This is a genomic window from Halomonas campaniensis, assembly GCF_014193375.1.
In the GTDB taxonomy this organism is placed as follows: Bacteria; Pseudomonadota; Gammaproteobacteria; order Pseudomonadales; family Halomonadaceae; genus Halomonas; species Halomonas campaniensis.
In genome coordinates this window covers 54488-159611 of sequence record NZ_JACHZF010000010.1, presented here as the reverse complement: position 1 = coordinate 159611, position 105124 = coordinate 54488, and the positions used below count along the sequence as shown (strand labels likewise).

The 105124-nt window shown below is 69.3% G+C and carries 101 protein-coding genes, 2 tRNA genes, 1 other RNA gene and 1 pseudogene (1 of these 105 only partly in view); 49 read left to right on the top strand and 56 right to left on the bottom strand.

The features are described from left to right. Positions 1–774 precede the first annotated feature (774 nt). Positions 775–1974: a tyrosine--tRNA ligase gene (gene tyrS / locus BDK63_RS08735; RefSeq protein ID WP_183330983.1), complete on the bottom strand. Its 1200-nt coding sequence runs from the start codon at positions 1972–1974 to the stop codon at positions 775–777. A gap of 116 nt (positions 1975–2090) precedes the next feature. Here tyrS and BDK63_RS08730 point away from each other — a divergent pair, with 116 nt between their 5' ends. After that, positions 2091–3230, top strand: a complete 1140-nt coding sequence (locus tag BDK63_RS08730) for an anhydro-N-acetylmuramic acid kinase (RefSeq protein ID WP_183330982.1) — start codon at positions 2091–2093, stop codon at positions 3228–3230. Between the two features lie 7 nt (positions 3231–3237). Here the strand turns inward: BDK63_RS08730 and BDK63_RS08725 are convergent, their stop codons facing one another. Both BDK63_RS08725 and BDK63_RS08720 read right to left on the bottom strand, forming a co-directional pair. Next, on the bottom strand, positions 3238–4380 hold the full coding sequence (locus BDK63_RS08725) for a PilT/PilU family type 4a pilus ATPase (protein ID WP_183330981.1): 1143 nt from the start codon (positions 4378–4380) through the stop codon (positions 3238–3240). 44 nt (positions 4381–4424) lie between these two features. Then, positions 4425–5459, bottom strand: a complete 1035-nt coding sequence (locus tag BDK63_RS08720) for a type IV pilus twitching motility protein PilT (RefSeq protein WP_183330980.1) — start codon at positions 5457–5459, stop codon at positions 4425–4427. Between the two features lie 62 nt (positions 5460–5521). On the opposite strand from BDK63_RS08720, the gene BDK63_RS08715 reads away from it, so the two are divergent. The 6 genes from BDK63_RS08715 (at position 5522) to BDK63_RS08690 (ending at position 10046) form a co-directional block, all read left to right on the top strand. Then, the gene (locus tag BDK63_RS08715; protein ID WP_183330979.1) at positions 5522–6229 is read left to right on the top strand and encodes a YggS family pyridoxal phosphate-dependent enzyme; all 708 of its coding nucleotides are present in this window, start codon (positions 5522–5524) and stop codon (positions 6227–6229) included. A 62-nt stretch (positions 6230–6291) separates the two neighbouring features. Further along, positions 6292–7113 carry a pyrroline-5-carboxylate reductase gene (proC, locus tag BDK63_RS08710; protein ID WP_183330978.1) on the top strand — a complete coding sequence of 274 codons (822 nt, stop codon included), beginning with the start codon at positions 6292–6294 and terminating at the stop codon, positions 7111–7113. A 60-nt stretch (positions 7114–7173) separates the two neighbouring features. Next, entirely contained in the window at positions 7174–7767 is a 594-nt protein-coding gene (locus BDK63_RS08705) for a YggT family protein (RefSeq protein ID WP_183330977.1), read from the top strand. A 43-nt stretch (positions 7768–7810) separates the two neighbouring features. Next, complete coding sequence (gene metX / locus BDK63_RS08700) at positions 7811–8968, top strand: homoserine O-succinyltransferase MetX (RefSeq protein ID WP_183330976.1); 1158 nt, start codon at positions 7811–7813, stop codon at positions 8966–8968. Then, on the top strand, positions 8965–9561 hold the full coding sequence (gene metW / locus BDK63_RS08695; RefSeq protein WP_183330975.1) for a methionine biosynthesis protein MetW: 597 nt from the start codon (positions 8965–8967) through the stop codon (positions 9559–9561). The genes metX and metW overlap by 4 nt, the downstream gene beginning before the upstream one ends. Before the next feature lie 29 nt (positions 9562–9590). Beyond that, positions 9591–10046, top strand: coding sequence for a DUF4426 domain-containing protein (locus BDK63_RS08690; RefSeq protein WP_183330974.1), 456 nt, complete (start codon positions 9591–9593; stop codon positions 10044–10046). Positions 10047–10066: 20 nt separating this feature from the next. On the opposite strand, the gene sfsA is transcribed toward BDK63_RS08690, so the two are convergent. Together sfsA and BDK63_RS08680 are read right to left on the bottom strand one after the other, a co-directional pair. Then, entirely contained in the window at positions 10067–10840 is a 774-nt protein-coding gene (sfsA, locus tag BDK63_RS08685; RefSeq protein WP_183330973.1) for a DNA/RNA nuclease SfsA, read from the bottom strand. An 8-nt stretch (positions 10841–10848) separates the two neighbouring features. Next, on the bottom strand, positions 10849–12009 hold the full coding sequence (locus BDK63_RS08680; protein WP_183330972.1) for a pyridoxal phosphate-dependent aminotransferase: 1161 nt from the start codon (positions 12007–12009) through the stop codon (positions 10849–10851). A 227-nt stretch (positions 12010–12236) separates the two neighbouring features. Here BDK63_RS08680 and dksA point away from each other — a divergent pair, with 227 nt between their 5' ends. The 11 genes from dksA (at position 12237) to BDK63_RS08625 (ending at position 24488) form a co-directional block, all read left to right on the top strand. After that, positions 12237–12674 carry an RNA polymerase-binding protein DksA gene (dksA, locus tag BDK63_RS08675; protein ID WP_183330971.1) on the top strand — a complete coding sequence of 146 codons (438 nt, stop codon included), beginning with the start codon at positions 12237–12239 and terminating at the stop codon, positions 12672–12674. Positions 12675–12764: 90 nt separating this feature from the next. Further along, positions 12765–13667, top strand: a complete 903-nt coding sequence (gene gluQRS / locus BDK63_RS08670; RefSeq protein WP_183330970.1) for a tRNA glutamyl-Q(34) synthetase GluQRS — start codon at positions 12765–12767, stop codon at positions 13665–13667. Positions 13668–13675: 8 nt separating this feature from the next. Beyond that, positions 13676–13852 carry a hypothetical protein gene (locus BDK63_RS08665; protein ID WP_183330969.1) on the top strand — a complete coding sequence of 59 codons (177 nt, stop codon included), beginning with the start codon at positions 13676–13678 and terminating at the stop codon, positions 13850–13852. Continuing rightward, a complete protein-coding gene (locus tag BDK63_RS08660) occupies positions 13842–16781 on the top strand; it encodes an ATP-binding protein (protein WP_183330968.1) in 2940 nt (979 codons plus the stop codon). Before BDK63_RS08665 ends, BDK63_RS08660 begins: the two co-directional genes overlap by 11 nt. Further along, the gene (locus BDK63_RS08655; RefSeq protein WP_183330967.1) at positions 16778–18175 is read left to right on the top strand and encodes a sigma-54-dependent transcriptional regulator; all 1398 of its coding nucleotides are present in this window, start codon (positions 16778–16780) and stop codon (positions 18173–18175) included. The genes BDK63_RS08660 and BDK63_RS08655 overlap by 4 nt, the downstream gene beginning before the upstream one ends. Before the next feature lie 836 nt (positions 18176–19011). Then, positions 19012–20409, top strand: coding sequence for a polynucleotide adenylyltransferase PcnB (gene pcnB, locus BDK63_RS08650; protein ID WP_183330966.1), 1398 nt, complete (start codon positions 19012–19014; stop codon positions 20407–20409). Then, the gene (folK, locus tag BDK63_RS08645; RefSeq protein WP_183330965.1) at positions 20406–20900 is read left to right on the top strand and encodes a 2-amino-4-hydroxy-6-hydroxymethyldihydropteridine diphosphokinase; all 495 of its coding nucleotides are present in this window, start codon (positions 20406–20408) and stop codon (positions 20898–20900) included. The genes pcnB and folK overlap by 4 nt, the downstream gene beginning before the upstream one ends. Positions 20901–21018: 118 nt before the next feature. Further along, positions 21019–21810 carry a 3-methyl-2-oxobutanoate hydroxymethyltransferase gene (panB, locus tag BDK63_RS08640; RefSeq protein ID WP_183330964.1) on the top strand — a complete coding sequence of 264 codons (792 nt, stop codon included), beginning with the start codon at positions 21019–21021 and terminating at the stop codon, positions 21808–21810. 15 nt (positions 21811–21825) lie between these two features. Continuing rightward, positions 21826–22674 (top strand): pantoate--beta-alanine ligase, encoded by an 849-nt coding sequence (gene panC / locus BDK63_RS08635; RefSeq protein WP_183330963.1) that lies wholly within the window; start codon positions 21826–21828, stop codon positions 22672–22674. Between the two features lie 36 nt (positions 22675–22710). Continuing rightward, positions 22711–23091, top strand: a complete 381-nt coding sequence (gene panD / locus BDK63_RS08630; protein WP_183330962.1) for an aspartate 1-decarboxylase — start codon at positions 22711–22713, stop codon at positions 23089–23091. Between the two features lie 221 nt (positions 23092–23312). Next, on the top strand, positions 23313–24488 hold the full coding sequence (locus BDK63_RS08625; RefSeq protein WP_183330961.1) for an acetyl-CoA C-acetyltransferase: 1176 nt from the start codon (positions 23313–23315) through the stop codon (positions 24486–24488). Between the two features lie 219 nt (positions 24489–24707). Here the strand turns inward: BDK63_RS08625 and pnp are convergent, their stop codons facing one another. The 15 genes from pnp to rlmE all read right to left on the bottom strand — a co-directional run bounded on the left by pnp (position 24708) and on the right by rlmE (position 40342). After that, the gene (pnp, locus tag BDK63_RS08620; protein ID WP_183330960.1) at positions 24708–26843 is read right to left on the bottom strand and encodes a polyribonucleotide nucleotidyltransferase; all 2136 of its coding nucleotides are present in this window, start codon (positions 26841–26843) and stop codon (positions 24708–24710) included. A 345-nt stretch (positions 26844–27188) separates the two neighbouring features. Further along, positions 27189–27458 (bottom strand): 30S ribosomal protein S15, encoded by a 270-nt coding sequence (rpsO, locus tag BDK63_RS08615; RefSeq protein ID WP_108446032.1) that lies wholly within the window; start codon positions 27456–27458, stop codon positions 27189–27191. A 79-nt stretch (positions 27459–27537) separates the two neighbouring features. Then, positions 27538–28455: a tRNA pseudouridine(55) synthase TruB gene (gene truB / locus BDK63_RS08610; protein ID WP_183330959.1), complete on the bottom strand. Its 918-nt coding sequence runs from the start codon at positions 28453–28455 to the stop codon at positions 27538–27540. Continuing rightward, entirely contained in the window at positions 28455–28880 is a 426-nt protein-coding gene (gene rbfA, locus BDK63_RS08605; protein ID WP_183330958.1) for a 30S ribosome-binding factor RbfA, read from the bottom strand. Before rbfA ends, truB begins: the two co-directional genes overlap by 1 nt. An 18-nt stretch (positions 28881–28898) precedes the next feature. Next, complete coding sequence (infB, locus tag BDK63_RS08600) at positions 28899–31406, bottom strand: translation initiation factor IF-2 (RefSeq protein WP_183330957.1); 2508 nt, start codon at positions 31404–31406, stop codon at positions 28899–28901. Positions 31407–31528: 122 nt separating this feature from the next. Further along, positions 31529–33019, bottom strand: coding sequence for a transcription termination factor NusA (nusA, locus tag BDK63_RS08595; RefSeq protein WP_183330956.1), 1491 nt, complete (start codon positions 33017–33019; stop codon positions 31529–31531). Positions 33020–33084: 65 nt separating this feature from the next. After that, positions 33085–33546, bottom strand: a complete 462-nt coding sequence (gene rimP, locus BDK63_RS08590) for a ribosome maturation factor RimP (RefSeq protein WP_183330955.1) — start codon at positions 33544–33546, stop codon at positions 33085–33087. A gap of 230 nt (positions 33547–33776) precedes the next feature. Further along, positions 33777–33853: transfer RNA gene (locus BDK63_RS08585), tRNA-Met, on the bottom strand. A gap of 119 nt (positions 33854–33972) precedes the next feature. After that, positions 33973–34059, bottom strand: a tRNA-Leu gene (locus BDK63_RS08580). Positions 34060–34090: 31 nt separating this feature from the next. After that, positions 34091–34450: a preprotein translocase subunit SecG gene (gene secG / locus BDK63_RS08575; RefSeq protein WP_183330954.1), complete on the bottom strand. Its 360-nt coding sequence runs from the start codon at positions 34448–34450 to the stop codon at positions 34091–34093. 4 nt (positions 34451–34454) lie between these two features. After that, on the bottom strand, positions 34455–35204 hold the full coding sequence (tpiA, locus tag BDK63_RS08570) for a triose-phosphate isomerase (protein WP_183330953.1): 750 nt from the start codon (positions 35202–35204) through the stop codon (positions 34455–34457). 66 nt (positions 35205–35270) lie between these two features. Next, complete coding sequence (gene glmM / locus BDK63_RS08565; protein ID WP_183330952.1) at positions 35271–36626, bottom strand: phosphoglucosamine mutase; 1356 nt, start codon at positions 36624–36626, stop codon at positions 35271–35273. Further along, positions 36626–37477, bottom strand: a complete 852-nt coding sequence (gene folP, locus BDK63_RS08560; RefSeq protein WP_246385955.1) for a dihydropteroate synthase — start codon at positions 37475–37477, stop codon at positions 36626–36628. Before folP ends, glmM begins: the two co-directional genes overlap by 1 nt. An 87-nt stretch (positions 37478–37564) precedes the next feature. After that, on the bottom strand, positions 37565–39553 hold the full coding sequence (gene ftsH / locus BDK63_RS08555) for an ATP-dependent zinc metalloprotease FtsH (protein WP_183330951.1): 1989 nt from the start codon (positions 39551–39553) through the stop codon (positions 37565–37567). 198 nt (positions 39554–39751) lie between these two features. Next, positions 39752–40342, bottom strand: coding sequence for a 23S rRNA (uridine(2552)-2'-O)-methyltransferase RlmE (rlmE, locus tag BDK63_RS08550; RefSeq protein WP_246385972.1), 591 nt, complete (start codon positions 40340–40342; stop codon positions 39752–39754). 277 nt (positions 40343–40619) lie between these two features. Between rlmE and yhbY the strand changes: the two genes are divergently transcribed. Beyond that, positions 40620–40946 (top strand): ribosome assembly RNA-binding protein YhbY, encoded by a 327-nt coding sequence (gene yhbY / locus BDK63_RS08545; RefSeq protein ID WP_183330949.1) that lies wholly within the window; start codon positions 40620–40622, stop codon positions 40944–40946. Between the two features lie 206 nt (positions 40947–41152). On the opposite strand, the gene greA is transcribed toward yhbY, so the two are convergent. From greA to BDK63_RS08515, 6 genes are all read right to left on the bottom strand, one after another. Then, on the bottom strand, positions 41153–41629 hold the full coding sequence (gene greA / locus BDK63_RS08540) for a transcription elongation factor GreA (RefSeq protein WP_183330948.1): 477 nt from the start codon (positions 41627–41629) through the stop codon (positions 41153–41155). Next, positions 41626–44871 (bottom strand): carbamoyl-phosphate synthase large subunit, encoded by a 3246-nt coding sequence (carB, locus tag BDK63_RS08535; protein WP_183330947.1) that lies wholly within the window; start codon positions 44869–44871, stop codon positions 41626–41628. Before carB ends, greA begins: the two co-directional genes overlap by 4 nt. 52 nt (positions 44872–44923) lie before the next feature. Next, positions 44924–46069 carry a glutamine-hydrolyzing carbamoyl-phosphate synthase small subunit gene (gene carA, locus BDK63_RS08530; protein WP_183330946.1) on the bottom strand — a complete coding sequence of 382 codons (1146 nt, stop codon included), beginning with the start codon at positions 46067–46069 and terminating at the stop codon, positions 44924–44926. 436 nt (positions 46070–46505) lie between these two features. Then, on the bottom strand, positions 46506–47309 hold the full coding sequence (gene dapB / locus BDK63_RS08525) for a 4-hydroxy-tetrahydrodipicolinate reductase (protein ID WP_183330945.1): 804 nt from the start codon (positions 47307–47309) through the stop codon (positions 46506–46508). 60 nt (positions 47310–47369) lie between these two features. Next, positions 47370–48284: a DMT family transporter gene (locus BDK63_RS08520; RefSeq protein ID WP_343065297.1), complete on the bottom strand. Its 915-nt coding sequence runs from the start codon at positions 48282–48284 to the stop codon at positions 47370–47372. Further along, complete coding sequence (locus BDK63_RS08515; protein ID WP_183330944.1) at positions 48281–48559, bottom strand: DUF2218 domain-containing protein; 279 nt, start codon at positions 48557–48559, stop codon at positions 48281–48283. Before BDK63_RS08515 ends, BDK63_RS08520 begins: the two co-directional genes overlap by 4 nt. Positions 48560–48703: 144 nt before the next feature. Here BDK63_RS08515 and BDK63_RS08510 point away from each other — a divergent pair, with 144 nt between their 5' ends. Continuing rightward, positions 48704–49660, top strand: a complete 957-nt coding sequence (locus tag BDK63_RS08510) for an HNH endonuclease (protein ID WP_183330943.1) — start codon at positions 48704–48706, stop codon at positions 49658–49660. An 87-nt stretch (positions 49661–49747) separates the two neighbouring features. Here the strand turns inward: BDK63_RS08510 and dnaJ are convergent, their stop codons facing one another. From dnaJ to grpE, 3 genes are all read right to left on the bottom strand, one after another. Beyond that, positions 49748–50899 (bottom strand): molecular chaperone DnaJ, encoded by a 1152-nt coding sequence (dnaJ, locus tag BDK63_RS08505; protein WP_183330942.1) that lies wholly within the window; start codon positions 50897–50899, stop codon positions 49748–49750. Positions 50900–50990: 91 nt separating this feature from the next. After that, positions 50991–52922 carry a molecular chaperone DnaK gene (gene dnaK / locus BDK63_RS08500; protein ID WP_183330941.1) on the bottom strand — a complete coding sequence of 644 codons (1932 nt, stop codon included), beginning with the start codon at positions 52920–52922 and terminating at the stop codon, positions 50991–50993. Between the two features lie 129 nt (positions 52923–53051). Beyond that, a complete protein-coding gene (gene grpE / locus BDK63_RS08495) occupies positions 53052–53669 on the bottom strand; it encodes a nucleotide exchange factor GrpE (protein ID WP_183330940.1) in 618 nt (205 codons plus the stop codon). A 261-nt stretch (positions 53670–53930) separates the two neighbouring features. Here grpE and recN point away from each other — a divergent pair, with 261 nt between their 5' ends. Further along, entirely contained in the window at positions 53931–55604 is a 1674-nt protein-coding gene (recN, locus tag BDK63_RS08490; protein ID WP_183330939.1) for a DNA repair protein RecN, read from the top strand. A 103-nt stretch (positions 55605–55707) separates the two neighbouring features. Here recN and fur read toward each other — a convergent pair whose 3' ends face one another. Next, positions 55708–56154, bottom strand: a complete 447-nt coding sequence (gene fur, locus BDK63_RS08485) for a ferric iron uptake transcriptional regulator (protein ID WP_183330938.1) — start codon at positions 56152–56154, stop codon at positions 55708–55710. Positions 56155–56226: 72 nt separating this feature from the next. Between fur and BDK63_RS08480 the strand changes: the two genes are divergently transcribed. After that, on the top strand, positions 56227–56691 hold the full coding sequence (locus tag BDK63_RS08480) for an outer membrane protein assembly factor BamE (protein ID WP_183330937.1): 465 nt from the start codon (positions 56227–56229) through the stop codon (positions 56689–56691). A gap of 49 nt (positions 56692–56740) precedes the next feature. Here BDK63_RS08480 and BDK63_RS08475 read toward each other — a convergent pair whose 3' ends face one another. Together BDK63_RS08475 and BDK63_RS08470 are read right to left on the bottom strand one after the other, a co-directional pair. After that, complete coding sequence (locus BDK63_RS08475) at positions 56741–57040, bottom strand: RnfH family protein (RefSeq protein WP_246385952.1); 300 nt, start codon at positions 57038–57040, stop codon at positions 56741–56743. 4 nt (positions 57041–57044) lie between these two features. Continuing rightward, a complete protein-coding gene (locus BDK63_RS08470; protein WP_183330935.1) occupies positions 57045–57479 on the bottom strand; it encodes a type II toxin-antitoxin system RatA family toxin in 435 nt (144 codons plus the stop codon). Positions 57480–57608: 129 nt separating this feature from the next. Between BDK63_RS08470 and smpB the strand changes: the two genes are divergently transcribed. The 4 genes from smpB (at position 57609) to nspC (ending at position 61213) form a co-directional block, all read left to right on the top strand. Then, entirely contained in the window at positions 57609–58100 is a 492-nt protein-coding gene (gene smpB / locus BDK63_RS08465; RefSeq protein WP_183330934.1) for an SsrA-binding protein SmpB, read from the top strand. Between the two features lie 40 nt (positions 58101–58140). Continuing rightward, positions 58141–58521, top strand: a transfer-messenger RNA (tmRNA) gene (gene ssrA / locus BDK63_RS08460). A 322-nt stretch (positions 58522–58843) separates the two neighbouring features. Continuing rightward, positions 58844–60043 carry a saccharopine dehydrogenase family protein gene (locus BDK63_RS08455; protein WP_183330933.1) on the top strand — a complete coding sequence of 400 codons (1200 nt, stop codon included), beginning with the start codon at positions 58844–58846 and terminating at the stop codon, positions 60041–60043. A 3-nt stretch (positions 60044–60046) separates the two neighbouring features. After that, the gene (gene nspC, locus BDK63_RS08450; RefSeq protein WP_183330932.1) at positions 60047–61213 is read left to right on the top strand and encodes a carboxynorspermidine decarboxylase; all 1167 of its coding nucleotides are present in this window, start codon (positions 60047–60049) and stop codon (positions 61211–61213) included. A gap of 64 nt (positions 61214–61277) precedes the next feature. On the opposite strand, the gene BDK63_RS08445 is transcribed toward nspC, so the two are convergent. The 14 genes from BDK63_RS08445 to phnF form a co-directional block, all read right to left on the bottom strand. Continuing rightward, complete coding sequence (locus BDK63_RS08445) at positions 61278–62126, bottom strand: EamA family transporter (protein WP_183330931.1); 849 nt, start codon at positions 62124–62126, stop codon at positions 61278–61280. Then, positions 62123–62890 (bottom strand): phosphonate metabolism protein PhnP, encoded by a 768-nt coding sequence (gene phnP / locus BDK63_RS08440; protein WP_183330930.1) that lies wholly within the window; start codon positions 62888–62890, stop codon positions 62123–62125. The genes BDK63_RS08445 and phnP overlap by 4 nt, the downstream gene beginning before the upstream one ends. Further along, positions 62881–63468, bottom strand: a complete 588-nt coding sequence (gene phnN, locus BDK63_RS08435) for a phosphonate metabolism protein/1,5-bisphosphokinase (PRPP-forming) PhnN (RefSeq protein WP_183330929.1) — start codon at positions 63466–63468, stop codon at positions 62881–62883. Before phnN ends, phnP begins: the two co-directional genes overlap by 10 nt. Positions 63469–63479: 11 nt before the next feature. Beyond that, on the bottom strand, positions 63480–64634 hold the full coding sequence (locus BDK63_RS08430) for an alpha-D-ribose 1-methylphosphonate 5-triphosphate diphosphatase (RefSeq protein ID WP_183330928.1): 1155 nt from the start codon (positions 64632–64634) through the stop codon (positions 63480–63482). Further along, positions 64631–65356 (bottom strand): phosphonate C-P lyase system protein PhnL, encoded by a 726-nt coding sequence (phnL, locus tag BDK63_RS08425; protein ID WP_183330927.1) that lies wholly within the window; start codon positions 65354–65356, stop codon positions 64631–64633. The genes BDK63_RS08430 and phnL overlap by 4 nt, the downstream gene beginning before the upstream one ends. 10 nt (positions 65357–65366) lie before the next feature. Continuing rightward, positions 65367–66197: an ATP-binding cassette domain-containing protein gene (locus tag BDK63_RS08420; RefSeq protein WP_183330926.1), complete on the bottom strand. Its 831-nt coding sequence runs from the start codon at positions 66195–66197 to the stop codon at positions 65367–65369. Next, positions 66194–67099 carry an alpha-D-ribose 1-methylphosphonate 5-phosphate C-P-lyase PhnJ gene (locus BDK63_RS08415; protein ID WP_183330925.1) on the bottom strand — a complete coding sequence of 302 codons (906 nt, stop codon included), beginning with the start codon at positions 67097–67099 and terminating at the stop codon, positions 66194–66196. The genes BDK63_RS08420 and BDK63_RS08415 overlap by 4 nt, the downstream gene beginning before the upstream one ends. Then, positions 67096–68217 (bottom strand): carbon-phosphorus lyase complex subunit, encoded by a 1122-nt coding sequence (locus BDK63_RS08410; RefSeq protein ID WP_183330924.1) that lies wholly within the window; start codon positions 68215–68217, stop codon positions 67096–67098. Before BDK63_RS08410 ends, BDK63_RS08415 begins: the two co-directional genes overlap by 4 nt. Further along, complete coding sequence (gene phnH / locus BDK63_RS08405) at positions 68217–68801, bottom strand: phosphonate C-P lyase system protein PhnH (protein WP_183330923.1); 585 nt, start codon at positions 68799–68801, stop codon at positions 68217–68219. The genes BDK63_RS08410 and phnH overlap by 1 nt, the downstream gene beginning before the upstream one ends. Further along, on the bottom strand, positions 68794–69270 hold the full coding sequence (locus BDK63_RS08400; protein WP_183330922.1) for a phosphonate C-P lyase system protein PhnG: 477 nt from the start codon (positions 69268–69270) through the stop codon (positions 68794–68796). The genes phnH and BDK63_RS08400 overlap by 8 nt, the downstream gene beginning before the upstream one ends. A 27-nt stretch (positions 69271–69297) precedes the next feature. Next, positions 69298–70323, bottom strand: coding sequence for a phosphonate ABC transporter, permease protein PhnE (gene phnE / locus BDK63_RS08395; protein WP_183330921.1), 1026 nt, complete (start codon positions 70321–70323; stop codon positions 69298–69300). 10 nt (positions 70324–70333) lie between these two features. Then, positions 70334–71140, bottom strand: coding sequence for a phosphonate ABC transporter ATP-binding protein (gene phnC / locus BDK63_RS08390; RefSeq protein ID WP_183330920.1), 807 nt, complete (start codon positions 71138–71140; stop codon positions 70334–70336). Between the two features lie 84 nt (positions 71141–71224). Beyond that, positions 71225–72166 carry a phosphate/phosphite/phosphonate ABC transporter substrate-binding protein gene (locus BDK63_RS08385; RefSeq protein ID WP_183330919.1) on the bottom strand — a complete coding sequence of 314 codons (942 nt, stop codon included), beginning with the start codon at positions 72164–72166 and terminating at the stop codon, positions 71225–71227. 50 nt (positions 72167–72216) lie between these two features. Beyond that, positions 72217–72945, bottom strand: coding sequence for a phosphonate metabolism transcriptional regulator PhnF (gene phnF / locus BDK63_RS08380; protein ID WP_183330918.1), 729 nt, complete (start codon positions 72943–72945; stop codon positions 72217–72219). A 166-nt stretch (positions 72946–73111) separates the two neighbouring features. Here phnF and BDK63_RS08375 point away from each other — a divergent pair, with 166 nt between their 5' ends. Both BDK63_RS08375 and BDK63_RS08370 read left to right on the top strand, forming a co-directional pair. After that, entirely contained in the window at positions 73112–74404 is a 1293-nt protein-coding gene (locus BDK63_RS08375; protein WP_183330917.1) for an aspartate kinase, read from the top strand. Between the two features lie 94 nt (positions 74405–74498). Beyond that, the gene (locus tag BDK63_RS08370; protein ID WP_183330916.1) at positions 74499–75431 is read left to right on the top strand and encodes an alpha/beta hydrolase family protein; all 933 of its coding nucleotides are present in this window, start codon (positions 74499–74501) and stop codon (positions 75429–75431) included. Between the two features lie 104 nt (positions 75432–75535). Here BDK63_RS08370 and gap read toward each other — a convergent pair whose 3' ends face one another. Further along, positions 75536–76558, bottom strand: a complete 1023-nt coding sequence (gene gap, locus BDK63_RS08365; protein WP_183330915.1) for a type I glyceraldehyde-3-phosphate dehydrogenase — start codon at positions 76556–76558, stop codon at positions 75536–75538. A gap of 350 nt (positions 76559–76908) precedes the next feature. On the opposite strand from gap, the gene pyk reads away from it, so the two are divergent. Both pyk and BDK63_RS08355 read left to right on the top strand, forming a co-directional pair. Continuing rightward, positions 76909–78366 carry a pyruvate kinase gene (gene pyk / locus BDK63_RS08360; RefSeq protein ID WP_183330914.1) on the top strand — a complete coding sequence of 486 codons (1458 nt, stop codon included), beginning with the start codon at positions 76909–76911 and terminating at the stop codon, positions 78364–78366. Between the two features lie 3 nt (positions 78367–78369). Then, the gene (locus BDK63_RS08355) at positions 78370–78849 is read left to right on the top strand and encodes a methylglyoxal synthase (protein WP_183330913.1); all 480 of its coding nucleotides are present in this window, start codon (positions 78370–78372) and stop codon (positions 78847–78849) included. 9 nt (positions 78850–78858) lie between these two features. Here BDK63_RS08355 and BDK63_RS08350 read toward each other — a convergent pair whose 3' ends face one another. Together BDK63_RS08350 and crcB are read right to left on the bottom strand one after the other, a co-directional pair. Then, positions 78859–79257, bottom strand: coding sequence for a fluoride efflux transporter FluC (locus BDK63_RS08350; RefSeq protein WP_183330912.1), 399 nt, complete (start codon positions 79255–79257; stop codon positions 78859–78861). Beyond that, positions 79254–79643: a fluoride efflux transporter CrcB gene (gene crcB, locus BDK63_RS08345; protein WP_183330911.1), complete on the bottom strand. Its 390-nt coding sequence runs from the start codon at positions 79641–79643 to the stop codon at positions 79254–79256. Before crcB ends, BDK63_RS08350 begins: the two co-directional genes overlap by 4 nt. 336 nt (positions 79644–79979) lie before the next feature. On the opposite strand from crcB, the gene ybiO reads away from it, so the two are divergent. Next, a complete protein-coding gene (ybiO, locus tag BDK63_RS08340) occupies positions 79980–82241 on the top strand; it encodes a mechanosensitive channel protein (protein WP_183330987.1) in 2262 nt (753 codons plus the stop codon). Positions 82242–82540: 299 nt separating this feature from the next. Here ybiO and BDK63_RS08335 read toward each other — a convergent pair whose 3' ends face one another. From BDK63_RS08335 to hemC, 4 genes are read right to left on the bottom strand one after another with little or no spacing between them, the layout of a single operon-like run. After that, positions 82541–83830 carry a heme biosynthesis HemY N-terminal domain-containing protein gene (locus BDK63_RS08335; protein WP_183330910.1) on the bottom strand — a complete coding sequence of 430 codons (1290 nt, stop codon included), beginning with the start codon at positions 83828–83830 and terminating at the stop codon, positions 82541–82543. Further along, on the bottom strand, positions 83827–85380 hold the full coding sequence (locus BDK63_RS08330) for a uroporphyrinogen-III C-methyltransferase (protein ID WP_183330909.1): 1554 nt from the start codon (positions 85378–85380) through the stop codon (positions 83827–83829). Before BDK63_RS08330 ends, BDK63_RS08335 begins: the two co-directional genes overlap by 4 nt. 6 nt (positions 85381–85386) lie before the next feature. Then, positions 85387–86184 (bottom strand): uroporphyrinogen-III synthase, encoded by a 798-nt coding sequence (locus BDK63_RS08325; RefSeq protein WP_183330908.1) that lies wholly within the window; start codon positions 86182–86184, stop codon positions 85387–85389. After that, positions 86184–87125 carry a hydroxymethylbilane synthase gene (hemC, locus tag BDK63_RS08320; RefSeq protein WP_183330907.1) on the bottom strand — a complete coding sequence of 314 codons (942 nt, stop codon included), beginning with the start codon at positions 87123–87125 and terminating at the stop codon, positions 86184–86186. Before hemC ends, BDK63_RS08325 begins: the two co-directional genes overlap by 1 nt. Before the next feature lie 287 nt (positions 87126–87412). On the opposite strand from hemC, the gene argH reads away from it, so the two are divergent. The 7 genes and pseudogenes from argH (at position 87413) to BDK63_RS08285 (ending at position 93587) form a co-directional block, all read left to right on the top strand. Next, on the top strand, positions 87413–88831 hold the full coding sequence (gene argH / locus BDK63_RS08315) for an argininosuccinate lyase (RefSeq protein ID WP_183330906.1): 1419 nt from the start codon (positions 87413–87415) through the stop codon (positions 88829–88831). Next, a pseudogene (lptM, locus tag BDK63_RS18780) lies at positions 88831–88941 on the top strand (LPS translocon maturation chaperone LptM); the annotation flags it as partial. The gene argH and the pseudogene lptM, both read left to right, overlap by 1 nt. A 77-nt stretch (positions 88942–89018) precedes the next feature. Further along, positions 89019–90290 carry a diaminopimelate decarboxylase gene (lysA, locus tag BDK63_RS08305; protein WP_183330904.1) on the top strand — a complete coding sequence of 424 codons (1272 nt, stop codon included), beginning with the start codon at positions 89019–89021 and terminating at the stop codon, positions 90288–90290. After that, on the top strand, positions 90290–91123 hold the full coding sequence (dapF, locus tag BDK63_RS08300) for a diaminopimelate epimerase (RefSeq protein ID WP_183330903.1): 834 nt from the start codon (positions 90290–90292) through the stop codon (positions 91121–91123). Before lysA ends, dapF begins: the two co-directional genes overlap by 1 nt. A gap of 49 nt (positions 91124–91172) precedes the next feature. After that, the gene (locus BDK63_RS08295; protein WP_183330902.1) at positions 91173–91892 is read left to right on the top strand and encodes a DUF484 family protein; all 720 of its coding nucleotides are present in this window, start codon (positions 91173–91175) and stop codon (positions 91890–91892) included. Further along, positions 91885–92823: a tyrosine recombinase XerC gene (locus BDK63_RS08290; RefSeq protein WP_183330901.1), complete on the top strand. Its 939-nt coding sequence runs from the start codon at positions 91885–91887 to the stop codon at positions 92821–92823. The genes BDK63_RS08295 and BDK63_RS08290 overlap by 8 nt, the downstream gene beginning before the upstream one ends. Further along, positions 92820–93587, top strand: a complete 768-nt coding sequence (locus BDK63_RS08285; RefSeq protein WP_343065293.1) for an HAD family hydrolase — start codon at positions 92820–92822, stop codon at positions 93585–93587. Before BDK63_RS08290 ends, BDK63_RS08285 begins: the two co-directional genes overlap by 4 nt. 153 nt (positions 93588–93740) lie before the next feature. On the opposite strand, the gene yihA is transcribed toward BDK63_RS08285, so the two are convergent. Then, positions 93741–94346 carry a ribosome biogenesis GTP-binding protein YihA/YsxC gene (gene yihA, locus BDK63_RS08280; RefSeq protein ID WP_183330900.1) on the bottom strand — a complete coding sequence of 202 codons (606 nt, stop codon included), beginning with the start codon at positions 94344–94346 and terminating at the stop codon, positions 93741–93743. 249 nt (positions 94347–94595) lie between these two features. On the opposite strand from yihA, the gene BDK63_RS08275 reads away from it, so the two are divergent. The 5 genes from BDK63_RS08275 (at position 94596) to BDK63_RS08255 (ending at position 98894) form a co-directional block, all read left to right on the top strand. Beyond that, positions 94596–95216, top strand: a complete 621-nt coding sequence (locus BDK63_RS08275) for a c-type cytochrome (RefSeq protein WP_183330899.1) — start codon at positions 94596–94598, stop codon at positions 95214–95216. Positions 95217–95379: 163 nt separating this feature from the next. Then, a complete protein-coding gene (locus BDK63_RS08270) occupies positions 95380–96012 on the top strand; it encodes a thiol:disulfide interchange protein DsbA/DsbL (protein ID WP_183330898.1) in 633 nt (210 codons plus the stop codon). Between the two features lie 2 nt (positions 96013–96014). Further along, entirely contained in the window at positions 96015–96839 is an 825-nt protein-coding gene (locus BDK63_RS08265) for an endonuclease/exonuclease/phosphatase family protein (protein WP_183330897.1), read from the top strand. Positions 96840–96930: 91 nt separating this feature from the next. Further along, the gene (locus tag BDK63_RS08260; RefSeq protein WP_183330896.1) at positions 96931–97479 is read left to right on the top strand and encodes a TRAP transporter small permease subunit; all 549 of its coding nucleotides are present in this window, start codon (positions 96931–96933) and stop codon (positions 97477–97479) included. Continuing rightward, positions 97479–98894: a TRAP transporter large permease gene (locus BDK63_RS08255; protein ID WP_183330895.1), complete on the top strand. Its 1416-nt coding sequence runs from the start codon at positions 97479–97481 to the stop codon at positions 98892–98894. The genes BDK63_RS08260 and BDK63_RS08255 overlap by 1 nt, the downstream gene beginning before the upstream one ends. Positions 98895–98898: 4 nt before the next feature. Here the strand turns inward: BDK63_RS08255 and BDK63_RS08250 are convergent, their stop codons facing one another. After that, a complete protein-coding gene (locus BDK63_RS08250; protein WP_183330894.1) occupies positions 98899–99330 on the bottom strand; it encodes a YqaA family protein in 432 nt (143 codons plus the stop codon). Positions 99331–99375: 45 nt separating this feature from the next. Here BDK63_RS08250 and thiD point away from each other — a divergent pair, with 45 nt between their 5' ends. From thiD to dtd, 4 genes are all read left to right on the top strand, one after another. Continuing rightward, a complete protein-coding gene (thiD, locus tag BDK63_RS08245; RefSeq protein ID WP_183330893.1) occupies positions 99376–100188 on the top strand; it encodes a bifunctional hydroxymethylpyrimidine kinase/phosphomethylpyrimidine kinase in 813 nt (270 codons plus the stop codon). A gap of 106 nt (positions 100189–100294) precedes the next feature. Beyond that, positions 100295–101140: a universal stress protein gene (locus BDK63_RS08240; protein ID WP_183330892.1), complete on the top strand. Its 846-nt coding sequence runs from the start codon at positions 100295–100297 to the stop codon at positions 101138–101140. 73 nt (positions 101141–101213) lie between these two features. Continuing rightward, positions 101214–101816 carry a chalcone isomerase family protein gene (locus tag BDK63_RS08235; protein ID WP_183330891.1) on the top strand — a complete coding sequence of 201 codons (603 nt, stop codon included), beginning with the start codon at positions 101214–101216 and terminating at the stop codon, positions 101814–101816. Positions 101817–101884: 68 nt separating this feature from the next. After that, entirely contained in the window at positions 101885–102322 is a 438-nt protein-coding gene (gene dtd, locus BDK63_RS08230) for a D-aminoacyl-tRNA deacylase (protein ID WP_183330890.1), read from the top strand. On the opposite strand, the gene BDK63_RS08225 is transcribed toward dtd, so the two are convergent. Further along, positions 102319–104274, bottom strand: a complete 1956-nt coding sequence (locus tag BDK63_RS08225) for an ATP-binding cassette domain-containing protein (RefSeq protein ID WP_183330889.1) — start codon at positions 104272–104274, stop codon at positions 102319–102321. The two genes, dtd and BDK63_RS08225, sit on opposite strands and share 4 nt — an antisense overlap. A 53-nt stretch (positions 104275–104327) precedes the next feature. On the opposite strand from BDK63_RS08225, the gene BDK63_RS08220 reads away from it, so the two are divergent. Together BDK63_RS08220 and BDK63_RS08215 are read left to right on the top strand one after the other, a co-directional pair. Then, positions 104328–104864, top strand: a complete 537-nt coding sequence (locus BDK63_RS08220; RefSeq protein ID WP_183330888.1) for a TIGR02444 family protein — start codon at positions 104328–104330, stop codon at positions 104862–104864. Positions 104865–104954: 90 nt separating this feature from the next. After that, a protein-coding gene (locus BDK63_RS08215; protein WP_183330887.1) for a TRAP transporter substrate-binding protein crosses the window boundary here: on the top strand, positions 104955–105124 show its 5' portion. The gene runs 847 nt beyond the window's last position; only the first 170 of its 1017 coding nucleotides appear in the window; its start codon is at positions 104955–104957; the stop codon falls past the right edge of the window.

The window sequence follows — 105124 nt, the reverse complement described above, 5'->3', positions numbered from 1 at the left end:
TGATCAAACTCTTCAGTTTAAGATCATATAGTCCTTACCCTTCAATGAAGGAAGCGGACCAAACTTGGCTCAAGGTTCAAACGTTCTCAAAAAGACCCGAAGGCCTTTGACGAGTCGCTTGCCTTGATGTTTCAGTGACTGGTCACCGACACATCGACAAGCGCCCACATGAATTACCTGATCGATTGTTAAAGAGCGGCTCCGGGCTCGATGAAAGGAGCGGAGCGTCTCGCTTGCTGTCGTGGCCGCGGATCCATGATCCGGCGGGCCTCGCCAGCGCCCTGCGAGGAAGGCGTATTCTACCGATTCGCTTCAGCGTGTCAAGCAGGGGCTGGCGAAGCGAACTTGCCGTGGCTGCCGACCGCCCCACCCCGTCGAGGTGGCTGCGATTCGTGTGGGACGCATTCTACCGAATCCGTGGTGACTGTCAAGCGAGGCGTTTTCGAAAACCCCAAGCAGAACAACCACTTCTCCCACCTTTTACCGCCTGCAACGTTGCCCGTCGCCGGCAGCGGATGCGTACTTTACGGACTTCCCCGGGACCCCGCAAGCCCTTCCGGTAAAAAAACTTCAGGACGGTGGCAGAACGGGGAAACCGTTGCGCCAGCGTGCCGCCCCGGGCTATCCACAGCGCCTGGCGCCCGGGGGCTGTGGATAAACAGATGGGTGGGTGAGAGTCGCCTTCGGAGAGGGCGAGTGGAGTCCCGACACGACTGCGCCCGCACTTGGGCGGGCGCAGCATCCACTGGCCAGGGCCAGCCGGGTCATCTCCGACTACTTGAGCGTCACCCGGGCATAGCGCTTCTTGCCCGCCTGGATGACGTAGCTATTGCCGGTGGCGAGCAGGTGGTCGCGCTCGACCACCTCGCCGTCCACCTTGACCCGGCCGTTGCCGAGCATGTCCTTGGCCTGGGCGCTGTTGCTGGTCAGCCCCGAGCGGTTGAGCACCGCCGCGATGGGTGCCTGGTCGCTGCCCTCGAAGTCCACCTCCACCTCGGGCAGGTCCTCGGGCAGCTCGCCCTCGGCCAGCTGGTTGCCGGCAGAGCGATGGGCGTTGGCGGCCGCCTCTTCCCCGTGGTAACGGGCGATCAGCTCGCGGGCCAGCTCCATCTTGGTATCGCGGGGGTTGGCACCCGCCTCGACATCGCGCTTGAGCGCCTCGATCTCCTCGTTGGGCTTGAGGGAGAGCAGCTCGAAGTAGCGCCACATCAGGCTGTCGGGCATCGACACCAGCTTGTTGAACATGGCGCCCGGCGCCTCATCGACACCCACGTAATTGCCCAGCGACTTGGACATCTTCTGCACGCCGTCGAGGCCTTCCAGCAGCGGCATGGTGATCACCACCTGGGGTTCCATGCGGAAGTGCTTCTGGATCTCGCGCCCCATCAGCAGGTTGAACTTCTGGTCGGTGCCGCCCAGCTCGACGTCGGCCTCGAGCGCCACGGAGTCGTAGCCCTGCACCAGCGGATAGAGGAACTCGTGGAGGGAGATGGGCTGACCCGACCGGTAGCGCTTGTCGAAGTCGTCGCGCTCGAGCATGCGGGCCACGGTGCTCTGGCCGGCCAGCTCGATCATGTCGGCGGCGCTCATCGCGGAGAACCACTCGGCATTGAAGCGCACCTCGGTCTTCTCGGGGTCGAGGATCTTGAAGACCTGCTCCTTGTATGTCTGGGCGTTGGCGCGGACCTCCTCCTCGGTGAGCGGCTTGCGAGTGACGTTCTTGCCGGTGGGATCACCGATGCGGCCGGTGAAGTCCCCGATCAGGAAGATCACCTCGTGGCCGAGGTCCTGAAACTGGCGCATCTTGGTCAGCAGCACACTGTGACCCAGGTGGAGGTCCGGCGCCGTGGGGTCGAAGCCCGCCTTGATCCGCAGCTTGCGCCCGGACTCGAGCTTCTTCACCAGCTCCTCCTCAAGCAGGATCTCCTGGGTGCCTCGCTTCAGCAGCGCCAGCGCGCTCGCCACATCGCTCATCGTCTCCTACTCCACAGAATTAGGGTGGGCGGGACCCGTGATGGGCCCAACGAATGGGGCAGGATGGTAGCATGACTCGACGGCGCGCGGTGACGCCGCATCACCCGGGAGGACCCATGCCCCTGTTCATCGGCCTGATGTCCGGCACCAGCCTGGACGGCATCGACGCGGCCCTGGTGGAAATCGCCAGCCCCCCTGGCGCGGCCCCGCCCCGGCTCCTGGCCACCCAGGCGGCGCCGATGCCCGAGGGACTGCGCCAACGGCTATGGGCACTCTGCCATGCCGAGCGCGCCAGCTTTGCCGAGCTGGCCGCTGCCGAGGAGGCCTTCTGCCGCCTGCAGGCCGAGGCCGTGGCGGCCCTGCTCGCGGCCAGCGACACGCCGCGGGAGGCGATCTCCGCCATCGGCAGCCACGGCCAGACCATCGAGCATGCCCCCGGTGGCCACCAGGGCGGCCCGGCCTACACCCTGCAGCTGGACAACCCCAGCCGGCTGGCCGAGCTGACCGGCTGCCGTGTCGTGGCCGACTTCCGTCGCCGGGACCTGGCCGCCGGCGGCCAGGCCGCGCCCCTGGCGCCCGCCTTCCACGAGGCGCTGTTCCGAGCCGCCGGCGAGTGGCGCCTGGTGCTCAACCTGGGGGGCTTCGCCAACCTGACCCTGCTGCCTCCGGCGGAGGACCCGCGCGCGCCCCTGGGCTTCGACTCCGGGCCGGCCAACGCCCTGCTGGACGCCTGGCACGCCCGCCACCGCGGCGGCCGCTTCGATACCGACGGCGCCTGGGCGGCCTCGGGGCGGGTCGACGCGGCGCTGCTGCAGCAGCTTCTCGCCGAGCCCTTCTTCCACCTGCCACCGCCGCGCAGTACCGGGCGAGAGCTCTTCCACATGGCGTGGCTGGAGGCGCGGCTGACGGGCGAGGAGGCCCCCGAGGACGTGCAGGCCACCCTGGCCGAGCTGACGGCGACCAGCGTGATGCTGGCAGTGGAGATGGCGAGGGAGCGGCTCGATGCACCGCCGGTCGCGGCGCTGATTCCCTGCGGGGGCGGGGCCCACAACGCCGACCTGCTGCGCCGGCTGGCCGCGCGCCTGCCGGAGGCGCGCCTGGCGGAGAGCGACGCGTGGGGCTGGCCCGCCGACTGGCTGGAGGCAGGCGCCTTCGCCTGGCTGGCCTGGCGACGGCTGGCCGGACTGCCCGGCAACCTGCCGTCGGTGACCGGCGCCGCCGGGCCCCGCGTGCTGGGGGGCGTCTACGCCCCCTGAGGGAGCCCTAGAAGTCGTCGTCGCGGCGCAGCGAGAGGTGGCTGGCCGCCTCGCGGGCCTGGGTCAGCCCCTCGCTGCCCTCGTCGCCGTACTTGATCATCATGCGCAGGTCATTGGCCGAGTCAGCATGCACCAGCGCCACCTCCTCGGTGATCTTGCCCGCCCTGAAGAGGTCGTACAGCGCCTGGTCGAAGGTCTGCATGCCCAGGTCCCGGGATCGGGACATCACGTTCTTGATCTCGTTGACCTCGCCCTTGCGCACCAGGTCGCCGATCAGCGGCGACTTGAGCATGATCTCGATGGCCGGGCAGCGCCCGCCGTCCACGGTGGGCAGCAGCTGCTGGGCGACGATCGCCCGGAGGTTGAGCGACAGGTCGAGCCAGATCTGCTCGTGCCGCTCGTGGGGGAAGAAGTGGATGATGCGGTCCAGTGCCTGGTTGGCATTGTTGGCGTGCAGGGTGGCCAGGCAGAGGTGGCCGGTCTCGGCGAAGGTCAGCGCATGCTCCATGGTCTCCCGGGTCCGGATCTCGCCGATCAGGATCACGTCCGGGGCCTGGCGCAGGGTGTTCTTCAGTGCCACCTCGAAGGAGTCGGTGTCGATCCCCACCTCGCGCTGGTTGATGATCGCCTTCTTGTGCGGGTGCACGTACTCGATGGGGTCCTCGACGCTGATGATATGTCCGCCCAGGGTCTCGTTGCGCTGCTGGATCATCGACGCCAGGGTGGTCGACTTGCCGGTGCCGGTACCGCCCACCACGAACACCAGGCCGCGCTTGTTGTTGGCCAGCTCGCCCAGCACGGAGGGCAGCGACAGCTCCTCCAGATGGGGGATCTCGAAGGCGATGCGACGAATCACCATCGCCTTCTGGTTGCGCTGCTGGAAGGCGCTCACACGAAAGCGCCCCTTGTCCTTCAGGCTCAGCGCGAAGTTGGCCTCGCGCTCGACCTGGAAGCGCTCCATCACCACGTCCGGGATCGACGCGCTGACCAGCTCGTCGACCTGGGCCACGGAGAGCCCCTGGTCGCCCAGCGGGGTGAGCTTGCCGGCCATCTTCAAGGTCGGCGGCGCCCCCACCGAGATCAGCAGATCCGAGGCCTCCTTCTGCACCATGATGTCCAGCAGCTGGTAGAGCCACTCTTTCGCCGTCATGTCCCTGCTCCTCTTGCCGGTTGTTCCCTGTCACGCAGGCGAGCTCAGCTCGCCAGCACGCCCTTGGCCTTGGCCTGCGCCTCGTCACGCGCCACCACGTTGTCGGCCACCAGCTTGGCCAGGGAGGCATCCAGGGTCTGCATGCCCAGGTTGCCGCCGGTCTGGATGGCGGAGTAGATCTGCGCGACCTTGTCCTCGCGGATCAGGTTGCGCACCGCCGCGGTGGCGATGAGGATCTCGTGGGCGGCCACGCGCCCGCCGCCCATGCGCTTGAGCAGCGTCTGGGAAATCACCGCCTGCAGCGACTCCGAAAGCATCGAGCGCACCATGGACTTTTCCTCGCCGGGGAAGACGTCGATGATCCGGTCGATGGTCTTGGCGGCGGAGGTGGTGTGCAGGGTGCCGAACACCAGGTGGCCGGTCTCGGCCGCGGTCAGCGCCAGCCGGATGGTCTCCAGGTCGCGCAGTTCGCCGACCAGGATCACGTCCGGGTCCTCGCGCAGGGCACTGCGCAGCGCCGGGGCGAAGCCGTGGGTATCGCGATGCACCTCGCGCTGGTTGATCAGGCAGCGCTTGCTGCGGTGGACGAATTCCACCGGATCCTCGATGGTCAGGATGTGCTCGTAGCGGTTGTCGTTGATGTAGTCGATCATCGCCGCCAGCGTGGTGCTCTTGCCCGAGCCGGTAGGGCCGGTGACCAGCACCAGCCCCCGCGGCAGCATCGAGAGCTGGCGGAAGACGGTGCCGAGGCCCAGGTCCTCCAGGGTCAGCACCTCGGAGGGAATGGTACGGAACACCGCCCCGGCACCGCGCGCCTGGTTGAACACGTTGACACGGAAGCGCGACACCCCGGGCACCTCGAAGGAGAAGTCGGTCTCGAAGAACTCCTCGTAGTCGCGGCGCTGTCGATCGGCCATGATGTCGTAGATCAGCTTGCGAACCTCGCGGTCCTCCATGGCCGGCACGTTGAGCCGGCGGATATCGCCGTCCACGCGAATCATCGGCGGCAGGCCCGCCGAGAGATGGAGGTCGGAGGCGTTCTGCTTTGCCGAGAACGCCAGCAGTTCGGTAATATCCATGCGTTTTCCCTGCTCCCGAATTGGTGCCCTTCTGTGATGATTAGTATGACAGACCTTGCGACATGAAGGCCCTGATACTTTCCGAGTCCCTCGCCGCGGCTCGCGCCCGCCTGGCCGCGGCCCTGGCCGATGCCGGGCGACCCGCCTCGGCGGCCCGGCTGCTGGCCGTCAGCAAGACCAAGCCGGCGGCGATGATCCGCGAGGTCTGGCACCTCGGCCAGCGTGACTTCGGCGAGAACTACGTCCAGGAGGCCCTGGACAAGCAGGCCGAGCTGGCCGACCTCGACGGGGTCGTCTGGCATTTCATCGGCCCGCTGCAGTCGAACAAGACCCGCGACGTGGCCGAACACTTCGCCTGGGTACATAGCGTAGACCGCGAGAAGATCGCCCGGCGTCTGAACGATCAACGCCCCGAAGGACTGCCGCCGCTGGAGGTCTGCCTGCAGGTCAACATCAGCGATGAGGCCTCCAAGTCGGGCGTGAGCCTGGCGGAGCTGCCGGCGCTGGCGGAGGCCGTGCTGGCGATGCCGCATCTCCGCCTGCGCGGGCTGATGGCGATCCCCGCGCCGGCCGAGGGGCGGGACGCCCAGCGCGAGCCCTTCGCCCGCCTTCGCGAGGCCCTCGAGGCGCTCCGGGAGCGGTTCCCCGAGGCGCCGCTCGACACCCTCTCGATGGGCATGACCGCGGACCTGGAGGCCGCCGTGCTCGAGGGCGCCACCCTGGTGCGCCTGGGCACCGCGATCTTCGGCGAGCGCACCGCACCAGCGTGACCACCACCGAAAGCCGGTGAACCCCGCCGGCCTCATTCGTCGACCGACACAGGACAGATTCCATGGCCACCAGAGTCACCTTCATCGGCGCGGGCAACATGGCCGGCGCCATCATCGGGGGCATGATCGACAACGGCTTCTCTCCCTCCGCCATCACCGCCACCTCGCCCAGCGACGCCTTCCTGGCGCCGATCCACGAGCGCTATGGCATCCACACCAACACCGACAACGCCGCGGCGGTCAGTCAGGCCGATGTGGTGGTACTGGCGGTGAAGCCTCAGGTGATGCGCGAGGTGTGCGAGGGGATGGCCAGCGTGATCCAGCGACGCCGGCCGCTGATCATCTCGGTGGCCGCCGGCCTGCCGGCGGAGACGCTGGCCCGCTGGCTGGGCGGCGACCTGCCGGTGGTGCGCTGCATGCCCAACACCCCCTCGCTGGTGGGCGCCGGCGCCTCCGGGCTCTTCGCCAATGCCCAGGTCAGCGACGAGCAGCGCCGGCTCGCCACCGAGCTGATGGAGGCCGTGGGCCTGGTCGAATGGGTCGACGACGAGGCCCTGCTGGAGGCGGTGACCGCGGTCTCCGGCAGCGCCCCGGCCTACTTCTTCCTGATGTTCGAGGCCATGGAGGAGGCCGGCGTGAAGCTGGGCCTGCCCGCCGAGACCGCCCGCCGGCTGGCCATGCAGACCGCCTTCGGGGCCGCCAAGATGGCCATGGCCAGCGACAAGCCCCCCGCCGAGCTCAAGCGCAACGTGATGTCGCCCGGCGGTACCACCGAGCGGGCCATCGAGCATCTGGAGGAGGCGGGCCTGCGTCGCACCATGGCCGAGGCCATGGACGCCTGCGCCGCCCGTGCCCGCGAGATGGCCGACGAGCTCGGCAAGTGATGGCACCGCCGATGGACGCGGCATGAAGACTCTCTCTATCCAGCCCTGAGGAGGAGCCCTATGGGCAGCCAACTGGGAAGTGCCGGCCTGCTGCTGGTCAACACCCTGATCAATATCTACCTGTTCCTGCTGATGCTGCGCTTCCTGCTGCAGGCATCCCGGGCGGACTACTACAACCCGATCAGCCAGTCGGTGGTGAAGATCACCCAGCCGGTCGTGCGCCCCTTCCAGGGCTTCCTGGGCCCGGTGATGGGCCGCTTCGACCTGGCCACCCTGGCCGCCGGCTTCGTGATCAAGGCGGTCAGCATCGTGGTGATCCTGCAGATCGCCGGCTTCGGCATGGCCCCCATCGCCGGCGTGGCCATCGGCGCGGTGGCGGCACTGGCCAACGCCATCCTCAAGATCTACTTCTTCGCCCTGATCGCGATGATCATCCTCAGCTGGGTCGCCCCCAACGCCAGCCATCCGGGCGCACTGCTGGTGATGCAGCTGGTGGAGCCGATCATGGCGCCGCTGCGCAAGGTGATCCCGCCGCTGGGCATGATCGACCTGTCGCCCATCGTGGCGTTCATCGCCATCAGCCTCATCGATGGTATCGTGGTGGGCTCGCTGACTCGCGCCGCCGGCATCGCCGGTGCCCTGGTCGGCCTGTGACCCGAACACGATCCTCACGCAACGACTGGACACGGAACGACCGATGCCCGAGCTCCCGCGCGACTCGGTCGGCGTGGTGACGCCCCAGACGGCGCACTTCGACGACCCCCTGGACCTGGCCTGCGGCAGGACGCTGCAGGCCTACGACCTCGTCTACGAGACCTACGGCACGCTCAATGCCGAGCGCTCCAACGCGGTGCTGATCTGTCACGCCCTGTCCGGGCACCACCACGCCGCCGGCTACCACGATGCCGACGAGCGCAAGCCGGGGTGGTGGGATGCCCACATCGGTCCCGGCAAGTCCATCGACACCGACCGCTTCTTCGTGGTCTCGCTGAACAACCTGGGCGGTTGCCACGGCAGCACCGGGCCGATCAGCCGCAACCCGGAGAGCGGCCGCCAGTGGGGGCCGGACTTCCCCATGATGACGGTGGGCGACTGGGTGCACAGCCAGGCCCGCCTGGCCGACCGGCTGGGGATCGAGCGCTTCGCCGCGGTGATCGGCGGCAGCCTGGGGGGCATGCAGGTGCTGCAGTGGGCGCTGGCCTATCCCGAGCGCATCGCCAACGCCGGAGTGATCGCGGCCACGCCCAAGCTGTCGGCCCAGAACATCGCCTTCAACGAGGTGGCGCGCCAGGCGATCCGCTCCGACCCCGACTTCCATGACGGCTGGTACGCCGAGCACGGCAAGGTGCCGCGCCGCGGCCTCAAGCTGGCGCGCATGGTGGGGCACATCACCTACCTCTCCGAAGACGCCATGGGCCACAAGTTCGGCCGCGACCTGCGCAGCGACGACTTCAACTTCGGCTACGACGTGGAGTTCCAGGTGGAGTCCTACCTGCGCTACCAGGGCGACACCTTCTCCAACTCCTTCGATGCCAACACCTACCTGCTGATGACCAAGGCGCTGGACTACTTCGACCCCGCCGCGGTCCACGGCGGCGACCTGGCCCGCGCCCTGGCCCCGGCCGAGTGCCCCTTCCTGGTGGTCAGCTTCACCACCGACTGGCGCTTCCCGCCGTCGCGCTCCCGGGAGCTGGTGGATGCCCTGATGCGGGCCGGCAAGGCGGTCAGCTACGCCAACATCGACTCGACCCACGGCCACGACGCCTTCCTGATGCCCGAGCCCCGCTACCAGGCGGTGTTCGCCGCCTTCATGTCCCGCATCGCCCGGGACCTCGGCCTGGAGGACCGCCCATGAAGCGCGCCGACCTCACGCTGATCCACGACTGGATTCCCGAGGGGGCCCATATCCTCGACCTGGCCTGCGGCGACGGCACCCTGCTGGCCGCCCTGGCCCGGGACAAGAACGTCAGCGGCTACGGCCTGGAGATCGACCCGGACGGCATCACCGCCTGCATCGCCCGCGGCGTCAACGTTATCGAGCAGAACCTCGACGAGGGGCTGGCCAACTTCGACGACGATGCCTGCGACCTGGTGGTGATGACCCAGGCCCTGCAGGCGCTGCGCCGCCCCGACCGCATGCTCGACGAGATGCTGCGTGTCGCCGGCGAGGCGATCATCACCTTCCCCAACTTCGCCTACTGGCGCCACCGGGTCCACCTGGGCATCCGCGGCTACATGCCGGTCTCCAAGTCGCTGCCCCACGCCTGGTACGACACCCCCAACATCCACCTGTCGACCTTCAACGACTTTGAACAACTCTGCCGCGACAAGGGTCTGATCATCGTCGACCGGGAGGTGGGCATCGGCGACCACGAGGGACACTGGACCTCGCGGCTGTGGCCCAACCTGTTCGGCGAGATCGCCATCTTCCGGGTCAGCCGCGGCTGACCCGGCATCCCGCAGCGAGAGGGTTCACGATGACTCGACGACTCCTGTACGGCCTGTTCCTGGGCGGGCTGGCGCTGCTGGCCGGCCCCCTGGCCGCCCAGCAGTTCGAACGCCACGACGGCTACCAGATCCACTACAGCGCGGTGAACACCAGCTTCCTTCCCGAGGCGGTGGCCCGCGAGCACGGCATCCAGCGCAGCCAGGTGATGGCACTGCTCAACGTCAGCGTGCTCGAGGAACTCGAGGACGGCACCACCCGGGCGGTGCCGGCCACCGTCAACGGCAGCGTCGGTGGGCTTTCCAGCACCAGCGAGAGCGTGCCGCTCAGCTTCCGTACCCTGCGCAGCGGCGATACCCCCTCCCAGGTGGCGGTCTTCCGCATCCACGAGGACGAGCCGATGCGCTTCGACCTGGAGGTGCGCCACGACCGCAACGCGGCGCCGGCCCAGGTCAGCTTCATCCAGCGCTTCTACATCGACAGATAGGAGCTGAAAGGCAGGGGCGCTCAGGCCGACACGCCGCCCGCGCCGAGGCACCCCTCGAGCGCCACCGGCAGCGCCTTGCCCAGGCGGATCGCCACCGGCCGGCCGGCGCGCCGCACGATCTCGCAGCGGTGCGCCAGCAGCTCCACGCCCGCCGCGGCCGCCTCGCGCAGGGTCGCCGCATAGGCCGGGTCCAGGTGGGCCGCCGGGGCCACGTCCGGTATCCCCTCGTGGGCCACGCAGAACAGCAGCACCGCCCGCCGCCCGCTGGCCACCAGCTCGGCCAGCGCCTCCAGGTGCTTCCTGCCCCGCTCGCTCACCGCATCGGGGAAGTAGCCGTGCCCGTCGGCCTCCCTGAGCGTGACCTGCTTCACCTCGACGAAGGCCGTGGCGCGCCCGGGCGCCTCGAGGCGGAAATCCAGCCGCGACGCCTTTCCCGTTCCCGACGTCACCTTCGCCTCGCGCCTGAGGGTCGCGTAGCCGGCCAGGGTCGCCACCCGCTGCTCGCGCAGCGCCTCCTCGACGATGCGATTGGCTCGCCCGGTATGCACCGAGGCGGTCGCCAGGACACCGCCGGGCTGGGGCAGCTCGATCAGCTCCCAGGTCCAGGCCAGCTTGCGCGCCGGGTTGTCGCCGGGCGCGAGCCATACCCGGCAACCGGGCACGTTCACCGCCCGCATCGAGCCGGTGTTGGGGCAGTGGGCGACCACCTCGCGGCCGTCGTCGAGCCGCACGTCGGCGAGGAAGCGCTTGTAGCGCCGCAGCAGGGTGCCCGGCACCAGTTCGGGGTAGTCCATCCCGCCCCCTACTGCCGGGCCAGGAAGCGCTCGAGGCGGCTCACCGCCTCCTCGAGCCGGGCGATGCCGGTGGTGAAGGCGATCCGCACGTGGTGCTCGCCGCCCTGCAGGGCGAAGTCGATCCCCGGGGTGATCGCCACGTTCTCCTCCTCGAGCAGGCGCCGGCAGAAGGCCTGGCTGTCGTCGCTGTAGCGAGAGATGTCGAGCCACAGGTAGAAGGCGCCCTGGGGCGGCAGCGAGGGCGCCAGCCCCAGCCGTGCCAGTCCCGCCAGCAGGGCGTCACGGCGCCGGCCGAGCTCGACGCGCCGGGCCTCCAGGAGCTCCCGACACTCGGGCGTGAAGGCCGCCAGCGCCGCATGCTGGGCCGGGGTGGAGGCGGCCAGGAAGACGTTCTGGGCCAGGCGGGTCAGCGGCTCCACCGCCGCCTCCGGCGCCAGCAGCCAGCCCAGGCGCCAGCCGGTCATGCCGAAGTACTTGGAGAAGCTGTTGACCACGAAGGCGTCCGGGGTGATCGCCGCCACCGAGAGCGGCGCGAGGTCATAGCAGAGCCCCTGGTAGATCTCGTCCACCAGCAGGTGGCCGCCCCTGGCCTTCACCGTCTCGGCCACGGCCGCGAGCTGACCCGCATCGAGCATATGGCCGGTGGGGTTCGAGGGGGTGGCCAGCATGGCCAGGCGGGTGGCCTCCTGCCAGTTCGCCGCGACCAGCGCGGCATCCAGCTGCCAGCCGCTCGCCGGCCCCACGGGAACGGCGTCCACCTCGGCGCCGGCCAGGGCCATGAAGTGGCGATTGCAGGGGTAGTTGGGGTCGGCCATCAGCACCCGGTCGCCGGGGCCGGCCAGCAGCTGGCTGGCCAGCAGCAGGGCGCCGGAGGCCCCGGGGGTGACCAGGATGCGCCGCGGGTCGACCGCGGCGCCGAAGTGCGTCGCGTAGTGGCCGGCGATCGCCTCGCGCAGGGCCGGCAGCCCCGCCGCCGGCGTGTAGCGGGTGTGGCCCGCGGCCAGTGCCTCCCGGCCGGCGGCCACCACCGGCTCGGGTGTGGGGAAGTCGGGCTCGCCAACCTCCAGGTGGATGACGTCATGGCCGGCCGCCTCGCGGGCCTGGGCGGTTTCCAGCAGGCTCATCACCCGGAAGGGGGCGATGCGATCGATGCGCGAACTCCACGGCATGCACGGGCTCCTGTCGGCAATCAGGGTTGACGCGACGGGAGACTCTCCGTCGTCGCGCGGTCATAGGGGGAGACATTGTAGCGACTTTGGTGGTGATGACGCAGGGAGTCGGGCACGCAGAGTTGCAACGCGAGGCTTTTTCCGCTAAACAAGCATCCCTTTGGCGTGAGATACCTTGCACCGCGGCGGGTATTGATCAGCAGTCACTAAAGTAACGAGGCAGTCCCATGCCAGTAGCCGACAAGAAAGTGGAAGCGCCCAAGAAATTCACCCCCTACGAGCCGGCGGCGGGTGAAGAGTACATGAACGAGCAGCAGCTGGAGCACTTCCGACAGATCCTGCTGGGCTGGAAGCAGGAGCTCATGGAGGAGGTGGACCGCACCGTTCGTCACCTGCAGGAGGAAGCGAACAACTACGCCGACCCGGCCGACCGCGCCACCCAGGAGGAGGGCTTCAGCCTGGAGCTGCGCACCCGTGATCGCGAGCGCAAGCTGCTCAAGAAGATCAACGAGACCCTCGAGAAGATCGACGAGGATGACTACGGCTTCTGCGAGGCCTGCGGCGTCGAGATCGGGATCCGCCGCCTGGAGGCGCGACCCACCGCCACGCTGTGCGTCGACTGCAAGACGCTGGCCGAGCTCAAGGAAAAGCAGCTGGGCGGCTGAGTCGGCCATGCCGATGAGGCCGACAGCCATCCGCGACGGGCACCCCTGGGTGCCCGTTTGCGTGTCTGACGCCCGGCACAGGAGTCGCCCATGAGTGGCTACCGCGGCCGCTTCGCCCCCACCCCCTCGGGCCCGCTGCACGTCGGCTCCCTGGTGGCGGCGCTGGCCAGCTTCCTCGACGCTCGCCAGGCGGGCGGCGAGTGGCGGCTGCGCATCGAGGACATCGACCCGCCACGCTGCCCGGCCGGGGCCGCCGACGAGATCCAGCGCCAGCTCGAGGCCTTCGGCCTGCACTGGGACGGCCCGGTGCTCTGGCAGCACGACCGCGACGACGCCTATGCGGCTGCCCTGGCGCGGCTGGTCGAGCAGGGACTGGCCTACCCCTGCAGCTGCTCGCGCAGGCAGTGGCGCGACTACGCCGTCTACCCCGGCTGGTGCCGCGACGGAGTCCGCGAGCCCGGCAAGCCGGTGGCCTGGCGGCTGCGCAGCGACCTGGGCCTGCGCCCGGTGGTGTGGCAGGATCGGCTGTTCGGCGAGCAGCGCTTCGACCCGGCCGAGCTCGGTGACGTGGTGCTCCGCCGCAAGGATGGCCTGTGGGCCTACCAGCTCGCCGTGGTGGTGGACGACGCCGACCAGGGCATCACCGATGTGGTGCGCGGCTTCGACCTGCTCGACAACACCCCCTGGCAGCGGCAGCTGCAGCACGCCCTGGGGTTCCCGGCGCCGCGCTACCTGCACCTGCCGCTGATCATCGGCGAGGGCGGGCAGAAGCTCTCCAAGCAGAACCTGGCCCCGCCGCTGCCGCTGGAGGATGCCCGGGTGCGACCGCTGCTCCACCAGGCGCTGGCGTCCCTCGACCAGGCCCCGCCCCGGGAGCTGGCCACGGCGCCGGTGGCCGAGCAGCTGGCATGGGCCGTCGCCGCCTGGCGCCCGGAGCGCATCCGTCCCGATCCGCACCGTCCGGCCGAGCCGGACGACCTCCCGACCCGCTGAGAGGCCCCATGTACGTCTACCGCATCATGCTCTTCCTGGTGCTCGGGGGTTACCTGCTCTCGCCGCTGATGATGAGCGGCTGGGCCAGCCCCGGCGTGGCCTGGTACCGGCCCTTCGTGCTGTGGGGCGTGCTGATCGCCCTGACCCTGTGGCTGGAGCAAAAGAGGAAGCTCGATGAACGCTAGCCTGGCCGCCGTGTTCGCCCTGGGCACCGGCTTCCTGCTGGTGCTCTTCCTCTGCGCCCTGGCGGTGGAGCGCGGCTGGATTCCCACGCGCATCACCCGCCACCCGCTGGTCTACACCCTGGCGCTGGGGGTCTACGCCAGCGCCTGGGCGATCTACGGCAGCCTGGAGCTCGCCTCCACCTCGGGCTACGGCTACCTGGCCTACTACCTGGGGGTGGCCGGCGCCTTCCTGCTCGCCCCGGTGCTGCTGGTGCCCATCCAGCGCATGACCCGCACCTACCAGCTGGCCTCGCTCTCCGACCTGTTCGCCTTCCGCTTCCGCTCGCGCTGGGTCGGCACCCTGATCACCCTGATCAGCCTGCTGGCGGTGCTGCCGCTGCTGGCCCTGCAGGTGCAGACCCTGGGCAACGCCATCTTCCTGATGACCGGTGCCGCCTCCCCGGCGCTGCTGGCGCTGGCCTTCTGCGCCATGATCGCGCTGTTCGCGATGCTCTTCGGTGCCCGCCAGGGGCGGCGGAACGACCGCCACGACAGCCTGCTGGCGGTGATCGCCCTCTCCTCGCTGGTCAAGCTGGTGGCGATGCTGGGGCTGGGCGCCATCGCACTATTCGGCATCTTCGACGGCCCCATGGCCCTCCAGGCCTGGCTGGACGGCCCCGGCCAGGTCCACCAGGCCAGTGTCATCCAGACGGACCCGGCCCACTGGCGCACCCTGCTGCTGCTGTTCTTCGCCGCCGCCCTGCTGATGCCGCACATCTTCCATATCACCTTCGCCGAGACCCTCTCCCGCCACACCCTGCTGCAGGCCAGCTGGTCGCTGCCGCTGTTCCTGCTGCTGATGGCGATCCCGGTGCCGCTGATCCTGTGGGCCGGCCAGCACCTCGGCGCCCAGGAGGCGATGGGCACGGCCTACCTGGCCTACGGCCTGTCCGACGCCCTCTGGGTCCAGGCGCTGGCCTTCATCGCCGGCCTCGCCGCCGCCAGCGCCACCATGGTGCTGATCGCCCTGGCCCTGTCGGGGATGATCCTCAACCATGTGCTGCTGGTCGCCCACCCGCCCGAGGCCCAGCCCGACCTCTACCGCTGGCTGCTGTGGCTGCGGCGCATGCTGATCGCCGCGGTGATCCTCGGCGGCTGGCTTTTCTACCGCATCGTCGGCGTCCACCACGACCTCACCACCCTGGGGCTGGCGGCCTTCGTCGGCATGTCCCAGTGCCTGCCGGGGCTGCTGGCGCTGCTCTACTGGCCGGGGGCCAACCGCAAGGGCATGGTCGCGGGGCTGGCCGTGGGCCTGCTGGTCTGGCTGCTGGGCCTGTGGGGGCCGCTGCTCACCGAGCTGCCTCCGCTGGTGATCATCCCGCCGGGGCTCGAGGGCCTCGCCGGCGAGCCCGACTGGTACGTGGTGACCCTGGTCTCGCTGGCCGCCAACGTGCTGGTCCTCATCCTGGTGTCGCTGGCCACCCGCACCTCCGAGGGCGAGCGCGCCGCGGCCGAGGCCTGCTCGGTGGACGCGGTGATCCGCCCCAAGCGCCTGCCCCTCGAGGCGGCCACCGGCGAGGACTTCAAGCGGCACCTGGCGCGGGCGCTCGGCGAGGAGGTCGCCATCCGCGAGGTCGACCGAGCCCTGGATGACCTGGGGCTCTCGCCGCTGGACGGCCGCCCCTATGCGCTGCGCCGGCTGCGCGACCGGCTCCAGGCCAACCTGTCCGGCCTGATGGGGCCCTCGGTGGCCCGGGACATCGTCGACCGCTACCTGCCCTACCGCCAGGGCGGGCCCGAGGCCACCGAGGACATCCACTTCGTGGAGAGCCGCCTGGAGGCCTATCGTTCGCGGCTCACCGGCCTGGCCCGGGAGCTCGACGGCCTGCGCCGCTACCACCGCCGCACCCTGACCCGCCTGCCGGTGGGCCTGTGCGCCTTCGGCGACGATGGCGAGCTGCTGATGTGGAACGACGCCCTGGCCGCGCTCACCGGCATCGACGGCGAGAGCGTGATCGGCGCCCGTCGCGACAGCCTGCCGGCCCCCTGGGGGGAGCTGCTCGGCCAGATCCTCGCCGAGCCCCGGGACCACCTCTACAAGCAGCCGGTGACCCTGGAGGGGGGGCTGCGCTACCTCAGCCTGCACAAGGCCGAGCTGGAGGGAGGCGACGACGAGCTGGGCGGCAAGGTGATCCTGATCGAGGACCACAGCGAGATGAAGTGGCTGGAGGATGAGCTGGTGCATGCCGCGCGGCTCGCCTCCATCGGCCAGTTGGCCGCCGGGGTGGCCCACGAGATCGGCAACCCCATCACCGGCATCTCCTCGCTGGCCCAGAACCTGCGCTACGACACCGAGGACCCCGAGGTGCTGGAGACCGCCGCGCAGATCCAGCAGCTGACCGACCGGGTCTCGCGGATCGTCGCCTCGCTGGTCGGCTTCGCCCACGGCGGACGACACGTCACCGGCCAGGCCTTCGGCCCGGTCTCCATGGCGGCCGTGACCGACGAGGCCCTTCACTTGATCCACCTCGCCCGCTCGGGAGAGGATGTGGCCTTCCTCAACCGCTGTCCCGACGAACCCCGCGTCGAGGGCGACGCCCAGCGGCTGCTACAGGTGATGGTCAACCTGCTCGGCAACGCCCGGGACGCCAGCGAGCCGGGAGGGCGCGTGGTGATCGCGGGCGAGCCCCGGGACGGCGGGCTGCGGGTCACCGTCACCGACGAGGGGCACGGCATCGACCCGCGGGTGCGCGACCACCTCTTCGAGCCCTTCACCACCACCAAGCCGCCCGGCGAGGGAACAGGGCTGGGGCTGCCGCTGGTCTACAGCATCGTGGCCGAGCACCACGGCCAGATCGAGATCGACTCGCCGCCGCCCGGCCAGGCCCGCGGCACCCGCATCAGCCTCTGGCTGCCGCTGAACCCACAGGAGGGTGAGACACCCCGATGAGCAGGATCCTGATCGTTGAAGACGAAGCCATCATTCGCAGCGCCCTGCGCCGCCTGCTGGAGCGCCACGACCACCGGGTCAGCGAGGCCGGCTCGGTGGCCGAGGCAATGGAGCTGGACCCGCAGCGCTTCGACCTGGTGATCAGCGACCTGCGCCTGCCCGGCGAGCCGGGCACCGAACTGATCCCCCGCGCCGCCCCGGTCCCGGTGCTGATCATGACCAGCTACGCCAGCATGCGCTCGGCGGTGGACGCCCTGAAGCAGGGCGCGGTGGACTACGTGGCCAAGCCCTTCGACCACGACGAGCTGCTCGAGACCGTGGCCCGGGTACTGCACCTGCAGGCCTCGCGCCAGGCCGAACCGCCAGACATCACCGAACCGAGCGGCCAGGCCCAGCAGATGATCGGCAGCTGCCCGGCCATGCAGCTGGTCTATACGCGCATCCGCAAGACGGCACCGGCCGACGTCACCGTGCTCATCCAGGGCGAGTCGGGCACCGGCAAGGAGCTGGTGGCCCGCGCCATCCACCAGCAGAGCAAGCGCTCGCGCGCACCGCTGATCTGCGTGAACTGCGCGGCGATCCCCGAGACGCTGATCGAGTCCGAGCTGTTCGGCCACGAGAAGGGCGCCTTCACCGGCGCCAGCGCGGCCCGTACCGGCCTGGTCGAGGCCGCCGACGGCGGCACGCTGTTCCTCGACGAGATCGGCGAGCTGCCGCTGGACGCCCAGGCCCGGCTGCTGCGCGTGCTGCAGGAGGGCGAGATCCGCAAGATCGGCTCGGTGGAGACCCGCCACGTCGACGTGCGCCTGATCGCCGCCACCCACCGCGACCTGCGCGCCCTGTCGAAGACCGGCGAGTTCCGCCTCGACCTCTACTACCGCCTCAACGTGATGCAGATCGACCTGCCGCCGCTGCGCGACCGGGACGAGGACGTGCTGACCATCGCCGATGTCCTGCTGGAGAAGGCCTGCCGGCGCCACGACCGCGAGGGGCTGCGGCTGTCGCGCGCGGCGCGGCGCGAGATCCGCGACTACCCCTGGCCGGGCAACGTTCGCGAGCTGGAGAACGCCCTGGAGCGCGGCGTGATCCTGGCCGAGGGCCACCTGATCCACCCGGACGACCTGGGGCTCTCCCCCGCCCCCCGCCCGGCGCCCGCCGCCCCGGGCTCGCCGCGCCCGTCGGCCGGCAGCGCGGCCGGCAGCGCGGCCGACGACGGCGCCGAGGAGGACCTCTCCCTGGAGGACTACTTCCAGCATTTCGTGCTGGAGCACCAGGACCAGATGAGCGAGACCGAGCTCGCCCAGAAGCTCGGTATCAGCCGCAAGTCCCTGTGGGAGCGTCGCCAGCGCCTCGGCATCCCGCGCAAGAAGAGCCCCCGCCGCCGGCCGGAGTGACCGCCCTCGCCGGGTCCATGCGACCATGGTGCAAGTCCCCCGCAACCGGGTCCGGCGCGCCCCGGCGCCGTCCCCCGCCCCCTTTCTGCACCATTTGTTACCGTCCCACACAGCCATCGCCCCACAACCGCGCCCGGACGGTAACACTCGACCCCCTCACCGCTGGGCGCCCCGGACAGCGACTCCACAAGCCACTGAAAATAAATGCGAAAAAACGACATGGCATGGCCAGTGCAATAGTATTGGGCAAGAAAAACAAATTCCGGCGTCACCCGCTGCCAACAACAACAACAACAGGCAGCCAGGCGTGACGGGGCCCGCCAAGCCGACAACAACAACACTCGCGGGCCGGCCACCGAGACACGACGACCGAACAACAACAATCCCGGACGCGTGTCACCCTCTCGAGCCAACAACAACAATCGCTCGAGGCACCGGAAGACCAGGACGCGACGCACCCGTCACGGCTGCCAACAAGAACAAGGGCCGACGAGGTGCACCCCCGGCAACAACACCAACAAGCCGGGGGGAGGCAATCCACTTGCCGTCGTGGTTGGATTATTGTTTTGAATACGAGGCGGTCACCTTCGGGAGCGCCAACAAGGACAACAACACTGCTTGCCTGAATCCTCCTTGGTGACTGTGGTGCGTATTCAAGGCGATGTGCCATCACGAAGAAGAACCAGCAGCACGGATGCTGCAAGACTCCTTGAGGGGGAGGCCGAGAGGCCTCCCCCTTCTACTGTGTGGCCCCGCCGGCCGGCACGCACCTATGCAAGGTGCCGGGGGTCGGCTACACTCAAGCCTTTTCGCACCCCGCGAGTCGATATCGCCGCATGTTCAAAGGATTTACCCGCTTTCTGCAGAGTCCGGGCGAACGCCTGAAATCCCTGTTCGGCCCCGAGACCTCCTCCGGTGGCGGCCCCGAGCTGCGCATCATCCCCCGCCAGGAGCATCCGGTGTCGCGCCAGCACTTCAGCGACGCCGCCCTCAAGGTCCTCTATCGGCTGCACAACGCCGGCTACGAGGCCTACCTGGTGGGCGGCTGCATCCGCGACTCGCTGCTCGGGCGCATGCCCAAGGACTTCGACGTGGCCACCGATGCCACGCCGGAGCAGGTCAAGGAGCTGTTCCGCAACTCGAGGATCATCGGCCGGCGCTTCCGCATCGTCCACGTGCGCTTCGGACGCGAGGTGATCGAGGTCACCACCTTCCGCGGCAAGCCGAGCGATGACCACGGCGACCATATCGCCCAGCAGTCCGACGAGGGGCTGCTGCTGCGCGACAACGTCTGGGGCGACATCCAGGAGGATGCGCTGCGCCGCGACTTCACCATCAACGCCCTCTACTACAGCATCGCCGACTTCTCCATCCACGACTTCGCCGACGGCGTGCGTGACATCGAGGCGCGTACCCTGCGCCTGATCGGCGACCCGGCGACCCGCTACCGCGAGGACCCGGTGCGCATGCTGCGTGCGGTGCGCTTCGCCGCCAAGCTCGACTTCCACCTGGACCCGGCCACCGAGGCCCCGATTCACGAGCTCGCCCCGCTGCTGCTGCAGATCCCGCCGGCGCGCCTGTTCGACGAGATCCTCAAGCTGTTCATGGGCGGCCACGGGCTGGAGACCTTCCACCTGCTGCGCCACTACGGCCTCTTCGCCATGCTGTTCCCCGAGGCCGATGAGGCCATGGCCGAGCTGCCCTGGGCCGAGCGCCTGGTCGAGCTGGCCCTGGAGAGCACCGACCGGCGCATCGCCGAGGAGCGCCCGGTCACCCCGGCGTTCCTGTTCGCCGCCCTGCTGTGGGGCCCCGTGCAGCTGCGCCAGGTCGCCCACGAGCGCGACGGCATGCCGCCGATCCCCGCCCTGCAGGCCGCCTCCCAGCAGGTGGTCTCGCGCCAGCTCCAGCACATCTCCATCCCCAAGCGCTTCAGCCTGCCGATGCGCGACATCTGGGACCTCCAGCAGCGCTTGCCGATGCGCCGCGGTCGCCGGGTCTACCAGACCCGTGAGCACCCCCGCTTCCGCGCCGCCTACGACCTGCTGCTGCTGCGCGAGGGAGCCGGCGAGCTCGCGCCAGGCCTCGGCGACTGGTGGACGGCGTTCCAGCAGGCCGACGAGCACGAGCAGCGCCGCCTGCTCGACAAGGCCGGCGCCAACCCGGCCGGCAGCGGCGCGCCGCGCAAGCGCAAGCGTCGCCGCCGCAAGCCACGGGGCCCGTCGAGCGATTCATGAGCCTGCACCACGCCTGGATCGGCCTGGGCAGCAACCTCGAGGGGCCGCGCCGCCAGGTCGAACGGGCCCTCGAGGCCCTGGATCGCCTGCCCCTGACCCGCCTCGCGGCGGCGTCACGCCTCTACGCCAGTCGACCCGTGGGCCCCCAGGACCAGCCCGACTTCATCAACGCCGTGGCGCGGCTCGAGACACGCCTCTCGCCGCTGGCACTGCTGGACCAGCTCCAGGCGCTGGAGCAGCGTCACCGTCGCGTGCGCCGCCGGCACTGGGGGCCCCGCACCCTGGATCTGGATCTGCTACTTTTCGATGACCGCTGCCTGACGCTGCCGCGCCTGACGGTGCCGCATCCCGAGATGACCCGACGCGCCTTCGTGCTGGTCCCCCTGGCGGAGCTGGCGCCGACGCTCGCACTGCCGGACGGCCGGCGCGTCGCCGAGCTGGCCGCTCGCCTGGACGGGAGCCAGCGGGAACTGGTGTTACCCGACGCCTGAAACACTCGCAGAAGTGTTACTGGTCGACACGCCGAGGCGGTTCGGGTAACAATCGCAGGTTACACACGAGGGGGCGCGACGCCCGCCCGTCTCGACGACACGACGACGAGAGCACGCCATGAAAACCGTCACCCTGAGCACGCTGCAGGCCTTCAAGCGCAACGGCGAGCCCTTCAGCTGCCTGACCGCCTATGATGCCTCCTTCGCCCGGGCCGCCGGCGACGCCGGCATCGAGGTGCTGCTGGTGGGCGACTCCCTGGGCATGGTCCTGCAGGGGCATGCCAGCACCCTGCCGGTCACCCTGGACGAGATCTGCTACCACACCCGCTGCGTGGCCCGCGGCAAGGGGGCCAGCCTGCTGATGGTGGACCTGCCCTTCATGAGCAACTCGAGCACCGACCGCCTGCTGCAGGACGCCGGCGAGCTGATGCGCGCCGGGGCCGAGCTGGTCAAGGTCGAGGGCGAGGCCTGGATGGCGGAGGGCATCCGCGAGCTCACCCGCCGCGGCGTGCCGGTCTGTGCGCACCTGGGCCTCACCCCCCAGTCGGTCTACCAGCTGGGCGGCTACAAGGTCCAGGGCCGCGAGGCCGAGCGCGCCACCCAGATCCTCGAGGACGCCCGCACCCTGGTCGAGGCCGGCGCCTCGGTGATCCTTCTGGAGTGCGTGCCGGCCAGCCTCGGCCGCGCCGTCAGCGAGGCCCTGGAGGTGCCGGTGATCGGCATCGGGGCCGGGGCCGACACCGACGGCCAGATCCTGGTGATGCACGACGTGCTCGGCGTGACCCATGGCCGTACGCCCCGTTTCGTAAAGAACTTCATGGCGGAGGCGGACGACATCCAGGGCGCCTTCCGCCGCTACCATGACGAGGTGAAGGCCCGGCGCTTCCCGGCGGCCGAGCACTGCTTCTAGTCCCGGAGACCCGCCATGCGCACCCTGAGAGAGATTCCCGCCCTGCGCGAGGCGCTGGACGACGTCCGGCGTCGTGGCGAGCGCATCGCGCTCGTTCCGACCATGGGCAACCTGCATGCCGGCCACCTGGCCCTGGTGGAGACCGCCCGCCAGCATGCCGAGGTGGTGATCGCCACCATCTTCGTCAATCCGATGCAGTTCGGTGCTGGGGAAGACCTGGATGCCTACCCGCGCACCCTGGCCGAGGATCAGGAGAAGCTCGAGGCCGTCGGCTGCGACCTGCTGTTCGCCCCCGAGACCGCCACCGTCTACCCCCGCGGGCTCGAGGCCCAGACGCGCATCGTGGTGCCCGACGTCACCGAGGGGCTGTGCGACGCCTCCCGCCCCGGCCACTTCGATGGCGTCTCGACGGTGGTCGGCATGCTCTTCAACCTGGTGCAGCCCCATGTAGCCTGCTTCGGCGAGAAGGACTACCAGCAGCTGGCGGTGATCCGCCGCATGGTCGCCGACCTGCACTTCTCCATCGAGATCGTCGGCGTGCCCATCCAGCGGGCCGAGGATGGCCTGGCGCTCTCCTCGCGCAACGGCTACCTGGATGCCGCGCAGCGCGCCACCGCGCCGGCCCTCTACCGGACCCTGTTCGAGCTGCGCGATGCCCTGGAGGCCGGCGAAGCCGCCGGTGCCACCCTGGCCAGCGGCTATGCCCGCCTGCAGGAGGCCGGCTTCTCGCCGGACTACCTGGAGCTGCGAGCGGCCGACCTGGGCCCCGTCACGCAGGCGACCCGCGAGGCCGTGCTGCTGGTCGCCGCCCGCCTGGGCACGACCCGGCTGATCGACAACCTGACCCTGACCCTGCCGCGCTGACGCGCCGCCCATCCGCTACCGGAGGATCACGCTTCCATGTTCACCATCATGCTCAAGGCCAAGCTGCACATGGCCCGCGTCACCCATGCCGTGCTCAACTACGAGGGCTCCTGCGCCATCGACGGCGAGCTGCTCGACATGTCCGGCATCCGTGAGAACGAGCAGATCCAGATCTACAACGTCGAGAACGGCCAGCGCTTCACCACCTACGCCATCCGCGCCGAGGAGGGCTCGAAGGTGATCTCCATCAACGGCGCCGCCGCCCATCTGGCCGGTCCCGGCGACCGGGTGATCATCTGCAGCTATGCCCACTACAGCGACGCCGAGCTGGAGAACCACCAGCCGGCGCTGGTCTACCTCCAGGAAGGCAACGCGGTCAGCCACACCAGCCATGCCATCCCCGTGCAGATGGCCTGACCCCCGGGCCGGCCCCTCGTCGGGCCGGCCATACCCCGCCGGCCCGCCTGAATCGCCCCGTCCTGCCGCTGCCCCGTGCGCTGTCCGGCTACTTTGCCGCCTCTTGACCCATGGAAGCATTGCCGCGGCGCACAAGACTCCCCTATGCTGAAGGTCCCCGGTCATGTCCGGCTGCCGCGACAGGGCCGCAAGCTCGTCATCCGATTCAGGAGAACTCCCCCATGCAAGAAGTGGTGATCGTTGCCGCACGCCGCACCGCCGTCGGTTCCTTCGGCGGCTCCCTGGCCGGTATTCCCGCCAGCGACCTGGGCGCCCTGGTGATCAAGGACATCCTGGCCTCCACCGGCGTGGCCGGCGACCAGGTCGACGAGGTGCTGCTCGGTCAGGTGCTGACCGCCGGCGTCGGCCAGAACCCCGCCCGCCAGGCGGCGATCAAGGCCGGCCTGCCGGATGCCGTGCCCGCCATGACCATCAACAAGGTGTGTGGCTCCGGCCTCAAGGCGTTGCACCTGGCCACCCAGGCGATCCGCTGCGGTGACGCCGAGCTGATCCTGGCCGGCGGCCAGGAGAACATGTCCGCCTCGCCCCACGTGCTGCCCAACTCCCGCAACGGCCAGCGCATGGGCGACTGGAAGGCCGTGGACACCATGGTCCACGACGGCCTGTGGGACGCCTTCAACAACTACCACATGGGCATCACCGCCGAGAACCTGGCAGAGAAGTACGGCATCACCCGCGAGCAGATGGACGAGTTCGCCGCCGGCTCCCAGCAGAAGGCCGCCGCCGCCATCAAGGAGGGCAAGTTCAAGGGCCAGATCGTCCCGGTGGAGATTCCCCAGCGCAAGGGCGATCCGGTGGTCTTCGACACCGACGAGGGCCCGCGTGACGTGACCGCCGAGAAGCTCGCCGGCATGCGCCCGGCCTTCAAGAAGGACGGCACCATCACCGCCGGCAACGCCTCCTCCATCAACGACGGCGCCGCCGTGGTGATGCTCTGCTCCGCCGACAAGGCCAAGGCCCTGGGCCTCGAGCCCCTGGCGCGCATCGCCGCCTACAGCAACGCCGGCGTCGACCCGGCGATCATGGGCATCGGCCCGGCCCCGGCCACCCGCCGCTGCCTGGAGAAGGCCGGCTGGAGCCTGGACGACCTGGACCTGGTCGAGGCCAACGAGGCCTTCGCCGCCCAGGCGCTCTCGGTCAACAAGGAGCTCGGCTGGGATGTCAGCAAGGTCAACGTCAACGGCGGCGCCATCGCCATCGGCCACCCCATCGGCGCCTCCGGCTGCCGCATCCTGGTGACCCTGGTCCACGAGATGATTGCCCGGGATGCCAAGAAGGGCCTGGCCACGCTGTGCATCGGCGGCGGGCAAGGGGTGGCACTCGCCATCGAGCGCTGAGGAAACACTGATTCACTGCTGCGCTCGATATCCTGACCGCCGGCGGTGCTCGGAATCCTCATGTAGCGAGCTACACTCCGGTTCCTGCGCTCCGGCGGCGATCAGCCTCTCATCGCTCGCGACATGAATCAGCGCTTCCTCTAAGCCAGAAATAGAAAACCGCCCCCGCAGCCAGGCTGCGGGGGCGGTTATGCCTTCGGCTTACCGCTTACTTGAAGCTTAGAGCGCGGGCTCGGCGGCCTCTTCGGCCTCGAACGCCGCCTTCTCTTCCGGGGTGATCTCCTTGATGGTGAGCTTCACCCGGTTGCGGTTATCGATGTCGAGCACCTTGACCACGATCTCGTCGCCCTCGTTGAGGAAGTCGCGGACGTCGTTGACCCGCTCCGGAACGATCTGGGAGATGTGCACCAGGCCGTCGGTACCCGGCATGATGTTGACGAAGGCGCCGAAGTCGGCGATGCGCACCACCTTGCCGCGGTAGAGCTTGCCGATCTCCGCCTCGGCGGTGATCGCCAGCACGGTGTCGATGGCCTTCTTGGCCGCCGCCTTGTCCTCGGCGTAGATGCGCACGGTGCCGTCGTCGTCCAGGTCGATGGAGGCGCTGGTATCCTCGCAGATCTTGCGGATGGTGGCGCCGCCCTTGCCGATCACGTCGCGGATCTTGTCCGGATCGATCTTGATGGTGGCCATGGAGGGGGCGTTCTCGGAGACCTCGGCACGGCTCTGGCCGATCACCGCGTTCATCTGCTCGAGGATGTTCAGGCGCGCCTCGAGGGCCTGCTGCAGCGCCTGCTCCATGATCTCCTCGTTGATGCCCTCGATCTTGATGTCCATCTGCAGCGCGGTGACACCCTCGGAGGAACCGGCCACCTTGAAGTCCATGTCGCCGAGGTGGTCCTCGTCACCGAGGATGTCGGTCAGCACGGCAAAGCCGTCCTGGTCCTTGACCAGACCCATGGCGATGCCCGCCACCGGGGCCTTCATCGGCACGCCGGCATCCATCAGCGCCAGCGAGGCGCCGCATACCGAGGCCATCGAGCTGGAGCCGTTGGACTCGGTGATCTCGGAGACCACGCGGATGGTGTAGGGGAACTCCGCCTCGTCCGGCAGCATGGCCTGCACGCCGCGGCGCGCCAGCCGGCCGTGACCGATCTCGCGACGCTTCGGGCCGCCCATGAAGCCGGCCTCGCCCACGCTGTAGGGCGGGAAGTTGTAGTGCAGCAGGAAGCGATCCTTGCGCTCACCCTCCAGCGACTCGATCAGCTGGGCGTCGCGCAGGGTGCCCAGGGTGGCGATGACGATCGCCTGGGTCTCGCCGCGGGTGAAGATCGACGAGCCGTGGGTCTTGGGCAGGCTGCCCACCTCGATGGCCAGCGGACGCACGGTCTTCAGGTCGCGCCCGTCGATGCGCGGCTCGCCCTTGACCACACGATGGCGCACCACGCGCTTCTCGAGGCCCGAGAAGGCACCCTTGACGTCATCGGCGTCGTACTTGCCTTCCTCCTCGCCGGCCAGCTGCTCGACGGCCTCGGCCTTGAGGGCAGAGAGCGCATCCTGGCGGGCCATCTTGTCGGTGATGCGATAGGCCTCGCCGACCCTGGCCTCGAAGGCCTCGGCGACGGCGGACTTGAGCGCGGTGTTCTCCGCCGGGGGCTGCCAGTCCCACTTCGGCTTGCCCGCCTCGGCGGCCAGCTCGTTGATCGCCTTGATGGCGACCTGCATCTCCATGTGGCCGTAGAGCACGGCGCCGAGCATCTCGTCCTCGAGCAGCTCCTTGGCCTCGGACTCCACCATCAGCACCGCCTTCTCGGTGCCGGCCACGACCATGTCCAGCTCGGAGCTGGCCAGGTCTTCGACGGTGGGGTTGAGGAAGTAGCCCTTCTCCTCGGTGAAGCCGACGCGAGCGGCACCGATGGGGCCGTTGAACGGCACGCCGGAGATGGCCAGGGCCGCGGAGGTGCCGAGCAGCGCCGCGATGTCCGGGTCATGGTTGCGGTCGGTGGAGAGCACCGTGCAGACCACCTGGACCTCGTTCATGAAGCCCTTGGGGAAGAGCGGGCGGATCGGACGGTCGATCAGCCGCGAGGTGAGGGTCTCCTTCTCGGTGGGACGCCCCTCGCGCTTGAAGAAGCCGCCGGGGATCTTGCCGACCGCGTAGGTCTTCTCCTGATAGAACACCCCCAGCGGGAAGAAGGGCTGGGCAGGATTGGCCTCTTTCCTTGCCACCACGGTGCACAGCACCACGGTGTCGTCCATGGTGACCATCACGGCACCGGTGGCCTGGCGGGCGATGCGCCCGGTTTCCAGGGTGACGGTGCTGCGACCGTACTGAAATGTCTTCTTGACCGGATTCACGGCGACTTCCTTCAATATCTACTTTTCTGTGTTTGGGTCGTTTTGACTCGGCGACCATTTTAGGGGTTGACGCGCCCCGCGGCCACCGGATAGCGACATTTCCACAGTGGAATCGCCACGCTTCCGGTCTTTCGAGGCTGATCCGGCGCCAAGAAGCAAAACGGGTAGCCCCAGTAGGGGGGGCTACCCGTTTCGAAAAGCTGAAGAAAAGGAGGATTTCGCGTTACGAGCGATGAGAGGCTGGTTGCCGCCGGAGCGCAGGAACCGGAGTGTAGCTCGCTACATGAGGATTCCGAGCACCGCCGGCGACCAGGATATCGAGCGCAGTAGCGAAATACCCTTTTCTTAGCGACGCAGGCCCAGGCGCTGGATCAGCGACTGATAGCGCTCGAAATCCTTGCGCTTCAGGTAGTCCAGCAGCTTGCGGCGCTGGTTGACCATGCGGATCAGGCCACGACGGGAGTGGTGGTCCTGCTTGTTGGTCTTGAAGTGGTCCTGCAGGCCATCGATGTTGGCGCTCAGCAGGGCTACCTGCACTTCGGGGGAACCGGTGTCGTTGTCGCCACGACCGTACTCGCTGACGATTGCGGACTTCTGCTCGGCTGTCAGTGCCATCTGTCTCTCCAGTAAGCAATATGCCTGAATGATGAGTGTGTGAGACCACGCATATTTGCAGTCTCGGGCGTCTCTCCCTTCAATCGGCTGCGCTGCTCAGCAGCCGTTTCGGTGCCACCTCCTGTGGCCCCGCCACCACGCCGAGGCCCAGGAAGGCCCCGTCGCAGTAGAGTCTTGCCGTCTCGCCCCCGGCCAGCTCGCCGGTCTCGACCCGGGCCAACTGGCCATGGGTCAGCCGTCCGGCCGCCGCAGCCTCGACCTCGAGCCGCGGCAGGTGGTCGACCAGCACGTCGACGGGCAGCAGCACCGCCTCACGCTCGGCCTGGCCGGGCAGGGCCTCCAGCGCGTCGAGGGTCAGCATGCCCTCGCTCGTGAAGGGGCCCGTCGCCAGGCGGCGAAGCGCGCTGATGTGCGCTCCGCAGCCCAGCGCCTGGCCGATGTCCTCGGCCAGGGTACGGATATAGGTGCCCTTGCTGCAGCGCACTTCGAGGTCGAAGGCGGTGTCGGCAAGGGCAAGAAGGCGCGCATCATACACCGTCACGCGCCGGGCTGCACGCTCGATCGACTTGCCCTCGCGGGCCAGCTCGTAGAGCTTGCGCCCCTGGTGCTTGAGTGCCGAATACATCGGCGGCACCTGGTCGATCTCGCCGCGGAAGCGCTCCAGCACCCCCTCGACGTCGGCCGCGGTCAGCCTTGGCACCTCGCGGCGCTCGACCACCTCGCCCTCGGCATCACCGGTGTCGGTGATCACCCCGAGCTCGACCCGGGTGCGGTAGACCTTGTCGGCCGCCTGCAGGTGGGCGGAGAACTTGGTCGCCTCGCCGAAGCAGACCGGCAGCAGCCCGGTGGCCATGGGATCGAGGGTCCCGGTATGCCCCGCCTTCTGCGCCTGGAACAGCCGCCGGGCGCGCTGCAGGGCGTGGTTGCTGGAAATGCCCTTCGGCTTGTCCAGCAGCAGCACCCCGTTGACCGGCAGGCCGCGACGCCGACGCGCCATCAGTCGCGCCCGCTGTCGCTGCCGGGGCCGTCGCCGTCCGGCTCGCCACCCTCCTCGGCATGACGGGAACGGTCACTCTGCACCGCCTCGTCGATCAGCGAGGAGAGCCGCTGGCCGCGCACCACGCTCTCGTCGTAGTGGAAGCGCAGCTCCGGCACGTGACGCAGCTTGATCCGCCGGGCGATCTGGCCGCGCAGGAAGCCGGCGGCCTGCTTAAGAACCTTGAGGTTCTCCTTGATCCGCTCCGGCGTGTCTTCGCCCAGCAGGGTCACGTGGACGTCGGCGTAGCCGAGGTCACGACTGACCTCGACGCCGCTCACCGTCACCATGCCCAGGCGCGGGTCCTTGACCTCACGCTGGATGAGCACCGCCAGCTCCTTCTGGAGCTGGTCGGCTACCCGGTCGGTTCGCTTGAACTCGCGCATGAACGACTCCTGGCGCCCTTAGAGGGTCCGCTCGACCTTGACCTGGTCGAAGACCTCGATCTTGTCGCCGACCTGGACATCGTTGTAGTTCTTCACACCGATGCCGCACTCCATGCCGTTGCGCACTTCCTGAACGTCGTCCTTGAAGCGGCGCAGCGACTCGAGCTCGCCCTCGTAGATGACCACGTTGTCGCGAAGCACGCGGATCTTCTTGTTGCGGTGCACGGTACCCTCGACGACCATGCAGCCGGCCACGGCGCCGATCTTCGGCGCGCGGAAGACGTCGCGGACCTCGGCCACACCGACGATCTCCTCCTTCCACTCCGGCGCCAGCATGCCGCTCATCGCCTGCTTGACCTCGTCGATCAGCTGGTAGATGACGCTGTAGTAGCGCAGGTCGAGGCCTTCGCGCTCGATGATCTCGCGGGCGGCGGCGTCGGCACGCACGTTGAAGCCGACCACGATGGCCTCGGAGGCCAGCGCCAGGTTGGCGTCGGTGCCGGTGATACCGCCGACCCCGGAGGAGACCACGGCCACCTGCACCTCGTCGGTGGAGAGCTCCTCCAGCGCGCCCTTGATGGCCTCCAGGGAGCCCTGCACGTCGGCCTTGAGCACGATGTTGACCTTGGCCACCTCGTCCTGGCCCATCTGGCTGAACATGTTCTCCAGCTTGGCCTTCTGCTGGCGGGCCAGGCGCACCTCGCGGTACTTGCCCTGACGGAAGTTGGCGACCTCGCGGGCCTTCTTCTCGTCGGCCACGACCATGAAGTCGTCACCGGCATCCGGGGTGCCGTCGAGGCCCTGGATCTCCACCGGCATGGCCGGCCCGACCTCGTCGACCTGCTTGCCCAGCTCGTTGGTCAGCGCACGCACGCGGCCGTAGTGCAGGCCGGCGAGCACGATGTCGCCCTTCTTCAGGGTGCCGTTCTGGACCAGCACGGTGGCCACCGGGCCGCGGCCCTTGTCCAGGCGCGACTCGACCACCACGCCCTTGCCGGGCGCCTCGGGGACGGCCTTCAGCTCGAGCACCTCGGAGACCAGCAGCACGGCCTCGATCAGGTCGTCGATGCCCTCGCCGGTCTTGGCGGAGACGTTGACGAACTGGGTGTCGCCACCCCAGTCCTCGGAGATGACCCCGTGCTGGGAGAGCTCGTTCCTCACCCGGTCCAGGTCGGCCCCCGGCTTGTCGATCTTGTTGACCGCCACCACCATGGGGACCTCGGCGGCCCGGGAGTGCTCGATCGCCTCGATGGTCTGGGGCATGACGCCGTCATCGGCCGCCACCACCAGGATGACCACGTCGGTGGCCTTGGCACCGCGGGCACGCATGGCGGTAAACGCCGCGTGGCCGGGGGTGTCCAGGAAGGTCACGCCGCCGTGCTCGCCCTCGACGTGGTAGGCGCCGATGTGCTGGGTGATGCCGCCGGCCTCGCCGGTGGCGACCTTGGCCTTGCGGATGTAGTCGAGCAGCGAGGTCTTGCCGTGGTCGACGTGGCCCATCACGGTGACCACCGGCGAGCGGGTGATCTCCTCGCCCTCGTAGGAGATGCCTTCGAGCATCTCGGTCTCGAGGGCGTCATCCTTGATCAGCTTGGGCTTGTGGCCCATCTCCTCGACCACGATGGCCGCGGTGTCCTGATCGATGGTCTGGTTGATGGTCACCGCCGCGCCCATGGTGAACATGGCCTTGATGACCTCGTTCGCCTTGATCGACATCTTGTCGGCCAGGTCGGCGACGCTGATCGACTCGGGGATCGAGACCTCGCGGACGATCGGCTGGGTCGGCTTCTGGAAGCCGTGCTTGCCACCGCCCTGGGAGCCGCCGCGCCGACCGCCACGGCGCTCGGCGCGCTTGACCTTCTTGCCGCCGCGACGGCGCTCCTCGCGATCACCGCGGTCGTCGTCCTCACGCTCCTGGCGCCCCTTCTTGGCGGCGGCCTTCTTGGGCGGTGCGGTACGACGGTCGGAGCGCCCCTCCTTGGGCGGCGCGGGCGGCTCGTCGCCGGCCGGCTGCTCGACCAGTTCCGGCACCGGTATCTGCGGCTCGACGGCGGCCTTCTCGGCCTCGAGCTTGGCCGCGGCCTCGCGGGCGGCCTCCTCGGCGGCGCGCGCCTTGGCTTCCTCGGCATCGCGGGCCTCCTGCTCGGCCCGGGCCTGCTGCGAATCGGCCATGTCGCCGACCAGCTGGCGCGGCCCGGCGTCTTCCACCGGCTCCGGCTTGGCCTCTTCCTCGGAGCGCTTCACGTAGGTGCGCTTCTTGCGCACCTGCACCTCGATGGTCTTGCCACGCTCGCCGGTCTTGATGCGGCTGCGCGTCTTGCGGGTCAGGGTGATGCGATTCTTGGCACCGGCCCCGTCGCCGCCATGGCTCTTGGTGAGATAGTCGAGCAGCTGGCGCTTGTCCTCCTCGGACACCGCATCAGCCTCGGACTTGTGGCCGAGACCGGCCTCTTTCATCTGTTCCAGCAGGCGAGGCACGTCGCGCCCCACCTTCGCTGCGAAATCCTTAACGGTCATTTCTGACATTACGACCCTCCTGAGCCCGTGACCCCAATTCTGTTCGCTACCGAATATTTCACTGACCCGGGACTCCCGGCGTCGAGCGCTTCGCTACGGAACCTGTCTCCTCAGCGCTATTCGCTATCGAGCTATTCGTTATCGAACCAGGGCGCACGAGCAGTCATGATCAGTGCCGCGGCGCGCTCCTCGTCCATCCCTTCGATGTCCATCAGATCATCGACCGACTGCTCGGCGAGATCCTCCATGGTGACGATCCCGCGACTGGCCAGGATGAAGGCCAGGTGGCGCTCCATGCCGTCCATCTCCAGCAGGTCGTCGGCCGGCTGGGCACCGTCGAGCTGCTCCTCGGAGGCGATGGCCAGGTTGAGCAGTTCGTCCTTGGCGCGAGCGCGCAGCTCCTCGATGGTCTCCTCGTCGAACTCCTCGATCTCGAGCATCTCCTCGACCGGGACGTAGGCGATCTCCTCCAGGGAGGTGAAGCCCTCCTCCACCAGCAGCCGGGCGACGTCATCGTCGATGTCCAGGTGCTGGATGAAGTGTTCGACCAGGCTGTCGATCTCCTGGTCGCGCTTGGCCTCGGCCTCGTCCTCGGTCATGACGTTGATCCGCCAGCCGGTGAGCTCGGACGCCAGGCGCACGTTCTGGCCGCTGCGGCCGATGGCCTGGGCCAGGTTGTCCTCGGCGACGGCCACGTCCATGGCGTGGGCGTCCTCGTCGACGAGGATCGAGGCGACATCCGCCGGCGCCATGGCGTTGATCACCAGCTGGGCGGGGTTGTCGTCCCACAGCACGATGTCCACGCGCTCGTTCTGCAGCTCCGAGGAAACCGCCTGGACGCGGGAACCGCGCATGCCGACGCAGGCTCCGACCGGGTCGATGCGCCGGTCATTGGTCTTGACCGCGATCTTGGCCCGCGAGCCCGGGTCGCGGGCCGCGCCCTTGATCTCGATGAGCTGCTCGGCGATCTCCGGCACCTCGATGCTGAACAGCTCGATGATCAGCTCCGGGCAGGTGCGCGACAGGATCAGCTGGGCACCGCGGGCCTCGGCGTCGACCTTGACCAGCAGGGCGCGAACCCGCTCGTTCATGCGGTAGCGCTCGCCGGGGATCATCTCGCTGCGCGGCAGGAACGCCTCGGCATTGTCGCCGAGATCGATGATCAGCCCGTCGCGCGTCGTCTTCTTGACGATACCGGAGACCAGCTCGCCCTCGCGGTCGGCGTAGAGGCGCACCACCTCGGCACGCTCCGCCTCGCGCACCTTCTGCACGATAACCTGCTTGGCGGTCTGGGCGGCGATCCGGCCGAAGTCGGCGTTCTCGATCTTCTCCTCCACCACGTCACCCAGCCCCAGGGGCGGGTCACGGCGCTCGGCGAAGGAGAGCTTGATCTGGGCATCGGGCCCGTCGAAGTCGTCGTCCTCCACGACCTCCCAGCGGCGGAAGGTCTCGTAGTCGCCGGTGGTGCGGTCGATGTGCACCCGCACGCTGGCTTCCTCGTCCTCGAAACGCTTGCGGGACGCGCTGGCCAGGGCCGCTTCGACGGCCTCGAAGATCACCTCGCGGGGGACCCCCTTCTCGTTGGAGATCGCATCGACGACCGTCAGAATCTCTTTACTCATGCCATTGCCTCGCCAGAAAACCTGTCCTCGAGCTTCATGCTCATTCGCCACCCTCGGCCAGCGGCCTAGTCCTCGAACCGCGGCACCACGTGTGCCGAGTCGATGCTGTCGATGGGGAAGCAGTACTCCTCGCCGTCGAGCTGCAGCAGCACCTCGTCGCCCTCGGTGCCGGCCAGCAGCCCCTGGAACTTGCGCCGCCCGTCGAAGGGCGTGCGCAGCCGGATCGCCACCTCGTGGCCCTGATAGCGGGCGAACTGATCGAGGGTGTAGAGCGGCCGGTCCATGCCCGGCGAGGAGACCTCGAGGCGATACTCGCCGCGAATCGGGTCCTCGACGTCGAACACGGCGCTCACCTGGCGGCTGATGTCGGCGCAGTCGTCGACGCTCACGCCGTCCTCGTGATCGATGTAGATCACCAGGCGCGAGTGCTTGCCCTGGGACAGGAAGTCGACGCCCCACAGCTCGAAGCCCATGGCCGTGACCACGGGTTCGATCAGCGCGTGCAGTGCAGCATCCTTGATTGCCACGGAATAAGCTCCTACAGCCGTTGCATCAGGCACCTGGCCGGGAGTGAACTGGGAAGTCAGGTGGCTGATTGGCATTGCCCGGAACAGTGCCCCGGCGCCTGGCGCCCTGGGCAAGCTGCTAACAAAAAGCCCCTTCACAGGAAGGGGCTTTCACAAGAAACCTGGTTACCACTCCGGTCAGTGGCGGCCCCTTCGCTCGAGCCGTGGCTCGAAAGGCGCCTTCCGGAAGATGGTAGCGGGGGCCGGATTTGAACCGACGACCTTCGGGTTATGAGCCCGACGAGCTACCAGACTGCTCCACCCCGCATCAATCTAGGTCGGTGATTCTACGCCTGCGCTGACCGTTCGTCAAGGCGCCGGCGGCACCGTTCTGCCAATCCTGCTTCTGAAGAACCGATGATCCGGGCTTGCGATCATGGTATCAGATGGTGCCGAAGGCGGGACTTGAACCCGCACGACCGTAAGGTCACTACCCCCTCAAGATAGCGTGTCTACCAATTCCACCACTTCGGCATCGGGGAGGCTGGGAAATCCGGGCACGACCTCAGTCGTCGCTGCCCTCCAGCACTGGCGCTGCATTATCCACACCCCCGGCACTGTCGTCAAGGGTCGGAACGCTGCGCTGCTGCTCGATCAGGCGGGAGTCGGGAATCCCGGCCTCCGGCGCCTGGCTCGCCTGGGAGGCATACCAGGCCAGGGTCAGCGAGGTGGCGAAGAAGGCGGCGGCCAGGATCGCGGTGGACTTCGACAGGAAGCCGCCGCTGCCCCGGGAGCCGAACACGGTCTGGGAGGCACCGCCACCGAAGGCGGCGCCGGCTTCGGCGCCCTTGCCCTGCTGCAGCAGGACGAGAACGACCAGGGCGATGGCGATCGCCACATGGATCATGAGAATGGCAACTTGCATGGATTCAACCTGCTGACTGACAAATGGCTAGGAAATCGTCGACCTTGAGCGAGGCACCGCCCACCAGGCCGCCGTCGATATCGGGCTGAGCCAGCAGCTCAACCGCATTGCTCGCGTTCATGCTGCCGCCGTACAGCAGCCGCAGCCCCGCCGCCAGGTCGCGATCATAGCCGGCCTGGTACTCGCGGATGCCGGCCATCACCTCCTGGGCCTGCTCGGGGGTCGCCGTGCGGCCGGTGCCGATCGCCCAGACCGGCTCGTAGGCGATGACCACCCGGGCACGCTGCTCGGGCTCCAGGCGCGCCATGACGAAGCCCACCTGGCGCAGCACCACCTCCATGGTGCGCCCGGCATCGCGCTCCTCGAGGGTCTCGCCCACGCAGAGCACCGGGGTCAGGTCGACGCCGAGCGCGGCCAGCAGGCGGTCATGGACCTCCGCATCGCTCTCGCGATAGAGCTGGCGACGCTCGGAGTGGCCTACCAGGACGTACTGCACGTCGAACTCGCGCAGCATTCGCCCGCTCACCTCGCCGGTGTGGGCCCCGGAGTGCAGGGGATTCAGCGTCTGGGCGCCGAGCCGTACCGGGGTGCCGGCGAAGGCGCTCCGCGCCACATCCAGGTAGGGATAGGGCGGAAAGATCGCCACATCCAGCGGTGCCGGCAGCGTGACATCGGAAAAGGCCTGTCCGAACGCCTCGACCAGCTCGGTGGAGCCGTTCATCTTCCAGTTGCCGGCGATCAGCGGGGTACGCATCGGCGGTCCTCTTTCAAGGTGGTGCGAAATGGTATAGGAGCGGCCTTGTCAAGACAACCGGCCGCCTCAGGCCAGCAGCGCCTCGACCTCGCCGGCCAGGCGTCGCGCCAGGCCATCGACGTCGAGGTGCGCCCGCCCCTCGACCATCACCCGGATCAGCGGCTCGGTGCCGGAGGGGCGGAGCAGCACGCGGCCCTCGTCGCCCAGTTCGGTCTCGACCTCGGCCACCGCGTCCTTCAGGGCGGGCATCTCCATCACCGCCCGGGCATCGCTGCCCGGCGTCAGGCGCACGTTGACCAGCGACTGGGGCGCCTTCTCCATCCCCGCCAGCAGCCGCTGCAGCGGCTTCTCCTCGCGGACCATGATCGCCAGCACCTGCAGCGCCGAGACGATGCCGTCACCGGTGGTCTGCACGTGGCCACAGACGATATGCCCGGAGGATTCGCCGCCCAGCTGCCAGCCGTTGGCGGCCAGCCGCTCCATCACGTAGCGGTCGCCCACCCTGGCGCGCTCGAAGGGCACGCCCATCGCCTCGAAGGCCGCAGCCAGGCCGAAGTTCGACATCAGGGTGCCGACCACGCCCCCGCCCAGCTCCCCGCGGCCATGGCGGTCGCGGGCGATCAGGTAGAGGATGTCGTCGCCGTCGATCTCGCGGCCGTCGGCATCCACCAGCAGCACGCGGTCGCCGTCGCCGTCGAAGGCCACGCCCAGGTCGGCGCCCTGCTGGATCACCGCGGCACGCAGCGCGGCCGGATGGGTGGAGCCGACCTCCTTGTTGATGTTGAGGCCGTCGGGGCTCGCCCCGATCAGGCTGACCTCGGCACCCAGCTCGCGGAACACGCTGGGGGCGATGTGGTAGGTGGCGCCGTGGGCACAGTCCAGCACCACCCTCAGGCCGCGCAGGCTGACCCGGTCGGGGATGGTGGACTTGCAGAACTCGATGTAGCGGCCGGCGGCATCGTCGATGCGCGCCACCTTGCCCAGCCGGTCCGCCGCCACGGTGGTCAGCGGCTCGTCGAGCATCGCCTCGATGCGCGCCTCGACCTCGTCGGCCAGCTTGACCCCCTCGGTGGAGAAGAACTTGATGCCGTTGTCGGCGAAGGGGTTGTGGGAGGCCGAGATGACGATGCCGGCATCCGCCCGGAAGGTGCGGGTCAGGTAGGCGATGCCCGGGGTCGGCATGGGGCCCAGCAGGGCCACGTCCACGCCGGCGGCGGAGAGCCCCGCCTCCAGGGCGGACTCGAACATGTAGCCGGAGATTCGCGTGTCCTTGCCGATCAGCACCCGGTGGCGCCGCTTGCTGTTGGTCTCTGCCAGCACGCGGCCGGTGGCCCAGCCCAGCTTGAGCATGAAGTCGGCGGTGATGGGGGGCTGCCCCACCGTGCCGCGAATCCCGTCGGTGCCGAAGTAGCGTCGTGTCATTAGCAGCCTTCCTTGAGTACGGCCCAGGTCATGTTCACCGCGTCCACGCTGGGGGCCACATCGTGGACACGCAGGATGCGGGCGCCGCGCTCCACCGCCAGGGCCGTCAGCGCCAGGCCGCCGGGCAGGCGCTCCTCCACCGGGCGCGCCAGCACCTTGCCGATCATGCTCTTGCGCGACGTGCCCACCAGCAGCGGCAGCTCCAGGGCCGCCAGGCGGTCCATGCGGTTGAGCAGGCGCAGGTTGTGCTCCACGGTCTTGCCGAAGCCGAAGCCCGGGTCGACCAGCAGGCGCTCGCGGCGCAGGCCGGCCGCCTCGCACGCCTCGACCCGCGCCTCGAGGTAGTCGACGACCGCCTCCTCGATGGGCACATCATAGCGGGGCGCCTGCTGCATGTCGCGGGGCTCGCCCTGGCGATGCATCAGGCAGACCGGCAGCCCCGTGCCGATGGCCGCGGCCAGCGCTCCCTCGCGCTCCAGGGCCCGCACATCGTTGATCATGCCCGCCCCCAGCGCCGCGCTCTCGCGCATCACCTCGGGGCAGCTGGTGTCCACCGAGACCAGGGCGTCCAGCTCGCGGACCAGCGCCTCCACCACCGGCGCCACCCGGTCGAGCTCCTGCTGGGCACTCACCGGGGCGGCGCCGGGGCGGGTGGACTCGCCCCCCACGTCGATCAGCGCCGCCCCCTCGGCCAGCATGCGCTCGGCATGCCGCAAGGCATCCTCCAGGGCCACGTGGCGGCCGCCGTCGGAGAAGGAGTCGGGGGTGACGTTGAGGATCCCCATGACGCGGGGATAGGAGAGGTCGAGCCGGTGGCGACCGCACATGAGGGGGGCGGGTGTCGGGTTCATCATCGCTCGGTCACGTATCGAAAGGGGTGGCCAGAATGGCAAAGGCGCCCCCGCTGGGGGCGCCTGATCGGAGTGGGCGCAGCAGGCTCAGGAGCCGGCAGGCCCCCCCAGCGGATCGGAAGGCCGACGGCGCGGCTCGTCGTCGTCTTCCTCGTCGCCGTCGACCTGCTCCGGCTCGTCCTGCGGGGACTCCGCCGCCTCGGCGCGGGGATCGCCGCCGGTGGGAGCGCCGCCGCTCGGGTCGTCCCAGCCCTCGGGGGGACGCGGGTCACGCCCCTCCATGATGTCCTTGAGCTGGGTGGCGTCGATGGTCTCGTACTTCATCAGCGCCTCGGCCATGGCGTCGAGCTTGTCGCGGTTCTCCTCGAGGATCTGGCGCGCCTGCTCGTAGCAGCCGTCGATGACCTTGCGCACCTCCTTGTCGAGCTTGGAGATGGTCTCGCCGGACTTCAGCTTGCCGCCACCCTGGCCCGGGGCGCCGAGGAACTGGTGGGACTCGTCCTCGTCGTACATGATCGGGCCCATCTCCTCGGAGAGGCCCCACTTGGCGACCATGTTGTGGGCCAGCTCGGTGGCGCGCTTGATGTCGTTGGAGGCGCCGGTGGTGACCCCGTTGGGGCCCAGGGTCATCTCCTCGGCGAGGCGGCCGCCGAACAGCGAGCAGATCTGGCTGATGATCTGCTGGCGCGACAGGCTGTAGCGATCCTGCTCGGGCAGGAACATGGTCACGCCCAGGGCACGGCCGCGGGGGATGATGGTCACCTTGTAGACCGGGTCGTGCTCCGGCATCACCAGGCCGATGATGGCGTGGCCCGACTCGTGGTAGGCGGTGTTGAGCTTCTCCTTCTCGGTCATGACCATGGAGCGGCGCTCGGCGCCCATCATGATCTTGTCCTTGGCCAGCTCCAGCTCATCCATGCCCACCAGCCGCTTGTTGCGGCGGGCGGCGAACAATGCCGCCTCGTTGACCAGGTTGGCCAGGTCGGCGCCGGAGAAGCCAGGGGTGCCGCGGGCGATCAGCGACGGCTTGACGTCGTCGGCCAGCGGCACCTTGCGCAGGTGCACGTTGAGGATGTGCTCGCGGCCGCGGATGTCGGGCAGCGGCACTACCACCTGGCGGTCGAAGCGGCCCGGGCGCAGCAGCGCCGGGTCCAGCACGTCGGGACGGTTGGTGGCGGCGATGACGATGATGCCCTCGTTGGCCTCGAAGCCGTCCATCTCCACCAGCAGCTGGTTGAGGGTCTGCTCGCGCTCGTCGTTGCCGCCGCCCATGCCTACCCCGCGGGAGCGGCCCACGGCGTCGATCTCGTCGATGAAGATGATGCAGGGCGCCTGCTTCTTGGCCTGCTCGAACATGTCACGCACGCGGGAGGCGCCCACGCCGACGAACATCTCGACGAAGTCGGAGCCGGAGATCGAGAAGAACGGCACCTTGGCCTCGCCGGCGATGGACTTGGCGAGCAGCGTCTTGCCGGTGCCGGGCGGGCCCACCATCAGCACGCCGCGGGGGATGGTACCGCCCAGGCGCTGGAACTTGGTGGGGTCGCGAAGGAAGTCGACCAGCTCCTCGACCTCCTCCTTGGCCTCGTCGCAGCCGGCCACATCGGCGAAGGTGGTCTTGATCTGGTCCTGGGAGAGCAGCTTGGCCTTGGACTTGCCGAAGCTCATGGGCCCGCCCTTGCCGGCCCCGCCGCCCTGCATCTGGCGCATGAAGAACATGAAGATCGCCAGGATCAGCAGGATCGGGAAGCTGGCGATCAGCAGCCGCGTCCACAGGCTCTGCTGCTCGGGCTCCTTGCCGACCACGGTGACGTTGTTGGAGAGCAGGTCGTCGATCAGCTTGGGATCCTCGGCCGCCGGCCGGATGGTCTGGAACTGGGAGCCATCCGTACGTTCGCCGGAGATTCGATAGCCGTCGATGGTCACGCTGCGGACCTGCTGGTTCTGCACCTGCTGGACGAACTGGGAGTAGTTCATCGCCTGCGGTGAGCTGTCGACGCTGAAGTTGTTGAACACCGTCAGCAGCACCGCCGCGATGACCAACCACAGGATCAGGTTCTTCGCCATGTCGTTCAAGGGACTACCCTCAATATCAATAAACTGTCGGCCGGATGCACCTGGCACGTTGCTTGGACACTACATCAGCGCGCCGCGTTCGGCCACCGCCGGAACTCATGGCCCGGGCGGACCGCTTCTGGCTCCACTGTGACACAGTCGCGCCGCGCTGTCCGGCAATCAGCCCGGTAGGCCAGGGCTATCGCCGGCCGGGCCGGATCAGCCGCGGAACCCCTCCGCCAGCAGGTAGACCTCCCGGGAGCGCGCCCGCGAGGCACCCGGCTTGCGGGTCACCACCCGCGTGAAGCGCTCGCGCAGGGCCTTCAGGTATTCGTCGAACCCCTCGCCCTGGAAGACCTTGGCCAGGAAGGTGCCGCCGGGGCGCAGGGTCTGGCCGGCCAGGTCCAGCGCCAGCTCCACCAGGTACATCGCCTGGGGCTGGTCGATGGCGGCCATGCCGCTCATGTTGGGGGCCATGTCGGACATCACCAGGTCCACCGGCCTGCTGCCGAGCACGCCGAGGATCTCCTCCAGCACGCTCTCCTCGGTGAAGTCGCCCTGGATGAAGTCGACGCCGGCCAGGGCATCCATCTCGAGGATGTCGGAGGCGATCACCACCCCCTCGGGGCCGGCCTTCTCGGCGGCCACCTGGCTCCAGCCGCCCGGCGCCGCGCCGAGGTCGATCACCGTCATGCCGCGGCGCAGCAGGCGATCCTTCTCGTCGAGCTCCAGCAGCTTGTAGCTGGCCCGGGAACGGTAGCCGTCCTGCCAGGAGCGCTGCACGTACTGGTCGTCGAAGTGCTCCTTCAGCCAGCCCTTGCTGGTCTTGCTGGCGGAGGCCTGGCGCGCCGGCGACTTGCCGGAATCGGGGGATGGAGTGCGGGAACGAGCCACGGCATCACCTGTGTTGAATGGGGACGGACAGGCGGTCGAGCGGGGTGCGGGAGTGTCACGCGAAACGGGTGGATGCTGACCGGCCACTTCGACGCTGGCCGAATGCCCCGTGCCTTCACTGCGCCACGTTTCGCCCATGACAATTTCAGCGTACCATGGGCGGCTGCGCGCAACCGGGAAGACGCAAGATACCATGAGCTTGTCACAGGCACAAAAGAAAGCATTCCGCAGCATTGGCCACCACCTGACCCCGGTGGTCATGGTCTCCGAGAACGGCATCTCCGAGGGAGTGCTGGGGGAACTCGAGCGGGCGCTCTCCGACCACGAGCTGATCAAGGTCAAGCTCGCCCTGCCGGAGCGCGACGACCGCGCCGCCATGCTGGAGGAGCTGGTCAAGGCCAGCGGTGCCGAGCTGGTGCAGACCATCGGCAAGATGGCGCTGCTCTACCGCCGCAACCCCCAGGCCAACCCGAAGCTCTCCAACGTCCAGCGCTACGAGGGCCACCACGGGCGGCACTGACGCCCGACCCAAGCAGGTAGGAGGGAGACTCTGTCTCGCGACAGAGGCCGAAGGCCTCCCGAACAGACCACCCCGAGCCGGCCGACACTGCCGGGCGCCTGCGGCGCCAGTCGCGATGCGAAGCATCCCTCCTACCACGGCTCCATACACCAAAAGCCCCGCAGGCGGATGCCTGCGGGGCTTTCTTGTAGCTTGCAGCTCGGCGCTTACAGGTGCTGGACGCCTCCGATCTCGTACTCGACGTTGCCGCCGGGGGTCTTGACCACCACCACGTCGCCCTCTTCCTTGCCGATCAGCGCACGGGCGATGGGCGAGGTGACCGAGATCCGGCCGGCCTTGATGTCGGCCTCGTCCTCGCCGACGATGCGATAGGTGACCTCCTCGTCGGTATCGAGGTTGATCAGCTCCACGGTGACGCCGAAGATCACCTTGCCGGTCTGGGGCAGCTTGGTGACGTCGATCACCTGGGCGTTGGAGAGCTTGCCCTCGATCTCCTGGATACGCCCCTCGATGAAGCCCTGCTGCTCGCGGGCCGCATGGTACTCGGCGTTCTCCTTGAGATCGCCGTGCTCGCGGGCCTCGGCGATGGCGGCAATCACCTTCGGACGCGCCTCACTCTTGAGCTCCTCGAGCTCCTTGCGCAGGCGTGCCTCACCGGCAACGGTCATCGGGACCTTGTTCATTGTGCAGCTCCTGCATGCAAATCCTGAAGCCGCCGCACCGTGATCGCATTGCCGTACTCCAGCGCCATGCATACGGCACTGGCCCCCGCCAGGGTGGTGGCGTAGGGGACCTTGCGGGCAAGCGCGGTGCGGCGGATCACCGAGGAGTCGCTGATCGCCTGGCGACCCTCGGTGGTATTGACGATATAGGCGATGTCGTCGTTCTTGAGCAGATCGACGATATGCGGGCGACCTTCGAAAACCTTGTTCACGACCTCGACGTCGAGACCGGCCGCCTCGAGGGCAGCGGCGGTCCCGCGGGTCGCGCACAGCGTGAAGCCCAATGTTACCAGAGAACGCGCCACCTCGATAACACCCGCCTTGTCCGGCTCGCGCACCGAGAGGAACGCCTTGCGGTCGCCTTCCAGGGGCGGAATCGCCTCGCCGGCGCCCAGCTGCGCCTTGTAGAAGGCCTCGGCGAAGGTGTCGCCGCTACCCATCACCTCGCCGGTGGATTTCATTTCCGGCGAGAGGATCGGGTCGACGCCCGGGAACTTGTTGAACGGGAAGACCGCCTCCTTGACGCTGAAGAAGTGCGGCACGATCTCGCGGGTAAAGCCCTGCTCGGCCAGGGTGGTACCGGCCATGCAGCGTGCCGCGACCTGGGCCAGTGAGGTGCCGATGCACTTGGAGACGAAGGGCACGGTGCGCGAGGCGCGGGGGTTTACCTCGATGACGTAGATCTCGCCGTCCTGCCAGGCCAGCTGCACGTTCATCAGGCCCTTGACGCCCAGCTCCACGGCCATCTGCCGGACCTGCTCGCGCATCTCGTCCTGCACCTTGGCGGGCAGCGAGTAAGGCGGCAGCGAACAGGCGGAGTCGCCGGAGTGCACGCCGGCCTGCTCGATGTGCTGCATGATGCCGCCGATCACCACCTGCTTGCCGTCGCTGACCGCGTCGATGTCGATCTCGATGGCGGCGTTGAGGAAGTGGTCCAGCAGCACCGGGGAGTCGTTGGAGACCTTGACCGCGTGGGTCATGTAGTTCTCCAGCTCCGAGGCGTCGTAGACGATCTCCATGGCCCGGCCGCCCAGCACGTAGCTGGGACGCACCACCAGCGGGTAGCCGATCGCCTCGGCCTTGGCGAAGGCCTCCTCGAAGCTGCGCGCGGTGGCGTTGGGCGGCTGCTTGAGGCCCAGCTTGTCGATCATCTGCTGGAAGCGCTCGCGATCCTCGGCGCGGTCGATGGCGTCCGGGGTGGTGCCGATGATCGGCACGCCGGCGGCCTCCAGCTCCCGGGCCAGCTTCAGCGGGGTCTGGCCGCCGAACTGCACGATCACGCCGACCGGCTGCTCCTTGTCGGCGATCTCCAGCACGTCCTCCAGGGTCACCGGCTCGAAGTAGAGGCGGTCACTGGTGTCGTAGTCGGTGGAGACGGTCTCCGGGTTGCAGTTGACCATGATGGTCTCGTAGCCGTCGTCACGCATGGCGAAGGCGGCGTGGACGCAGCAGTAGTCGAACTCGATGCCCTGGCCGATGCGGTTGGGGCCGCCACCCAGCACCATGATCTTCTGGCGATCGGAGACCTCCGCCTCGCACTCCTCCTCGTAGGTGGAGTACATGTAGGCGGTATCCGAGGCGAACTCCGCCGCACAGGTGTCGACCCGCTTGTAGACCGGGCGGATGCCGGCCTTCTGGCGGGTCTTGCGGAACTCCTTCTCGGAGACCCCGAGCAGGCGGGCCAGGCGGGCGTCGGAGAAGCCCTTGCGCTTGAGGCGGAACAGCTCCCGGCCATCGAGCTCGGCAAGCGAGCGCCGGGCCACCTCGGCCTCGGTGGCGATCAGGTCCTCGAGCTGGATCAGGAACCAGGGGTCGATCCTGGTCAGCGCGAAGAGCTCGTCGCGGCTCATGCCGGCGCGGATGGCGTCGGCAATAAAGAAGATGCGCTCGGCGCCGGCGGCCTGCAGCTCGCCCTTGATGTGCGCCATGGCCTCGTCGCTGAACTCGCCGGGCTTGAAATCGGGAAATATGGGGTCGAGGCCGTCGTTGCCGGTCTCCATGCCGCGCAGCGCCTTCTGCAGCGACTCCTGGAAGGTGCGCCCGATGGCCATCACCTCGCCCACCGACTTCATCTGGGTGGTTAGGCGGTCGTTGGCCTGGGGGAACTTCTCGAAGGTGAAGCGTGGGATCTTGGTGACCACGTAGTCGATGGAGGGCTCGAACGACGCCGGGGTGCGACCGCCGGTGATGTCGTTCTGCAGCTCGTCCAGGGTGTAGCCCACCGCCAGCTTGGCGGCGATCTTGGCGATCGGGAAGCCGGTAGCCTTGGAGGCCAGCGCCGAGGAGCGCGACACCCGCGGGTTCATCTCGATGACCACCATGCGCCCGGTGTCCGGGTCCACGCCGAACTGCACGTTGGAGCCGCCGGTCTCGACGCCGATCTCGCGCAGCACCGCAAGCGATGCGTCGCGCATGATCTGGTACTCCTTGTCGGTCAGCGTCTGGGCCGGGGCCACGGTGATGGAGTCGCCGGTGTGCACGCCCATGGGGTCGAAGTTCTCGATGGCGCAGACGATGATGCAGTTGTCGTTCCTGTCACGAACGACCTCCATCTCGTACTCCTTCCAGCCCAGCAGCGACTCGTCGATCAGTAGCTCGTGGTTGTTGGAGAGCTCGAAGCCGCGGGTGCAGATCTCCTCGAACTCCTCCTTGTTGTAGGCCACGCCGCCGCCGGAGCCGCCCATGGTGTAGGAGGGACGGATGATCACCGGGAAGCCGAGCGAGGCCTGGATGCGCCACGCCTCCTCCATGCTGTGGGCCACCTCGGCCTTGGGGCACTCCAGGCCGATGCGCTTCATGGCCTGGTCGAAGAGGTCGCGGTCCTCGGCCTTGTTGATGGCGTCGGCGTTGGCGCCGATCATCTCCACGCCGTACCTGGCCAGCACGCCGTGCTTGTCCAGGTCCAGGGCGCAGTTCAGCGCGGTCTGGCCGCCCATGGTGGGCAGGATGGCGTCGGGACGCTCGGCCTCGATGATCTTCTCCACCGCCTGCCAGGTGATCGGCTCGATGTAGGTGGCGTCGGCCATGGCCGGGTCGGTCATGATGGTGGCCGGGTTGGAGTTGACCAGGATGACCCGGTAGCCCTCCTCGCGCAGCGCCTTGCAGGCCTGGGCGCCGGAGTAGTCGAATTCGCACGCCTGGCCGATGACGATGGGGCCGGCGCCAATGATCAGGATGCTCTGGATGTCGGTACGCTTGGGCATGGTGCTTCCCGCTTGAATAAGGGTGACGAAGGGCGACGAATCGAGGGCCCGCCTAGCGGCGAGCCTTCATCATCTCGACGAAGCGGTCGAAGAGCGGCGACACGTCCTTGGGGCCGGGGCTGGCTTCCGGGTGCCCCTGGAAGCTGAAGGCCGGGCGGTCGGTGCGCTCGATGCCCTGCAGGGTGCCGTCGAACAGCGAGCGGTGGGTGGCGCGCAGGTTGGCCGGCAGGGTTGCCTCGTCGGCGGCGAAACCGTGGTTCTGGCTGGTGATCATCACGTGACCGGTGTCGAGGTCCTGCACCGGGTGGTTGGCGCCGTGGTGACCGTGGCCCATCTTCACCGTCTTGGCACCGCTGGCCAGCGCCAGCAGCTGGTGGCCCAGGCAGATGCCGAACACCGGGATCTCGGTCTCGAGGATCTCCCGGATCGCGGTGATGGCGTAGTCGCAGGGCTCGGGGTCACCCGGGCCGTTGGCCAGGAAGATGCCGTCCGGGGCCATGGCCAGCACCTCGGCCGCCGGGGCCTGGGCCGGCACCACGGTGAGCCGGCAGCCCCGCGAGGCGAGCATGCGCAGGATGTTGCGCTTGACGCCGTAGTCGTAGGCGACCACGTGGAAGGGGCGCTCGGCCTTGGCCGCGTCGGCGTAGCCCTGGCCCAGGGCCCACTCGCCCTCGCTCCACTCGTAGGGGGTCTGGCAGGAGACCACCTTGGCCAGGTCCATGCCCTTGAGGCCCGGGAAGGCCTTGGCGGCGGCCAGGGCGCGCTCCACGGCGTCCTCGCCCTCGGCCTCGGCGCCGGCCAGGATGGCGCCGTTCTGGGAGCCCTTGTCGCGCAGGATGCGGGTCAGCCGGCGGGTATCGATGTCGGCGATGCCCAGCACGTTCTGGCTCGTGAGGTAGTCGGAGAGGCTCTGCTCGCAGCGGAAGTTGCTGGCCAGCAGCGGCAGGTCGCGGATCACCAGGCCCGCGGCGGCGATGGCGCCGGACTCCACGTCCTCGGCGTTGACGCCGGTGTTGCCGATATGGGGGTAGGTCAGGGTGACGATCTGGCGGGTATAGGAGGGGTCGGTCAGGATCTCCTGGTAGCCGGTCATGGCCGTATTGAACACCACCTCACCGCTGGTCTGTCCATCGGCGCCGATCGCCGTGCCGTGAAATACGCTTCCGTCTTCCAGGGCCAGTATCGCGGGTCTGTTCAATGCAACGTCCTCCCATATCTGTGTAACGACAGCCATGCAACGACAGCTCGTCAAGGAATGGTGCTACCGGTGGCCAGCCCGCAAAAAAGCGGGACGAAACCCGATGAAGACCGGTTTCATCCCGCTTGTTGTCATTCGCTCGGAATGCTGGGCCGAAGCAACAAGCGCTGTGAAGGGGGCTTTCGCCCATGCGCCCGGCCAAAATTTTGGGGATATTACAGGAAACGCCGCCCGGCGACTACCCCCGAGGAGTTACCCCTCGAAGGCATGTGCCATGACATGCAGCGAGAGGCGCCGGGGACAGGTCGGAGAGGGGGCCGGAGACCAGGGATGGCGGAGGTAGCGTACAGGGAGGCATTCACAGCGCCTCCTCGACGGTCCGGCGCTCCGGGGCCTGTCGCCGGAACAGCCTCGAGCCTTCGCCATGCCCCTATCATTACAGGCCCAATACGTCCTGCATCGCGTAGCGGCCGTTGCCCTGGCCGGCCACCCAGCGCGCCGCGCGCACCGCGCCCTTGGCGAAGGTCATGCGGCTCGACGCCTTGTGGGTGATCTCGATGCGCTCGCCCTCGGTGGCGAACATCACGGTGTGCTCGCCGACGATGTCGCCGGCGCGCACCGTGGCGAAGCCGATCTCCTTGTCGCTGCGCGGCCCGCACTGGCCCACCCGCTCGAACACGCCATGCTCCTTGAGGGTGCGGCCCAGGCTCTCGGCCACCACCTCGCCCATCTTCAGCGCCGTGCCCGAGGGGGCATCCACCTTGTGGCGATGGTGGGCCTCGATCACCTCGATGTCGTAGCCCTCGTCGCCCAGCGCCCTGGCGGCCGTCTCCAGCAGCTTCAGCGTGAGATTGACGCCCACGCTCATGTTCGGCGCGAACACGAAGGGCAGCGCCTCGCGGAAGGCGTCCAGTTCGGCCAGCTCCTCGTCGGAGAGCCCGGTGGTACCGATCACCATGCGCTTGCCGTGGTCCGCACAGAAGGCCAGGTTGGCCAGCGTCACCCGGGGAGCGGTGAAGTCGATCAGCACGTCGAAGTCATCGACGATGGCCTCGAGGGAATCCACCGCGGCCACCCCGAGCTTGCCGACCCCGGCCAGCTCGCCGATGTCGGCGCCGGCCAGCGAGCTGCCCGGCTCGACGATGCCGCCGGCCAGGGTGGCGCCGTCATCCTGCTGCACGGCATTGACCAGGGTGCGGCCCATGCGGCCGGCGACACCGACGATGGCGATACGGGTCATGTGGACTCCTGTAGAAGCGGTAGCGGTTCGGGAATGGGCGGCAGTATACCAGAGCGGCCGCTATCCGGCCGGCGCCTCGGGCCGCTCGCGCCGCATCAGCAGCCCCATGGCCACCAGCACCGTAAGGCTGCCGGGCAGCCAGGCCCAGCCGATGCGGGCCGGCGACTGCACGAACAGCAGCAGCATGGAGACGAAGGGCACCAGGTAGCCGTAGGCGGTGACCACCCCCGGCGTCAGCGCCGCGGTGGCCCGCTGCATCAGCCAGAAGGTCAGGGCGCTGGAGAAGAGCCCCAGGTAGACGAGCAGCGCCAGGTCCCGGGCGCTCATGGTGGCCAGCACGCCCAGCGGCTCGACCGCGAGCCCGACCAGGCCGATCAGCACGCCGCCCGCTCCCAGGCTCCAGAAGGTGCGCACCGCCGCCGAGGCCGGCAAGCGCCCCGTGGCCAGCCCCCACTTGCTGAGCACCGGGTAGAGCGCCGTGGAGACACAGCCCAGGAAGAACACCGCCTCGCCGACCCCGAAGCGCAGGCGACCGCCCTGCTGCCACGCCTCGGCGACGGCCAGCCCCAGGGCGCCGAGGGCCCCCAGCGCGAGGACCGCCGGCAGCCGCCAGCCCGGGCGCTCCACCCGCAGGCCCAGCCCCAGCAGGAAGGCCAGCAGCGGCACGGTGACGTAGAGGGTCGCCATGGAGAGGGCCGTGGCGTGGTGGGCCGCCCAGAACATGGCGCCGAAGAAGCCGGCCAGGCAGAGGCCCATGAGGGCGTAGAGCGGCAGCAGCCGCCAGGACGGCAGGAACCCCGGCGAGCGGCGCGCCAGCCACCACAGCGCACCGCAGGCGATGGCGAAACGCAGGGCGGTGAGCGACAGCGGTGGCAGCTCGCTCATCAGCCCCACGGCGGGAAACGACAGGCCCACCAGCACCGCCCAGAGCAGCATGCCCAGGTGGGCGGCCGCCGGGGTGACCGCGACGCTCACGCCTCCCAGACGATGTCCAGCGAGACGCCCTTGAGGGCCTCCAGGGCGGCGTCGACCTCGCCTTCCAGCTGGTCATGGGTCTCGTCATCGACCGCCTCGACCACCACCAGCAGCTTGTCCGGCTGCGCCTGGAGGTAGCAGCTGCCGTTGGCGAAGTCGATGCGGACCGGGTCGCTGGTCCGGTCGACCGCCTCGGCATCGGCCCAGCGCTCGCAGAGCTGGTCGATCAGCGACGCCGCGTCCTCCGCGGGCAGCTCGGCTCGTGAAATCGGCATGGCACACCTCCTGGCAGGTTCATCGAGTCCCCAGACTATGCCGCCCCACCGCTGAAGCCAAGCACGCGCTTTCACGCGGCGCCCCCGTGCGACGGGTCACGTGATACCGTGGCGCCATGCCTGACGGAACACGGGGAGATCGCCATGGAGGAGACACTTGGCTGCCTGACACGGCTGAGGGTCGGGCACAGCAAGGGAAAGCCGGCCCCCAACAAGCCCTGCCTGCTGTTGGCCATCATCTGCGAGATCCAGGCGGGGCATATCGTCTCGCCCCGGGTCGCCATCGACGATCGGCTGCTTGCCCGCTATCACGACCTGTACGAGCTTGCCGCCGGCAAACGGGAGCATGCACGCCCCTGGCTGCCTCTCTGGTTCCTCACCAGCGACAAGGGCCCCGGTGATGAAGGTGGGACCCTCTGGCAGCCCGTGCTCTCGGAGGCACTGAACGCGGTCATCGACCAGTTGGGAGCGCCCAAGTCTCTCGATCAGTTGCTCAAGCGCTTTACCACCGCCCGGCTTCACCCGGCGCTCTATGACTTGCTGGAACAGGAGACCTCAGCCCGAGAAGCCGCCGCACTGATCATCGCCCGCCATTTCACGTCCAGCGCCGACCTGCAGGCACGACTGCATGACTACCTGGAAGAGGCCTTTGCCAGTGGCGCCTACGAGAAGGCACCAGAGCAGCTCAAGGGCTCAAGACCCGGCTCACCCCAGCAGGAAAAGGCCCGCTCCGCCGCCTTTCGCTCGCTGGTACTGGACGCCTACGACTACCGCTGCGCGGCGAGCCGGCTGCGCTATATCACCCCCGACTACCGCTACCTGGTGGAGGCCGCCCACCTGGTGCCCTTCGCCGAGAGCCAGGACGACCGCCCGATGAATGGCATCGCGCTGACACCCAACCTGCACTGGGCCATGGACAGCCAGCTGATCGCCCCTGGCCCTGACCACCGCTGGCACGTCAGCCCGGCGGTGGACGCCCTGGTGCCCGACAACCTCTGGCTTTGCGAGCTGGACGGCCAGCCGCTGGTGCTGCCTCAGGATCCGCGCTGGCAACCGGATCGCGACGCCCTGGCCTGGCGCCTGGACCACCTCCAGCGCTGAGCGCGCCTCACCCGGCCCTGAACGCGACCGGGCCCCGGCATCTCACGATGCCGGGGCCCGGTCTGTCTCCACGAGGCACGATGCCACTTACGGCTTCATGTCCTCGAAGAACTTCTTCACGCCGTCGAAGAAGCCGCTCTTCCTGGGCGAGTGGTGGGCGCTGTTGGTGCCGCCGAGGCTGTCCTGGAACTGGCGCAGCAGCTCCTTCTGATCCTCGTTGAGCTTCACCGGGGTCTCCACCACCACCTTGCAGAGCAGATCGCCGGCGGGGCCGCCGCGCACCGGCTTGACGCCCTTGCCGCGCAGGCGGAAGAGCTTGCCGGTCTGGGTCTCCGGCGGGATCTTCAGCTTGACCCGGCCGTCCAGGGTCGGCACCTCCAGCTCGCCACCCAGGGCGGCATCGACGAAGTTGATCGGCACCTCGCACTGCAGGTGGCGGCCGTCGCGCTGGAAGATGTGGTGCGGCTTGATCGCCACCTGGACATAGAGGTCCCCGGGCGGCCCGCCGTTGAGGCCGGCCTCGCCCTCGCCATTGAGGCGGATGCGGTCGCCGGTATCCACCCCGGCCGGGATCTTCACCGACAGGGTGCGGGTCTCGCGCACGCGGCCCTCGCCGTTGCACTTGTGGCAGGGCACCTTGATGTGCTGCCCGGAGCCGTGGCAGGTCGGGCAGGTCTGCTGCACGGCGAAGAAGCCCTGCTGCATGCGCACCTGGCCATGGCCGGCACAGGTCGGGCAGGTCTCCTTGCTGGAGCCCGGCTCGGCACCGCCGCCGTCGCAGCGTTCGCACTCCACGTGGCGCGGCACGCGGATATCCACGGTGGTGCCGGCCACGGCGCTCTCGAGGTCGAGCTCGAGGTTGTAGCGCAGGTCGCTGCCGCGGGCCGGGGCGTTGGGATTGCGGCGCCCGCCACCCCCGCCGAAGATGTCGCCGAAGACATCGCCGAAGATGTCGCTGAAGCCCCCGGGACCGGCGCCACCGAAGCCGCCGCCGCCGAAGCCGCCGGCCTGGCCGTCCACGCCGGCGTGGCCGAACTGGTCATAGGCGGCGCGCTTCTCGCCGTCGCTGAGCACCTCGTAGGCCTCGGAGACCTCGCGGAACTTCTCCGCCGAGGTCTCGTCGTCGGGGTTGCGGTCGGGGTGGTACTTCTGGGCCAGGCGTCGGTAGGCCTTCTTGATCTCTTTCTGATCGGCCCCGCGCTCTACGCCCAGCACCTCGTAATAATCACGTTTGGACATGGATCGGTCCGCCTCCGTCGCGGTACCGCGGAAACACCAACGCGGGAGTCTGGCCCCCGCGCTGGCGTCATCCGTGGTTCAGATGCGTGGTTTACTGCTTTTTCTGGTCGTCGTTGACTTCTTCGTACTCGGCGTCGACCACGTCATCTTCCTGCTTGGCGCCGGCGTCGCCGGCCTCGCCACCGCCCTGCTGGGCCGCCTCGGCCTGCTCGGCGTACATCTTCTGGGCCAGGTTGCCGGAGGCCTCGGTCAGCTTGTCCAGCTTGGCCTGGATGTCGTCCTTGTCGTCGCCCTTGATGGCCTCCTCGAGCTCCTTGGCGGCGCTCTCGATGGCCTGCTTCTCCTCGTCGCTGGCCTTGTCGCCGGCCTCCTCGACGGTCTTGCGGGCGGCGTGGATCATGCCGTCGGCCTGGTTGCGCAGCTGCACCAGCTCCTCGAACTTCTTGTCCTCGTCGGCATGGGCCTCGGCATCGCGGACCATCTGCTCGATCTCGTCGTCGGACAGGCCGCTGGAGGCCTTGATGACGATGGACTGCTCCTTGCCGGTGGCCTTGTCCTTGGCGGACACGTTGAGGATGCCGTTGGCGTCCAGGTCGAAGGCGACCTCGATCTGCGGCACGCCGCGCGGCGCCGGCGGGATGTCGGCCAGGTCGAAGCGGCCCAGCGACTTGTTGCCGCCCGCCTGCTTGCGCTCGCCCTGCAGCACGTGGATGGTCACGGCGGTCTGGTTGTCATCCGCGGTCGAGAAGGTCTGGGTCTTCTTGGTCGGGATGGTGGTGTTCTTCTCGATCAGCGGGGTCATCACGCCGCCCAGGGTCTCGATGCCCAGGGTCAGCGGGGTGACGTCGAGCAGCAGCACGTCCTTGACGTCGCCGCCCAGCACGCCGCCCTGGATGGCGGCACCCACGGCCACGGCCTCGTCCGGGTTGACGTCCTTGCGCGCCTCCTTGCCGAAGAAGTCGGCCACGCTCTTCTGCACCATCGGCATGCGGGTCTGGCCGCCGACCAGGATCACGTCGTCGATCTCGGAGGCGGAGAGGCCGGCATCCTTCAGGGCGATCTTGCACGGATCGAGGGAGCGCTTGACCAGGTCCTCCACCAGCGACTCCAGCTTGGCCCGGGTCACCTTGACGTTGAGGTGCTTGGGACCGGTGTTGTCCGCCGTGATGTAGGGCAGGTTGACGTCGGTCTGCTGGGCGCTGGAGAGCTCGATCTTGGCCTTCTCGGCGGCTTCCTTGAGGCGCTGCATGGCCAGGTTGTCGCCGGAGAGATCGATGCCGCTGTCCGACTTGAACTGATCGACCAGGTAGTTGATCAGGTGCATGTCGAAGTCTTCACCACCCAGGAAGGTGTCGCCGTTGGTGGCCAGCACCTCGAACTGGGTCTCGCCGTCGACGTCCGCCACCTCGATGATGGAGATGTCGAAGGTGCCGCCGCCCAGGTCGTAGACCGCGATGGTCTTGTCGCCGCGGGACTTGTCCATGCCGTAGGCCAGGGCCGCCGCGGTCGGCTCGTTGATGATGCGCTTGACCTCGAGGCCGGCGATGCGGCCGGCATCCTTGGTGGCCTGGCGCTGGCTGTCGTTGAAGTAGGCCGGCACGGTGATGACCGCCTCGGTGACCTCTTCACCCAGGTAGTCTTCCGCGGTCTTCTTCATCTTCTTCAGCACTTCGGCGCTGACCTGCGGCGGTGCCAGCTTCTTGCCCTTCACTTCCACCCAGGCGTCGCCGTTGTCGGCCTCGGTGATGGTGTAGGGCACCATCTTGATGTCCTTCTGGACGACGTCGTCCTTGAAGCGACGGCCGATCAGGCGCTTGATGGCGTAGAGGGTGTTCTGCGGGTTGGTGACCGCCTGGCGCTTGGCCGCCTGACCCACCAGGGTCTCGCCATCATCGGTGTAGGCGATGATGGACGGCGTGGTGCGTGCGCCCTCGGCGTTCTCGATCACCTTGGCGCTGTCGCCGTCGAGCACGGCAACACAGGAGTTGGTGGTCCCCAGGTCAATACCGATGATGCGTCCCATAGGAAATCCTCGAAAGTCGTTGCAATGAATCTGAGAGTCGTGTTCTGCGGCGTGCGCCGCGGAGTTGTCGTCTATCTGGGGGCCGCATGACGCTTTTCAAGCCCCGCGGCACGGATTTGTTGACCCGCGTCAGCCGGCGGCCTGGCTGACCACCACCATGGCCGGGCGGACCAGACGGCCGTTGAGCAGGTAGCCCTTCTGCATCACTTCCATGACGGTGTTGGGCTCCATCTCCGGGTTGGGCACCATGGCCATGGCCTCGTGGAACTGCGGGTCGAAGGGCTCGCCGGCGGGCTCCACCACCTCGACGCCGAACTTGGCCAGCACGTCCTGCTGCATCTTCAGGGTCATGGAGACGCCCTCACGATGGGCCTCGGTGGCCTCGTCGGCCATGGCCTCCAGCGCCTTCTCCAGGCTGTCGACCACCGGCAGCAGCTCCTTGACGAACTTCTCCAGGGCGAACTTGCGGGCCTTCTCGGCTTCCTGCTCGGCGCGGCGGCGCACGTTCTGCGCCTCGGCGGCGGCACGCAGCGCCTGGTCCTTGGCCTCGGCCACGCTCTGCTCGAGCTCCTCGACGCGGGCCGCCAGCACCTCGGCCTCCGGGTTGTCGACGCCGTCGCTGACGGCCTCGGCCTGCTCGGCCGCCTCGACGGCTTCCTCCAGCTCGCCCTCGGCCGGCTGCGGGTCGGCGTCCTGCTCCTGGCGGGCGAGTTCCTCGTCCAGCGGGGTCTGGGGGTCTTTGGCCATGGGTCTCTCCTGAAGCGGTTTGCTGAATAACGGGTGCGGCGGCCCCTGGCCACCGGCAGACAAGACGGTCGGGTTGACTCGGTGCTGCGGGGTATATGGGGCTGGCTGTGGCGAACTCAAGGCGGGAAGCGAGCGGCAGGCGACGAACCGTGCATTGTTGGCCATCCTCGACTACTGTATAAACGAACACATAATGGATGAATGACCAGTAGTCTGCCGGCCGCCGCGGGGCGTTGGCCGGCACAGCCCCCGGGAGGCGTCATGCTGACTGAACTCGCCATTCGTGACTTCGCCATCGTCGACCACCTCGAGCTGGAGCTCGCCGGCGGCATGACCGCCATCACCGGCGAGACCGGTGCCGGCAAGTCGATCCTGCTCGGCGCCCTGGGGCTCTGCCTGGGCGAGCGCGCCGATACCGGCAGCGTGCGCCATGGCGCCGAGCGCGCCGACCTCTCGGCGCGCTTCGACATCCGCCAGCTGCCCGAGGCACGCGCCTGGCTCGAGGCCCGCGAGCTGCCCGCCGACGACTGCCTGCTGCGCCGGGTGGTCACCGCGGCCGGTCGCTCCCGGGCGTGGATCAATGGCCAGCCCGCCACCATCGCCGACCTCAAGGCGCTGGGCGAACGGCTGGTCGAGATCCACGGCCAGCACGCCCACCAGGCGCTGCTGCGCGAGGAGACCCACCTGCGCCTGCTCGACGACTTCGCCGGCCACCGCGAGGCGGTGGGCGAGATGGCCGAGACCTTCCGCGCCTGGCAGGCGGCGCGGCGCCGGCTCAAGCGCCTGGCCGACGACGGCGACGAGCTGGCGGCACGCCGTCAGCTGGTGCGCTACCAGGTGGAAGAGCTGGACCAGCTGGCCCTGGCCGAGGGCGAGCTGAAGGGGCTGGAGGAGGAGCAGGAGGAGCTGGCCCACGCCGAGGAGCGCCTGCGCGAGGCGCAGTTCGCCGCCGAGTGCTGCGACAACGACGAGGGCGGCGCCGTCACCCTGCTGACCCAGGCGATCAACCGCCTCTCGACGCTGCCGGGAAGCGACCGCGGCAGCCTGGCCGAGTCCCTGGCGATGCTCGGCGAGGCGCGCATCCAGGTCGAGGAGGCGGCCCGCGAGCTCAACCACTTCGCCGCCGGCACCGAGCTCGACCCGGAGCGGCTGGCCTGGGTGGAGGAGCGCCTGGGCGAGGTGCATCGGCTGGCCCGCAAGCACCACGTGATGCCCGAGGAGCTCACCGAACGGCACCGCGCCCTGCAGGCCGAGCTGGCGGGGCTCGAGGCGGGCGACCAGGACCTCGAGGTGCTCTCCGCCGAGGTCGACACCCTGCGCGAACGCTGGAAGGAGCAGGCGCGGCGCGTCGGCGAGGCGCGACGCCAGGCGGCCCGGCGCTTCGGCAAGGCCGTTCAGGAGCAGCTCGCCTTCCTGGCCATGGGCAAGGCGCGCTTCGAGGTGGAGATCGAGACCCGGGAGACCCCGGCGGCGGAGGGCCTGGAGGCCCTGCGCTTCCTGATCAGCGCCAACCCGGGCCAGCCGCCGCGGCCGCTGGCCCGGGTCGCCTCCGGCGGCGAGCTGTCGCGGATCAGCCTGGCGATCCAGGTGGTGGCCGCCCGCCACTCCACCATTCCCAGCCTGGTGTTCGACGAGGTGGACGTGGGCGTCTCCGGGGCCACCGCCGAGATCGTCGGCCAGCTGCTGCGCCGGCTGGGCGAGCAGGGCCAGGTGATGACCGTGACCCACCTGCCCCAGGTGGCCGCCCAGGCCCACCAGCACCTGCATATCGAGAAGCAGGCCGAGCGCGACACCACCCTGACGCGCATGGCGCTGCTCGACGAGGCCGGCCGGGTCGGCGAGCTGGCCCGCATGCTGGGCGGCGTCAACCTCTCCGACAGGACCCTGGCCCATGCCCGGGAGATGCTGGACGCCAGCCAGCGCCCCCACCACTGAGCGCGACAGCCTCTCGGACCACTCTCCATTCCCCCCAAAAACGCCGACGGCCCCGATCAATGATCGGGGCCGTCGGCCGGAAGGGGCAGCGGTCGCGGGACGACTACTTGCGGGGAGCGCCATCCTGGCGGGTGGCATTGGAGCCACGGGGGCGCACGTAGAGCACCAGGGCATGATCCACCAGCTCGTAGCCGTGCTCCTCGGCGATCTCCTGCTGGCGCCGCTCGATGGTCTCGTCGAAGAACTCGATGATCTCGCCACTGTCGAGGCACACCATATGGTCGTGGTGCTCCTCCTGGGAGATCTCGAAGACCGCGTGGCCGCCGTCGAAGTTGTGGCGCACCACGAGGCCCGCCGATTCGAACTGGGTCAGCACCCGGTAGACGGTGGCGAGGCCCACGTCCTCTCCGGCGTCCAGCAGGGTCTTGTAGACATCCTCGGCGCTCAGGTGATGCTCACCCTGGGCGTTCTCGAGGATCTGCAGGATCTTCACGCGCGGCAGGGTCACCTTCAGACCGGCCTTGCGTAGTTCATGGTTCTGGTCGGCCATGGTTGCTCTTCGCAGTATCGGGTAGGGTCGGGTATGATCGACCGAAACCACGATAGTGAAGAACAGGCGCAAATGCAAAAGCTGACCAGAATCGTCACCCTTTCTGCCGCCCTGCTGATGGCCAGCGGCTGCAGCTACTTCGGGGTCTACAAGCGCGACATCCCCCAGGGCAACCTGGTGACCGCCGACATGGTGGACCAGCTGCGCCCCGGCATGAGCCGCGATGAGGTGGTCTACCTGATGGGCCGGCCGCTGCTCGAAGCGCCCTTCGACTCCAGCCAGTGGGACTATGTCTTCCGCCTGGACGAGGCCTATGGCGAGGTGGAACGCCGCCGGGTCACCCTGACCTTCGCGGGCAATCGCCTGATGGATATCCAGCGGGAGGGGGATCTGAGCCAGGACATCGAGCTGCGTCCGACCGAGAGCGTCGGCCCCCGGGTGGAGGGCAGCGACCCCCTCGATGGCATGCCGCAGCAGCCCCGCCCGGACGCCGGCGGCACCGTGCCCCAGGGGGGCGAGACCTCCAGCGACTTCTGAGCCGCCCCCATGCCTGGACGCCCCGCACCGGCACCTGCCGGGCGGGGCGTCAGCGTTTCTCGCGGGCGGCGCGGGCGGCACGCGCCGCCTTGGGATCGATCTCCAGCGGCCGGTAGACCTCGACGCGATCCCCGGCGCGCAGCCGCTGGCCCGCCGGGTCGCGCAGCCGCCGCCCGAAGATGCCCAGGTCCGCCTCGGCGAAGGTCGCCGGCGGGCACTCGGGGAAGTGCTGTTCCAGCCCGGCCAGCGCCACCGCCTGACGTGCGGTAGTGCCCTCGGGGACCGCCAGGCTGACGATGCGCTGCCGGTCGGGCAGTGCGAAGGCCACCTCCACCTCGAGGCGTGACATTCCGCTAGCGGCCATAGAGCTGGTCGGCCCGGCGGGTGAACGAATCGACCAGCTGGCCCGCGACCTGCTGGAAGAGCTTGCCGAAGGCCATGCCCAGCAGGCGGTTGGCGAACTCGAACTCCATCTCCAGGCACACCTTGCAGGCGTTCTCGCCCATGGGGATGAACATCCAGCGCCCGCGCAGCCGCTTGAAGGGGCCGCTGACCAGCGACATCTCGATGCGCTCGGGCTCGATCAGGTCGTTGCGGGTCATGATGCTCTGCTCGATGCCGGCACGGCCCAGGGTCATCTCGCCGATCAGGTGCGAATCGTCACGTTCCACCAGGCGGGCACGACGGCAGCCCGGCAGGAACTCCGGATAGCGCTCGAAATCGTTGACCAGATCGAACATGTCCTGGGGGGTGTGCCGCACCATGGCGGTTCGGTTGACCGTTGGCATTGAGCTCTCCGCTGACTTCACAGTGCCCAGGGCGTATCATGAGCCGTTGTTCCAGGCCTTGAATGGTACCACGCTTCCCCCCATATCGAAGGGGCAGCCGCCACGGGCACGATCAAGATACGAGGTTTCATGGCCAACAAGAAAGGCAAGGGAAAGGGTCCCGGCAGCAACGTCATCGCCCAGAACAAGAAGGCTCGCTTCGAGTACCACATCGACGAGACCTTCGAGGCGGGCCTGGTGCTGTCCGGCTGGGAGGTCAAGAGCCTGCGCGCCGGCAAGGCGCAGCTGACCGACACCTACATCCTGGTCAAGAACGGCGAGGCCTGGCTGCTGGGCAGCCACATCATGCCGCTCAACACCGCCAGCACCCACGAGGTCGCCGACCCGATCCGCACCCGCAAGCTGCTGCTGCACAAGAAGGAGATCGCCAAGATCTTCTCGCGGACCCAGGACAAGGGGCACACCTGCGTGCCGCTGAAGCTCTACTGGAAGGGCAACCGGGTGAAGTGCGAGCTGGCCCTGGTGACGGGCAAGAAGCTGCACGACAAGCGCGCCACCGAGAAGGACCGCGACTGGCAGCGCCAGAAGGGCCGCGTGATGCGGGAACAAAACCGTGCCTGAGGTGTCGCAGAACTGAACATCCTGTTAGGATGATCGCTATGGGGGCGACATGGTTTCGACGCCGGTGACTACCCCTGCGGTGCATGCCGAGAGCGTGATGTATCTCGTAAATCCAACATCACGACTAAATAGTCGCAAACGACGACAACTACGCTCAGGGCGCGCTGGCAGCTTAAAGACTGCTAGCTTCTAGCCCGGCCCCGAAGTGATGTGCCCATTCATCACGGAGGGGATACGAGCCAAGAATGATGGGATCGCGATCGGTAGCGTCCTCATGCCGGTCGTTAAATCTAAGAGGAATCGCGTCGCTGGATCCTGACCGTCGGAGCCAGAGGCGTTAAATCAAAAGACGGAATCTAAGCATGTAGAGCCAATGGGCGCGTGCTGGCGGACGCGGGTTCAATTCCCGCCGCCTCCACCAACTCCATACGAATCAAGCACCTACGGGTGCTTTTTTCGTTTCTGGCCCTTTGCGACCCCGGTGGTACCCCCATCCACTCCCCTCTACCCGGGCCACCAGCGTCCGACGCGGGCCACCCCCGCGACCTTCGTCTTACGCTTGACGCGAAAACCACTTGATACCAGCCTCAGGGGACGCCATTATCAGCGCCCACTCGTCACCCCCCTGCGGGGAGCCGGGCGAGGCCAAGACCGGGGTGGCATCGGGTCGGGGGCGCCGAGGCGCTTCACTACCGATAAGACCCTACCACTGTTGACATTTCCCGATCTGGATTCGAACCCCCATGAGCAAAGTCCTGATTATCGGCGCCGGCGGCGTCGGCGGCGTCGTGACCCACAAGTGCGCCCAGCATCCCGAGGTCTTCAGCGAGATCCTGCTGGCCAGCCGCAACGAGGCGAAGTGCAAGGTGATTGCCGCCCAGCTGGATCGCCCGATCCAGACCGCCCAGGTGGACGCCGACAGCGTCGATGACCTGGTCAAGCTGATCGAGTCGTTCAAGCCCGACGTGCTGATCCACGTGGCCCTGCCCTATCAGGACCTGACCATCATGGAGGCCTGCCTGAAGACCGGCGTGCCCTACCTGGACACCGCCAACTACGAGCACCCCGACGAGGCGAAGTTCGAGTACAAGGAGCAGTGGGCCTTCCAGGACCGCTACGCCGAGGCCGGCAACATGGCCACCCTGGGCTGCGGCTTCGACCCGGGCATGACCAACATCTACTGCGCCTACGCCCAGAAGAACCTGTTCGACGAGATCCACCGCATCGACATCCTGGATGCCAACGGCGGCGACCACGGCTATCCCTTCGCCACCAACTTCAACCCGGAGATCAACATTCGCGAGATCACCGCGAAGGGTCGCTACTGGGAGAAGGGCGAGTGGAAGGAGACCGACCCGCTGGCAGTGAAGCGCAAGTTCGACTTCGACGGCATCGGCGAGAAGGACATCTACCTGCTCTACCACGAGGAGCTCGAGTCCCTCAGCCAGAACATCAAGGGGCTGGAGCGCATCCGCTTCTGGATGACCTTCTCCGACAAGTACATCACCCACCTGAAGGTGCTCGAGAACGTCGGCATGACCCGCATCGAGCCGATCACGGTGAACGGCACCGAGATCGCCCCGCTGGAGTTCCTGAAGGCGGTGCTGCCGGACCCGGCCTCGCTGGGCCCGCGCACCAAGGGCAAGACCAACATCGGCATCATCGCCGACGGCATCAAGGACGGTAAGCGTCGCAAGGTGTACATCTACAACATCTGCGACCACGAGGCGTGCTACGCGGAGGTCCAGTCCCAGGCGATCTCCTACACCACCGGCGTGCCGGCGGTGACCGGCGCCATGCTGATGCTGGAAGGGATCTGGAAGGGCGCGGGCGTGTTCAACGTCGAGCAGCTCGACCCCGACCCCTTCATGGCGCGCATCGGCGAGATGGGCCTGCCCTGGCAGGTGGTCGAGCTCGACCCCGACCACGACCCCCTGGCCTGAGCCATGGCGAACGCACGCGAGCAGGGCCGGGACTTCGACGTCCGGTCCTGCCCCTCACCGGCCTATGTGGTCGACGACGCCCTGCTGCGCCGCAACCTGGAACTGCTGGGGCAGGTCCAGGCGCGCAGCGGTGCGCGCATCCTGCTGGCCCTGAAGGGCTTCGCCATGTGGGACACCTTCCCGCTGGTGCGCCAGTACCTGGTGGGCACCACGTCCAGCGGCCAGGACGAGGCGCGCCTGGGGGCGGAGACCTTCGGCGGCGAGGTGCACTGCTACTCGCCGGCCTTCACCGAGGAGGAGATGGCGGTGGTGCTGCGCTACGCGGACCACCTGAGCTTCAACTCCCCGGGCCAGTGGCGGCGCTTCCGCGAGACCATCGCGGGCGCGCCCCGCCGGGTCTCCTGCGGCATGCGGGTCAACCCGGAGCACTCCACCGGTTCGGTGCCGCTCTATGACCCCTGCGCACCGGGCTCGCGGCTCGGCACCCGGGCGGCCGACCTCACCCCAGAGGTGATGGAGGGGCTCGAGGGGCTGCACTTCCACACCCTGTGCGAGCAGAACAGCGACGACCTGGAGTCGACCCTGGCGGCCTTCGAGGAGCGCTTCGGCCACTACCTCGCCGGCCTGAAGTGGGTCAACTTCGGGGGCGGGCACCACATCACCCGCGCCGACTACGACGTCGAGCGGCTGGTGGGGGTGATCCGCGGCTTCCGGGAGCGCCACCCCCACCTCACCGTCTACCTGGAGCCGGGCGAGGCGATCGCGCTCAACACCGGCTACCTGGTCTGCTCGGTGCTGGATATCGTCGAGAATGACGGCCCCATCGCCATCCTCGACACCTCCGCCACGGCGCACATGCCCGACGTGCTGGAGATGCCCTACCGGCCGCAGATCATCGGCGGCGGCGAGCCGAACGAGAAGGCCCACACCTACCGCCTGGGGGGCATGACCTGCCTCGCCGGCGACGTGATCGGCGACTACTCCTTCGACGCGCCGCTGCAGATCGGCGACCGCCTGGTGTTCACCGACATGGCCCACTACACCATGGTCAAGACCACCACCTTCAACGGCATCCGCCTGCCGTCGATCTGCCGCATCGACGAGGCGAGCCGCGAGGTGCGCACGGTCCGCACCTTCGGCTACGTGGACTACATGCAGCGGCTCAGCTGAGCCGAAGCCGGACCGGGCACCGCCACCGTCCACCCCAGGCGCCCGCTATACCCGCTATAAAAGGTCAACGCAGCGCCAGGATGACCAGCCCCAGGGTAATCACCACCATGCCCAGCACGCGCCGCCGCCAGGCGGCGCGCTCCCTGAACAGGAAGATCGACAGCAGCGTGGCAAACACGATGCCGGCGTTGGTGTAGGCCACTACCTCGGCCGCCGGCAGCTCGCGCATGGCGTGGATGACAAGGGCATAGGCCAGGCCGATGCAACTGCCGCCGACCAGACCCGCCACGGCGCCGATCCGCTGTGGCGGTCGCCAGCGCCGGGTCTGGCCATGCATGCGCCAGGTCAGGCACAGCCAGGCGGCCAGGTAACCCACCGAGAGGAACCCGACCAGCGCCATGAACGTCGGCAGGTGCGGCGTGGCCGCCTTGTCGCTCAACGAATAGAGGCTGGTCGCCAGCATGGCCAGCAGGGCCCACGGCAGCGCGCGACGGTCCGTGGCATGGCGCGCCGTCGAGGCCATGATCCAGAGGCCGACCACGCTGACGCCGATGCCCACCCAGGCCAGCAGCGGGAGCGACTGTCCCAGCAGCAGCGAACCCCATAGCGCGATGAGCAGCGGAGAGCTGCGCACCAGCGGGTAGACCAGCGCCACCGGAGCCTGCTCGTAGGCACGGGCCAGGCCCAGGAAGTAGATCGCATTGGCCGTCGCCGAGACCGCCAGCAGGGCCACCAACTCCAGCGACCACGACGCGCGGCTGGCCAATTCCCAGAAACCCCAGGGGGCAAACAGCAGCAGGTGCGCGAGCAGCACCCACCATAGCGGGTTGGCCTCCCGCGGCAGATGGCGCGCCATCAGGTTCCAGATCACGTGCATCGTCACGGACAGCGCCAGCGCCAGCGAGGCGCTCATCGATCACCCGCCGAGATCTCCACGATATCGCCATCGCCGGCCACCGCCACCCCTGGCGGCGTGTCGGCGCCTTCGGCGATCCGCCACGCGTCCAGCTCATGGCCGATATGGGTGAGCCAGGTAAGGCGTGCACCCGCCTCGGTGGCGAGCCGCCGGGCCAGGTGCCAGTCGTTGTGGTTGCGCGGCTCGTCCCGGGGAGGAAAGGTGCAGTCGAGCGCCATCTCGAACGCCCCCCACCCCTGCAGGAAACCCATGGTCCCGGGCGGCAGGCCGAGGGTGTCGGTGAGGTAGGCGAAGCGCCCGCCCCGGCCATCCTCGATGGCATAGCCCAGGGTGGGCTTGGAGTGGATGAGCGGCAGCGGCGTGAAGTGGAGCCCTTTCACCTCGAACGGCGCGAACTTGCGGGCCGTCTCGAAGGCCAGCAGGCCAGGATGCTTGAAGAGGTCGGCACACCCCTCGCTGTCCGGTGGGCCGAAGACGGGAATCGCGGCGCCGCGCCCCCAGCGCATATGCAAAAGTCCCTGCACATGGTCGGCATGGTAGTGAGTGAGCACGATGGCATCCAGCGAGCCGGGCGGGAAGCGCTCGTGGAGATCCATCAGCCCGGCATCGATCAGCACCCGGGTACCGCCGCTCTCGACCAGTGCGCTGGACGGCCGACGCACATGTCGCGGGTCACCCCTCGCCCGCTCGCAGGCCGGGCAGTCACAGCCGTAGAGGGGCACGCCCCCCACGGCCCCGGTACCGAGAAAGGTCACGCGCATGGCAGCACCTCCCGGTGGCCTTCCCGGATCAGCCGCACCAGGGCCTCGCCGGCATCCTCGATCGTGCCGTCGTTGTCGATCCGGTGGCCCGCGAGACCCTCCGTGCGCAGCGCCGCGTGGCGCGCCAGACGCTGCTCGATGGCCACCGGCGTCTCACGGCCACGCGCCAGCAGGCGCTCGCGCAGGGTCTCGGTGGAGACCTCGATGGAAACCGGCACCAGCCGCGGATAGCGCGCTCGAGCCTGTTCCAGATAGCCCCGCGAGCCGTTGACCACCACGCTGATGTCGCCCGCCAGCCAGGCATCGATCTCGATGCCGATGGCGTAGCGCAGGCCGTGGCTTTCCCAGTGCATGGCGAACATCCCCCGCGCCAGCCGTGCGGCGAACTCTACCTCGCTCAGCGCCACGTGGTTCTCGCCACCGGCCCCGGCCTCCCGGGTGATGTAGCGGTGGGCGAAGCACGCCGCGCCCGTATCCGCCAGTCGCTGCCTGGCGTAGCTCATCAGGGTATCCTTGCCGCTGCCCGAGGCGCCCATCACGTAGATCAGGCGTGCCTCGCTGCCGTTCTCCCTGCCCATGCCCCTGCTCCTCATCCGTGGTCGAAGTGGGCGACCAGTGCCGGCACGCCCCCCGACCAGACCCGCTCGGCCTGAGGCAGCCCGCCCAGGGTCTTCACCGCCACCAGGTCGGCGCGCTGGCCCACGGCAATCTCGCCGCGATCGGCCAGGCCCGCCGCCCGGGCCGGATTTCGCGTCACCAGCGCCACCGCCTCGGCCAGCGAGATGCCGGCCAGGTCGGGGAGGCGCATCACCGAGGGCAGCAGGGCCGCCGGCGAGTAGTCACCGCACAGGCAGTCGGCCACCTCCGCCAGCACCGCATCCAGCGCGCGCATGTTGCCGGACTGGGACTGGCCACGCAGGATGTTGGGCGCACCGAACAGGGTCGCCATGCCCTGCCGGCGGGCCGCTTGGGCGGTCTCCAGATTGACCGGGAACTCGGAGATGGCTGCTCCCAGCGTCCTGACGGTCGCCACCTTTTCGGGCGTGTCATCGTCGTGGCTTGCGATGGCCACGCGCTGCTCGCGAGCCAGCTCGGCAAGCCCTTTCATCCGCTGCATGGCCCCCTCGGCGGCGGCCGCCTTCTGGGCCAGGAGCGCATCGATCTGTGCCCCGTCGGTTCGGTAGGTGCGGGACAGGTAGGCGCGGTAGGCCTCGACATCGCGGAACTGCCCCTGGCCAGGGCTGTGGTCCATGAACGAGATCAGGTGGGCATGCCCCTCGTTCAACAGGGCCGCGATCACCGGCGGCGCCGAGTCGTCGGTGACCTCGTAGCGAACGTGGACACGGTTGTCGATCAGGGCGTGGGCGCGCCAGTCGCCGATGGCCCGGGCGATCTCGGCGGCGAAGGCGTTGTTGCGCACCCCCAGCTCATGGTTGGCGAACGACAGGGCGTGGTACACGGTGGTGATGCCGGCCGTGGCGTTGCGCTTGTCGGCCTGGGCGCAGGCGAACTCCAGCGGGAAATGCACACCGGGGCGAGGCTCCACCTCCTTCTCCATGGCATCGCAGTGCAGGTCGATCATCCCGGGCATCAGCAGCCGACCGCGCAGGTCGAGCTCGATGGCCCCGGCATGGCCGGCGGGGTCCAGGGCGGCGATGCGCCCCTCCTCGATCAGCACGGCGACATCATCACGCACTTCGCCGGGCAGCACCACGCGGGCATGGGTCAGCAGGATCGCGGTCATGGGGTCGTCTCCTCCAGCAGGGCGGAAGCAGCAACCGGCGAGGAGAGCGTCACCACACGGTCGGCCAGCCGCTCCACCAGTTGCGGCTGGTGGAAGATGGCGAGCATTCCCACCCCCTCCGCCTTGATGGCGTTGAGCAGGTCCACCACGCGGTCGGTGGTGGCAGGGTCGAGGCTCGCGGTGGGCTCGTCGAGGAGCAGCAGCCGCGGCCTGGCGATCAGGCCCCGGGCGAGGTTCACGCGCTGTTTCTCGCCCCCCGAGAAGGTCGCCGGCGGCACCCGCCACAGGCGCTCGGGCACGTTGAGCAGGTCGAGCAGCTCGCAGGCGCGTTCGGCGGCGAGCTCGCGGGAGGTGCCACGCATCGCCAGGGGCTCGGCCACCACCTCCATCGCCGACTTGCGCGGCAGACAGTGCAGGAACTGGGTCACGAAGCCCAGGTCCTGGCGACGCAGTTCCAGCATGCGGTGTTCGCTGGCCAGTGCCAGGTCGGTGATGGCGCCGTTGGCATCGCGATAGAGGATGCGGCCGCTGCTCGGCAAGTAGGTGCGGTAGATGGCCTTGAGCACCGAGGACTTGCCGGCGCCGGTGGGGCCCACCAGGGCGGTCAGCTCGCCCGAATGGACCGCCAGGTCGACCCGAGCGCAGGAGGGAATCAGCGCATTCTGGTCATGCAGCTGGAACTGCTTGGAAAGACCTTCGATCTCGAGAATGGGAGGGTGCACGTCGGGCTCCTTACAGCGCAGAGGCCACCAGACGCTGGGTATAGGCGTGCTGGGGGTCTTCGAGGATTTGGTCGGTCAGGCCGGATTCGATGATGCGGCCATACTTCATGACGATGGTGCGCCCCGCCAGGAGCCGGATAACGCCCAGGTCATGGGTTACCACGATCATGGCGGTGCCCAGCTCCTGCTGGATCTCCAGGATCAGGTCGAGGATGCGCGCCTGCACCGAGAGGTCGAGCCCGGTGGTCACCTCGTCGAGGTAGAGCAGCGGGGGCTGGGTGGCCAGCGCCTTGGCGATCTGCACGCGCTGCTGCATGCCGCCGGAGAACTGCCTGGGCGACTCGTCCATGCGCTCCGGCAGCACCTCGGTGCGCGCCAACAGCCGCCGGGCACGCTGACGAATCTCGCCGTAGTGAGTCAGGTCGCTCATCAGCAGGCGCTCGGCGATGTTGCCGCCGGACGACACATTGAAGTTCAGCCCCAGATGCGGGTTCTGGTAGACCATGCCCAGGCGGTGGTTGCTCAGCCAGCGTTGCTGGGCGGCATTCAGGCTGAACAGGTCCCACTGGCGCGCCTCATCGAAGAACAGCGCCTCTCCCGCAGTCGGCTGGTCATCGAAGTAGAGCGTCTTGACCACGGTGGACTTGCCGCTGCCGGATTCGCCCATGATCCCCAGGATCTCGCCCTGGTGCAGATCGAAGTCGATCCCGTGGCAGGCCACGACCGAGTGACAGTGCGGACAGATGTTGGTGTCCATCTCCGGGCCGGTGCTGTCGGTACACTGGGCGCAGCCGTGACCGTGAATCTTGGTCAGGCCGCGCACCTCGAGAATCTTCTTCATGACATCGCCTCCCCGGGGATGGTGTCGTGTTCGGCCAGGCGCGAGTGGCAGTAGTCGGAATCGGAGCACTGCCACTGCTTGTTGCCGTCGTCGTCGATCAGCTCATCGAGGAAGCTGTCGGTGGCGCCGCAACGGGCACAGGGTCGGCGCGCCCCCTGGGCATCGCGGAAGTCCTCGACGCGAAACGGCACATCATCGAAGGCCAGCGGCTCGGCCCGGGTGTAGGGCGGCACGGCGTAGATCTTCTTCTCGCGACCGGCACCAAGCAGGATCAGCGCCGGGCTGTTGTCCAGGCGCGGTACGTCATAGCGCGGGATCGGGCTGGGGTCGATCACGTAGTGGCCGTTGATGCGCGTCGGATAGCGGTGCGAGATGGTGATCTCGTCGAACTGCACGATGTCCTCGTAGAGCTTGGTGAGCAGCCGCGAGTAGTCGGCCTCGCCGTGCATCACCTTGCGCCGCGCCTCTGAGGGCTCCACCACCACCAGCGGGTCGGGATAGGGCACCTGCAGGATCATCACCTGGGACTCGCTCAGCGCCACTTCGGGGATACGGTGGCGGGACTGGATCAGGCTCGCCTCGGTGGTGCGTTCGGTGGTGTCGACCCCCGGGCAGGTCAGCTCGACGAAGTGACGCAGGTTGACCGCGTTGACCGAGTCGTCGGCGCCCTGGTCGATGACCTTGACGGTGTCGCCCTCGCCGATCAGCGACAGCGTCACCTGCAGGCCCCCGGTGCCGAAGCCACGCCCCATGGGCATCTCCCGCGAGGCGTAGGGGGTCTGGTAGCCGGGAATGCAGATCGCCTTGAGGATGGTGCGACGCACCTCGCGCTTGGCGTACTCGTCAAGGAAACCGAAGCTGTAGGCCGCATCATCCAGCGGCAGTTCATAGCTCACGTTCATGACTCGACTCCTTGCGAGGACTGGGCGGCATCGGCCTTGTCCTGGGTGGTGCGCAGGCGGTCCATGTCGGACTGGAAGGTGACGTAGTGCGGCATCTTGTAGTGGCTGGCAAAGCCCATCGAATCAACACCGTCCACGTGCAGCAGCACGAACTCCGGGTCCTCCGAGGGGTTGGCGGGACCGTCGCGCATGCCCTTCTGCAGGGCCCGGTCAAGGATCGCCATGGAAATGGCCTTGACCTCGTTATGGCCGAAGCAGGCGCCATAGCCGAGGGTGAAGGTGGGCGGGCCATCGCTGTCGGCGCCCTCGTACATCGCGACTACCTCACACTCGGTGACCAGCACCTCGCCGGCCTCGACCGGCTCCCCGGTGACTGGATGAGGCAGCACCACGGGCAGGTAGCCCACGCGAAGCTCGGCAATGGTGGGGTGCACGTCGCCGTAGCCGCGCATGTTCGAGTAGGCGATGGCCAGCAGCGAGCCGGTCTCGGCGCGCGCCATGGTGGCCAGCGCCGCCGAACGTGGCACCGGGAATACCAGCGGGTCGCGGGTGATGTCGAAGGCGGCTTCCCGCGAGCGCGTGAGCGGCGGCAACAGCCCCTCCTCGCGCAGGGCGTCGACCACCTTGGGGTAGCTGTCGGGCAGGTCGTTGTCGGCAACGCCGTCCAGGAAGCGCCGCGAGACGGAGCGGAACGCCTCGGGCGACTCGTCGGCCAGGTCGAGTCGCATCAGTCGCAGCGCATAGTCGGTGGTGGGGCCGAGCATCTGGCCACCGGGGATGTCCTTGAAGGCACTGGAGATGCGCCGGATCAGCCGCATCTGGCGCGTCTCCTGCACCGGCAGGTCGAGCAGGCGCGGCTTGGTGGAGCGGTAGGCGCGCAGCGCGAAGGCCGCCTCCAGGGTATCGCCCTGCATCTGCTTGATGGCCAGCGCCGCCAGGCGCGGGTGATAGAGCCCCCCTTCGGAGACCACCCGGGAGGTGAGCAGCCGCAACTGCTGCTCGATGGCGGCGAGGGTCAGCGGTGTGCCTGCCTCGCCCTCGGCACAGCGCAGCGCCTCCATGGCGGCCTCGGCCCCGGCGATCGCCCGGCCGCCGCCCTTGATGGCAACATATCCCATCAGTGCACTCCTTCTACGGTCAGCCGAGTGGTCCGCGGCAGCACCGCCACCGCCCGCTCACTCGCCAGGATCAGGTCCACGCCCAGGGGGAAGTGGACGTTCCACTCGTCGCGCAGCCGCCACCAGGCGGGATCGACGCCGGCTACCCGCAGCGTCTGCTCGGCCTGGATTCCCGGGCCGGTCAGGTGCAGTTCGATGCCCTCCTCCAGCGCCGGCACCTGGATAATCAGGGTGGCGCCCTGCTCGGGGTTCTCCAGCGAGCCCAGGCGTGGCGTCATCTGCGGCGGATGGGCGGCGCCGCAGAGCACGAAATCGGCGGATTCGACCGCGCTGCTACGCACGCCCAGGCGCCTGATATCATCCTCCGCCAGGCGCCGCTCGGGATCGGCCAGGCGGGAGGCGCCATCGGTGAGGGTCGCCAGCAGCAGCAGGGTGGCCGACTCACCGTCGTCGGCCAGGTGCACGACCCGCCCCGGGTACGAGAACGCCGTCAGCAATCCCCGGAAGGCACGCTGCTGGCGTGGCGGCTGCCAGACGCCCATACGAACATCGCGAGGGGCCTCGAGGGTCATGGGATCATTCATCGTCATCTTCCTCGGCAGTGCCCAGCAGGGCGAAATCCACGCGGGTGGCGGCCAGCAGGGCGCGCCGCTGGTGGTCGCTCTCGGCCACCACCGCTGCGCCCTGCTCCAGCAGTTCGACGGCACTTTCGTGGCCCGGCAGGCGGGCACCCACGGCCGCGTCGAGAATGGCCAGATCACGCACCAGGCCAATCCGGTCGTCGACCAGAGTGGCCGCCCCCTCTACCGGGCCTTGTGCCAGACTGGCCAGCCGCACTTGCGAGCGGGCCAGGGGCACCTCGCCGATGAAGTAGGTCTCGCCCAGGGCGCTGTCGGAGAGCGGCATCAGCCCGAGGCCGGACTGCGCCAGCTCCAGGTCCTCGACCTCGTAACGCTCGGCCAGCTGTCGTGCCGTGGCCCGCACCAGCGTCGCAGGGAGCGCCGACCAGAGCCGCAGCCACTGCCCTCTGGGCCATTCATTCATTGAATTCATGGGATTGCCTTGCATGTCGGTTGGCGATCAGATCAGTCGGGCACGGATGCGTGCCTGCAGCTGATCGAGCAGGAAGACGAAGATGAAGATGGCGATCAGGATGGTCATCACGTGGCCGTACTGGAACATGTCGAAGCGGCCCTTGAGCTCCTGGCCGATGCCGCCGGCCCCCACCAGGCCCACCACCGTGGCCATGCGCAGGTTGCGGTCCATGATGTAGGCGGTGTAGGCGATGTACTGCGGCAGCACCTGGGGCAGCACGCCGTACCACAATGTCTTGATCTTGCCGGCACCGATGGCCTCCAGTGCCTCCTGGGGCTTCTTGTCGGCGTTCTCGATGTCCTCGGCGTAGAACTTGCCGAGGAAGCCCGCGGCATGCAGGCCCAGGGCCAGCACCCCGGCAATCGGGCCGAAGCCATAGGCCAGCACCAGAAACAGGGCCACGATCAGCTCGGGAACGGAGCGCAGCAGGCTGATGAACCCTCGGGCGGCGGTGTAGGTGAAGCGGTTGGCGCTGTAGTTGCGCGCCGCGAAGTAGGCCAGGGGAATGGAGAGCACCACCGAGAGCAGCGTTCCCCACAGGGCGATCTCCAGGGTCTCGACCATCTTGACGAAGACGGTCCAGACGTAGCCGAGCGGCTTGACCAGCACCTCGACCTGCTCGGTGGCCGCCTCCAGTTGCAGCGTCTCGAGGTTCATGCGCTGCTCGACACGCTCCTGCACCTCGATATAGGAGAACAGGGGCAGGCGGTCGCGATCGAGGTCGCTCATGCGGTTGACCTCCTCGACCTCGCCGATCACCGGGGGCCACATCGCCGTGCCGACTCGCGAGAGGCCACGCACCACCTGGGAGTCATCCGCCACCCCGATCAGGTTGCCCACCGCCTGGGTGGTCATCGCCACCATGCGATCCATGTCGGTACGCTGGCCGGTCACCAGCAGCAGGGCAACGATCAGCACCAGCCACAGCAGGTGCCTGGCGCTGTAGGGGGGCGACAGGTGCCACTTCACTTCTGCCCCCCTGGGGGGCACGGGAATAGGTCGCGTCGTCATGGCCCTCTCCTTACGCCAGGGAGACATTGGTCGTGCCGAGAGCCAGCGATGACCCGGCTGCTTCCTCCGGTGTGGTGTCGTCCCACACCGCTCCGTGGTAGAGCGACTCCACGCACTCGTCGGTGAAGGCCTCCGGCGAGCCGTCGAAGACGATCTGGCCATCGCGCATGCCGACGATGCGGTCGCCGAACTCCCGCGCCAGCTCGACCTGGTGCAGGCTGCACAGCACGGTGGCATTGCGCTCGCGCGCCGCGTCACGAATCAGTCTCAGGATGTCGCTGGAGATCTTGGGGTCGAGGCTGGCGACCGGTTCGTCGGCCAACACCACTTCCGGGTCGAGCATGAAGGCCCGGGCGATACCGACCCGCTGCTGCTGCCCGCCGGAGAGCTCCCCGGCCCGGCGCTTGAGGTGCGCCGGGGAAAGCCCCACCTGGGCGAGCAGCTCACACGCCTTCTCGCGGTGCTCCGGCCGGAACCAGCCCGACATCGCCCGCGCGGTCGACACCATCGGCAGCAGCCCGGCCAGCACGTTGGCCGCCACGCTCATGCGGTTGGTCAGGTTGAAGTGCTGGTGGACCATGGCCACGCGACGGCGCAGCACCGACTGGGTCCTGGCATTGAACTCGGTGCCATCGATCACCACCCGCCCCGAAGAAGGCTGCATCAGGCCGTTGACGGCCCGCAGCAGGGTGGATTTGCCCGCCCCGGAGGGGCCCAGGATCACGCAGAACTGCCCGCGTGGTACCTCGAGGGAGACATCGCGAATGGCGTGGGTGCCGTCGGGCCATACCTTGTTGAGTGACTCGAAGCGAATCATGTCATTGCCTCTTGCTGACGCCCTGGCGGTGCCGGCCCGTGGTAACGGGCCGGCCTCCCGGGGCATGAAGGGGGAACCGGCCGCTCAGCGGACGCTGCTCTTGCGGATGATCTCCTGCTTGAGGGAATCGTTGACCCGCTCGAACATCTCGCCGGCCTTGGTCATCACCTCCTCGCTGACCTCGGCGGTGTAGCCGTCCACCCGGCCGCCGCCGTAGCCGCGAATCTGCTCCGGGGTGATGCCCGGCAGCTGGTCGATGCGGTTGAAGACGTCGCGCAGGGTCGCCTTGACTGCCCCATCGACATCGGGATGGATGGCCAGCGGCGGGTAGGGAATCGGCTCGCTCTTGGCCACCACGGTGATCCGGCTCGGGTCGATCGACCCGCCGTTGACGGCGCGTTCGTAGGAGTCGAAAGAGGCGCCGCCGGCATCCACCAGGCCCTCGGCCAGGGCCTGGAGCACGTTGGCATGGCTGCCGGCCATGTTGATGGCACCGAGGTCTGTGACCGGATCAATATCCGCCTCGAGCATCATCGCCACCGGTACCGCGAAGCTGGAGGTGGAGTTGACGTCGCCCAGCGCCACCCGCTTGCCGGGGAAGTCGGCCAGCGTCTCGATGCCGCTGTCGGCATGGGCAAAGAGGCCGGAGTAGTAGACGGAACCGCCGTCGCGCACGGCCAGCGCCAGCAGTTCGGCGCAGCCCTGCTCGCGGGCCTGCAGGTAGCTCAGCGGGCCGAACCAGGCGATGTCGGCCACGCCGTTGCACATCGCCTCTACCACCGAGCCGTAGCTCTGGCCCACCTTGATGTCGAACTGCAGGCCGGTCACCTGCTCGATGGCCGAGAAGACCGGCTGGAAGTCGCGCCGGGTGCCATCCTCGGTGCCGCCATCGGCGGGCACCAGGATCACCCGCAGGGGGCTGTCAGGGCTGCCGTCGTTCTGCGTCGCCATGGCAGCCAGCGGAAGCGCCAGCAGCAGGGTGGCAGCGGCAAGCGGTTTGATCGAGGCAAGAGGTTTCAGATACATTGCAGGAGCTCCTGTGGGGGGAGTGACGTTCAGCGAGGTTTGCGAGACCTTCATGGGTTGATGCGCAGTTGGATCCGGTCTGCGCGGAACCGGGTGATGGCGTACTCGACCGGGGTGCCATCCCGGTCATTCACGTTCACGCTCTTGACCCGCAGCACCGGTCGGTTCTGCGGCATGCCCAGCAGCCTGGCGTCGTCCCCTTGCGGGAGCACCGCCGTCACCAGGCTCTCGGTACGACGCAGTCGGCAGCCGTAGCCCGCCTCCAGCAACGCATGCAGCGAATCGCGCTCGAAGCGCTCCAGCAGATCGGGAAAGCGCTCGGCCGGAGCGAAGTGCGAGATCACGCACAGCGGACGCCCCTCCACCAGTCGCAGCGTCTCGATCCAGTGCACTGCCCTTCCTTCGGCAATGTCCAGCCGCTCGGCTACCCCGGCGATGGCGCCGAGGGTCTGCTTGCGCAGAATGCGCAGATCGGTCATCAGGCCGAGCGAGGCCAGGTTCTCGGTGAAGCGGGTCGCCTGGCTGATCCGGTAGTCCAGTTGGGTATCCAGCACGAACACGCCGAGCCCATGGCGCCGCTCCAGTAGCCCCGCCTCGACCAGCTCATCCACGGCACGGCGCAGGGTATGGCGATTGACGCCGAACTGTTCGGCGAGGGCGGTCTCGGAGGGCAGGCCGTCACCCGGGACGAAACGGTGACGCACCTCCTGTTCGAGTCGGCTGGCGATCTGGCGGTAAAGGGCCAGCCCGGAATCACGGTCAACGGCGTAGAGGCTCATGTGTAGTCGTCTAGATGAGTGGACAGGTGCCACACTAGCGACGCTTGATGACGGCAAGGTGTCGGTTACGTGATAGTTGCCTTGCGCGCAGGCATACGCCGCGGCCCTTTCCCGCAGCGGCCCTGGCCTCTAAGGTGGAGGAAACCCATCGTGAAGGGGGCCAGTGATGACCCGGGTCTTCAAGTTCGGTGGCGCCTCGATCCAGGACGCCGCGGCCATCCGCCACCTGGGGGAGCTGCTGGCCGGCTTCCCCGACCGGCCGCTGGTCGTGGTCGTGTCGGCCATGGGCAAGACCACCAACGCCCTGGAGGCGCTGATCGCGGCGGCGCGAGAGGGTGACGAGGCCGACTACCGCCGCCGCCTCGAGGCCCTGCGCCAGGCCCACCTCACGGTGATGACCGAGCTCTTCGGCGAGGGAGGGGGCCCGGCGGCACGGGTCGCCGCGCTGTTCGACGAGCTGGACGCCCGGCACCGCCAGTACCGCGACGCCTCCTACCCCCTGCACTACGACCAGACCATCGGCTACGGCGAGCTGCTCTCCACCACCCTCGTCGCCGCCTGGCTCGACGCCACCGGCGTGGCCACCACCTGGTGCGATGCCCGCGAGCTGGTCGTCACCGACGCCTGTCACCAGGCCGCCAACGTCGACTGGGCGGCCACCGCCCGCCGGGTCGCGGACCTGCCCCTGGAGGACGGCCGGCTGCTGCTGACCCAGGGCTTCATCGGCGCCACGCCCACGGGGGCCATGAGCAGCCTGGGACGCGAGGGCTCGGACTTCAGCGCGGCCATCCTCGCCCACTGCCTGGGGGCCGAGGAGGTGGTGATCTGGAAGGACGTGCCGGGGCTATTCAACGCCGACCCGCGGCGCTTCGACAATGCCGTGCCGCTGGCGCACCTCTCCTACGCCGAGGCCGTCGAGCTGGCCTGGCACGGCGCCAAGGTGATCCACCCCAAGACCCTGGGCCCGCTCCAGCAGAAGGCGATCCCGCTGACGGTGCGCTCCTTCCTGGAGCCGGGCGCCCCGTCCAGCACCATCGACGCCGAGACGCGCCACGACGCCGCCCACCCCGCCTTCATCCTGCGCGACGACCAGGTGCTGCTGGAGGTCACGCCCCGCGACTTCGCCTTCATGGACGAGGCCCGGCTGCACGACATCCTCGGCCGCCTCGTCGACGTCGGCCTGCATGCCAACCTGATCGACAGCGAGGCGATGCGGCTGCGGCTCTGCGTCGACCCGAAGCCCGAGAAGCTCGACCCGCTGGCCGACTCGCTGGCCGCCGACTACCGGCTGGATCGCCACGAGGGGCTCACCCTGCTGACCGTTCGCCACCCCACCCCGGCGCTGCTCGAGGCCCTCGCCGAGGGGCGCGAGGTGCTCGCCGAACGAGGCAATGCCGGTACCGCCCAGCGGCTGTTCCGCGGCGACCAGTGCCCCGAGACCTGGCATATCCCGGACTGAGGCCCGCCGGCTTCGCCGAAGGTGCCAATGCCGGCGGGGCGCGCCTGTGCGATGGTAGCGGGCCACCCGTGCCCGCCCCGACAGGATTCGCCCCATGCCCCAGCCCATCACCTTCCCGGCCGCCGATGGCTTTCGCCTGCAGGGCCACGAATGGCGCCATGCGCACGCGGACCCGTCGCGCCCGGTGGTGGTGATCAACCCGGCCACCTCGGTGGCCAGCCGCTACTACCACCGCTTCGCCGCCTACCTGCATGCCCACGGCATGGACGTGGTCACCTACGACTACCGCGGCATCGGAGCCTCGCGCCCGCCCGCCTCGCTGCGTCGCCTGCCGGCCAGCTGGTACGACTGGGGCGAACTGGACTGCGAGGGCGCCCTGCGGCACGCCCTGGCGGCGTTTCCGGGGCAGCCCCTGGACGTGGTGGCCCACTCCATCGGCGGTTTCGCCCTGGGCCTGGCACCCTCCAATGGCCGGGTGCGGCGGGCCTTCTCCATGGGCTCCCAGTTCGCCTACTGGCGCGACTACCGGCCCGAGCTGCGCCGCGGCATGCTGCTCAAGTGGCACCTGGTGATGCCGCTGCTGGCCGTGGCGCTGGGCTACGTGCCCGCCAAGCGCCTGGGCTGGATGGAGGACACGCCCCGCGGCGTGGCGCTCGACTGGTCGACCATGCGCCCCGGCTTCGAGCAGAGCTTCCGCCACCGCTCGCCGCGCGGGCGCCGCCTGGCGGCCGAGCGACGGGCGCGCTTCGGCCAGCTGCGCGCCCCGCTGCTGGCGCTGAGCGTCACCGACGACCCCTTCGGCACCGAACCGGCCATCGAGCGCCTGCTCGGCTACTTCACCTCGAGCCCGCGCACCCACCTGCGGCTCTCGCCGCAGGAGATCGACGCCGAGCGGATCGGCCACTTCGCCTTCTTCCACGACCGCTTCCGCCACAGCCTCTGGCCGATCGCCCTGGCCTGGCTGACCCAGGAAGCGCTGCCCGCGGCCGCCCCGGGCCGCCACCGGCACCACCCCCGGCACGCCTGACCGACACGCCAGACACGCGAACGCCGGGGCGGTCACGCCCCGGCGTTCGTCACGGCCGCTTCTCGAACGGGTCCGTCGCGGCTACCCGGCCGGGCAGGCGCGGCTCAGGCCGCGTCGCGCTTGGCGTCGGCAGCGGCCTGCATGGCCAGGGCGGTGTCCAGCATGCGGTTGGAGAAGCCCCACTCGTTGTCGTACCAGGCCATCACCTTCACCAGCCGTCCGTTCACGCGGGTATGGTTGGCATCGAAGGTGGAGGAGTTGGCGTCGTGGTTGAAGTCGATGGAGACCAGCGGCTGGGCGTTGACCGCCAGCACCGGCGATGCCTCGGCGGCCCGGGCGACGATGGCGTTGATCTCCTCCCGGGTGGTGTCGCGGCTGGCGGTGAAGACCAGGTCGACCAGCGAGACGTTGATCACCGGCACGCGGACCGCCAGGCCATCGAACTTGCCGGCCAGGCCCGGCAGCACCAGGCCCACCGCGGCGGCGGCGCCGGTCTTGGTGGGGATCATCGAGTGCGTGGCGCTGCGGGCCCGGTAGGGATCCTTGTGATAGACGTCGGAGAGGTTCTGGTCGTTGGTGTAGGCGTGAACCGTGGTCATCAGGCCGTTCTCGATGCCCACCGCCTCATCCAGGGCCTGGGCCACCGGCGCCAGGCAGTTGGTGGTGCAGGAGGCATTGGAGACCACCTTGTGCTCGGGCTTGAGCACGTCCTCATTGACGCCGTAGACCACGGTGGCGTCGGCATCGGGGCTCGGGGCGGAGATCAGCACGCGCCCGGCGCCGGCCTCGAGGTGCTTCGCCGCGGCCTCACGCTTGGTGAACAGGCCGGTGCACTCCATCACCAGATCGACGCCCAGCGACGCCCAGGGCAGCGCCGCCGGGTCGCGCTCGGAGAGGATGGCGATGCGGTCACCGTCCACGCTGAGGCTCTCGTCGTCATGCGCCACGGGGAAGGGGAAGTGGCCGTGCACGGTGTCGTGGCGCAGCAGGTGGGCGTTGAGTGCCGGGTCGCCCAGGTCATTGATGGCCACCACCTGGATCCGCCGGCGGTAGCCGTTCTCGTAAAGGGCGCGAAGTACGTTGCGGCCGATGCGGCCGAAGCCGTTGATGGCGATCTTGAGCGTCATGTCCTCTTCCTCTTGCTCCAGTGGCGACGTGTGGGTCCCGGGGTGAGCCGACTGGCGGAGGTGGGACGGCATCGAGAATGCCGACTCGACAGGCCCGCGGCTCATCGTGTGCCCACAATGTGGCGCAAGGCGACGCCGGACTCAAGATTTTTTTAGTAACTTTACAACATAATGAGCTTCAATCTCATGGCGGACCCCCTGCCATCCGCTGACATCCCTGGAGCTTTTGCGCTGCAAAACTGCGAATCGCGCGACACCCGGCACCGCCTGGGACATCGCGCGATGTAGTAAACTTACCTCAAAAGCGCTATCGTGACCCCACCGACCACCCCCTCCCGGAGGACCCCACCATGTCGACACAGCCGCTGCACACCCCCATACGCCGCACCAAGATCGTCGCCACCCTGGGGCCGGCCAGCGACCGCGAGGGGGTGCTGGAGGCGATGATCGCGGCCGGCGTCGACGTGGTGCGCCTCAACTTCTCCCACGGCTCGCCCGACGACCATCGCCAGCGCCTGACCCGCGTCCGCGAGATCGCCGCCCGCCTGGGCAGGAGTGTGGCCGCCCTGGGCGACCTCCAGGGCCCCAAGATCCGCATCGCCCGCTTCGCCGATGGCGCCGTGGAGCTGGCCGAGGGCGCCCCCTTCGTGCTCGACATGGCGCTCGACGGCAACGCCGGCACCCGGGAGCGGGTCGGCTGCGACTACCGGCAGCTGATCGACGACGTCGCCCCGGGCGACCGCCTGCTGCTCGACGACGGCCGGGTGGTGCTCGACGTCACCGCCGTCCGCGGCCACGAGGTCCACACCACCGTGGTGGTGGGCGGCAAGCTCTCCAACAACAAGGGCATCAACAAGCAGGGCGGCGGCCTCTCGGCGCCGGCGCTCACCGACAAGGACCGCGCCGACCTCGCCACCGCGGTGGCGATCGGCGTCGACTACCTCGCCGTCTCCTTCCCGCGCACGGCCGCCGACATGGCCGAGGCCCGCGCGCTGCTCGGCGAGGCCGGCGCCGAGATCGGCCTGGTGGCCAAGCTGGAGCGCGCCGAGGCGGTGGCCGACGCGGCCACCCTGGACGGCATCATCGAGGCCAGCGAGGCGGTGATGGTGGCCCGCGGCGATCTCGGCGTGGAGATCGGCGACGCCCAGCTGATCGGCACGCAGAAGCGCATCATCAAGCGCGCCCGCCAGCTCAATCGCGCGGTGATCACCGCCACCCAGATGATGGAGTCGATGATCGAGTCGCCGCTGCCCACCCGGGCCGAGGTGTTCGACGTGGCCAACGCGGTGCTCGACGGCACCGACGCGGTGATGCTCTCCGCCGAGACCGCCGCCGGCGACTTCCCGGTGGAGACCATCGAGGCCATGGACCGGGTCTGCCTGGGCGCCGAGCGCGAGAAGATCGCCCAGGAATCCGGCCACCGCATCCACGAGGGCTTCTCGCGGATCGACGAGACCATCGCGCTGTCGGCCATGTACGCCGCCAACCACCTCTCCGGCGTGGCCGCCATCGCCTGCATGACCTCGACCGGCTACACGCCCTTGATTGCCTCGCGCATCCGCTCGGGGCTGCCCATCGTCGGCCTGGCCCACAGCCCGGTGGCCCAGCGGCGCATGGCGCTCTACCGCGGGGTGGTCTCGCTGCCCTTCGATACCCGCGACATGACCCCCACCGAGCTCAACGACCGGGCGCTGGCGCTGCTGGTGGAAAAGGGCATCGCCGAACCCGGCGACCATGTCATCCTGACCCGGGGCGACCACATGAACGCCCATGGCGGTACCAACACCCTGAAGATCCTCGAGGTGTGAGAAATGACCGAGACTCGCCCGCGGCGCACCGTGCGCCGCACCCTGCCGGCACGCAAGCGCATCGCGCTGATCGCCCACGACGGCAAGAAGGAAGAGCTGCTGGAGTGGGCCGCCACCTGGCGGGACACCCTGGCCCGTCACGAGCTGACCGGCACCGGCACCACCGCCAGCCGCGTGGCCAGGGCGCTGTCGCTGCCGGTCCAGGGGCTGATGAGCGGCCCCCTGGGGGGCGACCAGCAGATCGGCGCCCTGATCTCCGAGCAGCGGCTCGACCTGCTGATCTTCTTCTGGGACCCCTTCGCGCCCCAGCCCCACGACCCCGACGTCAAGGCGCTGCTGCGCCTGGCCGCGCTGTGGAACGTGCCGGTGGCCTGCAACGCGGCGAGCGCCGACTTCCTGATCAGCTCGCCGTGGCTGGACCAGGCCTACGAGATGGCCATTCCCGATGCCGGGGCCTGGGTCCAGGCACGGGCCGGCGACTGAGCGCCGCCCTCAGCCCGTGGCGGCGACCCGCCGGCCCACGCCGTGGCCATGCCAGGCCGCGGCCAGCCACAGCGCCACGCTGACCAGCACGTAGACGGCCGCCCGCCAGGGATGGCCGAGCAGCACGAGCTGCAGGGTCTCGAGCCCGAACAGCGAGAAGGTGGTGAAGCCGCCGCAGAAGCCGGCCACCAGGAAGGGCTGCCAGCGGGCGACCCGCCCGTGGGCACGACCGGCGGCCAAGGCCGCAAAGGCCGCGATCAGCCAGGCGCCCAGGATGTTCACCGCCAGGGTGGCCCAGGGAAAGAGCGGAACCGGCAGGGCCAGCAGCGCCAGGCTGAGCTGGTAGCGCAGGGTAGTGCCCAGGGCGCTGCCCAGCCCCACGGCGGCGTAGGCGCGCCAGCCGATCATGTCGCGCCTCCCGCCAGCCACCAGCCGAGCAGCAGGGCCAGCAGGCCGGCCACCAGGGTCACGGCGACATTGGCCAGGGCGGCCAGGGGGCGACGCTGCTGCCAGAGGGTGAGGGTCTGCAGGCTGAACGACGACACCGTGGTGTAGCCCCCCAGCAGGCCGATGGCCAGTAGCTGCCAGGAAAGACCCGGCATGTCGACGGGCAGGCCCAGGGCGCCAACCAGCCCGCCCATGGCCAGGGCGCCGGAGAGGTTGACCACCAGGGTCCCCCAGGGAAAGGCCGAGCCGAGACCTCGGGCCACGGCATCGCCCACGGCCAGCCGGGCCATGCCGCCCAGCGCCCCGCCGATCGCCACCAGCAGCAGCCCCGTTGCCTCCAGCTCCATTCCCGGCTCCTGTCTGCCGTCCCGCTTCCACCACCCGATAAAGGGCGCCACCCAACAAAAAAGGCCACCCCGAGGGGTGGCGGAAGAGTATCGCATGCTTGCCAGGCCGGCGGGCAGGGTGCCGTGTTCGCCGGACTTCGGCAAATATGGCACACAAGGCTCTTCATGTACAATTCCTGTATACGGTTATGCCGCAACAGGCCCGCGGGTCGTGGTGGTGCGGCAAAGTCCGTATCATGACCCGACATCATCGCCCACACGCCAAGAGACGGAGGTCACCGCGTGAATTCCAAGCGAGCCCTACCCCTGCTGGTCGGCTGGCTGCTGATCGCCCTGATGGCGATCGCGGCACCGGCCCAGGCCCAGCAGGCCCAAGGCGGCGACGCGCCTGCCCACTCCACCCTGGCCGACCTGCTCGAGAACGAGGAGACGCGCCAGCAGCTGATCGACCAGCTGCGCGGGATGGCCGATGCTCCGGCCGCCGAGGCGGCGCCCGAGGAGGCGGCCGCCTCGCCCTCGCTGCCCCGCCAGCTGGCCGAACTGACCAGCCGCATCGCCAGCGACATCGGCGGACAGTTCGGCAGCGCCGTGGAGGCGGTCGGCGACCTGTTCACCGGCGGCCTGGAGGACAGCACCTTCGACACGGCGGCCTTCACCAGCGCGACCATCAACCTGGGCCTGGTGATCCTGGCCACCCTGGTGCTGTTCCTGGCCTTCCGTCGCCTGGCCAAGCCGCTGTTCACCGGGATCAGCCAGTGGTCGCTGAACGGCGCCGGCCTGACCCCCGTGCTGCGCCTGGTGATCTGCGTGGCCCTGGCCGCCCTGGTGGACGTGCTCGTCGTGGCGCTGGCCTACGTGGGCGGCAACCTGGTCGCCACCTTCGCCATCGGCGAGACCGGCGAGCTCTCCACCCGCGCCTCGCTGTTCCTCAACGCCTTCCTGGTCATCGAGCTGCTCAAGGCGGCGCTGCGGGTGCTCTTCTCGTCGCGCTACGAGGGGCTGCGCCTGCTGCCGATCACGGCGGACGAGGCCTCCTACTGGAACCGCTGGATCGCCCGGCTGATCGGCCTGGTGGGCTACGGCCTGATGGTGGTGGTGCCGCTGATCAACGTCTACATCGCCCCGGCCCTGGGCCAGGGGGTCGGCACCCTGATCATGTTCGGCGCCTTCGTCTACGCCGTGGCGGTGGTGATGAAGAACCGCCAGCGGCTGCGCGATGCCCTCAACGAGAAGGCCGACCGCGCCACCATGGCCGCCACTCGGGTGAGCCTGCAGCTCTTCGCCCGCACCTGGCACCTGTTCGCCCTGGCCTACTTCGTGATGGTGCTGGTGGTGACCCTGACCCGCCCGGTGGATGCCCTGCCCTTCGTGCTCTTCGCCACCCTCAGGACCATCGCCGCGGTGGTGGTCGGGATGCTGGTCTCCAGCCTGCTGACCCAGACCATCGGCCGGCGCATCACCCTCTCCGAGGAGCTGCGTCGCAAGCTGCCGCTGCTGGAGCCCCGCCTCAACAGCTACGTGCCCAACGCCCTGCGGGTCATCCGCACCCTGATCCTGATCGTGGTGGTGATGGTGGTGCTCAGCGCCTGGGGCGCCTTCGACCTGGCGGGCTGGTACGCCTCCGAGGCGGGCCGCGGCCTGGTCGGCAAGGTGGTCAGCGTGGCGATGATCCTGGTGATCGCCATCGGCGCCTGGCTCGGCCTGGCCAGCCTGATCGAGCACAAGCTCAATCCCGAGACGGGCAAGGGCGAGCCCGACGCCCGCGCCAAGACCCTGCTGACGCTGTTCCGCAACGCCCTGGCCATCGCCCTGATCACCATGACGGCGATGATCGTGCTGGCCGAGATCGGCATCAACATCGGCCCGCTGATCGCCGGTGCCGGCGTGCTGGGCCTGGCCATCGGCTTCGGCGCCCAGAAGCTGGTCCAGGACATCATCACCGGCATCTTCATCCAGGTGGAGAACGCCATGAACACCGGCGACGTGGTCACGGTGGGCGGCATCACCGGCACCGCGGAGCGGCTCAGCATCCGCTCGGTGGGCATCCGCGACCTCAACGGCACCTACCACATCGTACCCTTCTCCAGCGTGGACACCGTCTCCAACTACATGCGCGAGTTCGGCTACCACGTGGGCGAGTACGGCATCGCCTACCGCGAGAGCATCGACGACGCCATCGTGGCGCTGCGCGAGGCCTTCGACGAGCTGGCCGGCGACGAGGAGCACAAGATGAACATCCTCGCCCCGCTGGAGGTGGCTGGCGTGGTCGCCCTGGCCGACAGCTCGGTGAACATCCGGGTGCGCATCAAGACCACCCCGGGCACCCAGTGGGCCACCGGCCGGGCCTTCAACCGCCTGGTCAAGCTGCACTTCGACGCCCGCGGCATCGAGATCCCCTTCCCCCACACCACCCTCTACTTCGGTGTCGGCAAGGAGGGCGAGGCGCCGCCCGCCAACCTGCGCGTCATGCAGCAGCCCTTCGACATCGACGGCCGCCCGGGCGGGCAGCCGCGCTCCGGCGAGAGCAGCCGGGCCGGCGAGGAGGATCCGCGTTCCCGCCCCAACCCCGAGTTCAAGGGCGACTTCGACGAGGACTGAGCCGCCGCGCTCTCCTCCCCGACGAAGGCGGGGCTGCCACCGGCAGCCCCGCCTTTCTGTGTCCGTGACCGTATCGGCCGCCCTCGCCGTGAACCTGGCTCGCCCCATCCTGTCGGGGTCCTGTCGGGGGCCACGCCTGTCGACCCGGCCAGTCCCGCGCCCGATGCCTGGCCGGCAGCGGTGGCGCTTGCCTGGCCCCTTGGCGACCAGGCGCCGATGCACCACCCACGAGAAGGGGGCGCCTGAGCGCCCCCTCGGGTGGTGTTGCTGGTCTGGCCGCGGCAGGGGCCGCGGGCGGGTCAGGCCCTGTCCTTGCCCTTGCCCTCGGCCTCCTTGCTGCCGCCCTTCTTCTTGCCTTCGGCCAGCACGTCCTTGTCCTCGCTGGGCTGGGGCAGGGAGGGCAGCGACTTGTCGAGCAGCTCGACGCTGTGGCGGTAGTAGAGCTGGCTCTTGTTGTGCTCGCCCAGGTTGGCATAGAGCCGCGCCAGCTCGGCGCATACCACGCCGCTGGGACGCTGACGCTGGCTGGCCTCGAAGTACTCCTGGGCCTTGCCCCAGTAGGCGTTGCGCAGCGCCAGGCGGCCCAGGGTGAGCAGCAGGTCCGGGTCGTTGGGGCGCTCCTGCAGCCACTTCTCGGCGGTGACCAGCTGGCGGCCGGCGTCCACGTCGAGCAGCCCGTAGCGCAGCACCAGGCGGCTGTCCCAGTGCTCCTTGAGGGAGTGGCGCAGCAGCCGCTCGGCGATGGGCTCCTGGCCGCCGCGCACCAGCGCCTCGGCGTAGAGCACGATCAGGTCGATGTTGCCGCGCAGGTGGTCGGGCATGTCGGCCCACAGCCCGCGCACCTTCTCGATGTCGGCGCCCTCCCGGGCCTCGCGCACAATCAGCTCGCGGTAGGCGCGCTGCTCCAGCTGCTCACGCTCCTCCGGGGCGATCAGCTGCTGGGCGCCCAGCCGCGGCATCAGGTGGCGCAGGCCGTCCCAGTCGCTGACGCTGAGGTAGGCCTGCTTGAGCTGCTTGAGCACCTGGGGGTGGTTGGGCAGCTGGCGGTCGAGGCGGGTGAGGATGGCCAGCGCCTCCTCGTACTGCTGGCGGTCCAGCATCAGCTGGGCCTGCATCATGCCCACCGCGGTGTCGGCCCCCTCGGTGCTGAGGTGGGCCCGCTTGAGCAGGGTGTCGGCCTGGTCGAAGCGGCCCTGGTAGTGGGCCGCCAGCGCCGCGGAGAGGTAGTTGACCAGCGGCGTGCTGGAGTCGTCGGCGGCCTTGACCAGCGACTTCTCGGCCTTCTTCCAGCGCCCCTCGGCCAGCGCCACCAGGCCGCGCACGGTGCGCTTCATGGCGTTGCGGTTGCGGGTACGGCTGTTCCACACCTTGAAGCGGGAGACCGGGCGGGTCAGGCGCATCAGCACCCGTAGCCCGAAGTGCAGCACCAGGAAGGCCGCCAGCAGGATCACCAGGCCGAACCAGAAGGAGGTCTGCAGCGAGGTGTCTCCGACCCGCACCAGCCAGTAGCCGGGCACGGACATCATCAGCTGGCCGAACAGCGCGCCGAGCGCCAGGCCCAGGACGACGATCAGGATCAGCTTTCTCATGCGTCATCTCCCCGGCGCGACTCGAAGCGGCGCTCGATGAAGGTGGCCAGGGCCTGCTGGGAGCCGCTGATGTCCGGCAGTTCGGGGCGAATCGCCTCGCCCTTCAGCGCCTCGAGCCGGCCGATCACCGATTGCACGCCGGAGGCGTCGGTATCGTAGTAGCCGTTGATCAGGGTCAGGGCCTTGTCGAGGCTCGCCTCGAAGAGCGCCTGCTCCTCCTTGAGCAGCGCCAGCTGGGACTGCTCCAGCACCAGGCGCACGCTCTGCCGCAGGTAGGACTCCTGCTCGGGCGTAATCAGGGCCTCCAGCGCGGCGTCATGATGGCGGATGGTGACCAGCTCCTTGAGCTCCTGGCCGAAGCGCGACAGCTGCTGCTGCCAGGTGCCGGTGGGCGCCTCCTCCATGCCGGCGCGCACGGTGATCTCCTCGATCTCCTGGGCAAGCGGCTGGCGGGCGATCTGCTCTTGCTGGGCGTTGAGGGCCAGCCACAGGCCGGTGCGGTCGACCCGCGGCACGGCGTCCAGGGCGGCCAGTTCGCTGGCGATCTCGCGGCGTACCGGCACCAGGGCGGGGTTGTCGGCCTCGAGCAGGCGCTGGTCGGCGGTGCGCAGCAGGGCGGCGGCCCCCTGGACATCGCGCTCCAGCTGCAGGCGCTGGTTGGCCAGCCTCAGCAGGTAGGCGGCCTCGGCGTGGAGCCAGTCGCGCTCGTCGGTCTCCTGCTCGCTGGCCAGCTCGGCCAGCACCTGGTCCAGGGTCTCGTTGACCTCGCCGCGGTAGTCGGCGAACTCGCCCTGCAGGGCCTGGATGGCCCCCTCCAGGGCGGCGTCGCGCTCGCGCTCACCCTCGTCGAGACGGTCCTCCAGGCCGGCCAGGTCGGCGGCGCTGGCCAGCTCGCCGGTGCGGGACTCCAGCTCGGCGATGCGCGCCTGCTGGGCATCGAGCTTCTGCCAGGCCTGCCAGCCGAACAGCGCCGCGGCGATGGCCAGCAGGATCACCAGCACGATGGCCACCAGGCCGCTCTTGCCCTTGCCATCACCACCGCCGGCCGGCGCGGCAGGCCGGGCGGGGCCGCCGCCCGAGGCCGACGCCGCAGGCTTGGCGGTGTCGGACTTGGCGGTGTCGGGCTTGGCGGTGTCGGACTTGCTGCCGGCGGCGCCGGCGGGCTTCGCCGGCGGCTTGTCAGCGCTCTTGTCCGCCCCCTTGTCATCGCCCTTGCCGGCGCCGCCCCTGGCATCGCCGGTCCCCCCGGGGCCGGCGGCAGCCTTGGTGGCCTCGGGCTTTTTCTCGGCCTTTTCCTCGGGCCTGGCGCCGGCGGTCTCCGCGCTCGGTGACTGGCCGGCAGCCGGTGCCGTGGCGGCGGGCCTGTCGGGCTGCGCCGTCTCCTGGCCGGCCGACGGGGAATCCGCGGCCGTCGCGTTGCCGCCCTTATCGTAGCGACGCGAGCGGCGCCGGCCCGAGGCGCCGCCCTTGCCGGCCCCGCCCCCCGAGGTCGCCGATTGCGCGCCGGAGGGCGCCTGCTGTTCGTCCTGATCGTGTGGTTGCTTGCTCATCTGTCGCTAGCCCTTTTCGAGATCGTCTTGGTCGACATCGGCTTCCTGCGGGTCACAGGCGTCGGCCACCGACGCCGCCAGCGCGGCCGGCGTGGCACCGGACGCCACGACGGGGGCACGAAACCCCAGCTTGCCGGCCAGTGTAGCCAACCGGGCACTGGAAACGATTAGCGGTTGGTTCAAGGCGGCATCTGCACACCATCTTGCCAGATGTTCGAGAATTTCTCCGCTGCTGACCACCAGCGCGCGGTAATCGCCCGCTGCCAGGCAGGCCTGGAGGGACGGGGAAGGGTCGAGGGGGGTGCGGCGATAGACCGCCAGGCGGGTGACCCGGGCGCCGCGCTCGGCGAGGGTCTCGGCCAGCAGCGTCCGTCCACCCTCGCCGGCCACCAGCAGCACCTTCTCCTCCGCCAGCCGCTGCAGGGAGACCAGGCGCAGCAGCGCCTCGCTGGTGTCCTCGCCGGCCTCGGCCGGCGGCACGTGCACGCGCACCCCGAGCCGCTCATGCAGGGTGGCCGCGGTGGCGGCGCCCACCGCGTAGTAGTCGATGCCCAGCGGCAGCTGCGGCCAGTAGCGGTCCAGCGCCTCGGCGAGGCATTCGGCGGCGAAGGGGCTGACCACCACCACCCGCCGGAAGAGGTCGAAGTCGAGCCAGGCGGCGCGCTGCGCCGGTGTCTCGGCGAGCGCCTCGAGGCGCAGCGCCTCGAGGCGGGCCACCGGCGCCCCGACCGCGGCCTCGATCGCCGCGGCGAGGAGCTCGCCTCGCGGACCGGGGCGGGTGACCAGTACCGGGGAGGAACCCATCAGCCGGCGCCGTACACCTCGGCGAGGATCTCGCCGGCCCCCTGGTCGAGCAGCTCCTCGGCCACCCGAATGCCCAGCGCCTCGGGCTCATGGATCGAGCCACGCCCCTCGGCGCGCAGCACCCGGGTGCCGTCCGGAGTGCCCACCAGGGCCCGCAGCCAGAGGGTCTGGCCGTCGTTCTCGAACACCGCGTGGCCGCCGATCGGCACCTGGCAGCCGCCCTCCAGGCGGGTGTTCATGGCGCGCTCGGCGCGCACCCGGGTGGCGGTGGCCGGGTCGTCCAGCGGCGTCAGCAGCGAGATCAGCTCGGGGTCGTGGAGCCGGCACTCGATGCCCAGCGCGCCCTGGCCACAGGCCGGCAGGCACACCTCGGCGGGCAGCTCCATGGCGATGCGGTCCTCGAGGCCCAGGCGACGCAGGCCGGAGGTGGCCAGCAGGATGGCGTCGAACTCGCCGGCATCGAGCTTGCCCAGCCGGGTCTGCACGTTGCCGCGCAGGCTGAGCACCTCCAGGTCCGGGCGCGCCTCCTGCATCTGCAGGCCGCGGCGCAGGCTGGAGGTGCCGATCCGTGCACCCTCGGGCAGTTCGTCCAGGCTGGCGTAGTGGTTGGAGACGAAGGCATCGGTGGGCTCGGCGCCCTCGAGGATCACCGAGAGCCCCAGCCCCTCGGGGAAGTGCATCGGCACGTCCTTCATGGAGTGCACAGCGATATCGGCACGGCCGTCCAGCATCGCCTCCTCCAGCTCCTTCACGAACAGCCCCTTGCCTCCCACCTTGGCCAGCGGCGTGTCGAGGATCTTGTCGCCGCGGGTGGACATCGCCACCAGCTCCACCTCGAGCCCGGGGTGGGCGGCCATGAGACGGTCGCGGACATGTTCGGCCTGCCACATGGCCAGTTGACTCTTGCGCGTGGCGATACGCAGCTTGGTGATGGCTTGCACGAGGTTCTCCCAGTCCCGGTTCCCTTGCTGGCGGCGCCCCTTGCGCCTGCGCCCGCTTGCACTTGCAGATGGCGTCTTTTCCACAGCATATAGGCTGCCATCATAAAGCACCCGGGAGGGCAGGAAAAATCACGCTCCCGCCGGGGTCGCCCGCCGGGGCGCCCCCTCGCCAGGCCCGCGGACTCTGGTACACTGCTCGGCATGTCAGACGGCGCCGCAGGGCGGCGCCAGGGCCGGTATCCGCCGGCCCTCGTCCCACGCAACCGTCATGCAGGATGCCCAGCCCGATGAGCCCTAGTTCCCCCAACCCCGGCACCAACCAGTCCTGGGGCGGCCGCTTCAACGAGCCCACCGATGCCTTCGTCGCCCGCTTCACCGCCTCGGTGGACTTCGACCGGCGCCTCGCCTTCCACGACATCCAGGGATCGATGGCCCACGCCACCATGCTGGCCCGGGTCGGCGTGCTCACCGACGCCGAGCGCGACGCCATCCATGAGGGCCTGGAGGCGGTGCGCGGCGAGATCGAGGCGGGCACCTTCCCGTGGTCCGTCGAGCTCGAGGACGTGCACATGAACGTCGAGGCGCGGCTCACCGAGAAGATCGGCATCACCGGCAAGAAGCTGCACACCGGGCGCTCGCGCAACGACCAGGTGGCCACCGACATCCGCCTGTTCCTGCGCGACGAGATCGACCAGGTGGCGGCCGAGCTCGCCCGCCTGCGCCGCGGACTGATCGAGCTGGCCGACCGCGAGGCCGACACCATCATGCCCGGCTTCACCCACCTGCAGACCGCCCAGCCGGTCACCTTCGGCCACCACCTGCTGGCCTGGCAGGAGATGCTGGCCCGCGACCACGAGCGGCTGCTCGACTGCCGCCGGCGCGTCAACGTGATGCCGCTGGGCGCCGCGGCGCTGGCCGGCACCACCTATCCCATCGACCGCCATGTCACCGCCGAGCTGCTGGGCTTCGACCGCCCCGCCGAGAACAGCCTGGATGCGGTGAGCGATCGCGACTTCGCCATCGAGTTCGCCGGTTTCGCCAGCCTGCTGCTGATGCACCTCTCGCGGATGAGCGAGGAGCTGGTGCTGTGGACCAGCGCCCAGTTCGACTTCATCGACCTGCCCGACCGCTTCTGCACCGGCTCCTCGATCATGCCGCAGAAGAAGAACCCCGACGTGCCGGAGCTGGTGCGCGGCAAGACCGGGCGCGTCTACGGCCACCTGATGGGCCTGCTGACCCTGATGAAGTCCCAGCCGCTGGCCTACAACAAGGACAACCAGGAGGACAAGGAGCCGCTGTTCGACGCCGTGGACACAGTCAAGGACTGCCTCAAGGCGTTCGCCGACATGGTGCCGGCCATCGCGCCGAAGAAGGCGCAGATGGCCGAGGCCGCCCGCCGCGGCTTCTCCACCGCCACCGACCTGGCCGACTACCTGGTCCGCCGCGGCGTGGCCTTCCGCGACGCCCACGAGATCGTCGGCCAGTCCGTGGCCTACGGCCTGAAGCAGCAGAAGGACCTCTCCGAGATGAGCCTCGAGGAGCTCCAGCAGTTCTCCGACACCATCGAGGCGGACGTCTTCGAGGTGCTGACCCTGGAGGGCTCGGTGGCCGCCCGCAACCACATCGGCGGCACCGCCCCCGACCAGGTGCGCGCTGCCGCCCAGCGGGCCCGCGACGCCCTGGCCGCCATGGAAGGCACCGCCTGATGCAGCGGATCGCCTTCGCCATCCTGGCCCTGGCGCTGCTCCTCGGTCTGGCCGGCTGCGGCCAGAAGGGCCCGCTCTACCTGCCCGGTGACGAGCAGGCCGCCGAGCAGTATGGCCCCCGCGACGCCGGCGACGCCGCCCCCGCCCCCGCCCCCGCCCCCGCCCCCGACGACAGCGAGACCTAGGCATGGATCATTTCGAGTACCGCGATGGCGTGCTCTACGGCGAGGAGGTCCCGCTGACCCGCATCGCCGAGCAGTTCGGCACGCCCTGCTACGTCTACTCCAAGGCCACCCTGGCCCGGCACTTCCGCGCCTATACCGAGGCGCTGGGCAGCCACCCCCACCTGATCTGCTATGCGGTGAAGGCCAACTCCAACCTCGCCGTGCTGGGCCTGCTGGCCCGCCTGGGGGCCGGCTTCGACATCGTCTCGATGGGCGAACTGGAGCGGGTGCTGGCCGCCGGTGGCGACCCCGCCAGGGTGGTCTTCTCCGGTGTCGCCAAGCAGGAGGCCGAGATGGCCCGGGCGCTGGAAGTGGGCATCAAGTGCTTCAACGTGGAGTCTCGCCCGGAGCTCGAGCGCCTGAATGAGGTGGCCGGCCGGCTCGGCAAGGTCGCGCCGGTGTCGCTGCGGGTCAACCCGGACGTGGACGCCGGCACCCACCCCTACATCTCCACCGGGCTCAAGGACAACAAGTTCGGCATCCCGGTGGACGAGGCGCTGGCCGTCTACGAGCTGGCCGCCTCGCTGCCCCATGTCAAGGTGACCGGCCTGGACTGCCATATCGGCTCCCAGCTCACCGAGCTCTCGCCTTTCCTGGATGCCCTGGACCGCCTGCTGCTGCTGCTCGAGCGGCTGCGCGAGCGGGGCATCGAGGTGGAGCACCTGGACCTGGGCGGCGGCCTCGGCGTGCCCTATCGCGACGAGCGCCCGCCGGCGCCCTTCGACTACGCCACGGCGCTGCTCGAGCGCCTGGCGAGCTGGGCGGGCAGCGAGCGGCTGACCCTGCTCTTCGAACCGGGTCGCTCCATCGCCGCCAACGCCGGGGTGCTGCTGACCCGGGTGGAGTTCCTCAAGCCCGGCGAGACCAGGAACTTCGCCATCGTCGACGCCGCCATGAACGACCTGATCCGTCCGGCGCTCTACCAGGCCTGGCAGGCGATCCTGCCGGTGGACACCCGCCGTGCCCGGGAGAGTGCGACCTATGACGTGGTGGGCCCGGTGTGCGAGACCGGCGACTTCCTGGGCAAGGAGAGGGAGCTCGCCATCGCCCCGGGCGACCTGCTGGCGGTGCGTTCGGCCGGGGCCTACGGCTTCGTGATGGCCTCCAACTACAACAGCCGCCCGCGCCCCGCCGAGGTGATGGTGGACGGCGACCAGGCCCACCTGGTGCGCCGCCGCGAGCGCCTGGCCGACCTCTGGGCCGGCGAGGCCCTGCTGCCGGAGGACGCCGACTGATGCTGCTGCACTTCACCAAGATGCATGGCCTCGGCAACGACTTCATGATGGTCGACCTGATCACCCAGCGGGCGCGCCTGGAGGCGGAGCAGGTCCGCCAGCTGGCCGACCGCCGTTTCGGGATCGGCTTCGACCAGCTGCTGGTCGTGGAGCCCCCCCGGGACCCGGACATGGACTTCCGCTACCGCATCTACAACGCCGACGGCAGCGAGGTGGAGAACTGCGGCAACGGCGCCCGCTGCTTCGCCCGCTTCGTGCGTGACCAGCGGCTCACCCACAAGCGCGAGATCCACGTGGAGACCGCCGGCGGGCCCCTGGTGCTGCGCGTGGAGGAGGACGGCCGCGTCCGCGTCGACATGGGCGAGCCGCGCTTCGCCCCTGCCGACCTGCCCTTCGAGGCCGACGAGGACCGCCCGCTGCATGACCTGGAGGTGGACGGTGAGCGTGTCGAGATCGCCGTGGCCTCGATGGGCAATCCCCATGCGGTGCTGCGGGTCGACGACGTCGACAGCGCCCCGGTGGCGCGCCTGGGGCCGGCCATCGAGGCCCACCCGAGCTTCCCCAGGCGGGTCAACGTCGGCTTCATGCAGGTGGTGTCGGCCCACGAGATCCGGCTGCGCGTCTTTGAACGCGGCAGCGGCGAGACCCTGGCCTGCGGCACCGGCGCCTGCGCCGCGGTGGCCTGCGGCATCCGCCGGGGCCTGCTGGCGAGCCCGGTCACCGTGCACCTGCCGGGGGGCGAGCTGACCATCGAGTGGGCAGGCCCCGGCACCCCCCTGACCATGACCGGCCCCGCCACGCGCGTCTTCGATGGCCGCGTCGCCCTGAGCTGAACCTGACAGTGTGACGCCGGCCCCGCCGGCGCCACCCAAGGAGTCCCGCATGACCCGAGCCGCCCCCGAACCGCGCAAGACCCTGGACCCGGACCGGGTCGCCGAATGGCTGGCCACGCACCCGGACTTCTTCGTCGGCCGCGAGGGACTGCTTCAGCAGCTCAAGGTGCCGCACCCCGAGGCCCGCGGCGCGACCTCGCTGCTCGAGCGCCTGGTGCACGACCTGCGCTCGCGGGCCGAGCAGGCCGAGTGGCGCCTGGAACAGCTGCTGGAGTCGGCCCGCCACAACGAGGCCCAGTACCGCCGCACCCGGGAGCTGGTGCTGGCGCTGCTCGAGGCCGAGAACAACGACGCCCTGGGCCAGGCCCTGGCCACCCAGCTGGCCGAGCGCTTCCATACCCCGGCCGTGGCGCTCTGGTGCCCCGCCAGCCTCACCGACGTCGAGCCCCAGCCGCCCCAGGCGCCTCGCCAGGTGCTCGATGACCATGCCGGCCAGCGCCTGGCGGCGCTGCTCGACGGCCGCACCAGCCGCTGCACGCGGCTGACCCCGACGGACTGGAAGCGCCTGCTGCCCCACGCGGCGGCACCGCGCAAGGCCGGCTCCTGCGCCATCAGTCGGCTGACCCTGGGCGAGCCGCTGGGCTACCTGGTGCTGGCCAGCCCCGACCCGGACCACTTCCGAGCCAGCATGGACACCCTGTTCACCGAGTACGTGGGCGACGTGGTGGCACGGCTGCTGGTGCGCCAGGCCCACTCGCCCCATGGCTAGCCGGCCCGGGACCGACGATCCGCTGGCGCGGGACGTCGAGGCCTTCCTCGAGATCCTGGCGCAGACCGCAAGCCCAGCCACCCTGGACGCCTACCGCCGCGACCTCGCCGCCCTGCTCGACTTCCTGGCCGAGCAGCAGGTCGACGACTGGCCGCGGCTCGATGCCGCGCTGCTGCGCCGCTTCCTGGGCGACGAGCGCCTGCGCGGCCTGGGCGCGCGCAGCCTGGCCCGGCGCCGCTCGGCGATCTCGCGGCTGGCCGACCACCTGGTGGCCGCCGGCCGACTGGCCCACAACCCGGTGGCCCTGACCCGCGCCCCGCGCCAGCCGCGCCACCTGCCGCGGCCGCTGGACGTCGACCAGCTGGCCCGCTTCCTCGACACCCCCCACGACGACTCGCCCCTGGCCCGCCGCGACCAGGCGATGCTGGAGCTCTTCTACTCCAGCGGCCTGCGGCTGGCCGAGCTGGCCGGCCTCGATCTCGGCGACCTCCAGCCCCGCCGGGTGCGGGTGCTGGGCAAGGGCGGCAAGCCCCGCCAGGTGCCGGTGGGCGGGCGTGCCAGCCAGGCCCTGGACGCCTGGCTGGCGGTGCGCGGCCAGCTCGCCACCGGCGACGAGCCGGCGCTCTTCGTGGGGCAGCGCGGCCGCCGCCTCGGCCACCGGGCCATCCAGCAGCGGCTGGCCGGGCTGGCACGCCGGCGCGGCCTGGCCGAGCACCTGCACCCGCACCGGCTGCGCCACTCCTTCGCCAGCCACCTGCTGGAGTCGAGCCAGGACCTGCGTGCCGTCCAGGAGCTGCTGGGCCATGCCAACCTCGCCACCACCCAGGTCTATACCCGGCTGGACTGGCAGCACCTGGCGGCCAGCTACGACAGCGCCCACCCGCGGGCACGGCGCCGCCCCGCCGGGCAGCGCGACGAGGAGCCATCGTGAGACTCGAGGCGATCACCTTCGACCTGGACGACACCCTGTGGGAGAACCGCGGGGTGATGCAGCGCACCGAGACCGGCCACTATGCCTGGCTCGACGCGGCGCTGGCGGAGTGGATGGAAGCGCGGATGGAAGAGGCGCCGGAAGAGCACGGAGGGGCCCCGCCCGCCGCGCCGGGACGCTTCGCCGAGCGCTTCCCGCTGGAGGCCTTCGTCGAGCGACGCGCCCGCCTGGCCCGCGCCCACCCGCTGCGCCGCGGCGACTTCACCTGGCTGCGCCGCCGGGCGCTGGCCGAGCTGCTCGGCGAATACGGCCTGGCCGGCCATCACGCCGACCGCTGGGCGGAGCGGGCGATGGAGCGCTTCATGGCGCTGCGCCATGAGGTCACGCCCCACGACGAGGTGGACGACCTGCTGCACGAGCTGGGCCGGCGCTATCGGCTGGCCAGCATCACCAACGGCAACGTGGAGGTCGCCCGCCTGGCGCTGGGGCGCCACTTCCCGGTGGCCATCGCCGCCGGCGAGCTGCTGGCGCCCAAGCCCGACCCGCGACCCTTCCTGGCCGCCCTGGCCCGGCTGGGCACGGCGCCGTCACGGGCGCTCCACGTGGGCGACTCCTGGGAGGAGGACGCCCTGCCGGCGTGCCGCCTGGGCATGCAGGCCGCCTGGATCGGTCCCGACGACCGCCACCTGCCCGCCGGCATCCACCGCCTGGACCACGTCCGCGAACTGCCCGAGCTGATCACCTGGCTGGAGAAGTATCAATGAAACTGGCTCAGGAGCGCCGGGGACATGCCGAAGAGGAGGTCCTATGCCAGGGATGGCCGAGGTAGCCTACAGGGACGTATTCATAGCGCCCCCTCGAAGGCCTGTCGTCGGAACAGCCTTGAGCGATGTTTTCGTCTGCGATAGCGCTGCGACCTAGTCCAGCAGCCAGGCGTCGAGGCGCGCATGCACCTCCTCGATGCCCTGCCCCTTGAGCGACGAGAAGAGCTGGATGCTGACCAGGTCCTCCCACTCGCGCAGCCGGCTGCGCACCTGCTGCAGGGCGCTGGCCGCCGCGCCGCGCTTCAGCTTGTCGGCCTTGGTCAGCAGGATGTGCACCGGCATCGCCTTGTCGTCGGCCCACCCCAGCAGGGTCTGGTCGAACTCGGTGAGCGGGTGGCGCACGTCCATCACCAGCACCAGGCCGCGCAGCGAGGCGCGCCGCTGCAGGTAGTCGGAGAGGTGACGCTGCCACTCCAGCTTGACCTGCTCCGGGACCTTGGCGAAGCCGTAGCCGGGCAGGTCGACCAGGCGGCGCTCGCTCTCCTCGCCCAGGGCGAAGAAGTTGATCAGCTGGGTGCGACCGGGGGTCTTGGAGGTACGCGCCAGCGCCTTCTGGCGGGTCAGGGCATTGATGGCGCTGGACTTGCCGGCGTTGGAGCGGCCGGCGAAGGCCACCTCGCTGCCGCTGTCGGGCGGGCAGGCGGCCAGGGTCGGGGCGCTGGTGAGGAAGCGGGCGGTCTGGTAGTTGAGTCGCGACATGCGAGCGGATCCTGACGATAGTCGATAGGGACGGGGTCGCGGCTTGCATTCCCGCCGCCGGGGTGATTCGGTATAATGCAGTGTCTTTTGTCTGCGACCCGGGGCAAGCTAGTGTACCACCGCGCCCTCGACGTCCGCGAACCACCAGGCCCTCGAGCGGCGCTGTCGCTCGTCCCTGGCACACCTCGCGATCCGGGCGGCACCCAGGGTACGTACCGGTCAACAACGTAACGGCATAGTGGAACAGCGATGAGAAAGTTACTGGCAAGCCTGGCAATTACCATGGGCGCCGTCGGCGCCGCCCACGCGGATCTGGAAGCCGATGCCGACGCCGCGGCCGGCCGCGAGAAGGCGCAGTCCTGCGCCGCCTGTCACGGACAGGCCGGCATCAGCCCCTCCCCCGCCTTCCCGCACCTGGCCGGCCAGCAGGCCTCCTACCTGGCCAAGCAGATCATGGACATCCGCGATGGCAACCGCGTGGTGGCCCAGATGGCCGGACAGGTCGACGACTTCTCCGACCAGGACGCCTGGGACGTCGCCAGGTTCTACGCCGACCAGGACGCCAACCTGGGCCAGGCCGACCCCGACGGCGAACTGCTGGCCCGCGGCGAGGAGCTCTACCGTGCCGGTGACATGTCCAAGGGCATCCCGGCCTGTGCCGCCTGCCACACCCCGACCGGGGTCGGCATCGGCAGCGCCGTCTACCCGGCCCTCTCCGGCCAGTTCCCCGAGTACACCGTCTCCACCCTGCAGGCCTTCGCCGCCGGCGAGCGGGCCAATGACCCGGCCAACATCATGCGCGACATCGCCGCCAAGATGAGCGATGCCGACATGGAAGCCGTGGCCAACTACGTGCAGGGCCTGCACTGAGTCGCCCGCCGTCCGTGACGGCAACGACACCCAGGGGCGGCCATCGAGCCGCCCCTGTCATTTGCCGACGCCGGCCCTCGGGAACCCTCGCGGCCCGGCGGGCTCCAAGCCAGCGATGCACGGCCTGCGCCGGCCACCGGTTCACTCAAGGAGAGACCCCCCGATGTTGAAGACCCTGATGATTGCCCTGGCAGGCCTCGGCCTGTCGTCCCTGGCCTCCGCGCAATCCCTGGTGGAGGGCCAGCACTACGAGTTGCTGCCCGAGGCCGTCGAGACCCGGGTCGACGAGGGCCAGATCGAGGTCACCGAGGCCTTCTGGTACGGCTGCCCGCACTGCAACAACCTGCAGGAGCACGTCACCGCCTGGTACGAGACCCTGGATGACGACGTCAGCGTGGTCCACCTGCCGGCCACCATGGGAGGCGACTGGAACACCCACGCCACGGCCTTCTACGCCGCCGAGCAGCTGGGCATCCTCGCGCAGACCCATGCCGACTTCTTCGCCGCCATCCATGAGGACGGTCGCAGGCTGAACAGCGTCGATGCCATCGCCGCCTTCTACAGCGACTATGGCGTCAGCCAGGAGGAGGCCGAGCAGGCACTGGGCTCCTTCGGCGTGCGCAGCCAGGTCAACCAGGCCCATGGCCGCATGCGCGCCATGCGACTGATGGGCGTGCCCGCCCTGGTGGTGGATGGTCGCTACCTGGTCACCCCGAGCAGCGCCGGCAGCCTGGCCAACATGCCGCAGATCGCCGATGCCCTGGTCGCGAAGGTTCGCGAGGAGCGCGCAGACTGAAGATGTCCCATCTGGCCGACGCCAGGACGCCGCCCCTGGAGGGCGGCCACCTGAAACTGCTTACCTTCAACCTGCAGGTGGGCATCCAGACCTCGGCGTACCACCACTACCTGACCCGCAGCTGGCAGCATCTGCTGCCCCACCCCAAGCGGCTGCGGCGCCTGGACATGGTGGGCGAGGTCCTCGGGCGCTTCGATATCGTCGGCCTCCAGGAGGTCGACGGTGGCAGCTTCCGCTCGAGCCACGTCAACCAGGTGGAGTACCTGGCCGCCCGCGCCGGCTTCCCGCACCACTTCCAGCAGCTCAATCGCAACCTGGGGCGCATCGCCCAGCACAGCAACGGGCTGCTCTCGCGCCTCGTCCCCAGCCGGGTCGAGGAGCACCGCCTGCCAGGGACCCTGCCCGGCCGCGGCGCCATCCATGCCCGCTTCGGCGAGGGCCCCGACGCCCTGCACCTGTTCGTCGCCCACCTGGCGCTGAGCCACCGCGGCCGGGTGCGCCAGCTCGACTACCTCTCCGAGATCATCCAGCCGCTGCGCCACGTGGTGGTGATGGGCGACCTCAACTGCACCCCGGAGCAACTGCACGGCCACGAGCGCTTCTGCGCCTCGCTGCCGCTCCACCCGGTGCGCCCGCTGCTGAGCTACCCCTCCTGGCAGCCGCGCCGGGCGCTGGACCATATCCTGCTGTCCGACTCGCTGCAGGCCGACGACGTGCGGGTGCTCGACCATCTCTTCTCGGACCACCTGCCGATCGCCGTGGACGTGCGCCTGCCGCCGGCCTGCCTGGCGACCCTCACGCCGAGGCTCAAGGCCGGCAGCCACTGAGGCCCTCGCCCGCCGTTGAGGCCCGGGGATGACGATCGGGGCCGAATCGGCGATGATGCGCCTCCGGTTACCCTTCATCACGAGAGGCCCCATGACTTCCGCGAAACGCGAACCGGTCCTGCTCGCCTGGCTCGACGCCATCACCGACCGGGTCGGGCATGCCATCGCCTGGCTGGTCATCGCCATGATGCTGGTGCAGTTCGCCATCGTGGTGCTGCGCTACGCCTTCGGCATGCACAGCATCGTGATGCAGGAGTCGGTGATGTACATGCATGCCATGGTGTTCATGCTCGGCGCTGCCTGGACCCTGCGCCACGACGGCCACGTGCGCGTCGACATCTTCTACCGGCGGCTCGGCGCCCGCGGCCGCGCCTGGATCGACCTCTGCGGCACCCTCTTCCTGCTGATCCCGGTACTCGGCTTCATCGCCATCGGCAGCTACGGTTATGTGCGCAGCAGCTGGGCGATCCTCGAACGCTCCCCCGACGGCGGCATTCCCGGCGTCTACCTGCTCAAGAGCCTGATACTGGTGATGATGGCCCTGCTGCTGATCCAGGGCATCGCCCAGCTGATCCGCCAGTGGCTGATCATCCGCCACCGTCTGCCCAACGACACGCCGACCCACGAGGAGCTCCTGTGATGCTGGCCACGCTCCTCGAACTGATGCCCCTGGTGCTCTTCGCCGCGGTGTGCGGCGTGCTGATGCTGGGCTATCCGGTGGCGCTGTCGCTGGCCGGCACCGCGCTGATCTTCGCCGGCCTCGGCTACGCGCTGGTGCAGCTCGGCGTGCCGGTGCCCTTCGAGTCCCGCTACCTGACCGCCATGCCCAACCGGCTCTACGGCATCATGACCAACCAGACGCTGCTGGCGGTGCCGCTGTTCGTGCTGATGGGGGTGCTGCTGGAGAAGTCGCGGGTCGCCGAGACCCTGCTCGACGCCATGGCGCTGGCCTTCGGGGCCCTGCGGGGCGGCCTGGGGATCGCCGTGGTGCTGGTCGGCATGCTGCTGGCCGCCTCCACCGGCATCGTCGGCGCCACCGTGGTGACCATGGGGCTGCTGTCACTGCCGACCATGCTCAAGCGCGGCTACTCGCCGGCCCTGGCCACCGGCAGCATCTGCGCCACCGGCACCCTGGGGCAGATCATCCCGCCCTCCATCGCCCTGGTGCTGCTCGGCGACGTGCTCTCCAACGCCTACCAGCAGGCCCAGCTGGCCATGGGGGTTTGGAGCCCCCGCACCCTCTCGGTGGGCGACCTGTTCATCGGCGCGCTGATCCCCGGCCTGCTGCTGGTGGTCGCCTACATCCTCTTCGTGATGGTCACCGCCTGGCTGAAGCCGGAGCTGGCGCCGCCGGCCGATCGCCGGGCGCTGATGGAGGAGCTGGGGCACACCGGCAGCCTCTGGCCCCTGCTGCTCAAGGGGCTGGTGCCGCCGGTGCTGCTGATCGTCGCCGTGCTGGGCTCGATCCTCGGCGGCTTCGCCACCCCCACCGAGGCCTCGGCGGTGGGCGCCTTCGGCGCCTTCGTGCTGGCCCTGGCCAATCGCCGCCTGACCCTGCCGATCCTGCGCCAGGTGGTGCGCTCCACCGCCCAGGTCACCAGCATGGTGTTCCTGATCCTGATCGGCGCCGCGGTGTTCTCGCTGGTGTTCCGCGCCTTCGGCGGCGAGGAGCTGGTCACCGAGATGTTCGAGGCCCTGCCCGGCGGGGTGGTCGGCGCCACCCTGGTGGTGATGCTGGTGATCTTCCTGCTGGGCTTCATCCTCGACTTCATCGAGATCACCTTCGTGGTGGTGCCCATCGTCGGGCCGGTGCTGCTGGCCATGGGCCTCGACCCGATCTGGCTGGGCATCATGATCGCGGTGAACCTGCAGACCTCGTTCCTGACGCCGCCCTTCGGCTTCGCGCTCTTCTACCTGCGCGGGGTGACGCCGCAATCGGTGCCCACCTCGGCGATCTACCGGGGGGTGATCCCGTTCATCGTCCTGCAGCTCTGCATGCTGCTGGCCCTGGCCCTCTTCCCGGGGCTGGCCACCTGGCTGCCCTCGGTGCTGTAGCGGGCTACTGGCACAGGGGCGCCAGCCACTGCTGGGCCAGCAGCAGCACCACCGCGTAGCGGGTCCCCTTGGCCAGGGTAATCAGCAGGATGGCCCGCCACCAGGGCAGCCGGAAGACGCCGGCCAGCACGGTGAGCGGGTCGCCTATGACCGGCGCCCAGGAGGCCAGCAGGCTCCACTCGCCGAAGCGGAAGTACCAGCGCTCGGCCCGGGCCAGCCCCTGGGGAGACGCGGGGAACCAGCGACGGTCCTGGAAGCGCCGGGCATAGCGCCCCATCCCGACATTGACCAGGCTGCCCAGGGTGTTGCCCGCGGTGGCCACCGCCCACAGCACCAGGGCGGGCTCGCCCAGGCACCAGAGCCGGGCCAGCCATACCTCGGAGCCCCCCGGCAGCAGGGTGGCGCTGACCAGCGCCACCAGGAACAGGCTCAGCATGCGGCCCCCGGACTCCTGAACGACTTGCCACGGTATGATGACGCCATGAATGACTCCCGACCCCTTCCCAACGTGCTGACCATCGCCGGCTCCGACCCCAGCGGCGGCGCCGGCATCCAGGCCGACCTCAAGACCTTCTCGGCGCTGGGCGCCTATGGTACCAGCGTGATCACCGCGCTGACCGCCCAGAACACCCGCGGCGTCCGCGGCGTCCACCCGGTGCCGGCCGAGTTCATCGCCGCCCAGCTCGAGACCCTGCTCGACGACGTGCGCATCGACGCGGTGAAGGTCGGCATGGTGGCGAGCCGCGAGGTAGCCGAGGTGATCCGCGAGGCGCTGACCCGGCGCCGGCCCCGCTGGGTCGTGCTCGACCCGGTGATGGTGGCCAAGAGCGGCGATATCCTGGTCGACGACGCCGGCATCCGCGCCGTGCGCGAGGTGCTGGTCCCCCTGGCCGACCTGATCACGCCCAACCTGCCGGAAGCCGCCGTGCTGCTGGACGCCCCGGCCCCGGGCAGCCGCGCCGGGATGGCCGCCATGGCCCCGGCGCTGCGCGGGCTTGGCGCCGGCGCCACCCTGCTCAAGGGCGGCCACCTGAGCGGCGCGGAGTGTCCCGACCTGCTGATCACCGCCGAGTCCGTCGCCTGGATCGAGGGGGCCCGGGTCGACACCGGCAACCTCCACGGCACCGGCTGCACCCTCTCCTCGGCCATCACCGCCCACCTGGCCCGGGGCGACACCCTGGCCGAGGCGGTGGCGGCGGCCAAGGCGTGGCTGGGGGAGGCCCTCGCCGCCAGTCAGCGCCTTGACGTGGGTCAAGGCCATGGCCCCGTGCACCATTTCCATGCCTGGGGGTAGCCCGCTTGGCGCAATTCGGTCTTGCAGGAGGCCGTCGGGCCTCCCATCCTGAAGGTCCACCCGCCGGGCCTGGTTCCCGGCTCTGAGTGACCCGGAGGGATGCGTCATGACCCAGACCCTGCTGTTCGCCTGCGACCTGTCGGCCGAGAATCGCGCCGCCTACGCCCGGGCCGTGCGCCTGGCGGTGGAGCACTGCGCCCGCCTCGACGTGATCCACGTGCTCGACCCCTACCTCCCGCGCCGGGTCCTCCAGGACCTCGAGGAAGCCGTGGTGGCGGACATGCAGGCCACCCTGACGGATATCCGCGAGGACTACGCGCTGCCCGAGCCCAGGACGCTGATCCAGACGGTGGCCGGCTCGGCCTATGCGGAGATCATCCGCGAGGCCCACGAGCGCGAGGTGGACATGATCATCCTCGGCGCCCACCGCAAGCGCGGCCAGCCCGACCTGGTGGCCGGCACCACCCTGGCCCGGGTGCTGCGCAGCGCGCCCTGCCCGGTCCTCTCGGTCAGCCACCTGGCCACCCAGGAGTGGCGCGACATCCTGGTCCCGGTGGATTTCTCGCTGACCTCCCGACACACCCTGCGCGAGACGCTCAAGCGCTTCCCCGAGGCGCGCCTGACCCTGCTCCACGCCTGGGACATCCCCGGTGAGCGCGAGCTGGGTTCCGACAGCGACTATGCCCGCTGGCGCGACCGCGAGGTTGCCCGGCTGCGCACCCAGCTGGAGCGCGAGACCGAGCAGCTGATGGCCGAGCTCGACGATGTGCCGGAGCTCGAGCTGGTGCTGGAGCAGGGCGACCCCCTGGAGGTGCTGATGACCCGCCTGCGCCGCCAGCCGCCCGACCTGCTGGCCCTCGGCAGCCGCGGCCAGCTGGGCCGCCACAGCCAGATCACCGAGCAGCTGCTGGCCGAGCCCCACTGCGACATCATGCTCTGCCGCGCCTGGTAGGAAAAGCGATACAGAACCTCTACGCGATGCTAGTGTCCGTACATGACTAACACCCCATCGCCGGAGGTTCCCCATGTCACGCCCTGTCCCCCGAGTCCGGTCCCACGGCCATCCGCTCCCCCTGACCGCCCTGCTGCTCGCCCTGCTGCTGGCCAGCCTGCCGCTGCGGGCCGCCGCGGAGAGGGTGGAGGTCAGGGGGGTCCAGTTCGCCACCCAGCTGGAGGAGGCGGGCCAGGCCTACCGCCTGATCGGCCACGGCCTGTTCCGCTACATGATCTGGACCGCCTATGCGGGGGCCTACTACCAGGCCCCCGAGGCGCCCGAGCCGGCCCCGCTGTCGGCCATCCCGCGCCGGCTGGAGCTCGAGTACTTCCATGCCATCGAGGCCGACGACTTCGCCGCCGCCACCCGCGACAGCCTGCGCGAACGCCTCGGCGAGACGGCCTATCGCGAGCTGCTGCCGGCCCTGAATGCCTTCAACCGGGCCTATCGCAGCGTCGAGCCCGGCGACCGCTACGCCCTCACCTGGGACGGCGAGGCCCTGCTGCTGGCCCTCAACGGCGAGCGGCTCTATCGCGGTGACGACCCGGTCCTGGCCAGCGCGCTGTTCGGCATCTGGCTCGGCGAGAGCCCCCTGCGAGACGACTTCCGCGACGCCCTGCTCGGGCGCCGCTGAGCGGCCCGCGTGCTAGGCTGGCCTCCTCGATCAAGGCAACCCATCGGCAATCTCGGGGAGAGCAAGCAATGAAGGCACTGATCCAGCGGGTGACCCGCGCCAGCGTGGCCGTGGAGGGACGCACCGTGGGCGCCATCGGCCACGGCCTGCTGGCGCTGGTGGGCGTCGAGAAGGGCGACGACGAGGCCGCCGTGGACCGGCTGCTGCACAAGCTGCTGCACTACCGGGTGTTCGGCGATGCCGAGGGCAAGATGAACCTCGACCTGCGGCAGGTCGACGGCGGGCTGCTGCTGGTCTCCCAGTTCACCCTGGCGGCGGATACCCGCAAGGGCCTGCGGCCCAGCTTCTCCAGCGCCGCCCCGCCCGACGAGGGCCACCGGCTCTTCCACCTCCTGCTGGCGCGCGCCGAGGCGGCCTGGCCCCGGGTGGAGAGCGGCGAGTTCGCCGCCGACATGGAGGTCTCGCTGGTCAACGACGGCCCGGTGACCTTCCTGCTGGACAGTTAGGAGCCGAGCTCGGCCGCCATGGCCTCCAGTTCCTCCTCGGCGGAAAGCCACTCGGCCTCCAGGTCGTCCAGGCGGGACTTGAGCTCGCCCTGGCGGGCCAGGGTGGCGGTGAGCTCCTCCTTGCGCGCGGCGTCGGTGTAGAGCGCGGCGTCGCCCAGGGCCTCCTCGACCTTGGCCAGCTCCGCCTGGACCTTCTCCATGGCCTGCTCGGCGCGGTCGCGCTGCTTCTTGAGCGGCCGCAGCTTCTCGCGCAGCTCGGCGGCGGCGCGCCGAGCAGCCTTGCGATCCTCCTTCGGCGCCGCGCTCTCGGCCTGGCGCTCCCCCTTCTCGGCCCGGGCCTCGCGGCGCTCGCCCTCGAGCCGCGCCTTGAGCCAGGCCCGGTAGTCCTCCAGGTCGCCGTCGAAGGGCTCGACCCGATGGTCGGCCACCCGCCAGAACTCGTCCACGGTGGCGCGCAGCAGGTGGCGGTCGTGGGAGACGATGATCACCGTGCCCTCGAAGGCCGCCAGCGCCTCGGTGAGGGCCTCGCGCATCTCCAGGTCCAGGTGGTTGGTGGGCTCGTCGAGCAGCAGCAGGTTGGGCTTCTGCCAGGCCACCAGGGCCAGTGCCAGGCGCGCCTTCTCGCCGCCCGAGAAGCGCCCCACCTCGCCGAAGGCATCGTCGCCCTGGAAGCCGAAGCCCCCCAGGAACTTGCGGATGTCCAGGTCGGCAGCCGTGGGCGACAGCCGCTGCACGTGCATGAAGGGCGTCGAGGCGAGGTCCAGCCCCTCGAGCTGGTGCTGGGCGAAGTAGCCGATGGCCAGGTGCTCGCCGGGCACCCGCCGGCCGGCCAGCAGCGGCAGCTCGCCGGTGAGCGACTTGATCAGCGTCGACTTGCCGGCCCCGTTGGGGCCCAGCAGGCCGATGCGCTGGCCGGGCAGCAGGGTCAGCTTCACGGCGTCGAGCTGGACCTTCTCCACGCCCGGCTCGCCCTCCGAGACGTCGCGATAGCCGAGGCGGGCCTCGTCCAGCACCAGCAGCGGGTGGGAGGTCTTGTCCGACGCGGGAATGGTGAAGTGGAAGGGGGAGTCGGCGTGGGCCACGGCGATGTCGCCCATGCGCTCGAGCATCTTCAGCCGGCTCTGGGCCTGGCGCGCCTTGGTGGCCTTGGCGCGGAAGCGCGCCACGAAGCGCTCGATCTCCTCGCGGCGGGCCTGCTGCTTGGCCGCCTCGGCCTGCTGCAGCGCCAGCTTCTCGGCCCGGGTGCGCTCGAAGGTGGAGTAGTTGCCGCGATAGAGCACCAGGCTCTGGCGGTCGAAGTGCACGATGTGGTCGCACACCGCATCGAGGAAGTCGCGGTCGTGGGAAATCAGCAGCAGGGTGCCGGGGTAGCGGGTGAGCCACTGCTCCAGCCACAGCAGGGCATCCAGGTCCAGGTGGTTGGTGGGCTCGTCGAGCAGCAGCACGTCCGAGGGCATGAACAGGGTACGCGCCAGGTTGACCCGCATCCGCCAGCCGCCGGAGAAGTCCGACAGCGGACGCGCGAGGTCCGCCTGGGTGAAGCCCAGCCCCACCAGCAGCTGGGCGGCCCGGGCCGGCGCGCTGTAGCCGTCCAGTGCCTCGATGGCGCCGTGCAGCTCCGCCTCGCGATGGGCCTCGCCCGCTTGAGCGGCCGCGGCCAGGGCCGCCTCGGTCTGGCGCAGCTCGCGGTCGCCGTCGAGCACATAGTCGACGATGGCCCGGTCCAGCGCCTCCACCTCCTGGGCCATGTGGGCGATGCGCTGGCCGCCGCTCATCTCCACCTCGCCGCGGTCCGGCGCCAGCTCGCCGAGCAGCAGCTTGAACAGGCTCGACTTGCCGGCGCCGTTGGGGCCGACGATCCCCGCCTTGTGGCCGGCGTGCAGGGTCAGGTCGGCGCCCTCCAGCAGGGCCTGGGTGCCGCGTTGCAGGGAAACTTGGCGCAGTGCGATCATGCGGGCTCCACGGGCGTACAGGGCCGCCGCGGGAAGCGACGGCAGGAAAACGAATGAACGCTGATTCTACCGAAATGACGGCCGCTCTGCGGGACCGACTGGCCGCCGCCCCCCTCGAGGCCTTTGCCCTCGCCCTCTACGCCCGCCCCGGCATCGAGGCCGCCTGCCTGCGACTCCAGGACGAGGCGGGCATCGACGTCTGCGAGCTGCTGTGGCGCTGCTGGCTGCTCCAGCACGGGGTAGTGCCGGGTGATAGCACCGAGGAGGCGCTCGCCGAGGTCCATGGCTGGCAACGAGAGGTCACCGCCCCGCTGCGCCGGCTGCGCCGCGCCCTGAAGGGCCAGGCGCCCGGCCGCCCCGGGGTCGAGAAACTGCGCGCCACCCTCAAGCAGGCCGAGCTCCAGGCCGAGCTGGAGGCACTCGCCAGGCTCGAGGCACTGGCTCGGCAAGGCCCCCTTCGGCCGCTGCCGCGGAGTCGGGAAAGGGCCGCGGATTGTCTCGCCCGGCGCCTCCAACTGCAGAAAAAATCACATCTTTCAACGCTCCAGACGGTCATTGCCTGCCTTGACCCTCCCCTGGGGCCACGCTAGCCTGAATTCAGACGCGCGGGCATGCTGTCCGCCCTCTGTCTGTCAATTTCGCCTGATATTGACCGGTCCATACCTGCGAGGGGAACAAGAATGAAGGCAACCAAGCTGTTGACCACGGCCACCGTCGGCGCCCTGCTTTTCGGCATGTCCGCGGCGGCCCATTCCGCCAACTGGCGCTATGCCCACGAGGAGTTCGAGGGCGACGTCCAGGACGTCTTCGCCATGGCGTTCAAGGAGTACATCGAGGAGAACTCCGACAA

Bases quoted from the DNA above. Each gene is read 5' to 3' on its own strand.
- BDK63_RS08445 (WP_183330931.1), bottom strand. From the start codon at position 62,126: ATGAGCGCCTCGCTGGCGCTGGCGCTGTCCGTGACGATGCACGTGATC.
- glmM (WP_183330952.1), bottom strand. From the start codon at position 36,626: ATGACACGACGCTACTTCGGCACCGACGGGATTCGCGGCACGGTGGGG.
- carB (WP_183330947.1), bottom strand. From the start codon at position 44,871: ATGCCCAAGCGTACCGACATCCAGAGCATCCTGATCATTGGCGCCGGC.
- thiD (WP_183330893.1), top strand. From the start codon at position 99,376: ATGAATGACTCCCGACCCCTTCCCAACGTGCTGACCATCGCCGGCTCC.
- BDK63_RS08275 (WP_183330899.1), top strand. From the start codon at position 94,596: ATGAGAAAGTTACTGGCAAGCCTGGCAATTACCATGGGCGCCGTCGGC.
- yihA (WP_183330900.1), bottom strand. From the start codon at position 94,346: ATGTCGCGACTCAACTACCAGACCGCCCGCTTCCTCACCAGCGCCCCG.
- BDK63_RS08715 (WP_183330979.1), top strand. From the start codon at position 5,522: ATGAAGGCCCTGATACTTTCCGAGTCCCTCGCCGCGGCTCGCGCCCGC.
- argH (WP_183330906.1), top strand. From the start codon at position 87,413: ATGAGCCCTAGTTCCCCCAACCCCGGCACCAACCAGTCCTGGGGCGGC.
- nusA (WP_183330956.1), bottom strand. From the start codon at position 33,019: ATGAGTAAAGAGATTCTGACGGTCGTCGATGCGATCTCCAACGAGAAG.
- gap (WP_183330915.1), bottom strand. From the start codon at position 76,558: ATGACGCTCAAGATCGCCATCAACGGCTTCGGCCGCATCGGCCGCAAC.
- BDK63_RS08240 (WP_183330892.1), top strand. From the start codon at position 100,295: ATGACCCAGACCCTGCTGTTCGCCTGCGACCTGTCGGCCGAGAATCGC.
- BDK63_RS08655 (WP_183330967.1), top strand. From the start codon at position 16,778: ATGAGCAGGATCCTGATCGTTGAAGACGAAGCCATCATTCGCAGCGCC.
- BDK63_RS08370 (WP_183330916.1), top strand. From the start codon at position 74,499: ATGCCCCAGCCCATCACCTTCCCGGCCGCCGATGGCTTTCGCCTGCAG.
- phnC (WP_183330920.1), bottom strand. From the start codon at position 71,140: ATGATTCGCTTCGAGTCACTCAACAAGGTATGGCCCGACGGCACCCAC.
- dksA (WP_183330971.1), top strand. From the start codon at position 12,237: ATGCCAGTAGCCGACAAGAAAGTGGAAGCGCCCAAGAAATTCACCCCC.
- crcB (WP_183330911.1), bottom strand. From the start codon at position 79,643: ATGGAGCTGGAGGCAACGGGGCTGCTGCTGGTGGCGATCGGCGGGGCG.
- BDK63_RS08270 (WP_183330898.1), top strand. From the start codon at position 95,380: ATGTTGAAGACCCTGATGATTGCCCTGGCAGGCCTCGGCCTGTCGTCC.
- panD (WP_183330962.1), top strand. From the start codon at position 22,711: ATGTTCACCATCATGCTCAAGGCCAAGCTGCACATGGCCCGCGTCACC.
- phnP (WP_183330930.1), bottom strand. From the start codon at position 62,890: ATGCGCGTGACCTTTCTCGGTACCGGGGCCGTGGGGGGCGTGCCCCTC.
- panB (WP_183330964.1), top strand. From the start codon at position 21,019: ATGAAAACCGTCACCCTGAGCACGCTGCAGGCCTTCAAGCGCAACGGC.
- dnaJ (WP_183330942.1), bottom strand. From the start codon at position 50,899: ATGTCCAAACGTGATTATTACGAGGTGCTGGGCGTAGAGCGCGGGGCC.
- BDK63_RS08470 (WP_183330935.1), bottom strand. From the start codon at position 57,479: ATGCCAACGGTCAACCGAACCGCCATGGTGCGGCACACCCCCCAGGAC.
- ybiO (WP_183330987.1), top strand. From the start codon at position 79,980: ATGGCGATCGCGGCACCGGCCCAGGCCCAGCAGGCCCAAGGCGGCGAC.
- BDK63_RS08690 (WP_183330974.1), top strand. From the start codon at position 9,591: ATGACTCGACGACTCCTGTACGGCCTGTTCCTGGGCGGGCTGGCGCTG.
- BDK63_RS08680 (WP_183330972.1), bottom strand. From the start codon at position 12,009: ATGCCGTGGAGTTCGCGCATCGATCGCATCGCCCCCTTCCGGGTGATG.
- metX (WP_183330976.1), top strand. From the start codon at position 7,811: ATGCCCGAGCTCCCGCGCGACTCGGTCGGCGTGGTGACGCCCCAGACG.
- phnN (WP_183330929.1), bottom strand. From the start codon at position 63,468: ATGGGCAGGGAGAACGGCAGCGAGGCACGCCTGATCTACGTGATGGGC.
- BDK63_RS08350 (WP_183330912.1), bottom strand. From the start codon at position 79,257: ATGATCGGCTGGCGCGCCTACGCCGCCGTGGGGCTGGGCAGCGCCCTG.
- grpE (WP_183330940.1), bottom strand. From the start codon at position 53,669: ATGGCCAAAGACCCCCAGACCCCGCTGGACGAGGAACTCGCCCGCCAG.
- dnaK (WP_183330941.1), bottom strand. From the start codon at position 52,922: ATGGGACGCATCATCGGTATTGACCTGGGGACCACCAACTCCTGTGTT.
- phnE (WP_183330921.1), bottom strand. From the start codon at position 70,323: ATGACGACGCGACCTATTCCCGTGCCCCCCAGGGGGGCAGAAGTGAAG.
- tpiA (WP_183330953.1), bottom strand. From the start codon at position 35,204: ATGCGTACCCCGCTGATCGCCGGCAACTGGAAGATGAACGGCTCCACC.
- BDK63_RS08625 (WP_183330961.1), top strand. From the start codon at position 23,313: ATGCAAGAAGTGGTGATCGTTGCCGCACGCCGCACCGCCGTCGGTTCC.
- rpsO (WP_108446032.1), bottom strand. From the start codon at position 27,458: ATGGCACTGACAGCCGAGCAGAAGTCCGCAATCGTCAGCGAGTACGGT.
- BDK63_RS08400 (WP_183330922.1), bottom strand. From the start codon at position 69,270: ATGAATTCAATGAATGAATGGCCCAGAGGGCAGTGGCTGCGGCTCTGG.
- folP (WP_246385955.1), bottom strand. From the start codon at position 37,477: ATGAACCCGACACCCGCCCCCCTCATGTGCGGTCGCCACCGGCTCGAC.
- dtd (WP_183330890.1), top strand. From the start codon at position 101,885: ATGAAGGCACTGATCCAGCGGGTGACCCGCGCCAGCGTGGCCGTGGAG.
- BDK63_RS08480 (WP_183330937.1), top strand. From the start codon at position 56,227: ATGCAAAAGCTGACCAGAATCGTCACCCTTTCTGCCGCCCTGCTGATG.
- BDK63_RS08705 (WP_183330977.1), top strand. From the start codon at position 7,174: ATGGGCAGCCAACTGGGAAGTGCCGGCCTGCTGCTGGTCAACACCCTG.
- BDK63_RS08510 (WP_183330943.1), top strand. From the start codon at position 48,704: ATGGAGGAGACACTTGGCTGCCTGACACGGCTGAGGGTCGGGCACAGC.
- BDK63_RS08220 (WP_183330888.1), top strand. From the start codon at position 104,328: ATGAACGCTGATTCTACCGAAATGACGGCCGCTCTGCGGGACCGACTG.
- nspC (WP_183330932.1), top strand. From the start codon at position 60,047: ATGGCGAACGCACGCGAGCAGGGCCGGGACTTCGACGTCCGGTCCTGC.
- BDK63_RS08385 (WP_183330919.1), bottom strand. From the start codon at position 72,166: ATGTATCTGAAACCTCTTGCCTCGATCAAACCGCTTGCCGCTGCCACC.
- BDK63_RS08290 (WP_183330901.1), top strand. From the start codon at position 91,885: ATGGCTAGCCGGCCCGGGACCGACGATCCGCTGGCGCGGGACGTCGAG.
- BDK63_RS08730 (WP_183330982.1), top strand. From the start codon at position 2,091: ATGCCCCTGTTCATCGGCCTGATGTCCGGCACCAGCCTGGACGGCATC.
- pyk (WP_183330914.1), top strand. From the start codon at position 76,909: ATGTCGACACAGCCGCTGCACACCCCCATACGCCGCACCAAGATCGTC.
- smpB (WP_183330934.1), top strand. From the start codon at position 57,609: ATGGCCAACAAGAAAGGCAAGGGAAAGGGTCCCGGCAGCAACGTCATC.
- phnH (WP_183330923.1), bottom strand. From the start codon at position 68,801: ATGAATGATCCCATGACCCTCGAGGCCCCTCGCGATGTTCGTATGGGC.
- BDK63_RS08335 (WP_183330910.1), bottom strand. From the start codon at position 83,830: ATGAGAAAGCTGATCCTGATCGTCGTCCTGGGCCTGGCGCTCGGCGCG.
- BDK63_RS08260 (WP_183330896.1), top strand. From the start codon at position 96,931: ATGACTTCCGCGAAACGCGAACCGGTCCTGCTCGCCTGGCTCGACGCC.
- BDK63_RS08665 (WP_183330969.1), top strand. From the start codon at position 13,676: ATGTACGTCTACCGCATCATGCTCTTCCTGGTGCTCGGGGGTTACCTG.
- yhbY (WP_183330949.1), top strand. From the start codon at position 40,620: ATGAGCTTGTCACAGGCACAAAAGAAAGCATTCCGCAGCATTGGCCAC.
- BDK63_RS08455 (WP_183330933.1), top strand. From the start codon at position 58,844: ATGAGCAAAGTCCTGATTATCGGCGCCGGCGGCGTCGGCGGCGTCGTG.
- BDK63_RS08660 (WP_183330968.1), top strand. From the start codon at position 13,842: ATGAACGCTAGCCTGGCCGCCGTGTTCGCCCTGGGCACCGGCTTCCTG.
- greA (WP_183330948.1), bottom strand. From the start codon at position 41,629: ATGAACAAGGTCCCGATGACCGTTGCCGGTGAGGCACGCCTGCGCAAG.
- BDK63_RS08475 (WP_246385952.1), bottom strand. From the start codon at position 57,040: ATGTCACGCCTCGAGGTGGAGGTGGCCTTCGCACTGCCCGACCGGCAG.
- secG (WP_183330954.1), bottom strand. From the start codon at position 34,450: ATGCAAGTTGCCATTCTCATGATCCATGTGGCGATCGCCATCGCCCTG.
- BDK63_RS08225 (WP_183330889.1), bottom strand. From the start codon at position 104,274: ATGATCGCACTGCGCCAAGTTTCCCTGCAACGCGGCACCCAGGCCCTG.
- BDK63_RS08325 (WP_183330908.1), bottom strand. From the start codon at position 86,184: ATGGGTTCCTCCCCGGTACTGGTCACCCGCCCCGGTCCGCGAGGCGAG.
- panC (WP_183330963.1), top strand. From the start codon at position 21,826: ATGCGCACCCTGAGAGAGATTCCCGCCCTGCGCGAGGCGCTGGACGAC.
- BDK63_RS08355 (WP_183330913.1), top strand. From the start codon at position 78,370: ATGACCGAGACTCGCCCGCGGCGCACCGTGCGCCGCACCCTGCCGGCA.
- rbfA (WP_183330958.1), bottom strand. From the start codon at position 28,880: ATGCGCGAGTTCAAGCGAACCGACCGGGTAGCCGACCAGCTCCAGAAG.
- dapF (WP_183330903.1), top strand. From the start codon at position 90,290: ATGCTGCTGCACTTCACCAAGATGCATGGCCTCGGCAACGACTTCATG.
- BDK63_RS08430 (WP_183330928.1), bottom strand. From the start codon at position 64,634: ATGACCGCGATCCTGCTGACCCATGCCCGCGTGGTGCTGCCCGGCGAA.
- BDK63_RS08415 (WP_183330925.1), bottom strand. From the start codon at position 67,099: ATGAACGTGAGCTATGAACTGCCGCTGGATGATGCGGCCTACAGCTTC.
- BDK63_RS08330 (WP_183330909.1), bottom strand. From the start codon at position 85,380: ATGAGCAAGCAACCACACGATCAGGACGAACAGCAGGCGCCCTCCGGC.
- BDK63_RS08410 (WP_183330924.1), bottom strand. From the start codon at position 68,217: ATGGGATATGTTGCCATCAAGGGCGGCGGCCGGGCGATCGCCGGGGCC.
- metW (WP_183330975.1), top strand. From the start codon at position 8,965: ATGAAGCGCGCCGACCTCACGCTGATCCACGACTGGATTCCCGAGGGG.
- BDK63_RS08235 (WP_183330891.1), top strand. From the start codon at position 101,214: ATGTCACGCCCTGTCCCCCGAGTCCGGTCCCACGGCCATCCGCTCCCC.
- BDK63_RS08295 (WP_183330902.1), top strand. From the start codon at position 91,173: ATGACCCGAGCCGCCCCCGAACCGCGCAAGACCCTGGACCCGGACCGG.
- proC (WP_183330978.1), top strand. From the start codon at position 6,292: ATGGCCACCAGAGTCACCTTCATCGGCGCGGGCAACATGGCCGGCGCC.
- tyrS (WP_183330983.1), bottom strand. From the start codon at position 1,974: ATGAGCGATGTGGCGAGCGCGCTGGCGCTGCTGAAGCGAGGCACCCAG.
- infB (WP_183330957.1), bottom strand. From the start codon at position 31,406: ATGTCAGAAATGACCGTTAAGGATTTCGCAGCGAAGGTGGGGCGCGAC.
- BDK63_RS08515 (WP_183330944.1), bottom strand. From the start codon at position 48,559: ATGCCGATTTCACGAGCCGAGCTGCCCGCGGAGGACGCGGCGTCGCTG.
- BDK63_RS08375 (WP_183330917.1), top strand. From the start codon at position 73,112: ATGACCCGGGTCTTCAAGTTCGGTGGCGCCTCGATCCAGGACGCCGCG.
- BDK63_RS08250 (WP_183330894.1), bottom strand. From the start codon at position 99,330: ATGCTGAGCCTGTTCCTGGTGGCGCTGGTCAGCGCCACCCTGCTGCCG.
- lysA (WP_183330904.1), top strand. From the start codon at position 89,019: ATGGATCATTTCGAGTACCGCGATGGCGTGCTCTACGGCGAGGAGGTC.
- phnF (WP_183330918.1), bottom strand. From the start codon at position 72,945: ATGAGCCTCTACGCCGTTGACCGTGATTCCGGGCTGGCCCTTTACCGC.
- BDK63_RS08720 (WP_183330980.1), bottom strand. From the start codon at position 5,459: ATGGATATTACCGAACTGCTGGCGTTCTCGGCAAAGCAGAACGCCTCC.
- sfsA (WP_183330973.1), bottom strand. From the start codon at position 10,840: ATGGACTACCCCGAACTGGTGCCGGGCACCCTGCTGCGGCGCTACAAG.
- BDK63_RS08420 (WP_183330926.1), bottom strand. From the start codon at position 66,197: ATGAAGAAGATTCTCGAGGTGCGCGGCCTGACCAAGATTCACGGTCAC.
- fur (WP_183330938.1), bottom strand. From the start codon at position 56,154: ATGGCCGACCAGAACCATGAACTACGCAAGGCCGGTCTGAAGGTGACC.
- BDK63_RS08725 (WP_183330981.1), bottom strand. From the start codon at position 4,380: ATGACGGCGAAAGAGTGGCTCTACCAGCTGCTGGACATCATGGTGCAG.
- recN (WP_183330939.1), top strand. From the start codon at position 53,931: ATGCTGACTGAACTCGCCATTCGTGACTTCGCCATCGTCGACCACCTC.
- dapB (WP_183330945.1), bottom strand. From the start codon at position 47,309: ATGACCCGTATCGCCATCGTCGGTGTCGCCGGCCGCATGGGCCGCACC.
- truB (WP_183330959.1), bottom strand. From the start codon at position 28,455: ATGGCGCGTCGGCGTCGCGGCCTGCCGGTCAACGGGGTGCTGCTGCTG.
- BDK63_RS08255 (WP_183330895.1), top strand. From the start codon at position 97,479: ATGCTGGCCACGCTCCTCGAACTGATGCCCCTGGTGCTCTTCGCCGCG.
- BDK63_RS08265 (WP_183330897.1), top strand. From the start codon at position 96,015: ATGTCCCATCTGGCCGACGCCAGGACGCCGCCCCTGGAGGGCGGCCAC.
- folK (WP_183330965.1), top strand. From the start codon at position 20,406: ATGAGCCTGCACCACGCCTGGATCGGCCTGGGCAGCAACCTCGAGGGG.
- gluQRS (WP_183330970.1), top strand. From the start codon at position 12,765: ATGAGTGGCTACCGCGGCCGCTTCGCCCCCACCCCCTCGGGCCCGCTG.
- pcnB (WP_183330966.1), top strand. From the start codon at position 19,012: ATGTTCAAAGGATTTACCCGCTTTCTGCAGAGTCCGGGCGAACGCCTG.